This window comes from Flavobacterium saliperosum, from assembly GCF_900100625.1.
GTDB classification, from domain to species: Bacteria; Bacteroidota; Bacteroidia; order Flavobacteriales; family Flavobacteriaceae; genus Flavobacterium; species Flavobacterium saliperosum.
The window spans coordinates 230,288-334,497 of sequence record NZ_FMTY01000002.1 but is presented as its reverse complement, the minus strand read 5'-3'; the positions used below and the strand labels follow the sequence as shown (position 1 = coordinate 334,497).

86 protein-coding genes and 2 tRNA genes (1 of these 88 cut by a window edge) are annotated in these 104,210 nt (G+C 39.2%); 47 read left to right on the top strand and 41 right to left on the bottom strand.

Features of this window, described 5'->3' with window-relative positions:
- Positions 1 to 50: 50 nt before the first annotated feature.
- From BLQ05_RS04940 to BLQ05_RS04900, 9 genes are all read right to left on the bottom strand, one after another.
- Positions 51 to 341, bottom strand: coding sequence for a chaperone modulator CbpM (locus BLQ05_RS04940; protein ID WP_074460091.1), 291 nt, complete (start codon positions 339 to 341; stop codon positions 51 to 53).
- Between the two features lie 5 nt (positions 342 to 346).
- Positions 347 to 1,240: a DnaJ C-terminal domain-containing protein gene (locus tag BLQ05_RS04935; RefSeq protein ID WP_023576597.1), complete on the bottom strand. Its 894-nt coding sequence runs from the start codon at positions 1,238 to 1,240 to the stop codon at positions 347 to 349.
- A gap of 370 nt (positions 1,241 to 1,610) precedes the next feature.
- Positions 1,611 to 2,120, bottom strand: coding sequence for a hypothetical protein (locus BLQ05_RS04930; protein WP_023576596.1), 510 nt, complete (start codon positions 2,118 to 2,120; stop codon positions 1,611 to 1,613).
- A gap of 479 nt (positions 2,121 to 2,599) precedes the next feature.
- Entirely contained in the window at positions 2,600 to 4,390 is a 1,791-nt protein-coding gene (locus BLQ05_RS04925; RefSeq protein WP_023576595.1) for a GmrSD restriction endonuclease domain-containing protein, read from the bottom strand.
- A gap of 33 nt (positions 4,391 to 4,423) precedes the next feature.
- Positions 4,424 to 5,086 (bottom strand): DUF4339 domain-containing protein, encoded by a 663-nt coding sequence (locus BLQ05_RS04920; RefSeq protein ID WP_023576594.1) that lies wholly within the window; start codon positions 5,084 to 5,086, stop codon positions 4,424 to 4,426.
- Position 5,087: 1 nt separating this feature from the next.
- Positions 5,088 to 5,849 carry a hypothetical protein gene (locus tag BLQ05_RS04915; RefSeq protein WP_023576593.1) on the bottom strand — a complete coding sequence of 254 codons (762 nt, stop codon included), beginning with the start codon at positions 5,847 to 5,849 and terminating at the stop codon, positions 5,088 to 5,090.
- A gap of 6 nt (positions 5,850 to 5,855) precedes the next feature.
- Positions 5,856 to 7,052 (bottom strand): AbiH family protein, encoded by a 1,197-nt coding sequence (locus tag BLQ05_RS04910; protein WP_023576592.1) that lies wholly within the window; start codon positions 7,050 to 7,052, stop codon positions 5,856 to 5,858.
- Positions 7,053 to 7,055: 3 nt separating this feature from the next.
- Positions 7,056 to 10,241, bottom strand: coding sequence for a type ISP restriction/modification enzyme (locus BLQ05_RS04905; RefSeq protein WP_316929300.1), 3,186 nt, complete (start codon positions 10,239 to 10,241; stop codon positions 7,056 to 7,058).
- A gap of 1,115 nt (positions 10,242 to 11,356) precedes the next feature.
- Complete coding sequence (locus tag BLQ05_RS04900) at positions 11,357 to 12,106, bottom strand: hypothetical protein (protein ID WP_023576589.1); 750 nt, start codon at positions 12,104 to 12,106, stop codon at positions 11,357 to 11,359.
- A gap of 335 nt (positions 12,107 to 12,441) precedes the next feature.
- Between BLQ05_RS04900 and BLQ05_RS04895 the strand changes: the two genes are divergently transcribed.
- Both BLQ05_RS04895 and BLQ05_RS04890 read left to right on the top strand, forming a co-directional pair.
- A complete protein-coding gene (locus tag BLQ05_RS04895; RefSeq protein ID WP_023576588.1) occupies positions 12,442 to 12,642 on the top strand; it encodes a hypothetical protein in 201 nt (66 codons plus the stop codon).
- A 312-nt stretch (positions 12,643 to 12,954) separates the two neighbouring features.
- A complete protein-coding gene (locus BLQ05_RS04890) occupies positions 12,955 to 13,260 on the top strand; it encodes a GIY-YIG nuclease family protein (protein ID WP_023576587.1) in 306 nt (101 codons plus the stop codon).
- Between the two features lie 249 nt (positions 13,261 to 13,509).
- Here the strand turns inward: BLQ05_RS04890 and BLQ05_RS04885 are convergent, their stop codons facing one another.
- Positions 13,510 to 14,676: a PAS domain-containing sensor histidine kinase gene (locus BLQ05_RS04885; RefSeq protein WP_023576586.1), complete on the bottom strand. Its 1,167-nt coding sequence runs from the start codon at positions 14,674 to 14,676 to the stop codon at positions 13,510 to 13,512.
- Between the two features lie 749 nt (positions 14,677 to 15,425).
- Between BLQ05_RS04885 and BLQ05_RS04880 the strand changes: the two genes are divergently transcribed.
- The 3 genes from BLQ05_RS04880 (at position 15,426) to BLQ05_RS04870 (ending at position 20,660) form a co-directional block, all read left to right on the top strand.
- On the top strand, positions 15,426 to 16,421 hold the full coding sequence (locus BLQ05_RS04880; protein ID WP_023576585.1) for a metal-dependent hydrolase: 996 nt from the start codon (positions 15,426 to 15,428) through the stop codon (positions 16,419 to 16,421).
- A 173-nt stretch (positions 16,422 to 16,594) separates the two neighbouring features.
- On the top strand, positions 16,595 to 19,171 hold the full coding sequence (locus BLQ05_RS04875; protein WP_218120816.1) for a cation-translocating P-type ATPase: 2,577 nt from the start codon (positions 16,595 to 16,597) through the stop codon (positions 19,169 to 19,171).
- Between the two features lie 193 nt (positions 19,172 to 19,364).
- Complete coding sequence (locus BLQ05_RS04870) at positions 19,365 to 20,660, top strand: saccharopine dehydrogenase family protein (RefSeq protein WP_023576583.1); 1,296 nt, start codon at positions 19,365 to 19,367, stop codon at positions 20,658 to 20,660.
- A 280-nt stretch (positions 20,661 to 20,940) separates the two neighbouring features.
- Here the strand turns inward: BLQ05_RS04870 and BLQ05_RS04865 are convergent, their stop codons facing one another.
- Positions 20,941 to 22,545, bottom strand: coding sequence for a class I SAM-dependent methyltransferase (locus BLQ05_RS04865; protein ID WP_023576582.1), 1,605 nt, complete (start codon positions 22,543 to 22,545; stop codon positions 20,941 to 20,943).
- Between the two features lie 133 nt (positions 22,546 to 22,678).
- On the opposite strand from BLQ05_RS04865, the gene BLQ05_RS04860 reads away from it, so the two are divergent.
- Complete coding sequence (locus tag BLQ05_RS04860) at positions 22,679 to 23,236, top strand: 2'-5' RNA ligase family protein (protein WP_023576581.1); 558 nt, start codon at positions 22,679 to 22,681, stop codon at positions 23,234 to 23,236.
- Here BLQ05_RS04860 and BLQ05_RS04855 read toward each other — a convergent pair.
- The 5 genes from BLQ05_RS04855 to BLQ05_RS04840 all read right to left on the bottom strand — a co-directional run bounded on the left by BLQ05_RS04855 (position 23,233) and on the right by BLQ05_RS04840 (position 25,311).
- The gene (locus tag BLQ05_RS04855; protein WP_035654540.1) at positions 23,233 to 23,790 is read right to left on the bottom strand and encodes a hypothetical protein; all 558 of its coding nucleotides are present in this window, start codon (positions 23,788 to 23,790) and stop codon (positions 23,233 to 23,235) included. The genes BLQ05_RS04860 and BLQ05_RS04855 overlap by 4 nt on opposite strands.
- Positions 23,790 to 24,176 carry a YchJ family protein gene (locus BLQ05_RS04850; protein ID WP_023576580.1) on the bottom strand — a complete coding sequence of 129 codons (387 nt, stop codon included), beginning with the start codon at positions 24,174 to 24,176 and terminating at the stop codon, positions 23,790 to 23,792. Before BLQ05_RS04850 ends, BLQ05_RS04855 begins: the two co-directional genes overlap by 1 nt.
- 174 nt (positions 24,177 to 24,350) lie before the next feature.
- Positions 24,351 to 24,563, bottom strand: coding sequence for a hypothetical protein (locus BLQ05_RS04845; RefSeq protein ID WP_023576579.1), 213 nt, complete (start codon positions 24,561 to 24,563; stop codon positions 24,351 to 24,353).
- A 12-nt stretch (positions 24,564 to 24,575) separates the two neighbouring features.
- Entirely contained in the window at positions 24,576 to 24,722 is a 147-nt protein-coding gene (locus tag BLQ05_RS13700; RefSeq protein ID WP_143000912.1) for a hypothetical protein, read from the bottom strand.
- Positions 24,709 to 25,311: a hypothetical protein gene (locus BLQ05_RS04840; protein ID WP_051365755.1), complete on the bottom strand. Its 603-nt coding sequence runs from the start codon at positions 25,309 to 25,311 to the stop codon at positions 24,709 to 24,711. Before BLQ05_RS04840 ends, BLQ05_RS13700 begins: the two co-directional genes overlap by 14 nt.
- A gap of 124 nt (positions 25,312 to 25,435) precedes the next feature.
- On the opposite strand from BLQ05_RS04840, the gene BLQ05_RS04835 reads away from it, so the two are divergent.
- A complete protein-coding gene (locus BLQ05_RS04835) occupies positions 25,436 to 25,810 on the top strand; it encodes a DUF423 domain-containing protein (protein ID WP_023576577.1) in 375 nt (124 codons plus the stop codon).
- Between the two features lie 118 nt (positions 25,811 to 25,928).
- Here BLQ05_RS04835 and BLQ05_RS04830 read toward each other — a convergent pair whose 3' ends face one another.
- Positions 25,929 to 27,203: a Glu/Leu/Phe/Val family dehydrogenase gene (locus tag BLQ05_RS04830; protein ID WP_023576575.1), complete on the bottom strand. Its 1,275-nt coding sequence runs from the start codon at positions 27,201 to 27,203 to the stop codon at positions 25,929 to 25,931.
- Positions 27,204 to 27,434: 231 nt separating this feature from the next.
- Here BLQ05_RS04830 and BLQ05_RS04825 point away from each other — a divergent pair, with 231 nt between their 5' ends.
- From BLQ05_RS04825 to BLQ05_RS04805, 5 genes are all read left to right on the top strand, one after another.
- Positions 27,435 to 28,067, top strand: a complete 633-nt coding sequence (locus tag BLQ05_RS04825) for a Crp/Fnr family transcriptional regulator (RefSeq protein WP_023576574.1) — start codon at positions 27,435 to 27,437, stop codon at positions 28,065 to 28,067.
- Positions 28,067 to 28,858 carry a sulfite exporter TauE/SafE family protein gene (locus tag BLQ05_RS04820; protein ID WP_035654538.1) on the top strand — a complete coding sequence of 264 codons (792 nt, stop codon included), beginning with the start codon at positions 28,067 to 28,069 and terminating at the stop codon, positions 28,856 to 28,858. Before BLQ05_RS04825 ends, BLQ05_RS04820 begins: the two co-directional genes overlap by 1 nt.
- A gap of 153 nt (positions 28,859 to 29,011) precedes the next feature.
- Positions 29,012 to 30,427: an MBL fold metallo-hydrolase gene (locus tag BLQ05_RS04815; protein WP_023576572.1), complete on the top strand. Its 1,416-nt coding sequence runs from the start codon at positions 29,012 to 29,014 to the stop codon at positions 30,425 to 30,427.
- Positions 30,428 to 30,562: 135 nt separating this feature from the next.
- Entirely contained in the window at positions 30,563 to 31,687 is a 1,125-nt protein-coding gene (locus BLQ05_RS04810; RefSeq protein ID WP_035654537.1) for a TlpA disulfide reductase family protein, read from the top strand.
- 173 nt (positions 31,688 to 31,860) lie between these two features.
- A tRNA-Tyr gene (locus BLQ05_RS04805) sits at positions 31,861 to 31,942 on the top strand.
- 186 nt (positions 31,943 to 32,128) lie between these two features.
- On the opposite strand, the gene BLQ05_RS04800 is transcribed toward BLQ05_RS04805, so the two are convergent.
- Complete coding sequence (locus BLQ05_RS04800) at positions 32,129 to 34,138, bottom strand: endonuclease (RefSeq protein ID WP_023576570.1); 2,010 nt, start codon at positions 34,136 to 34,138, stop codon at positions 32,129 to 32,131.
- Positions 34,139 to 34,331: 193 nt separating this feature from the next.
- On the opposite strand from BLQ05_RS04800, the gene BLQ05_RS04795 reads away from it, so the two are divergent.
- Positions 34,332 to 37,160 carry a gluzincin family metallopeptidase gene (locus BLQ05_RS04795; RefSeq protein ID WP_238321143.1) on the top strand — a complete coding sequence of 943 codons (2,829 nt, stop codon included), beginning with the start codon at positions 34,332 to 34,334 and terminating at the stop codon, positions 37,158 to 37,160.
- 202 nt (positions 37,161 to 37,362) lie between these two features.
- Positions 37,363 to 39,765, top strand: coding sequence for an alpha-ketoacid dehydrogenase subunit alpha/beta (locus BLQ05_RS04790; protein WP_023576568.1), 2,403 nt, complete (start codon positions 37,363 to 37,365; stop codon positions 39,763 to 39,765).
- Between the two features lie 43 nt (positions 39,766 to 39,808).
- Here BLQ05_RS04790 and BLQ05_RS04785 read toward each other — a convergent pair whose 3' ends face one another.
- Positions 39,809 to 42,079 carry a cation:proton antiporter domain-containing protein gene (locus BLQ05_RS04785; protein ID WP_035654536.1) on the bottom strand — a complete coding sequence of 757 codons (2,271 nt, stop codon included), beginning with the start codon at positions 42,077 to 42,079 and terminating at the stop codon, positions 39,809 to 39,811.
- 166 nt (positions 42,080 to 42,245) lie between these two features.
- Between BLQ05_RS04785 and hemN the strand changes: the two genes are divergently transcribed.
- Together hemN and BLQ05_RS04775 are read left to right on the top strand one after the other, a co-directional pair.
- A complete protein-coding gene (gene hemN / locus BLQ05_RS04780; protein WP_023576566.1) occupies positions 42,246 to 43,610 on the top strand; it encodes an oxygen-independent coproporphyrinogen III oxidase in 1,365 nt (454 codons plus the stop codon).
- A gap of 153 nt (positions 43,611 to 43,763) precedes the next feature.
- Positions 43,764 to 45,287, top strand: a complete 1,524-nt coding sequence (locus tag BLQ05_RS04775) for a carboxypeptidase-like regulatory domain-containing protein (protein ID WP_035654534.1) — start codon at positions 43,764 to 43,766, stop codon at positions 45,285 to 45,287.
- A gap of 133 nt (positions 45,288 to 45,420) precedes the next feature.
- Here the strand turns inward: BLQ05_RS04775 and BLQ05_RS04770 are convergent, their stop codons facing one another.
- The 9 genes from BLQ05_RS04770 to BLQ05_RS04730 all read right to left on the bottom strand — a co-directional run bounded on the left by BLQ05_RS04770 (position 45,421) and on the right by BLQ05_RS04730 (position 54,490).
- The gene (locus BLQ05_RS04770; RefSeq protein ID WP_023576564.1) at positions 45,421 to 45,651 is read right to left on the bottom strand and encodes an HP1242/YdcH family protein; all 231 of its coding nucleotides are present in this window, start codon (positions 45,649 to 45,651) and stop codon (positions 45,421 to 45,423) included.
- 40 nt (positions 45,652 to 45,691) lie between these two features.
- Positions 45,692 to 46,399, bottom strand: coding sequence for a sulfite exporter TauE/SafE family protein (locus BLQ05_RS04765; RefSeq protein ID WP_023576563.1), 708 nt, complete (start codon positions 46,397 to 46,399; stop codon positions 45,692 to 45,694).
- 3 nt (positions 46,400 to 46,402) lie between these two features.
- Entirely contained in the window at positions 46,403 to 46,849 is a 447-nt protein-coding gene (locus BLQ05_RS04760) for a FixH family protein (protein ID WP_023576562.1), read from the bottom strand.
- 188 nt (positions 46,850 to 47,037) lie between these two features.
- Positions 47,038 to 48,456 carry a cytochrome c oxidase accessory protein CcoG gene (gene ccoG, locus BLQ05_RS04755; protein ID WP_023576561.1) on the bottom strand — a complete coding sequence of 473 codons (1,419 nt, stop codon included), beginning with the start codon at positions 48,454 to 48,456 and terminating at the stop codon, positions 47,038 to 47,040.
- An 81-nt stretch (positions 48,457 to 48,537) separates the two neighbouring features.
- A complete protein-coding gene (locus BLQ05_RS04750) occupies positions 48,538 to 49,416 on the bottom strand; it encodes a cbb3-type cytochrome c oxidase N-terminal domain-containing protein (RefSeq protein WP_023576560.1) in 879 nt (292 codons plus the stop codon).
- 6 nt (positions 49,417 to 49,422) lie between these two features.
- Positions 49,423 to 49,614 carry a CcoQ/FixQ family Cbb3-type cytochrome c oxidase assembly chaperone gene (locus tag BLQ05_RS04745; RefSeq protein WP_023576559.1) on the bottom strand — a complete coding sequence of 64 codons (192 nt, stop codon included), beginning with the start codon at positions 49,612 to 49,614 and terminating at the stop codon, positions 49,423 to 49,425.
- A gap of 5 nt (positions 49,615 to 49,619) precedes the next feature.
- Positions 49,620 to 51,815, bottom strand: coding sequence for a cytochrome-c oxidase, cbb3-type subunit I (ccoN, locus tag BLQ05_RS04740; RefSeq protein WP_023576558.1), 2,196 nt, complete (start codon positions 51,813 to 51,815; stop codon positions 49,620 to 49,622).
- A 2-nt stretch (positions 51,816 to 51,817) separates the two neighbouring features.
- A complete protein-coding gene (ccoS, locus tag BLQ05_RS04735) occupies positions 51,818 to 52,006 on the bottom strand; it encodes a cbb3-type cytochrome oxidase assembly protein CcoS (protein ID WP_023576557.1) in 189 nt (62 codons plus the stop codon).
- A gap of 111 nt (positions 52,007 to 52,117) precedes the next feature.
- On the bottom strand, positions 52,118 to 54,490 hold the full coding sequence (locus BLQ05_RS04730; RefSeq protein ID WP_023576556.1) for a heavy metal translocating P-type ATPase: 2,373 nt from the start codon (positions 54,488 to 54,490) through the stop codon (positions 52,118 to 52,120).
- 100 nt (positions 54,491 to 54,590) lie between these two features.
- Here BLQ05_RS04730 and BLQ05_RS04725 point away from each other — a divergent pair, with 100 nt between their 5' ends.
- Positions 54,591 to 55,271 carry a Crp/Fnr family transcriptional regulator gene (locus tag BLQ05_RS04725; RefSeq protein WP_023576555.1) on the top strand — a complete coding sequence of 227 codons (681 nt, stop codon included), beginning with the start codon at positions 54,591 to 54,593 and terminating at the stop codon, positions 55,269 to 55,271.
- A 29-nt stretch (positions 55,272 to 55,300) separates the two neighbouring features.
- On the opposite strand, the gene BLQ05_RS04720 is transcribed toward BLQ05_RS04725, so the two are convergent.
- From BLQ05_RS04720 to BLQ05_RS04705, 4 genes are all read right to left on the bottom strand, one after another.
- Positions 55,301 to 55,615, bottom strand: a complete 315-nt coding sequence (locus tag BLQ05_RS04720; RefSeq protein ID WP_023576554.1) for a rhodanese-like domain-containing protein — start codon at positions 55,613 to 55,615, stop codon at positions 55,301 to 55,303.
- A 24-nt stretch (positions 55,616 to 55,639) separates the two neighbouring features.
- The gene (locus BLQ05_RS04715) at positions 55,640 to 56,251 is read right to left on the bottom strand and encodes a thioredoxin family protein (RefSeq protein WP_023576553.1); all 612 of its coding nucleotides are present in this window, start codon (positions 56,249 to 56,251) and stop codon (positions 55,640 to 55,642) included.
- A gap of 3 nt (positions 56,252 to 56,254) precedes the next feature.
- Entirely contained in the window at positions 56,255 to 56,791 is a 537-nt protein-coding gene (locus BLQ05_RS04710) for a TlpA disulfide reductase family protein (RefSeq protein ID WP_023576552.1), read from the bottom strand.
- 139 nt (positions 56,792 to 56,930) lie between these two features.
- Complete coding sequence (locus BLQ05_RS04705) at positions 56,931 to 59,873, bottom strand: M4 family metallopeptidase (RefSeq protein WP_023576551.1); 2,943 nt, start codon at positions 59,871 to 59,873, stop codon at positions 56,931 to 56,933.
- A gap of 233 nt (positions 59,874 to 60,106) precedes the next feature.
- Here BLQ05_RS04705 and BLQ05_RS04700 point away from each other — a divergent pair, with 233 nt between their 5' ends.
- The 11 genes from BLQ05_RS04700 (at position 60,107) to BLQ05_RS04650 (ending at position 69,391) form a co-directional block, all read left to right on the top strand.
- On the top strand, positions 60,107 to 60,562 hold the full coding sequence (locus BLQ05_RS04700) for a MarR family winged helix-turn-helix transcriptional regulator (RefSeq protein WP_023576550.1): 456 nt from the start codon (positions 60,107 to 60,109) through the stop codon (positions 60,560 to 60,562).
- A gap of 2 nt (positions 60,563 to 60,564) precedes the next feature.
- Positions 60,565 to 61,197, top strand: a complete 633-nt coding sequence (locus BLQ05_RS04695; RefSeq protein WP_023576549.1) for an NAD(P)H-dependent oxidoreductase — start codon at positions 60,565 to 60,567, stop codon at positions 61,195 to 61,197.
- Positions 61,198 to 61,233: 36 nt separating this feature from the next.
- On the top strand, positions 61,234 to 61,803 hold the full coding sequence (locus tag BLQ05_RS04690) for a YceI family protein (RefSeq protein ID WP_023576548.1): 570 nt from the start codon (positions 61,234 to 61,236) through the stop codon (positions 61,801 to 61,803).
- Between the two features lie 334 nt (positions 61,804 to 62,137).
- Positions 62,138 to 63,538 (top strand): anthranilate synthase component I family protein, encoded by a 1,401-nt coding sequence (locus tag BLQ05_RS04685; RefSeq protein WP_023576547.1) that lies wholly within the window; start codon positions 62,138 to 62,140, stop codon positions 63,536 to 63,538.
- Positions 63,539 to 63,609: 71 nt separating this feature from the next.
- The gene (locus tag BLQ05_RS04680) at positions 63,610 to 64,179 is read left to right on the top strand and encodes an anthranilate synthase component II (RefSeq protein WP_023576546.1); all 570 of its coding nucleotides are present in this window, start codon (positions 63,610 to 63,612) and stop codon (positions 64,177 to 64,179) included.
- Between the two features lie 82 nt (positions 64,180 to 64,261).
- Positions 64,262 to 65,257 (top strand): anthranilate phosphoribosyltransferase, encoded by a 996-nt coding sequence (gene trpD, locus BLQ05_RS04675; RefSeq protein ID WP_023576545.1) that lies wholly within the window; start codon positions 64,262 to 64,264, stop codon positions 65,255 to 65,257.
- A gap of 57 nt (positions 65,258 to 65,314) precedes the next feature.
- Positions 65,315 to 66,106: an indole-3-glycerol phosphate synthase TrpC gene (trpC, locus tag BLQ05_RS04670; RefSeq protein ID WP_023576544.1), complete on the top strand. Its 792-nt coding sequence runs from the start codon at positions 65,315 to 65,317 to the stop codon at positions 66,104 to 66,106.
- A gap of 17 nt (positions 66,107 to 66,123) precedes the next feature.
- Entirely contained in the window at positions 66,124 to 66,708 is a 585-nt protein-coding gene (locus tag BLQ05_RS04665) for a phosphoribosylanthranilate isomerase (protein ID WP_023576543.1), read from the top strand.
- Entirely contained in the window at positions 66,692 to 67,873 is a 1,182-nt protein-coding gene (gene trpB / locus BLQ05_RS04660; RefSeq protein ID WP_035654532.1) for a tryptophan synthase subunit beta, read from the top strand. The genes BLQ05_RS04665 and trpB overlap by 17 nt, the downstream gene beginning before the upstream one ends.
- A 106-nt stretch (positions 67,874 to 67,979) precedes the next feature.
- Positions 67,980 to 68,741, top strand: coding sequence for a tryptophan synthase subunit alpha (gene trpA, locus BLQ05_RS04655; RefSeq protein WP_023576541.1), 762 nt, complete (start codon positions 67,980 to 67,982; stop codon positions 68,739 to 68,741).
- Between the two features lie 299 nt (positions 68,742 to 69,040).
- Positions 69,041 to 69,391, top strand: a complete 351-nt coding sequence (locus BLQ05_RS04650) for a hypothetical protein (protein ID WP_023576540.1) — start codon at positions 69,041 to 69,043, stop codon at positions 69,389 to 69,391.
- On the opposite strand, the gene yaaA is transcribed toward BLQ05_RS04650, so the two are convergent.
- The gene (gene yaaA, locus BLQ05_RS04645) at positions 69,392 to 70,150 is read right to left on the bottom strand and encodes a peroxide stress protein YaaA (RefSeq protein ID WP_035654564.1); all 759 of its coding nucleotides are present in this window, start codon (positions 70,148 to 70,150) and stop codon (positions 69,392 to 69,394) included.
- A 188-nt stretch (positions 70,151 to 70,338) separates the two neighbouring features.
- Between yaaA and BLQ05_RS04640 the strand changes: the two genes are divergently transcribed.
- The gene (locus tag BLQ05_RS04640; protein WP_023576538.1) at positions 70,339 to 70,863 is read left to right on the top strand and encodes a DinB family protein; all 525 of its coding nucleotides are present in this window, start codon (positions 70,339 to 70,341) and stop codon (positions 70,861 to 70,863) included.
- 167 nt (positions 70,864 to 71,030) lie between these two features.
- On the top strand, positions 71,031 to 73,850 hold the full coding sequence (locus BLQ05_RS04635) for a T9SS type A sorting domain-containing protein (protein WP_023576537.1): 2,820 nt from the start codon (positions 71,031 to 71,033) through the stop codon (positions 73,848 to 73,850).
- Positions 73,851 to 73,930: 80 nt separating this feature from the next.
- On the opposite strand, the gene glmM is transcribed toward BLQ05_RS04635, so the two are convergent.
- On the bottom strand, positions 73,931 to 75,319 hold the full coding sequence (gene glmM, locus BLQ05_RS04630; protein WP_023576536.1) for a phosphoglucosamine mutase: 1,389 nt from the start codon (positions 75,317 to 75,319) through the stop codon (positions 73,931 to 73,933).
- Positions 75,320 to 75,502: 183 nt separating this feature from the next.
- Between glmM and BLQ05_RS04625 the strand changes: the two genes are divergently transcribed.
- The 7 genes from BLQ05_RS04625 (at position 75,503) to BLQ05_RS04595 (ending at position 84,587) form a co-directional block, all read left to right on the top strand.
- Complete coding sequence (locus tag BLQ05_RS04625) at positions 75,503 to 76,087, top strand: acyl carrier protein phosphodiesterase (RefSeq protein WP_023576535.1); 585 nt, start codon at positions 75,503 to 75,505, stop codon at positions 76,085 to 76,087.
- Entirely contained in the window at positions 76,087 to 76,752 is a 666-nt protein-coding gene (locus BLQ05_RS04620) for a DNA alkylation repair protein (protein WP_035654530.1), read from the top strand. Before BLQ05_RS04625 ends, BLQ05_RS04620 begins: the two co-directional genes overlap by 1 nt.
- Positions 76,753 to 76,826: 74 nt before the next feature.
- Complete coding sequence (locus BLQ05_RS04615) at positions 76,827 to 78,647, top strand: chloride channel protein (RefSeq protein ID WP_023576533.1); 1,821 nt, start codon at positions 76,827 to 76,829, stop codon at positions 78,645 to 78,647.
- A gap of 83 nt (positions 78,648 to 78,730) precedes the next feature.
- Positions 78,731 to 81,562, top strand: coding sequence for an excinuclease ABC subunit UvrA (uvrA, locus tag BLQ05_RS04610; RefSeq protein WP_023576532.1), 2,832 nt, complete (start codon positions 78,731 to 78,733; stop codon positions 81,560 to 81,562).
- A 34-nt stretch (positions 81,563 to 81,596) separates the two neighbouring features.
- The gene (locus BLQ05_RS04605) at positions 81,597 to 82,319 is read left to right on the top strand and encodes an LOG family protein (RefSeq protein ID WP_023576531.1); all 723 of its coding nucleotides are present in this window, start codon (positions 81,597 to 81,599) and stop codon (positions 82,317 to 82,319) included.
- Positions 82,320 to 82,472: 153 nt separating this feature from the next.
- Positions 82,473 to 83,495: a DUF3667 domain-containing protein gene (locus tag BLQ05_RS04600; protein ID WP_023576530.1), complete on the top strand. Its 1,023-nt coding sequence runs from the start codon at positions 82,473 to 82,475 to the stop codon at positions 83,493 to 83,495.
- A gap of 63 nt (positions 83,496 to 83,558) precedes the next feature.
- Complete coding sequence (locus BLQ05_RS04595; protein ID WP_023576529.1) at positions 83,559 to 84,587, top strand: M28 family metallopeptidase; 1,029 nt, start codon at positions 83,559 to 83,561, stop codon at positions 84,585 to 84,587.
- Positions 84,588 to 84,637: 50 nt separating this feature from the next.
- Here BLQ05_RS04595 and BLQ05_RS04590 read toward each other — a convergent pair whose 3' ends face one another.
- From BLQ05_RS04590 to BLQ05_RS04570, 5 genes are all read right to left on the bottom strand, one after another.
- Positions 84,638 to 84,967, bottom strand: a complete 330-nt coding sequence (locus BLQ05_RS04590; RefSeq protein WP_023576528.1) for a YegP family protein — start codon at positions 84,965 to 84,967, stop codon at positions 84,638 to 84,640.
- A 148-nt stretch (positions 84,968 to 85,115) separates the two neighbouring features.
- Positions 85,116 to 85,191 (bottom strand) — tRNA-His (locus BLQ05_RS04585).
- Positions 85,192 to 85,254: 63 nt separating this feature from the next.
- Complete coding sequence (gene bshB1 / locus BLQ05_RS04580; RefSeq protein WP_023576527.1) at positions 85,255 to 85,971, bottom strand: bacillithiol biosynthesis deacetylase BshB1; 717 nt, start codon at positions 85,969 to 85,971, stop codon at positions 85,255 to 85,257.
- Positions 85,972 to 87,054, bottom strand: coding sequence for an isochorismate synthase (locus BLQ05_RS04575; RefSeq protein ID WP_023576526.1), 1,083 nt, complete (start codon positions 87,052 to 87,054; stop codon positions 85,972 to 85,974).
- Between the two features lie 2 nt (positions 87,055 to 87,056).
- Positions 87,057 to 87,482 carry a PaaI family thioesterase gene (locus tag BLQ05_RS04570; RefSeq protein WP_023576525.1) on the bottom strand — a complete coding sequence of 142 codons (426 nt, stop codon included), beginning with the start codon at positions 87,480 to 87,482 and terminating at the stop codon, positions 87,057 to 87,059.
- A gap of 155 nt (positions 87,483 to 87,637) precedes the next feature.
- Here BLQ05_RS04570 and BLQ05_RS04565 point away from each other — a divergent pair, with 155 nt between their 5' ends.
- The 4 genes from BLQ05_RS04565 (at position 87,638) to BLQ05_RS04550 (ending at position 94,545) form a co-directional block, all read left to right on the top strand.
- Complete coding sequence (locus BLQ05_RS04565) at positions 87,638 to 89,173, top strand: right-handed parallel beta-helix repeat-containing protein (RefSeq protein WP_035654562.1); 1,536 nt, start codon at positions 87,638 to 87,640, stop codon at positions 89,171 to 89,173.
- A gap of 19 nt (positions 89,174 to 89,192) precedes the next feature.
- Positions 89,193 to 89,840, top strand: coding sequence for a DUF1579 domain-containing protein (locus tag BLQ05_RS04560; RefSeq protein WP_023576523.1), 648 nt, complete (start codon positions 89,193 to 89,195; stop codon positions 89,838 to 89,840).
- Between the two features lie 168 nt (positions 89,841 to 90,008).
- Entirely contained in the window at positions 90,009 to 93,677 is a 3,669-nt protein-coding gene (purL, locus tag BLQ05_RS04555; protein ID WP_023576522.1) for a phosphoribosylformylglycinamidine synthase, read from the top strand.
- A gap of 82 nt (positions 93,678 to 93,759) precedes the next feature.
- Positions 93,760 to 94,545 carry a DUF3667 domain-containing protein gene (locus BLQ05_RS04550; protein WP_023576521.1) on the top strand — a complete coding sequence of 262 codons (786 nt, stop codon included), beginning with the start codon at positions 93,760 to 93,762 and terminating at the stop codon, positions 94,543 to 94,545.
- A gap of 25 nt (positions 94,546 to 94,570) precedes the next feature.
- On the opposite strand, the gene BLQ05_RS04545 is transcribed toward BLQ05_RS04550, so the two are convergent.
- Together BLQ05_RS04545 and BLQ05_RS04540 are read right to left on the bottom strand one after the other, a co-directional pair.
- Complete coding sequence (locus tag BLQ05_RS04545; RefSeq protein ID WP_023576520.1) at positions 94,571 to 95,155, bottom strand: dual specificity protein phosphatase family protein; 585 nt, start codon at positions 95,153 to 95,155, stop codon at positions 94,571 to 94,573.
- Positions 95,156 to 95,248: 93 nt separating this feature from the next.
- Entirely contained in the window at positions 95,249 to 97,177 is a 1,929-nt protein-coding gene (locus BLQ05_RS04540; protein ID WP_023576519.1) for an LTA synthase family protein, read from the bottom strand.
- Between the two features lie 428 nt (positions 97,178 to 97,605).
- Here BLQ05_RS04540 and BLQ05_RS04535 point away from each other — a divergent pair, with 428 nt between their 5' ends.
- The 6 genes from BLQ05_RS04535 to BLQ05_RS04510 form a co-directional block, all read left to right on the top strand.
- Positions 97,606 to 99,384: an AMP-dependent synthetase/ligase gene (locus BLQ05_RS04535; RefSeq protein WP_023576517.1), complete on the top strand. Its 1,779-nt coding sequence runs from the start codon at positions 97,606 to 97,608 to the stop codon at positions 99,382 to 99,384.
- Between the two features lie 113 nt (positions 99,385 to 99,497).
- Positions 99,498 to 99,950, top strand: a complete 453-nt coding sequence (locus tag BLQ05_RS04530; RefSeq protein ID WP_023576516.1) for a MarR family winged helix-turn-helix transcriptional regulator — start codon at positions 99,498 to 99,500, stop codon at positions 99,948 to 99,950.
- Between the two features lie 29 nt (positions 99,951 to 99,979).
- Positions 99,980 to 102,370, top strand: a complete 2,391-nt coding sequence (locus BLQ05_RS04525; RefSeq protein ID WP_023576515.1) for a 3-hydroxyacyl-CoA dehydrogenase/enoyl-CoA hydratase family protein — start codon at positions 99,980 to 99,982, stop codon at positions 102,368 to 102,370.
- 90 nt (positions 102,371 to 102,460) lie between these two features.
- Positions 102,461 to 103,642, top strand: coding sequence for an acetyl-CoA C-acyltransferase (locus BLQ05_RS04520; protein ID WP_023576514.1), 1,182 nt, complete (start codon positions 102,461 to 102,463; stop codon positions 103,640 to 103,642).
- Positions 103,643 to 103,719: 77 nt separating this feature from the next.
- Positions 103,720 to 104,085, top strand: coding sequence for a four helix bundle protein (locus tag BLQ05_RS04515; RefSeq protein ID WP_035654527.1), 366 nt, complete (start codon positions 103,720 to 103,722; stop codon positions 104,083 to 104,085).
- A 48-nt stretch (positions 104,086 to 104,133) separates the two neighbouring features.
- A protein-coding gene (locus BLQ05_RS04510) for an acyl-CoA dehydrogenase family protein (protein ID WP_023576512.1) crosses the window boundary here: on the top strand, positions 104,134 to 104,210 show its 5' end (the start). Its footprint extends 1,720 nt past the window's final position; only the first 77 of its 1,797 coding nucleotides appear in the window; its start codon is at positions 104,134 to 104,136; its stop codon lies beyond the right edge, outside the window.

Here is a 104,210-nt window from a genome sequence, read left to right as displayed (position 1 = left end):
TCTTGCTTCTTGCTTCTTGCTTCTTGCTTCTTGCTTCTTGCTTCTTGCTTCTACAACCTGCCTTCCCCCCTCCTAAGCAACCGCAACTCCCGCTCCATCTCCTCCATCCGAGCCAGTAACCTACTGATAACTTCCAGCCCCTCAATGTTAATACCCAGTTCATAATGCATTCGGATGTATTTTTCCAGTGCATCTACTTGTTCGTTGGTAATATAATAATGCTCTTCCTGCTCTTCTAATTGCACCAGACCGCTTTCCTGTAATGCATACACAAAGCCGGGCGCAATCTGATGGTATTGGCAAAAAGTAATGACGGATATTTTTAGGGTGGTCTCACTCATAACGCTTATTTTCTGATGGAACGTAACTGCCCGAGCAGCTCTTTTTCTTTATCGGACAAATCTTTAGGCAGTACAACCGAATAAGTCACATACAAATCGCCATGCTCTCCTTCTTTTTTATACACCGGCAGCCCTTTGCCGCGCAGTTTGATCTTTTTATTGTTCTCGGTTTCGGGTGCAACAGGCACTTTTACCTTACCGGTTAAAGTCTCGATAATGACTTCCCCTCCCAATAATGCATCATAAAGGCTAATGGAAACGATAGTATACAAATCATTGCCTTTCACCTCAAACGCGGTATTGTTTACAATGTCAAACGTAATGTACAAATCGCCGTTAGGACCGTTGTTGTAGCCTTTACCCCCGTGACCGGCTATCTTAATGGTTTGTCCGTTAGCCACTCCGGCCGGAATGGTAATGCGTATTTTTTTACCGTTCACTTCCAATACCTGCTTTTGCGTGGTTAGAATATCGGTGAGTTGTAAGCGTAAAGTCGCCGACACATCTTGACCCTTAAATCCTTTGGTCTTCGCCCTGCCTTCTTTCCCGAACATCGAACCGAAGAAATCGGAAAACGCCTCATAATCGTGAAAGCCTTCCGCACCCTGATGGTACTGATAACCTCCACCACCTGCTTGCTGTTGCTGACGTTGCGCCGCTTCATACTGCTCGGCATGTTCCCAATGCTCTCCATACTGGTCGTATTTCTTACGCTTTTCGGGGTCACTCAACACCTCATTGGCTTCGTTGACTTCCTTAAACTTACGGGTAGCTTCCTCTTTATTGGGGTTCACATCGGGATGGTACTGTCGGGCCAGTTTCCGATAGGCTTTTTTAATCTCCTCGGCAGTAGCGGTTTTCGCAACCCCTAACACAGCATAATAGTCAATATAAGCCATAGCCCTAACTGTTGGTTTGACTTTAAATTTACAACTTTATATCTTTTAAATCAAAGGGTTACGACAAACGGCAGGTTTTTGGTGTTCTTTGGCAGAAGGTATTCCAATACACGTATTGTCATTGCGAGCGAAGCGCGGCAACCACACCCACCGTCATTGCGAGCGAAGCGCGGCAATCTCATAAAAAACAATATTTCCATTTCAAAAACCAAAACGTCCTATCGAAATTCCCCTCCTCCGGAGGGGTGCCCGTAGGGCGGGGTGGCTAAAAAACAGGTTATCGACATTCCCCCCTCGAGGGGGGCTTCGGGGGTGTAGCTCTATAATTACTCACCTATTCATAACAAAAATACATAAACCCAAAAAAATGCTACTCCGTTAAACGCGCCTGTTTCGATAAAATCAGTTCCTGTTCCATCAGCAATACTTTATGCTCGAGCTGCTCAATTCGCAATTCCAACGAATCCGAAGGATAATTTACGTTCACTGGTTTAGGAAGTAAAAGAGTGTTATTTTCATTCAGGGTTTTTATAATCTTAGTCTGCTCCGTTTTTCTGGGATCACGGGTATCCTCATAAACATCTATAAAAACAACCGAAAGCAAATAAACCAAACCAATCAACACACCAAAAAAAACAAAGAGTCTTAGAAAACGGAGCGTCACATACACCAACGTAAAAGTAAGCAACACATACAAAAGTTGTTCCCCGTGATAGGGCCAGTTCAAATCGGGTAACTCGTTAGTGTATTTGGCAACCATACTCAACGATACCCAAATACTGATAATCACAATCAGCTTGTCTACAAATGCCGAATACTTGGTAACAATACCATGCTTAGTGGGTTTAACCTGGGCTTCATTTTCAAAGGTGCTATCCATAATTTACTTTATTTTTTTAATTTCCGTTATTGTATTTCTCCCGGGCTGTCATTGCAAGCGAAGCGCGGCAATCTCATAAAAAACAATATTTCCATTTCAAAAACCAAAACGTCCTATCGAAATTCCCCTCCTCCGGAGGGGTGCCCGTAGGGCGGGGTGGCTAAAAAACAGGTTATCGACATTCCCCCCTCGAGGGGGCTTCGGGGGTGTTCCCCTACAATCACGACTCCACGTCATTGCGAGGCACGAAGCAATCTCATTTTAACTTCTTTATAAACTCAATCATCTCATCAATTACTTTCTTACGAAGATGTATTTCATACATGTCATTGTAAAACACTTTTCTATGAATAACTAAATCATTCATCTCCTCAAGTCGAGAACCTTTAAACTTAAACGGTTTACAGGAAAGAAAAAAAAGTAGAGACAATTATGCAGTAAATGAACGTTTTCAAAATCTTCTATGATAGTTTATAATATTAATATAAAATTGGTTCTGATTCGATTTCAAGACTAACAACAATATCGATATTTAATATATCACTAACTTCCTGTAAAAACCAAACACGTCTAGCTTTAACAGCATCTAGATTCCAGCTTTTGTCAAAAGTAGAATTATTGTAGTCATTAACAATATTTTGAGATATCTGAAATGAAGTAATTTTATCATCTTTATCTTGATACTTACCTTTTCCTGTATAAATACTTATTTTAGTAGAGAATGGATTATTACTACATTCAATATTTTTAGAACCACATAATAGGGTTAAGTTTCCAATACTGTTAATCCATTTGCTCGCAGTATCTTTATTAAAATGTCCCCATTCTTTAAACATTTCAAACTTTATCGGCAAAATATGTTCTAAATGTAAATCTTTGCTTAAGGGGATAAAAGCAGGTTTCTTATTGTCTGTTGAGCAATACTCTAACATGATAAGTAAAGGCTTCATCCAAGCGTTCATAGCTGCTCTCTCAGAATTTAAATTTCTTTCAACTAGATCTAAAATTTCATCATCGTCAATTTTTTTATCTAATTCCGCCAAGATAAAGTCCATACCCTTATTTTCTTTTATCCATTTAATCATGTTAAAAGATGTTTGCTTAATTTGAGATAATGTTTTACCAGCAATCCAATACAAATAATAATATCTTCTTAACTCATCTTTAAGTTTTTCAATGTCTTTGTAATTTGTATGAAAAGCAGTTAACAAAATAGTTTTCCAGTAAACACTCCATCTTATGTACCAAAGAGAATGTGTAATAACATCCTCAGCTTCCCATATTTCTTTATAATAGGATTTTGCAAAATTCATTACATCATGAATGATTTGGTTCGGGTCTTTAGTTTCGAATTCACTTTGCAGTTCGTCGTATAGCGATTTTTTTGGATTCTGCGCCAGTAAAAAATACTCATACATTATAAATAAATCATTAACATTAATGTCACAATTACTTACAGTGTTTTCCATCTCCCGCCATTCCAAAATAAATTGATTTTCCTTAATTTTTGAAGTATCCGGATCGTGAAGATATTTAGTATACAATTTTTCAAGTAAAAAACTTTTTATTAAATCAGAAGCAGTTAAATCCATTCCTCTATCATTGAGTACTTGAAATAATTTAATAGCAAACTCCCTATTTTTACAGTCGATTCTAATAATCTTTACCTGATTAAATAAGTAGTCAATTAGTTTTTCCGATTTATCATTGCCTATTTCTTCAAACTTTTCTTTAAAGATTAAAGCGGTATTAATAAACTTATATTTAGGCTCTTCGTCAATACGCACCTGATATTTGTAAGGGTGATTAAGTTTTAATGTATTCCCTTTTAAAATGTACTTTTCAAAATCGCTATTATGCTGTGCGTGTGTGTATAATTTAAGTCGATCTGATTTTCCATGTAAAGATATAGAAGCCTTAATTTCATCTATACCCACTAAATGTGGATCGTCAAATTCCTCATTGATTTTTGGAAACAAATCTCTTATTACGCAAAACATAATCATCAAGGTGGTTAAACGCTGTTGTCCATCAACCACATCAACATAAGCTGAACGCTCATTGTCTCTAGGTTTAGCTGTAATAATGGAGCCTAGAAAATAATTTTCCTCCTCATTATCAAAAGCTTCTATGATATCATCCCACAACTGTTCAACTTGTTCGCTTTCCCACTTGTAAGGTCTTTGATAAACTGGAATTTTATATAATGAATCGGCATTCCCGAATAATTCCTTTATTGATAAACTCAAAGGTTTAAATGGCTCTTCCATATTGATAATTTTATATAAATTAATTATTAAATTTTATTTAACCACGCTTCCAACTACTCTCCATCCTATCTCAGCAACATTCCGATAATTAGTAACTTTCAACTCAAATTCTTTTTGGGTTGAAGGAGAATAAAACTCATAAAGAGTATATTTCTCAGTATTGATTTCTGATCCCGTTTTACTGTAAAATACAACCTCAACAACAACATCTTTATAAGTCGTAACGGAAGCTGAATTTCGGATGAAACCTTTTATTTTAATCTTATCTCCTAAAAAATTTTCTTTGTACTCTCCGCCAGCGGATAGATAATTTAAAGGATAAGCAGCTTCCATATCTTCAGCTGTCATAAACGCTTCAACTGGTGGTGTATTTTGTTGATTATCTAAATATGCGCTAACACTTGTTAGCCCAATAATTATTACTAACGCAACACCCGCAAGTGTCATTATTCTTCCTATCCAATTTGTTTTCTTCTTAATAATGGGAGCGACAGGTTTTGATTCTGCAATTTTAGAAATAGGTGGTGGAATAACCAACATAATGCTTTTTAATTCATCAATGTTTCCGGCTTCTTTCCAATTTTCCATTCCTTCACACCAAACCTGTGTACTTTTAGTTATTCCTTTTGCTTTTAATTCATCTAAATCAAAAGGACCAATGTTTTCAGTACCATTGTGTAAGTAGTATTTTTTCATTTTAAGATAATTTTGAATTAATTTTATCTACTAAATCAAATAATTCCTCGGGTAATCCATGGTTTTGTCCACAGCTATCAGGACAACCATCAGAATGTTTTGATTTTTTGTTTTCCATTGATTTAAAGTTCCATTTAATTTTAGCACTAAAAAAATATTGAAGACTGGAATAAAAATTTAATTTAATTTGGTTATCTATATTAGAGTCATTATCAAATTTTTCATTTTCAATCATATCAATGGTATTTTGATAAAACTGGAGTAATTTATACAACTCTGTAAATTTTGGCTCTAATTCGAAAGAATCTCTTTTTAATCTACCGTAAAAAGTATTTACATTTTTAGAAAGTAAAATAAAAATAGCTTGTGAACCTTTATATTCGATATCGCGTGAACCATTTTTTTCTTCTTTATCTCTGTACATGTAAATAAAATTGTTCACTTCCTCTTTTAATATATTTATTCTTTCATTGACAAGATTAATTTTATTTCTAAAATAATCGGTTTCTTCTTGATTCTTAATCTGTTTTTGTACAATTTCATTTGCCACGATTTGAGCCTTCAAAGCCAGATAAACCAATACAGAACCAAAAAAACTAAAAAATGTCCCTAAAATTCCCCCAATAGTCGTGGCTATATCTTGAGAACTTTTATTTGGTAATACATATTTTAATGAAAGAATGAGTATTAATGATATAATTGAACAAATTATAAATACATTAATTAAAAACAGTTTTTGTTTCTTGGATAGTTTAATTTTCATAATAAACTACTTCTTTACTTGTGGTATTAAACAATCATTGTTTTTATTAACAATTTTCTTTCTCATTAATTGGTTACTATTAAAATGCCTTGATATTTCCATTGTTTTCCTTGTAAAATCATCATCATTGTAATAATAGATTTTTATTGATTTGCAGTTTTCATGTTCAAAAATTTCATTTAACATTATCCTATCTGAAAGACCACAGGAATGACCATAAATACAAACTTGGTAATCACCTGAATTTAAAAAAGAAAGTAGTTCTCTGTAATTTGGTGTCTTGAAGTATTGAAATGATTTTATATGCTCAAAAAATCGATTGTCGTTTAATTCTTCAATTTCCTTATAAACATCATCCATTTCATCACCAAAACCGAAAATTATTGAATTTTTAGTATCTTTAAAATTACCATGAATATGATTTTGAATATATGCACTGTTTTTAAAATGACCTAATAAATTTGACAACGAATCTGTATAATTAAAATTCAAAAAATAAGAATTACCTATACTTACATCATCATCTTGGTTATGTAAAAATGAAAAATCATTTTTTTCTAAATCACTTTGAAATTGAGTAAAATATACCTTAGCATCATTCTTAATAATTGCAGTGTCTATTTCAGATAAATATTTTTTTAGATAATCAATGATTAATGAAAATTCTTGATTAATGTTATCTATTAAATCTAAAGAGTCTTTTTTTAAATTATTTTTATATGTTTTAATTATTTCCTTTAAAATTTCGAAATATACCCCTTCAATATCAACCCAAAGATTATTAGATGATGAGTGAAGAATCTTTGCAAACAGGAAAGGAGCATTTTTAGTATTAATTTCAATTTCCTTTGAACTTATATATTCAAATAAATCCGAAACTTTATCAATCTTATTCAATTGATCTTTATCGTAATAAAATCTTGTACTTAATAAAACATCAAACAAACTATTAGTGCTAAATCCTTTTACATTTTTACCCTCATACTCACCCAAGAATTCAATATACCTTCCTTTGTATTTATCAAACGGTGCAATAGAAACATTAGATTCAATAGCATCAATTATGTATTTCTTTATTAGCCACAACAAAAAATCGCTATACTTGGTTTTAAGCCCTAATGCTAAATCAAAACCATTCCCGATGAGAAAAATTTTATTTATTTTAATTGTTGTTGGTTTTAATTTTACCCTTATAGCTACCATATTCTATATCTCTAAAACTTTATCAATCTCCCCCATAATCCTACCAGTCTCACTCAAAGCCACAATAATCTTCTGATAATGCAAAATATCCTCATAGCTTAGTTCTCTATCCTTACGGTCTTTTAACCATTTTTGAGCAGGTTGGTAACCACCTATGTAAAAGTTCCAAGCCACTTCGGGAACGTTGGCGAAGTATTGCGTTTCGTTTATGTAAACCTCTAGTGAACCGTCATTGCGAGCCTGCGAAGCAATCCCTGCTTTAGTGGAGATTGCTTCGTCATTCTTCCTCGCAATGACTTTGCGCACCACATTATCACCATCCTCAGGATATTGGGTAATGTATTTTTCAACGGTTGGACTTTCCAGTAAGTGAATTTGTCGCAATTCGCCACCCAAAGCTACCAACTGCCAGAAAGTTGCGGCATCGTTTGGGTAAGGCACTCTTGGGAAATCGATCTTTAAAAATTCTTTGTATTTCTCTCGGTAACTTGGAGAGTGTAGCACCGCATATATATAATCCAATAAATCTATAGGAGCAAAAGTTTGTTTGTACTCAGGGCGAACGTCTTTATCGTTGGCCAAACACACATTGCCTTCTTCTTTTTCGTTGGTAAAGGTTAAGCCTAAACTATCAGCTATTTGTTTTACGATATCCGGGTTGAGGTTTGGAATGCGAATTACTTCATTTAATAAGCTCTGTTGAGAATTATTTTCCGGATAAAGATATAGAGGAAAAACGTTTGCATTATCCAAAGATGAAGTTATGCCTTTATCAGTAATATACTTACTAATGAAAAAATTAAAAGAAGTAATATCTCTACCAATTTTCACAGCGCATAGAGCAAGATTATCTCTATTAATGAAATGTTTCATCACCTCCCCTCTGGGTGTACAATGAAATCCTCTTGAATTTCCAGTAAAATAGGTCCATTTTATATCAAAAGGACGATAAGAAATCTTTACTATTCTTTCAAAATTTGGTCCAGAATTAATTAAATCTTTTTTTGCTGTTTCGACTGTCCAATCTCTAACATCTTTTCCCAATTCAAATCTTCTTCTAGCTTCTTCACTTTCAACGGATAAAAATTCTGTAATGAGGGTTTGAACCTTTTGCTTACTTTCTTGAATTGAAAACTGATCTCTCGCAGTTGCAATTCCCATAGAGTTTGAATTAAAAAGATCAGATAAGGTAAACCCTAATCTATAATGGTCATCTACTGTATAATCTTTAGGTACAAAAAAATAAGATGGAGCTTTGTAATGTAATTCCGAGTAAGGAATAGTTGCAAATGAATTTTCTAGAAGAAAATTATATTTGTGATTTCTATTTCCGTACAAATCATAATGAAAAACCTTTCCTAACTCTTCTTTTTTGTTTTTTCTGGTTTTTACTAAAATATTAATAGAAACGCCTTGCATTATATCAAAAACATTTACGTCGGGATTACCCTCAGGAGTCAATTCTTTCTTTTTACTATTACCATGTAAGTCTATGGTGAAAATTTTATCATATGTCTTTAATAAATTCCATCGCATTCCTCTGTAAGTTGGATTGTCTAAAAAGCCGTGCGGATTAATAAAGGCTAAAATACCCTCACCGTTTTTTTCTATAAAATGCTGTCCAAAACGCATAAACTTTACATAATCATCATTTATAGCTTTGGGGTTTCTTTCATTTAATCTTTCTTTCCCTCCAGGCTCTTTTTTATAATCTTCCATCAAGTTCATAATCCACTCCCCTTTGTTAGCACTTTCCACACTATAAGGAGGATTTCCAATAACAACCATCACCGGAGCATCTCGCTTAATTCTATTTGCTTGGTCGGCTTCATCACTTAGCCAAGAACTAAAAAGCGTTGCTGTGTCAGGATGCGCTTCTTCTAAGGAATTGGTCAAAAATATTTTAAAACGTTGGTCGTCTGTTGGTTTGTAACCTGTTTCGGTTAATAGCATATCCATTTTCAGGTGCGCCATCGCATAACTCGCCATAAGTAACTCAAAACCATTCAATCTCGGGATCAGGTCGTTGGTTACATACTTGCTCCAAATCCCTTGTTGTCCTTCAAATTTCTTGTGAATGTGTTTCACTACCTCTGCTAAAAAGGTTCCGGTTCCCGTTGCCGGGTCTAGTATCTGCACTTTGTGTACTTCTACTTCCGTTTCAACCTCTTTAATTTTAGAACTCGCTCCGGTTCCGGTTTGGGTAACGGCTTTTTTCTTTATTTTGGTTTTACTCGTGTCGGCTAAACCTTGTGGTAAATTAAATTCGGTTTTTAAAATATCATCAACCGCACGAACTATAAAATTAACTACGGGTTGCGGGGTGTACCAAACGCCACGAGCCTTTCGCAATGCAGGATTATATTCTCCCAAAAACGTTTCGTAAAAATGCACTACGGGGTCTTCCTGTTTGGTGCTTTTACCAAAGTTCTTCATAATCATAGCCACATCCGAAGCCAGAAAAATGTTTACCAATTCGTCTACAATCCAAGTTAAACGGGTGTCTAAGTCAAAACCCGCAATATCTTGAAACAATTTTCTAAGGAACGGATTCGATTTCGGGATTAACTCGGCCGCTTCCATACGGGAAAATGTAGGGAGTGTCGGGTCGTGGTATCGCGCCGCAAACATACCATAGGCGATAGTTTGAGCGTATATGTCGGAGAAGGCTTTGTTGTCTATATCGTGTATCAGCATTTGCTGAAACGAAAGCATTTGCGATTTAATTTGAGAGCGTTTCCCTTCTTGGTCGTCATGGTTTAACGATTTCTCGATAACATCCGCCATTAATCGGGCTTTACCCGCCATCATTTGCGCCAGTTTGGTAGGCGATTTAATGGTTTGTGATATGGTTTCGGCAAAGTTTTTTATAAGCTGAGTGAACTGCTCGAAGTTTTCGGGTTTGGCTACAACACTTCCATTTTCAACAGCGGCAATAGCAATTTTGGTGGTGAGTTCTCCATCCTTGTAAAAATGGAAATCCATATAATCCGTAAAAATCAAATTTGTCAAACCGGCTTTGTAGCGGTCAAACTGTTCTTTTAGGGTTTTGCTACCTAAGTCTACTCCAATGTCTTTCGCTTCAATATAACCTATCGGAACATCTTTACGGGTCAAAACATAATCCGGCGCACCACAATCAACCCTAGCAGGTTCATTGGTTACCAGAACATCCGGTAAAATGGCCATGATTAGGTTTTGAAGATCACCGCGGTACGAATGCTCACGGGCGTTTCCGGTTTTATAAAGGGTATTAATCTTGTCGAGATATTGCGAAATGGTCATTATAATTGGAGCTTAATTTTAATTTTCCCAAACTTAACCATAAAAAAACACCTACACAATCACTAAATTTAGTGAGATTGCTTCATCCCTCTAAAACCGTCATTGCGAGCGAAGCGCGGAAACCCCGTCATTGCGAGCAAAGCGAAGCAAACTGCGCGGCAAACTGAGATGGCTTCGTCGTCCCGATAGCTATCGGGACTCCTCGCAATGACAATGCGGTATAAAAACAAAACCCCATACCAAACGGTACAGGGTGTCATTGCGAGCGAAGCGCGGCAAACTCGTCATTGTGAGCAAAGCGCGGCAACCCCGTCATTGCGAGCAAAGCGCGGCAAACTCGTCATTGCGAGCAAAGCGCGGCAAACTCGACAACCTCAAAACACATCATTAAGCTCGGTCAACTCAGGTTTCTTAGTATCGCTGGTAAGGAACTTTTTCGTTTTTCTCTGGTCCTTACGATGCTCCCTAATCAGATAAATCACGAGAACAATCGCAAAAAGTACAACGGTAATGATGGCTAGTATTTGCATGAGGTTATCTTTTATTAAGTTACTGATTTTAGTCCACTACACTGGATAGTGTAAGTAGAATATAAACGGGAATAGTCATCAAAATAGTATATCACTTCTATAAAATAGCAATTTAAATCGTTAAAAAACAACAACATAGCCTTCAAAAAAAAAAAAAAAAAAAAAAAAAACCATACCAAAACGGTACATGGTGTCATTGCGAGAAACTGTCATTGCGAGCGAAGCGCGGCAAACCCTCATTGCGAGCAAAGCACGGCAAACCCGTCATTGCGAGCGAAGCACAGCAAACCCGTCATTGCGAGCGCAGCGTGGCAAACTGTGCGGCAAACTGAGATTGCTTCGTCGTCCCGATAGCTATCGGGACTCCTCGCAATGACAAACACAGTAAAACAAAAACCCCATACCAAAACGGTACAGGGTGTCATTGCGAGAAACTGTCATTGCGAGCGAAACGCGGCAAACCCGTCATTGCGAGCGAAGCGCGGCAACCTAAACCACCTCCAAAATATGCAACACATTATACTCCTCATTCTTCAACGAATACTGCACCCCATTCACCTCCTGATAAAACGAAATCAGCATCAGAAAAAACTGCTGGCCCGTTGTGGTCGGTACACTGGTAGGCGTTAAAGTCACATTGGTCGGAGTTAGGTTCAAAGGCAGGTTCACCAAGTTACTGTACGCCACTTCCGATACTTCCGTACTAAAATCCAACCCCAACACCGCACACTGCAAACTCACATGCGTAGCCCCTTGCGGAAACTGTACCTGCTCTGCCGGAAGAAAACCCGTAATCTCCACCGCACCGGTAGTGGTGTTTAACGTATACGGCGCAAAAAGAACACTGTTTAAATCGGCATTCGCGTTAAAATCAAACCCACGCAACGCCTGTTTGCCTTCCGGAGTGGTAAGTCCAACAGCCACACTGCGCTTCCCCCTTGCCGAAACCGTATCCGTGTTTTTCACTCGCGACATCACACCCAATAAACGACTCGAAAGCTGACTGTCTTTCGCCTTAAAAACCATGCTTCCCAACGCTCGACGAAGTACTTTACCGCTCGAACCGCAGTGCCCGAATTCCGTATTGTTTTCCCGCGTACGCACAAAACTCGGATCATTCGAAATGCGCTCGCCCGAAACACCGCCTTTTTTGCGCACAAAATTTTTACCGTTCTTCTTATAAAAGGTCAACTCTTCTACAGTTCCCTCAATTTTAATAATACCGTTAGCCTTAGCCATAATAAATAGTTTTTTAATGATTTGGCTGCAATACTAAAACAGGAATTCGAAAAGAAAAAACACCCATAGCCGAAAACGACCGTTTTCGCCGAAAAAGGGCAATAGTGTCGCTTTTTGCATAAAAAATTATAATTTTCCTACACAAAATGATTTTTATGTTTGTAATTTGAAAGAAAAGTAGTTAATATTGCGACCGAAAAACAACAGCTTTCAAAAGCTACTACTCCGACTTAAAGCCGACTATACTTCGACTATACTCCGACTACAGTTCGACTAAAGCAGGAAAGGATGCCCAAGAAAGACAAACCGACAACAAAACAAAATAACACACAACAATGAAAAGAATCTGCATTTACCCGAAAGACGTGATGCAAATCACAGGAAAAAGCGAAAGACAAAGCCGCCAGATTATCGCTAACATCAAGAAAAAACACAACAAAGAAAAACACCAAATCGTAACTTTTAGCGAATTCTACGAATTCATGGGCATCGATGAAAATACCCATGCCCTCAAAAAAGAACCCCAACACTCTTAAACCCCGTCATTGCGAGCGAAGCGCGGCAAACCCGTCATTGCAAGCAAAACGAAGCAAACCCGTCATTGCGAGCGAAGCGCGGCAAACCCGTCATTGCAAGCAAAACGAAGCAAACCCGTCATTGCGAGCGAAGCGCGGCAAACCCGTCATTGCGAGGAGGAACGACGAAGCAAACTCTCCACACCGTCATTGCGAGGAGACCACCCACCCCGTCATTGCGAGGAGGGACGACGAAGCAAACTCACAAAAGAGATTACCGCGCTCCACTTCGTTACGCTCGCAATAACATACGAACAAAGTAAACGCACTGCCATGAAACCCGGATTCATATACATAATCACAAATAAAAATAATACTACTCTCTATATAGGCGTTACATCAAATCTTCCTAAACGCATTACCGAACACATCGAAAAACGATTTAATGACTCCTTCTCAGCACGATATAATTTAAACAAATTAGTTTATTACGAAGCTTTCCAAATGATTGGAGATGCCATTGCTCGAGAAAAACAATTAAAAGCCGGGTCCAGAGCAAAAAAAATGGCATTAATTAATGGTATGAATCCGGATTGGAAAGATTTATATGAGGATATTAAAGATGTCATGTGGTTTTAAAACCATGTGCTGTCATTGCAAGGAGGCAACCCACACCGTCATTGCGAGGCACGAAGCAATCTCTCCACAATGTCATTACGAGCGAAGCGCGGCAACCCCGTCATTGCGAGGCACGAAGCAATCTCCACACCGTCATTGCGAGCGAAGCGCGGCAACCCCGTCATTGCGAGGCACGAAGCAATCTCACACTCAAAGAAGAGATTTCTTCACAGGCTCGCAATGACAACCACACCAAATCGCCTACACCCCTCACAAAACAGCTGTTTTCACCGTAGGCTTGTTAATAGGCAAGGTAAAATAAAAAGAAGATCCTTTACCCACTTCACTTTCAACCCATATATGACCACCGTTTTTCTCTAAAAAACCTTTTACCAATAATAGCCCAATACCTGCTCCATTGTTTTCTGTTACTGTTTTGGAAAGCGATTTTACCTGAGGAGAAAAAAGTTGAGCCTGTATTTCTTTCGACATGCCACTACCGGTATCTTTTATTTCCACAATCATCATCCCTTCGCTCTGTTTGGCAGATAAGGTAATCTGACCTCCTTTATGCGAATGTTTTATGGCATTGGAAACGATATTCTGAAGAATGGAAAGCAACATTTTCTCATCGGCAAACACACTGCTGTTTTCTTCTATTTCATTATTAAGATGAATGGTATTGATGGCGGCGGTTTCTTTTAACGATTCGAAAATTTTGTTCACATAATGTACCAGTTCAATTTTAGCAGGAACAAACGCTTCGGCAGCATACTTGATCCTTGCCCATTCCACCAGATAATCCAGCATATCCAATTCATTCACAGCGGCATTATGAAGTTCTTGCAGCAATGCTTTGGCTAAAGCGGGTTCCAGGGTATCGAAATTGGATTTCAGATAGTCTGCCCCCTGAATAATCCCGGCAAGCGGACTTCTCAAATCGTGCGATAAAATGGCAAGCACACTTTCCTTATGGGTGTTAAGTTCTTCAAGCTCGTTGGAGTATTTTTTTATAGCGTCTTCCGATGCTTTTCGGACAGTGATATCCCGCAATATTTTTACATATCCGGTAACTTCATCCTCCTCATTTTTTAAGGGAAACACTAAGCCATCCGCATAAAATGTTGTGCCGTCCTTACACACGTGCCATCTCACATCTATAGACCTTCCGTCTTTTAAAGCAAGATCTATTTCTTTTTGCGGAATACCTTCTTTTTTGTCTTCCTCCGTAAAAATGGTTTCAAAGGGTTTCCCTATAATCTCCTCGGTCTCATATTGGAATATGTTTGTTGCGCCTGAATTCCAGCTGTTGACATTCAGTTCCTTATCGACCGTAAAAATCGAATAGTCCTGTAAACTATCAATCACTTGGCTGTAAAATTCGGCACTGGGTACATATTGCTCTCTTAAAACTTTGGTAATCGTTTCTTTTATCATCGCTCTTTTCGTTAATAGAATCTGTTCTTAGAATCTACATATAAATATCGCTCTTTAAAGGCGCAAATGTGTTATACAATTTTCATTTTTAATTATATAATTTAACCGAACAGTCTTAGAATTTGGCGGATAATTGGTAAGAATTACCAAGAGGAAAATCCCACAAACACCTACAACTTATAAAAACAAAACTCCATTTCAAAAACAAAAACTTCCTATCGGAATTCCCCTCCTTTGGAGGGGTGCCCAAAGGGCGGGGTGGTTATAATCAATCTCATTCCCCATACGTCATTGCGAGGAGTCCCGATAGCTATCGGGACGACGAAGCAATCTCACACTCAAAGAAGAAATTGCTTCGCAGGCTCGCAATGACAAAACGAAAAACACCCCTAAAGTCCCCTCAAGGGGACAATACCCATAACACATACAACTAAAAAAACAAAACTCCATTTCAAAAACAAAACATCCTATAGGAATTCCCCTCCTTTGGAGGGGTGCCCAAAGGGCGGGGTGGTTACATCTAAAAACAATCCCACTTAATAAAAGCATCACCCCAACACCCCTAAAGTCTCCTCAAGGGGACAATACCTATAACGCGAATAACTTATAAAAACATTAATCCATTTTCAAAAACAAAAACATCTTAATAGGATTCCCCCTCGAGGGGGGCTTCGGGGGGTGTTAACACATAATGCATTTACAAAAAACAAATACTAGCAAAACTCCCCAATTCCCCTTACTTTTGCATTATGGATTCAGTAACCCAAATAGTATTAGGCATAGCCGTAGCCGAAGTATGCGCCGGAAAGACCCTCAAAAACCGTGGCTTTCTCTACGGAGCCATACTGGGAACCATCCCCGATTTGGATGTCTTGGCAGGCAAATTCCTGAACCCCATAGACGGCGTGATGATTCACCGCGGCATGAGTCACTCCCTGTTGTTCTTCCTGCTACTCTCCCCGCTTTTGGGTTGGTGCATCAACCACATAGAAAAACAACGGATTACCTTTAAGAGCGCTTCATGGATGGCCTTCTGGTGCCTGTTTACCCACGCCTTACTCGACATGTGCACCACATGGGGTACCCAAATCCTGTGGCCGCTGCCCTATCGCTATTCCCTTAACAGCATCTTTGTAATCGATCCGCTGTATACCATCCCATTGCTTATTACACTGATACTGGTTTGGCGCACCAAAGACACCGTGTTGCGCACCAGGTATATAAAAAGGGGCTTGTACATCAGTACGGCCTATTTGGTACTGGCCTTTAGTATCAAGCAGTATGCCCTGCACCAATTCGAAAAGGCTATAGCTATCCAAAAGATTACCTGTAACGAAATCCTGGTAAAACCAACAGCCTTCAACCTCATCTTGTGGAATGCCAATATAGCCACTCAAGACGGATACCTGTTAGGCGAATATTCGCTTTTCGATACCCAACCCATCACCTTTAAAAGCTATCCAAGAAACCACGACTTAGAGCTAACCTTAAAAGACAATACCGACTTCAAAAAGCTACAAATCGGCAGCGAAGGCTGGTACCTCGTAACCCAATACAACGGAAAGTTATTTTTTAACGACCTCCGCTTCGGACTCCTAAACGACAATCCGAAAAACCCGCAGTTTGTTTTCAGCTATCAGTTCATACCCACACCGCAAGGCCTGAAAGCCATCGAAGTCCCCAAAGACAAAAGAGACGGAAAGGCATTACTTAAAAAAATATTTATCCGTCTACAAGGGAACTAACCGTCATTGCGAGCGAAGCGCGGCAAACTCGTCATTGCGAGCGAAGCGCGGCAAACTCGTCATTGCAACACCCCTCGTCATTGCGAGCGAAGCGCGGCAAACTCGTCATTGCAACACCCCCGTCATTGCGAGCAAAGCGCGGCAACCTCCCCACCTTCCATTCCTCAACGAAAATGCTTACATTTGAGTATATGAAACCGGGATACCAACAAACCATCAACGAAGCACTAAAGCACTGGCACTCTTCCGAAAAAGGGTTGTCCCCCGATGACATTCGCACCTTACAAAAACAGTACGGAAAGAACGAACTGCAAACTCCCGAACAAAAGTCCCGACTCACCATTTTCATCCAGCAATTCAAAGACGTAATGATTCTCATTCTGATGGGAGCCGCAGCCATCTCGTTCATAGCCGGAGAAACCACCGATGGATACGTGATTTTGGTAATCATCCTGGGGAATGCCCTAATCGGCTACTTTCAGGAATACAATGCCGAAAAAGCCCTGCGCAAACTCCAACAAATGTCCGCCCAAACCACAGTGGTGATAAGAGACAACCAACACATCCCCATAGACGCCGCCGAACTGGTACCCGGTGACATTGTGGTACTGGAAGCCGGGAACATCATCCCTGCCGACGGCCGTCTGCTCACCGTAAGCGCCTTAAAAACCGAAGAAGCAACCCTCACCGGTGAAAGTGCTTCGGTAGAAAAAAAAACCACCCCCATCCAAGAAGACAAAATACTCCCGGCAGACCAACGCAACATGGTGTTTAAAAGCACCATAGTAAGTAACGGCTCCGGAACAATGCTGGTTACCGCAACGGGAATGGCCACCGAGATTGGTCGCATTGCCACCCTGCTGGAAGCCGAACCCGAAAAAACACCGCTACAAAAACGCCTGCAAACGTTCAGTCGGCAATTGGTGGTGGTGGTACTGTTGTTGTGCATCGCCTTTTTCGGATACGGATTGTATCGGAACGAACCCTCACTAACCCTGTTTCTCACCGCCTTATCGCTTGCCGTGGCTGCGCTGCCCGAAGCGCTTCCTGCCGTAATCACCATAGCTTTGGCACAGGGCGCTTCCCGAATGGTAAAACACAATGCCCTTATCCGAAAACTGCCCGCAGTGGAAACATTGGGCGCCATCACCTACATTTGTAGTGATAAGACTGGTACGCTTACCCTAAATAAAATGACCGTTGAAAAGGTAGTGCCTGCCGAAGGAAAAGACAATCTACTACTGCACGCCTTATTGCTCAACAATGAAGTGCGCTTTAATGCCGACAATGTCCTGTTAGGTGATTCTACCGAAGTGGCTCTAGCCCGTTACGCCCTGCAACACGGACTAACCCGTGATGAAGCCCTTACCAGACACCCGATAACGGACATCCTTCCTTTTGACTCGAACCGAATGCGAATGGCTACCTTACATCCTTACGATACCAAGTTTATCCTATTGGTAAAAGGAGCGCCCGTTAAAATTGCAGAAACACTTTCCCCACTGTATTCCGATACCAAAGAAGCGCTGTTGCAACAAAACAGAACATGGGCACGGGAAGGCTTACGGGTTTTGTTCTATGCCTATACGATATTGGACACAAAACCGGAATCCCTCACCGAAGCCTTGGAAAGCAATCTGGACTTTCTGGGCATGGCAGGACTGATTGACCCACCGCGGGAAGAAGTGATTGCTGCCATAACCCAATGCAAAACCGCAGGCATCAAACCCGTAATGATAACCGGAGACCAACCCCTAACCGCCTTAGCCATTGCCGAGCGCCTACAGATAATTGCTCCCGGAGACGGAACCGCGTTAACCGGCGCCGACATTATGGAATTAACCGACATACAGTTACGGGAAAAGGTAAAAAGTGTTTCGGTATATGCTCGTGTTTCCCCGGAACAGAAACTAAAGATTGTACGCGCCCTGCAACAGGAAGGCCAACTCGTTGCCATGACCGGAGACGGCGTGAACGATGCCCCTTCGTTACAACAGGCCAATATCGGTGTGGCCATGGGCATTACCGGTTCCGATGTGGCAAAAGAAGCCGCCCACATGATACTATTGGATGACAACTTTGCCACTATTGTAAAAGCCATAAAAGAAGGCCGTCATATTTATGATACCATCAAAAAGTTCATACTGTATGTACTGTCCTGCAATCTGGGAGAGCTATTGGTGATCTTCTTCGCGCCATTATTAGGGTTTGCCGTACCCTTACTTCCCATTCACATCCTGTGGATCAATCTCGTTACCGACGGATTACCCGGTATTGCCCTTACCGCCGAACCTACTGAAAAGAACATCATGCAGAAACCACCACGACCGCCTAAAGAAAACCTCTTTGCCGGTGGCCTGCTACCCCGCATACTCCTGACCGGAATACTAATGGCCATAGCAGCCTTTGTATTGCAGTACATTGCCGTATCCAAAGGCTATCCAATCCTACTGCAGCAAACAATGATTTTCACCTTACTGTGTCTTATTCAGTTAGGCAATGCGCTCTCGGTACGAAGTCTGGATAAATCGGTACTGTCGGTCTCACTGTTCCGAAACCCTTTGTTACTCGGCGTTATTGTCGTTACTATCGGACTTCAGTTTCTTTTGGTGTACGTTCCTTTTTTACAACCTATCTTCAAAACTACAGCACTTCCTCTCGAAGCATTACGGGACACTGTAATAGTCGCAATAACATGCTTTATCGCTATTGAAATGGGTAAATGGGTTACGGTTCGTTTGCGAGCGTAGCGAAGCAAACCCGTCATTGCGAGCGAAGCACAGCAAACCCGTCATTGCGAGGAGATACACACACAGTCATTGCGAGCGAAGCGCGGCAACCCCGTCATTGCGAGGAGATACACACACAGTCATTGCGAGCGAAGCGCGGCAACCCCGTCATTGCGAGGAGTCCCGATAGCTATCGGGACGACGAAGCAATCTCATGTCCAAAAAAGAGATTGCTTCGCAGGCTCGCAATGACAAAAACACTACAACCCTACACTACCCACTAAAAACCAACAAATTACCCATCACTCCAAACGCAATACCACAAAAAAACAGTAACTTTATTCCTTCGAACAACAAACAACAACACATGAAAACGCATCATACCATTATCATTGCCGGTGCCGGTGGCATAGCCGAAGCAGTGGGCTTATTACTTATGGAATGGAGTGAGGTACATCCTACCCTTTTCATTGGCGACCGAATTCCTGAAAAAGCTAAAAAAGTAGCCGAATGGATTGCAGCAGGCACTACAAAACCCTGTTCGGTTCAGGATTTTCATCTTGACGAAAATAACCTTACCGATGAAATGAAAGTCCTCTTTGATGAAGGCGATATCATTCTCGATTGTCTGCCCGGCAGTCAGGCTCCAAGAATAGCGCAGTTTGCCAAAGATTTCCACATGCATTATGCCAACCTCACCGAATATGTAGCCGAAACCGAAGCGATAATAGCATTAGCCAAAGAAGCCAAAACAGGTTTTGTGCTGCAAACCGGTCTGGCACCGGGTTATATCGACTTGTTGGCACATGGACTTTTCCAACAATTCTGCAAAGACTTTGGCGTGGAGAAAGTGGATAAGCTGGAGTTTAAAGTCGGAGCCCTTACCAATCATGCCGTGGCACCGCACTACTATGGCTTCACCTGGAGTCCGGTTGGTGTCGCCACCGAATACCTGAAAGACACTATCGTATTACGGGATTATAAAAAAACAACGCTACCTTCTCTTTCAGAAAGAGCCACCATCCTTATTGACGGTACCGCCTATGAAGAAGACCTGACCTCCGGTGGTGCAGCAGATTTACCGGATGCCTTATCAGGTAAGGTACGTTCGTTGGATTACAAAACCTTACGTCACCCCGGACATTATGCCTGGATTGCGGAACAACTAACCAATTCAGACAAATCCGATGAGGCAATTAAAGTTCTGCAGCAAAAGATGGAAGCAATTATCCCACACATAGAGGACGACCAGATTGTGCTCTACGCCGCCGTGGAAGGCAAAGATGCCTCAGGAACCTTAAGACGACGGGAAATCGCCAAGAAAATCGTCTCCCAAAAAGTAGGTAACCATCAATTAAGAGCCATCCAAACTACCACGGCAGCACCATTGGCACAGGCCGCACAATTGTTACTGGAAGGTTCTCTTAGTGGCGTTATTCTGCAAAGCCAGATAGATTCGGAAATCTTCTTAAATGGGAATTATGTGGTTAAGGTGTATGGAAAAGTGTGAAACGAGTTGAATGATTAAGTAATTTCAACTTCAATGATGAGATTGCCGCGCTCCTTTTCACTACGCTCGTAATGACACAACGACTCACGCTCATGTTGTGAGTCCACCGTCATTGTGGTAGGCATCTACACTGTCATTGCGAGGAGATAACCAAGCTGTCATTGCGAGGAGTCCCGATAGCTATCGGGACGACGAAGCAATCTCATGATTAAAGAAGAGATTGTTTCGCAAGCTCGCAATGACTGTAGGAATATGCTACGTTAGTAATAACAAACCGAAATTACCCCTTCAACAAATTAATACTAACGGTAGCATAATCCGTATTAGGAAACTTTCTGAAATAATCCATATCAGGTTGCAAACCGGCTTCGGCAGCTACTTTGTGCAGCACATCAATTTCCACAATGTACTGATCGGAGAAACCGTGTGTGGCATCATAAGCCGTAGCAGCGGTACTTCCTAAATTGGCAGCGGTTAGTTGTGGAGCAACGGTGTGCAGTTCTATCATCAGTAATCCGAATTTGTGTACGTACGGCGCCCATTTGTTAAAATGCATTAACAGGTTATCCTCCACTTCGTTATTGGTCAAATGCCTACCACGGTGCGCAAAGGCTCCTGTAGAATTGCTTATTCTGCCCGGCGTTCTGGTTTTTGGTTCTTCCCAAATGCGGTTGTGGTCTAAAAAGGTACGCACATTCAATAGGTCTTTCAGGTCAATGTTGTAGTTTTCGGTTAAGTCCAACGCAAGGGCATCGGGATTTCCAATGTCGCCCCAAATCACTTTAGCCCAGATATCGGCTTTGATTAAATTGGCCCGGGTTACTTTCAGAGCCGCTTGGTTGTAATCGACACCCACTAAAAACAACGGGTATTCATCTAGCATTTTTCCTCTAAGTGTCTGACGTTCTATCACATCAAAAATATGTTGTAAGAAAGCACCATTACCACAACCCATATCAAGTATTCCTTTAGGTTGTTCCTGTATGGGTTTGTTGAACAATTCGATAATGATTTCGTCGATGACTTTAAAATAAGTGGCGTGCGCTCCTCCACTGCCCCACACGTTCATTTCGCGGTTTACGTGAATCTCATCTTCGTTGACGGCGATGTCGCGCATCTCATTCGGATCACCAAATAACAGGCTTTCCATATGCTTGAACATCGGCAGATAAGATACCGTTACGCCATATGCGGTAGCTCTTTTAGCAAAGAACAATCCATCTTCAGTAAACTGATAATTGCCTTTTTTCTCGGTAAACCATCCTAAATAGGTAAAGAAATTGAGCATTTTGGCAAAGGCTTCCGGGTTTTTGTGGAATTCTTCCGCTCTGAAGGACGTCTCCATAAAATATTTGTGAAACATACCACTCATTCCCAAACTCACGATTAACGGAGCTACCAGATACCCTTCAATGTGCATTAATATCTGTTCCTGTATGGCTTTCAGCGTTGCATTATCATTGAATGTGAGATTGCAGTTCCTCGTATAGGTATTGAAAAGCGGTTCTAACTTTTCAATGCTTTCGGCTGTGATGGTATTGGAAGTAAAAACATCGGTGGTGTTGAGCAGTTCGACTACATCTTTGTATAAAGGCACTAAAGAAAAAGCAAACTCGGTTGTATTGTTTGTTGTAACAGTTACCGTATTGGTACTGTTATCGGCATGATACGCTAAAAAACCCTGCGATGCCAACAGCCGAAGTGCCACATTCATATAGCCTTCGTTGGCTTTAAACTCGGTTGTAATCTCGGAAAGGGTAGTTTTCTTAACTTTAAGCAGATGCTCCAAGACACCTTTGTCTTTCAGATTAATGGCTACTGGAGCGATGGTTATACCGTCTAGGTGTCGGAAGATCGATTCGCGCAGTTTGGTCTTTGGTATCATGTTGAAATAGTGAGTGTTCTCTCAAATTTAAGTATTTTTCTCTTGTCTTGATACCGAAGAAAGAAAAGATTCTACCTGTATATCACCATAATGAATACAATCTCTTACATTTACGCTATTATTACTAACATTTATGGAAGGACATTATTCGGTTGCGTTTTATCCCTCTGAGACGGTTATTGCTCAGGTTAAAGGGATGAAAGAACGCCTGTCTGATAAAGTGGGTTGGTTTCACAGTAAGAATTCGGTGGGACATATTACCGTTTGTGAATTCAAGGCATCGGATGCGGTAATCGAAAAAGTCAAACAGCAATTAACCAGACTGGCTGACGGTTTTGAACCGGTGAAGGTGCGTTTAACAAACTTTGGTTCCTATCCGAACGGGGCTTTTTTTATCGCTCCGGATGCAATTTCCAAAAGCAATCTGAAACCAATAATGAAACGGATTAACGATACGCTCATCATAAAGAATTTACATAAAAGTGATGACCCGCATTTGTCGATTGCCCGAAGATTGACACCCGAGCATATCGAAACCGCGTATAAGATGTTTACCGAAATTGACACTCATTTTTTATGTGAGAGTATGGTCCTGCGAAAGTTCAATGAAACTATAAAACAATTTGAAGTTACGGATACGTTTCCGTTTCAGGGTAATCCACAAAAAGAAATTCAGGGAACGCTTTTTTAACCGTTGCTCAAAACTTCTCTTTTTATTGTTTCAAGGGTTTTGTTGGTGTGAATCAATTCGGTAACAATGACTTTCCGGAGTATGGCTATGTCCTGATTAAAATGTTTTGCCCATTGGGTAAGCGTGAGCAGGTTGCGGATGTTTTTCAACCTTTTTTGGGTTTCGTTATAAGTGCGCACCACTTCTTTTCCTTGGTAATCCGGACTGTTTTTATGGTAATAGTTCGCGGTAAGGGTTTCAAAATCAGCGGTGATGTAATACCATTTCTCCGAAGCATCATCCGGATAAAAAGCCTTCCATTCTGCAAATCCTAATTTGATTTTGGATGTCGTTTCCGGTTTCATGGGCAATAAACGCCATTTGCTGTTGGCCAGTCTTCCCCAGTGGTTGGAAAGACGGTACATACCCAATTCCGTATAATAATAAACACTTCCTGATTTGCTGACAAACTGTTGTTCCAAATGGGTTATTTCCGTTAGCGGCACTTCTTTAAAAACACAAAACGTATTCTTAAAGGAATTCCCTTTTGGTTGAAATGGAACCGTCTTAAGCATTACCTGATTGCTTCATTGAAAATACCATCCACGTAATACCAGCTTTCACCTTCTTTTTTGAAAGTGGATTTCTCGTGATGAATGTTGTTCTGCAAACGATTGTCCATGAAATACGCTTTGAATTCCACTGTATTTTCGGAAGCCGAAATGATTTCCAATTTAATCCAATGGTTTTCTGATGCCCAGGAAAGAATGTCTTTCTTATTGTGATGACGGCGTGTGGAAGAATGCGTAGTAGCCACTAAATAATCCGCAGCATGAGTACAATACGCCGAATAACGCGAACGCATCAAAACTTCGGTAGTTGGGGCTTTTTGTACACCGGAAATATAAGGTTCACAGCATTCCGAAAAGGACTTACCGGAACCACAATAACAGTTTTGCATTTTTAGTTTATTTTATGAAATGGGAAAAGAGTTAAGGGATAAGGGATATTCCTACTTCCTACTTCCTACTTCCTACTTCCTACTTCCTGCTCTCTGCCTTCTGCTTTCTGCTTTCTGCTCTCTGCTCTCTGCTCTCTGCTCTCTGCTTTCAATCTTTTCCCTTATAACTTATAACTACCCATTAATCTTCTGATGCAACTGATTCAACAACACCTGATAGCGGCTGATTTCAATTAAATCATCGTCTTCTTCGGCATGATCCAGTAATTCATCCAATAACTCGCTGGCATCGGTTAATTTATTATTGGCCCCTTTGGTGTCTTTGGCAGCTAATAAATCGATTACTTGCTGTACGGTTATTTGTAATTCGGTGAAGTTGATTTCCATGTATCTGTTGCTTTAAGCTTTATTATTACTCTCGTTAAACTTTTTGGTAATAGCTTTCAATTTTTCCTTTCGAGTAATCGCAGCTTTTTTTGCCTTGTCTTGAGCTTTGTGCAGTTTGTCGTTGTGCTTTTTTATATTCGCTTCGTTATTTCTGCTCATGATAGTTTCTTTTAATATCGATAAACGAACGGTTTGTATTCACTAATGCTGATACAACTTCTTTTCGTAATATGTTTATATCGTCAAAATTAATATATTTTGCCCAATTATCGGTGGTAAGCACTTCGTTTAGATGACGAACTACTTTAGCGGTTTCTGTCGCATTTCGAAGTTGGGCTTTTCCATTGTACTCCGGATTGCATTTGTGTTGAAAACTGACTTCCATAGTCTCCCAATTCACTTCCACATAAAACAGGTTGTCGTGTTCGTTGTTCGGATAAAAATCGGACCAGTTGGCATAACCTGCTTTTGTTTTGGATAAAGTTCCGTTTTCCAAAGGCAACAGACGCCAACGGCAATTGGCAGCACGTCCCCAATGATTGGAAACTCTGTACAGCCCCTTTTCCGTAAAATAATAACTGCTTCCGGATTTGCTGGTATAACTAAGTTTTAAACCGGCTATTTCCGTAAGCGCCACTTCTCTGTAAATACAGAATGTGTGTTTGTGAAAATTGGTTTTGTTGTAGACTTTTTGCATTGTGGCAAAGATAAGCATTTCGTTTTTATGGACGTGATTTACTGGTGGCATGGAACGCCGATGAAACAGATGCAAAGCAGCTCGGATTTTTAAGCCCCATCTTTTAATCTGCCAAAATCAACGTCATCCGCGTTCCAATACACATAGTATTAATTATCTTTGAAAAAACAATATTATGAAAGAAACCATTTTAGCATTTGGCGCTTTGTATGGCGGATTGGCTGTAATTTTCGGAGCCTTTGGTGCGCATGCTTTAAAGAAAAAAATGAGTGAGGATTTACTGAAAAGCTTTGAAACCGGGGTAAAGTATCAAATGTACCATGCACTTGTTTTATTAATTCTTCCGCAACTTATAACATTTCAATCCGGTTTGGAAAAAACTATTGGCTGGTGTTTTATTATTGGAGTATTCTTATTTTCATTCAGTATTTACGGATTATGCCTGACTTCAATGAGTGGTAACAAATGGCGATTTCTTGGGCCTATTACACCGCTTGGTGGATTATTATTGGTTGCCGGGTGGTTGGTTTTGCTGTTTAGTGTCATTTAAAATCTAACCGCAAAGTGCGCTAAGTTTTTCGCAAGGGACGCAAAGAAAACGCTAATTATAGAAAATAAAAAACCATCCGCGGTGGCGGATGGTTTTTTGTATCTGAAAATAGTACCAATTAAGGGAAGATACCTCTTTGTTTGTAAGCCATTTCAATACGTACTAACGCTTGAATGTAAGCCGCTGTTCTCCAGTCTGTTTTGTACTGACCGCCTGAAATTACCACACGATTGAAAGCGTCTTCCATTTTCTTTCTCAATTTGATGATCACATCGTCCATAGTCCAGATTTCTCCGTTACGGTTTTGCAGCCACTCAAAGTAAGAACCGATTACACCTCCTGAGTTACATAAAATGTCCGGAATAATCTCAATTCCTTTTGCCAATAAAATAGCTTCACCTTCTGTATCTGTTGGTCCGTTTGCTCCTTCAGCAATAACTTTCGCTTTTACTGTATCAGCATTTCCGGCAGTAATCTGATTTCCTAAAGCAGCAGGGATAATTACGTCACAGTCAATTCCGAAGAATTCTGCACCATTGTAATCCTGTGTGTTTTTGAAACCTGAAATCGTTCCGTTATCGGCCTGGAAACGCAATAATGCCTCAGGATCGATTCCTTCCGGATTGTAGATTGTTCCTGTAGCATCCTGAACTCCAACAAGGATTGCTCCGTTTTTGTTCATAAAGTGAGCTGCCCAGTACCCTACATTACCAAATCCCTGAACGATATATCTTTTTCCTTCCAAAGAAGTGTTTCTTAATTTTGCCCAAGATTCCAAAGTAACCACTACTCCGAAACCTGTTGCACGGTCACGACCTTCCAAACCTCCTGAACCTACCGGTTTTCCGGTAACCACGTGTTGGTTTTTAGAACGCTCAGCCGGAGATTTTGTAGACATATACGTATCTGCAATCCAAGCCATCATTTGTGCGTTTGTATTCACATCCGGTGCAGGAATATCATGCTCAGGACCGATATTGTCACCTAATGCATAAGTGAAACGACGTGTGATACGCTCTAATTCTCCTTGTGAATATTTTTTAGGATCCAATTGGATTCCCCCTTTACCACCTCCGTAAGGAAGTCCTGCTAAAGAGGTTTTCCATGTCATCCAGGTTGCCAATGCTCTTGCTGCATCAATATCCACTGTTGGGTGGTAACGCAATCCTCCTTTGTAAGGACCTAAAACATTGTTATGCTGTACACGGTAACCGGTAAATACTTCTACCGTTCCGTTGTCCATTTTTACAGGAAAGTTTACTATAATTTCATTGTTTGTAGAAGAAAGGATTTTCTTTACAGTTTCATCCAATCCCATCACATTAGCCGCCTTTTCGAACTGATTCTTCACGTTCTCATACATGGTTGGCTGGGGCTTTGCTGTTGTTGCCATAGTTTTAATGATTTACAACTTATTTTGTTTGTTTGTTTATTTTTTATGCTCTGAAAAAAGCAAGCAAATATATGTTATTTTAAACAAAACCAAAGTCATTTTTTTGAATAAAATGCAATCCAAACCAACAATTTAACACTCCTTTTTGATTAATTAATAATTCCTCCTTATATTGGTAACAAAAGTTACGTATCGCGATTTTCTAAATCCTAAATTTGTAAAAAAGAAATAATGTATCAGCTGTTAAAAGAATCCTACAACTATCTGTTTGAAGATGAATTATTAAAAGAAATTGCCGCAGTTGGCGTACATAGAAAATTCCATCAGGACGATATTCTTATCGAAATAGGCGAACAGGTAAAATTCATGCCGATACTCTTAAACGGCGCCATTAAAATTTTAAGGGAAGACGAAAACGGCGACGAATTATTGCTGTATTTTCTGGAACGTGGCGATACCTGCGCGATGACACTAACCTGTTGCCTGGGAAAAAGCAAAAGTAAAATACTCGCAGTCTCTGAAACCGACGGCGATTTAATCATGATTCCGATTGAAAAAATGGAAGAATGGATTGTCAAATACAAATCCTGGCGCAATTTTGTTTTCGAAAGCTACAATGTCCGCCTACTGGAAATGCTGGAAGCCATAGACACTTTGGCCTTTATGAAAATGGATGAACGTTTGTACAAATACTTAACCGATAAAGCTAAAGTTTTGGGAACCACGGAAATTGCCAATACCCACCAGGAAATTGCCACCGACATGCATACGTCCCGCGTAGTAATTTCCCGACTTTTAAAGAGTCTGGAGCTGGAAGGAAAAATCAAACTGAACCGCAATAAAATCGAAATCCTTCAATTCTAATGGAAATTTTGGGATATATAGGGGCTTTAATTATTGGTCTGATATTAGGCCTAACCGGTGGCGGCGGATCCATACTTACCGTTCCTATTTTAGTCTATGTTCTTGGTTTTAACCCGATTACCGCAACCGCTTATTCCCTGTTTATTGTTGGAACCACTTCGGCTTTTGGTGCCACACAAAATTTTTTCAAAGGCATGGTCGATTTAAAGAAAGGATTTTTGTTTGCCGTTCCCTCTTTTATTGCCGTATATCTTACAAGACGTTATCTTGTCCCGAAACTACCCGATGTTATCTTTTCTGTCTCGGGTTTCAGCATTACTAAAGAGTTTTTTCTAATGGTATTGTTTGCCATCATCATGTTATTCGCCGCCTTATCGATGCTGAAGAAAAAGAGGTTCAATGCAACGCCTTCGGTTAAAAACGAATCGAAACCTCTTTTTATAGTCCAAACTTTTGGTGTGGGAATCTTAATCGGTTTGGTGGGTGCCGGAGGCGGATTTTTAATCATCCCTTCTCTTGTTTTTTTTGCCAAACTATCCATGCGAAAAGCGGTAGCCACTTCCCTGTTTATCATCGCACTAAACTCTCTGATTGGCTTTACAGGCGACATACAGACATTGGAAATCGATTGGTATTTTCTGCTGACCTTTACCTCTTTATCCGTTATTGGAATTTTTATCGGAATTTATCTTAATAAGTTCCTAAATGAAGCCCAACTTAAAAAAGGATTTGGTTACTTTGTATTGCTTATGGCGCTGTTTATTCTAACCAAAGAATTCTTCGGACTGTAACCAATGTTACCCTTATGTTTAAATATTGAAGTATCTTTACAAAAAATTTGAATACGTTATGAAATCGCCATTTACATCAAGTTTGCGCAAGCAAACATCAATAATTAAAAAAGCGATACCATATATAACCTCTGATAAATAAATTTTACATATATGAAAATAGAACAAATTTATACCGGATGTATAGCACATGCCGCCTATTATATTGAAAATAATGGTGAAGCGGCCATATTCGATCCTTTAAGAGAAGTGCAACCCTACATCGATAAAGCTACCAAAGACAATGCGAAAATCAAATATATTTTTGAGACGCATTTTCATGCCGATTTCGTTTCAGGACATTTGGACTTATCTAAAAAAACCGGAGCACAAATCGTTTACGGACCAACGGCTCAACCAAATTTCGATGCGATTATTGCGGAAGACAATCAGGAATTCAAAATCGGAAATTATACCATAAAAGCATTGCACACTCCGGGACATACTCTGGAAAGCACTACTTATCTTTTGATTGACGAAAACGGAAAACAACACGGTATCATAACCGGAGACACCTTATTTATCGGTGATGTGGGAAGACCCGACTTAGCTCAGAAACTGGTTTCGGATTTAACGCAGGAGAAACTGGCCGGAATGCTGTTCGATTCGCTTCGCAACAAAATCATGCCGTTATCAGACGATTTGATCGTATATCCAAACCACGGTGCCGGAAGTGCCTGCGGTAAAAACATGAGTAAGGAAACTACCGATACCTTAGGCAATCAGAAAAAAGTGAATTATGCCTTGCGTGCCGACATGACCAAAGAAGAATTCACCAAAGAATTGTTAGACGGTTTGGGAGCGCCACCGGCCTATTTCCCTCAAAACGTACTGATGAACATTCAGGGGTATGACAGTCTGGAAACCGTAATGAACAAAGCCAATACCGCATTGGAGCCAAAAGCATTTGAAGCAATTGCTAACGACGCGGAAGCCTTGGTTTTGGACGTACGTCATGAAAATGATTTCGTTAAGGAGCATGTACCCAACTCGATATTCATTGGATTGCACGGCAACTTTGCACCTTGGGTAGGCGCGTTAATCATGGATGTGAAACAGCCTATCTTATTAATCACTCCGGAAGGCAAGGAAGAAGAAACCATTACCCGTTTGGCTCGTGTTGGTTTTGACAACTGTCTGGGCTATTTAAAAGGCGGATTGGAAGCCTGGAAAGCGGCAGGTTTTGAGACTGACAGCATCGCATCAATTTCTCCGGAACAGTTTGCTTCCGAAAAGGACAAAACAAAACTTACCATAGTAGATGCCCGTAAGCCGGGTGAGTTTACAGCCGAGCATGTCGAAAATGCCGTAAATATTCCGTTGGATTTTGTGAACACTCAACTTTCCGAAGTGCCTAAAAACGAAGATTTTTATTTGCATTGTGCCGGCGGTTACCGTTCTGTTATCATGGCATCCATTCTAAAAGCACGTGGTTACCACAACATGATTAACATAGAAAAAGGAATCAGCGGAATTCGCAATGCGGGCGTCGAATTAACGAAATTCGTTTGTCCGTCCACTTTGAAATAAATACCATAAGGAAATAATAAAAATCAGGCTGTTGCCTGATTTTTTGTTTCCAAATTCTAACAAAAATTTAGCACTATAGATCATAAATAGGCAAAAAAATAAATACTTTTGCACCACAAACAAATAAACATAAAAATGAGAAAGATTCTTTTATTAGCCGGATTATCCCTTTTGGCTTCTTGCAGTAAAGTTGGAGATACAGAATATTTAATTTCCGGAACGGCAACAGGCATTGATAACGGAAAAATGGCTATTCTTCAGATTCAAAATGAAATGGGCCCTGTTTCTAAAGATACTGTAAAAGTAGAAAACGGAAAATTCGAATTCAAGGGAGAATTCAAAGAAGGTCCGGAAATTGGTTTCATTATAATTGAAAGTCTTGATTCCGGAATGGTACCTTTTATTCTTGAAAACGGAGAAATCACTATTACGGTAGATAAGGATACGATTCAGAAATCCAAAATCAGCGGAACCAACAATAACGATAAATTTCAGGAATATAATGATGGGTCAAGCGTAATCTATAAAAAAATGCTTGCTTTCCAGAAAAACAACCAACAGAAATTTATGGATGCACAAAAAGTGAACGATACCGCTACCATGAATTCGCTTAGAAAACAAAACATGACTTTCCAGAATGACATGGATAAATTTTCCGAAACATTTGTGGAAAAAAACCCTAATGCCTTCCTTTCTTCCCTTTTATTAGAGAACTTCATCGGAAGACAGACACTTGAGGCTGCAAAAATTGAAAAACTATATAACGCTTTGGCTTCCGATATCAAGAAAACCAAAAGTGGTGTTCGTGTAAATGATTTCATCAAAAGTCAAAAAGCGGTAACCATCGGAACTATGGCTCCGGACTTTTCTGCTCCGAATCCGGAAGGAAAAAACGTTTCTCTAAAAGAATCGTTAGGAAAAGTGACCATTATTGATTTCTGGGCTTCATGGTGCGGACCTTGTCGTGCGGAAAACCCTAACGTGGTAGCTTTATACAATGAATTCCATTCAAAAGGTTTAAACATCATTGGTGTGTCTTTGGATAAAGATGCGGCAAAATGGAAAGAAGCCATTGCAAAAGACCAATTAACATGGACACATGTTTCCAATTTAAAATTTTGGGAAGACGGTATCGCAAAACAATACAATGTAAAATCAATTCCGGCTACTTTTATTCTTGATGCTACAGGAAAAATCGTTGCCAAAGACCTTCGTGGTGCCGAATTGAAAGCGAAAATTGCAGAATTATTAGCAAAATAATCCTCTTTTGAAAAAGAATATTTAAAAATCTCCTTCGGGAGATTTTTTTATTTTATTCAGCCCCAATACGTTAAAAAAAAGTTATGAATTATCTTTAAAATATGTTTGGATACTGAGAAAACAGTGCTATATTTGCAACCGCAATAAGCAAGATACTTGCTTGTATGGCCAGGGGGGAGATACTCAAGCGGCCAACGAGGGCGGACTGTAAATCCGCTGATTACATCTTCGCAGGTTCGAATCCTGCTCTCCCCACAAACTAAATGAAAAAGAAAAAGCACCAAGTTCACTTGAGTGCTTTTTTTGTTTCATTTAATTGGTTAGAGTAAAGTGAACCTTACTCAGAATCTCCCAATGAAGTGGAGAAATCAAACGCTCACTACAAAATAAAAAAACCATTCACCGCAGCGAATGGTTTTCTCTTAAAAAGATGTTTTTCTATTACCGTATAATCAACTTCCGAGTCGTAGTCTTATTCTCTGAAGTCACTTTTACAAAATACATTCCCGAAGGTAAATTCAATTGCAATGTAGTCGTGTCTGAAAAGTTCTGATTGGCCACTATTTGTCCGGTATACGAATACACTTCCGCTTTTGCATTGCCCTGAATTCCTGAAATCGTAATTCTGTCGTTGGCCGGATTCGGATACATCAAAAATTTCAACTCAGCAGCATCATTGGTTCCTAAAGTCGAAAACCAGGGTTCTCCTGCATGACTTCCCCAAATATAGTCCGCAAGATTAGGATAATCAATAAACGGATTACGGTTCATTTGCCAGGTATATACATAATTATTTCTGTTCAATTCAAAATCATCGGAGGGGTCTGTAGTGTTCCAGGTTAACAAAGTGGCTAAATCGCCAATATTACCCGAAGGAGTTACCCCGTCAACCAAATACTCAGACGGATCACCATTCACCACATTCAATCCATTGAAACGAACGGCCATGTAAAACACTGCTCTTGCCACATCGCCGCGCCATGAGCCTTGTGTTCCTATTGGTCCTGCGTAAACCGTTGATGTTGCTACCGGACCGTAATTTTTATTGTTTCGGGAAGAATTCTCCTGACCGTTTTCTGCGCGTATGTGATGAGCATCAGAAACACCGTCAACGGTACTTGTGGCACTTGTTGAATTCCAAACACCAATCCCGTCTGCCGTGTCGCCTTGAGCCACGTCAAAACCGCCTCTGGACTGACAAAAGATATGTTCCCGATTCCATTTACCGACGATACTGCTGCCGGATTGCTGATCGATTTTCGCCATTGGCTGTTCGATATACATGCACCAAACCTGATTGGAATTTTCAGGATTCTGGTCGGCAGTTCGTAAAATTTCCCAGATATCGGCATAACTGTGTAATCGCACCACAGATGGATTGGCTATAATATCCTGAAGCGCCTGTTTTAAAGCGGCTCCCGACAATCCTTCCAAAGAAGCATAGTACCCTGCCGGAGCGGTACTGGAAACAACGCCATAGGTTGGGTTTAAAGGTGTTCCCCACGTATTTACCTGATAATCATTGTCATAAATACGAATTGTAATATTATCGTTGTTCGCAACGTATCCAAAAGGAAGCGGCTGGAATCGGAATAACAATTCCTCATCGCCTTCATCTACAGTGTCATTTGTTAAAATAATTTCGGTTTGCGTCGTGGTTTGTCCTACCGGAATGGAAACGGTTAACCCTCCAGAAAAGTCCGACATACTGAAGTTTCCGTTGTTTAACGTGAAATTCATAATCAGGGTTTCATTCTGAACCGGTTGGCTGGCGGTAAAGGTAATATTGAAACTATCGCCTTCATTATAAGACGTTTGCGTAAAAGCAACTGTTACATAATTTATCGGAATACCGGAACCGTCGTTGTTAACACCCGGGGTTGGAGCTTTTACTTCGTAAGTACCATCGGTTTTGCGTTGGATGGATTGTGTTGTAGCTGCACCGTTTACGTTTTCATTATAACTGACTGTTTCGCCAAAAATGGTCATTAATGCCGTTGCTTGTGCAGTACCATTATTGCTGTATACCAACGCATCTATAAGATTTGCAGCTGTTGCTGGTGTATTTGTTGGGAAATCAGAAGCATTTCCTAAATATATTGCTACAGCATCGGGACCGCTTTGAATTATATTATTAGTAATTATTATTGATGGTGAAGGGCTAAGCTGAGCATTTCCAACTAAAAAATTACCATTAATATCAGTAGAATACCCGTCTAAATCAACAGCTAAATAACTTAAAGTACCTGCGTAAGGTGCTGTACTGGTTGCATTAAAGAAAACAAGCACATAACCGTCTAAAGCAAAACTTGGTGTATCCGACTTTATTTCAACAAATTCAAGTACATCTATGGAAGGTGTGTCGGGATCCAATTCGTTAATTACAAGCTGGCCGAAAGTCGCGTTCGAAACCAATGCGACAAATAACAGTAATAGTAGTTTTTTTATCATTTCCTCTAAAATTTGGGGCTATAAATTTAGGTATTTATTATCGAATAACAGCCTGTTATTGAAAAGTTTACACAAAAACAATTGCCTTGTAAGAAAAGTAATCACTAATTATTTTTTATTATCTGAATAGTATGACAAACCGATGTTTTTCCTAAATTTACAACTTATAGTACTACAAAAACCATAAAAGCCTTTGAGACTCCCATTCCGTTTTTTTCTGTTCAGCTTTTTCCTTCTCGGTATACATCTTGTTTCAGGACAACATACCAACACGCTTTTGGTATTTGCCGAACCGGAAAACAAAACGCTTACCGTGGAGCAGGAAATCACTTATTTCAACACTACGAAAGACACTTTAAAAGATTATATCTTAAACGATTGGAACAACGCCTACTCGGATAAGAATTCAAAACTGGCCAAACGTTTTTCCGACGAATTCTACCGGGGTTTTCATTTGGCTAAAGACAGTGATCGCGGACTCACAACCATTACCTCCATCATCGATCAGAACAATCGCGTTTTGGAATTTTCCAGAGTAAACAACCAGGTCGATTTAATTGATGTTCATCTGGTTAACCCCATTTATCCGAATCATAAATTTAAAATAAAAATAAAGTATACCGTTACCATTCCAAATCATCGTTTTACCCGTTTTGGTGCCGACGAGAATTCCGGAAGCCTCCATTTGAAAAACTGGTTCTTAACACCCGCCCGAATTGAAAACAACTCCTTCATAAAAAACAGTAATGAGAATCTGGATGATATTGCCAATGGTCTGGCCAATTACGATATCACTATGACGATTCCTTCCCGATTTCACGTGTTTACCGATTTGAAAAGCACCAAAATATCCGAAAAGAAGGAACAGACCGTGTATCATTTAAAAGGGGAAAACATTCAGGATTTCAATCTGATTTTAGAATCCAACCCTACGTTTTCCAACTATAAAAACACACAAATGGAAGTCGTAACTAATCTGAAAGACAAAAGGTTAAACGATTTTCAGAAAGCCATTGTTATCGACCGCGTTGTAAACTATGTAACGGAAAATTTAGGCAAATTGCCCCAGGAAAAATTAATCGTTTCTCAAGTGGATTATGACCGAAATCCGTTTTATGGTTTAAACCAATTGCCTTCCTTCATCAGTCCGTTTCCCGATGAATTCCTGTATGAACTGAAATTTCTGAAAACCTTCACCAACAACTATCTGAAAACGGCTTTGCATCTGAATCCGAGAAAGGGCACGTGGATTGCAGACGGGATTCAGACCTATGTGATGATGAAATACATCGACGAACATTATCCCAACATGAAAATGATGGGCAGTTTATCGGATTACAGATTGCTGAAAGGCTTTAACCTATTCAAATCCAATTTCAACGATCAGTATTATTACCTCTACCTGCTGATGGCGCGTAAAAATCTTGATCAGCCTATTGGTGATTCCAAAAGCAGTTTCATTAAATTCAACGAACAGATATCAGGCAAATACAGGGCCGGAATGAGTTTGAATTATCTTGATGATTTTCTGGGGAATGATATTGTGGCTTCTTCCATCACCGATTTCGTAAAATTAAATGCGTCGCAAGAAACCGATGAAAGCGATTTCCGAAATATTTTAAATCAAAAAACCGACAAAAACATTGATTGGTTTTTTACTACGGTGGTGCATTCACGGGAATTGATAGATTATAAATTCGGAAAAGTAAAAAAGAACAACGAAACCATTGAAGTGGTTATTAAAAACAGAACCAAAACCAATGTTCCCATTTCGGTTTACGGAATAAAGAACGACAGTATTGTTTTCAAACAATGGGTGGAAAACGTCACAAAAGACACCGTAATTACGTTTCCGAGAGCCAATGCCGACAAAGTGGTGCTGAATTACAACAATGAAATCCCCGAATACAATTCCAGAAACAACTGGAAATCCCTTAAAAGTTTCTTCGGCAACAACCGTCCGATTAAATTCACCTTCGTGAAGGATTTGGAAGATTCCAATGTGAATCAGATTTTTTATGTTCCGGAATTCTCGTATAATCTTTACGACGGTATTTCACCGGGCTTGAGTTTCCACAACAAATCCCTATTGGATAAACCTTTTATTTTTGATGTAACTCCTGTATATTCTTCCAATACCAATTCGCTTATCGGTGGCGCTTTTTTCACTATAAATCAGAATATCCGCGAAGACCGACTGTACAATATCCGTTACAGTCTTGGCGGTTCCACCTATCATTACGCACCCAATGCGGCTTACACCAAAGTGACCCCGTCGATATCGTTCCGGTTCCGTGATTTGGATTACCGGGCCAATAAAAAAGAAAATGTAACGCTGCGCCATGTGTTTGTCAACCGGGAGCAATCTGTTTTTGTAACCAGCAAGGATGAAAACTATTCGGTTTTCAATTTGCGTTATTCCAAAGGGGAATCGGAAATTACCCGGGTGTATAATCTAATGACGGATGTTCAGATTGCCAATAATTTCGGGAAGTTGTCCGGCGAAATTCAGTACCGCAAACTATTTGAGAACAACCGCCAGGTAAATCTTCGCTTTTTTGCGGGAACGTTCATGTACCGTGACACCAAATCGGAATTTTTCAGTTTCGGATTGGATCGTCCTACCGATTATCTGTATGATTACGGATTATTGGGCCGCTCTGAAAGTACCGGATTGTTCAGTCAACAATACATTATGGCCGAAGGCGGTTTCAAGTCGAAATTTGATGCCCGTTTTGCCAACCAATGGATGACTACCGTAAACGGAAGTTTCAATATTTGGAACTGGGTGGAAGTTTATGGCGATTTGGGGATGATGAAAAACCAGTTCTATTCCACTAAATTCCTGTATGATAGCGGAATACGATTAAATCTTGTACCCGATTATTTTGAATTGTATTTTCCGGTATATTCCAATAACGGATGGGAAATTGCGCAGGACAATTATGATGAAAAAGTGCGTTTCGTAATTACACTGAGTCCGAAAACACTGATATCATTATTCACCAGAAAGTGGCTATAACACTTCAAATCAAAATTTTAGAAATTATTTTCACTACTGTTTATTAAACTATTTTCATTGAAATTGATATTTTATTGAAAATATCGCATCACATTATAAGTAATTCACAATATGATTATCAAAAGTGAAATTATTATTTTATCAGCCCATTGTTTTATATTGCCGAAATAATTAAATTTGTCAAATAACATCATTTAGATATATGAACCAAACTGCCACTAAAGAAGCATTATCTTTTGAAGATTTCAAAACCGAAGTGCTTAATGATTATAAAGTTGCAACCATCAGTCGTGAATGCAGCTTATTGGGAAGACGTGAAGTCTTAACCGGTAAGGCAAAATTCGGGATTTTTGGTGACGGAAAAGAAGTGCCGCAATTGGCCTTAGCCAAAGCTTTCCGAAATGGAGATTTCCGTTCCGGGTATTATCGTGATCAAACCTTTATGATGGCTATTGGTCAAATGACAATCCAACAGTTTTTTGCCGGTTTATACGGACATACCGATTTAGCCCATGATCCGATGAGTGCCGGACGTCAGATGGGCGGGCATTTCGCAACCCATTCGCTTGACGAAAACGGAAACTGGAAAAACCTGACACAACAAAAGAATTCAAGTGCCGACATCTCTCCTACTGCCGGGCAAATGCCCCGTTTGTTAGGATTGGCTCAGGCATCTAAAATATACAGAAATGTAGGCGGTATCAACCAAACGAATTTTTCCGAAAAAGGAAATGAAGTCGCTTGGGGAACGATTGGAAACGCCTCAACATCCGAAGGTTTGTTTTTTGAAACCATCAATGCGGCCGGAGTATTACAGGTTCCGATGGTAATGAGTGTTTGGGATGACGAGTACGGAATTTCAGTTCACGCCAGATACCAGACCACAAAAGAAAACATCTCCGAAATCCTAAAAGGTTTCCAACGTGATGAAGACAACAAAGGGTACGAAATCATGACCGTTAAAGGTTGGGATTATCCTGCTTTGGTGGAAACGTATCAGAAAGCATCACAAATAGCCCGCGAAGAGCATGTTCCGGTATTGATTCACGTTTACGAATTAACACAACCGCAGGGACACTCGACTTCCGGTTCCCACGAACGTTACAAAAACGCGGATCGTTTGGCTTGGGAAGCAGAATATGACTGTTTGGCACAAATGCGTATTTGGTTAATTGAAAACAATTTGGCTACTGCCGAAGAATTGGAGGCTATCGATACACAGGCTAAAAAAGACGTTTTAGAAGGTAAAAAAGCGGCTTGGACTGCTTTTGTAGAACCTATTAAAGCAGAACAACAGGAATTGGTGGCTTTATTAAACTCAATTGCTGCCAACAGTGCCAATAAGGTTTTCATTGAAAAATACACCAACGATTTGGCTTCCATTAAAGAGCCAATCCGTAAAGATATTATTACCACTGCCCGTAAAGTTTTGCGTTTGATTGTAAAAGAAAACGGAAGGGCCCAACTTTCCGCCTGGATTACGGCTTATACCGAAAAAATCCAACCGAAATTCAGTTCACACTTGTTTTCACAATCGGATAAAAATGTTTTATCGGCGAAAGAAGTTTTACCGAAATATGACGAAACTTCGGAAGAAGTAGATGCGCGTTTGGTATTGCGAAACAATTTCGATGTGATTTTCGAAAAACATCCGGAAACGTTAATTTTTGGAGAAGATTCCGGAAACATTGGTGATGTGAATCAAGGCTTGGAAGGCATGCAGGAGAAATACGGAGAATTCCGTGTGGCTGATGCCGGAATCCGTGAAGCAACCATTTTAGGTCAGGGTATCGGAATGGCTATGAGAGGTTTACGTCCTATTGCTGAAATTCAGTATTTGGATTATCTTTTATATGCAATTCAGATTATGAGTGATGATTTGGCTACACTGCAATACAGAACCGCAGGTCGCCAAAAAGCACCGTTAATTATAAGAACACGTGGTCACCGTTTGGAGGGAATCTGGCATTCTGGATCGCCAATGGGAATGATTATCAACGCGATTCGCGGAATTCACGTTTTGGTTCCGAGAAACATGACTAAAGCGGCTGGTTTCTACAATACCTTATTAGAAACGGATGAACCGGCTTTAATCGTAGAATGTTTGAACGGTTACCGTTTGAAAGAAAAAATGCCAACCAACTTAGGCGAATTCAAAACGCCGATTGGTGTGGTGGAAACCATCAAACAAGGTGCTGACATTACTTTGGTTTCTTACGGTTCGACATTGCGTTTGGTGGAACAGGCGGCAAAAGAATTGTTAGAAGTAGGTATTGATGCTGAAATTATCGATATTCAATCGTTATTACCGTTTGACGTTAATCATGATATTGTGAAATCGGTAGCTAAAACCAACCGTTTGTTAGTTATTGACGAAGACGTTCCCGGTGGTGCATCGGCGTTTATTTTACAGCAAATCATCGACGAACAGAAAGGATACAAACACTTAGACAGTAATCCGGAAACCTTGGCTTCCAAACCACACCGTCCGGCTTATGGTACCGATGGTGATTACTTCTCAAAACCTTCCGTAGAAGATATTTTCGAGAAAGTCTATGCCATGATGCATGAAGTGAATCCGGTGAAATATCCGAGTTTGTACTAAACAATATATTATTAAAAAAGCCCTGAGAATTCAGGGCTTTTTTTTATGGTTTTATTATCAGTAACGAAGGCGTTTTATTTAACCATGAACTTCGTTTGTCTAAAAGCTCTTTCCAGCTTCCTACACTGATTATCATTAAATCCTGTTCGTCCAGTAACGCTTTTTCAATTTTCCGTTCTACGGCAAGTTTAATGTGTTTTGGATATTTCTTACTGATTTTATCAATCTTCTCATTGAAAACCGAACTGCCTTTCAAATGTCCGGCCTTATCCAGAATGGTTACCATCGAATTTGAATTTTCGATTAACTGTTTGGCATAATCCAATAAGAATAAGTCACTTTCGTCCAAAAGCAAGACAAAAACATGATTTGCGTTTTGGTAATTCTTATCCACTAAAATTCCCACCGGCACTTCTGTTTTTGATAAGATTAGCGATGTTCTTTCATCGAAGTGAGCACTTTCAAAAAGTTTTTCTTTACCGGTAAACGTATTAATCAAACTCTCCGGACTGATGATTCGCGTAGTAAAACCAAGCACTTTCCCTAATATCGAACCATCAAAAATCGATTGGCTTAAACTCATCAGCACCAAATCAAAATCGCCTTTATTGGATACTTCCACCACATCATTCTCCACCTCAATGGAGCTTTTGAAAATAGTGGTAATCTTCTGATTCAGTTCTTCCGAAGCATGTAAAACCGGCTTAAAACTGGCTTCCTCATACTCGTCAATATTATACGGATTCAGTTCGTTACTGGGTAAAATATGCATTGCGGTTACAATAGCATTATTGTGCATTTTCTTCACAAAATTGTTTGCCAAACGCAATAAAGACTGACTTTCCTCGGCATTATGAAACGAAAAGAGTATCTTAAATTTATTGTTCTGAATAATTTCTTTCGGAATGATTTCCGCTTTCGATTTAAAGACGTAATTGATTAAATCCAAAGCCGGTCCGGTCATAAAAGTCGTTGCCAGAGCCATAATTACCATCATGGCAAAAATTTCAGGCTTCAGAACCCCTAAATCATAACCAATATTCAAAACCACCAGCTCCATCAATCCACGGGTGTTCATCAGCGCTCCAATGGTTAAACTGTCTTTCCAGCTTTGTCCCACGTATCTTGCTGTCAGTGCACTACCCACAAATTTCCCTACTACAGCCACCAAAATAATGTAACCGCAAACTTCCCATAAATAAGCATCGTCGAGCAAACCGATTTGTGTACGAAGTCCGGTAAACACGAAGAATAACGGAAGCAGCATAACCTGTGAAACATCTTCCACTTTTTCGATGAATACATTACGGAAACGCATGCTTTCCGGCATGATTACCCCAGCCATAAAAGCACCGAATAAAGCGTGAATACCAATGATTTCAGTAGCGTATGAAGAAATCAATAAGGTTAAAAAGAATATGGCTACGACCGGTTTTGTAATACTGTCCGGATTATCATAAAGTTCACCGATGCGTTTTAAGAAGGGTTTTACAAACTTCAGCATCAGGAAGACATAGATTATGGCTAATGCCATTATATAAAGAGAACTCAAAAAAGAACCCGCTTTTACAATCGCTATAACGGCAGCCAGAATACACCAAGCCGTAATATCGTCGGCAGCGGCACAGGTAATTACCATAGCCCCTAACTTGGTTTTATGCAGACCCCGTTCCTGAATAATCCGTGCCAATACCGGAAACGCGGTAATACTCATGGCAATTCCCGTAAAGAGAGCGAAAGAGAGAAATTCCACACCTTCCGGAGCGAATTCCGTATAAATGAAATAGGCCAATACCAATCCTAACGTAAACGGAATCACAATACTGGCGTGACTGATTACAACCGCTTCTTTGGCTTTGTTATGAAGGACTTTCAGATCCAGCTCCATACCTACCACAAACATGAAAAGGATAAGACCAATCTGACTCAGAAACTGAAGGTTCCCAAGAGAAGCCTCTGGAAAAAGTGCTTCTGAAAAACCGGGAAAATAACTTCCTATAACCGATGGCCCAAGTACGATTCCGGCAAGAATCTCACCGATAACAGTTGGTTGACCGATTCTTTTGAAAATAGCCCCAAACAACCTTGCAACAAATACAATGGTAACAATCTGTGCCAACAAAATGGCCAGCGGATGGGTTAAATTATGCGTTAAGGAATTAATGAACTCCTGCCACTGACTGTTTCCCGAGTTGGAAACCACAACATTTCTTCCAGCCTCCAGGATTTTTCCGTTTTGAACCGTCCAATACATAATGGCAGAGGTTACCCCGACAATCCCGAAATAAAAAAAGCTGTTTCTGAATTTTTTCATGCTAAAACCAAGCGATTGCTGCTGTTCGCTTACAGACACCAATATTACTAATAAAAATGGAAATACGTTATTATCAAACCAACATTTCTCATCACATAAAAATATGACAATTATCATTTTAGTTCTCACCACATACGACTAATTTTGATTCTGTAAAACATTAGGTATGACAACTTCATTAGTACAGAAATACAATGTCCCGGGACCAAGATACACCAGCTATCCAACGGTTCCCTATTGGGAGGAAGAGAGTTTTTCGACTGAAATGTGGAAAAAAACTTTTATAAAATCGTTCTCGGAAAGCAATGCTGCTGAAGGGATAAGTCTTTATATTCACTTGCCTTTTTGCGAAAGCCTTTGTACGTTTTGCGGATGCCACAAACGAATCACGAAGCGTCACGAAGTCGAGAATCCCTACATCGAAGCCGTTCTGAAAGAATGGAACATGTATTGCGATTTGTTTCCGGAAAAACCCTTAATCAAAGAAATCCATTTGGGTGGCGGAACGCCAACGTTCTTTTCACCGGAAAATCTGGAAACCTTAATTAACGGAATTTTCAAAAGAGCCGATAAAGCACCCGGACACGAATTCAGTTTTGAAGGACATCCGAACAATACTTCCAGGGAGCATCTGCAGACATTATACGATTTGGGTTTTCGCAGAGTGAGCTACGGTGTGCAGGATTACAGTGATAAAGTTCAGAAAGCCATTCACAGAATACAACCTTTTCACAACGTGGCAAAAGTGACTTTGTGGGCCAAAGAAATCGGATATACTTCGGTATCGCATGATTTGATTTTCGGATTGCCGTTTCAGGAATTGGATAACATCATTGATACCATAGAAAAAACAAAATCGCTTTCCCCCGACCGTTTGGCTTTTTACAGCTATGCGCATGTGCCGTGGATAAAAGGAAACGGGCAACGCGGTTTTAAAGATGAAGATGTACCAAAAGACGACGAGAAACGAAAACTCTATGAAGTAGGCAAACAATTATTGGCAAAAAAAGGGTATCATGAAATTGGTATGGATCACTTCGCACTGAAAAAAGACAGTATGTTCGAATCGTTTCAGGAAGGTAAATTGCACCGTAACTTCATGGGGTACACATCTTCCAAAACACAATTGATGATTGGTCTGGGAGCTTCTTCCATAAGCGACAGTTGGTATAGCTTTGCACAAAACGAAAAGTCCATTGAAGATTATTATGCTCGATTGAAAAAAAATGAATTGCCTGTTTTTAAAGGTCATTTGCTTAATGAAGAGGACTTAATCATACGCCGTCATATTTTAAACCTCATGTGTCAGTTTACAACTTCTTGGGATGAAAAACACCTTTATTTCAAAGAACTTCCTGAGGTTTTATCCCATTTGACAGAGATGGAAAATGACGGATTATTGGTTATTCAGAATAATGCCATAACGGTTACGGAAAAAGGAAAACCTTTTGTTAGAAACATATGCATGGCCTTCGATTTACGCTTACAACGTAATGCACCGCAAACACAGTTGTTCTCCATGACTGTGTAATTATTTTTTCATAATTTTATTTTACAGTAAATTCCTTCTAAATTATTATATTTGGAAGGAATTTTACTATTTATTCAATTATCAGAGCAACTCGGTTTTAATAAGTGGCATTATTTCAGGAACAATCATCATAATCAAAAACATTGAAAACCCATGACGCGAACCTTATTTCACCTGTTCTTTTTCTTACTAGGACTCCAAACGACCTTAGCCCAAAACATTACTGCTAAAGTTGTTGATGCCAAAAGTGGTGAGAGCCTTCCCTACGCCAACATTAAGCTCAACGAGACAACAAACCTAATTTCCAACGCAGAAGGTTACTTTACTTTATCAGAAAGTAATAGTGATGATGCCTCCGTTCTGACAGTTACTTATCTTGGTTATGTTAAACATCAAATAACTGTGGGCGAATTGAGAAACCTGCAATACATCATTAAACTGGAACCAGGTGTATTCGAACTCGAAACCATGACCATTTCCAATGTAAAACCAGATCCAAATGCTATAATGGCAGAGGTTAAAAAAAATCTCCCGATTCATTACAAAAATAACGGACAAGCTTCAAAGAGCATGATTTTTTATCGGGATGCCAGTACTTTTAAACCTATAAAATTTGATATCGAATTTACGAAATCAACAGGGTTTACCAAAAAAGGGCTTGAAGCTGTAAATAGGGAAGTGAATGCATTTACCTCCAAACTCATCTCGCATCCGCCAAAAGAATTTAAAGATCTGCTTTGCAATTACTACACCAACACCAAAATGAAAGACAATAAACCACTGTTTCATACAAAACTTGATGTAGTTAAAGCGACATTACTCAAAGATGAAGATCGTTCGGTCGATCTTGACGACATGCAACAGGTTGCAGAAAACATCTTCCTCAAACATCTGGATTCCACTAAATATTACCGGGTTAAAAGTGGTCTTTTCGGTTCCCGTGACACCATTTCGCTGAAAAAAAGTTTCAACGAGAAGAAAAATAAAAACAAAAACATAACACCAAAACTGACTTCTTCAAAAACAGGTCTTACAGTATTCATGTTCGAGAATAATTTTTCACAAAGCGGCAAACTGGATTTTGTGAACAAGCCTGAGTTATATAAATATACTTATGAAGGTAAAACGTATAACGATAAAGATGAATTTATGTACGTGCTAAGTTTCGAACCCAGAAAAAGTAAGGCAAAATACAACGGAAAATTATATGTTTCGGAAACGGATTATGCGGTTGTAAGATGTGATTATGCTTTAGCCGAAGGTGAAACCGTGAGCGGATTCAACATGAAATTGCTTCTGGGAGTAAAAGCATCCGAAAATATAAGTAAAGGAACACTTATCTATAAGAAAAACACCGATAATAAAGGATATTATTTGCAATATGCTTCAGTGGAAACCGGGCAGTATATTTACTTAAACAGACCACTTAAATTCATTGAATTGACGGATAGCGAAAAAGATGTGGTAGCCTTCGACCTGAAAGTGGAAGGAAACACTGCTGATAAAAAAGAGTTTCTGACTATTTCCAAATCGGAAATCAACGAAACGGCTTTTGACAACGTTAAGGAAGAGGATTTTAACTACATCCTACTCAAACGCTACGATTCCAAAATCTGGAAGGATTTCGTTTCCATCGAACCTTTGGAAGAAATGAAGCAATTTAAGGTTGCCGAGTAGCTAAAACCGCTTTTCTGACTGCATTTGAGATTCTGCAGAACTACAGCAATAACCAAAAAAGAACCGCAGATTCAAAATTAGAATCTGCGGTTCTTTTTTTAAAGTCATTCCAACCTTAAAACCTAATGCTGGTTTAGTTTTTCAGCATCAAAAAAATTTCATCCTTGATAAAAAGCAATCGTGCCTTTTTCTCGTGCATTGCTTCGTCAATAACAACTTCCTCCCCCATATTAATCCGGTGGATTTCATGTTCCAACTCGTGATACTCATCAAATAATTCTCTAAAATGAGGATCAGACACTTTTAATTCGTGAATTTTGTCATGATGCTCGGGAAACTCGTGTAATAAATCGTGTCTTTCCATACTGTCAAATTATTAAATTAATTTTGAACTATAAAGTTAACTAATCTGTTTTACATATTGTTTCACTCTGTACAAAAAGGCTTGTGTTGCTTGGTGAAACAAAAGGAATATCCAGCCCTAATCCGCGAATAATGAACAACATTCCGATACAAACCGTTACAATCGGGATGACTTTCTGAATGCTGTTACGAACCGGAACCGTCAATACATTGGAAACGTATGCTACCATACTCATCATCGGAATGGTTCCCAGTCCGTACAAAAACATATAGACAACACCCAGTGTTTCATTTTGCATGGCAATGGCCCCGAAAAGCGCCACATACACCAATCCGCAAGGTAAAAAACCGTTTAACAGTCCGATAGTGAATAGCGCCTTAAACGTTCTCTTTTTGAACTGGCTTCCCAACTTTGTTTTCACATAGGAAATGGTTTTATACACCGGTCTTGAAAAATTATATTGGGCGAAGACTTTTTCCGGAATTAAAACGAATGTAATCATCAAAATGCCAATGACAATAGACAACTGCTGTTGCATTCCTGCCAGAAAAAGTCCTTTACCCAACAAACCAAAAACCAAACCTAACGTCATGTAAGCAGTTATCCTGCCCAAGTGATACGTAAGAAGTTGTATCACTTTTTTTGTCGGATTCTTATGGTCAACCGGCAACATCATCGCGATGGGACCACACATCCCTATGCAATGCAAACTGCTGATTAAACCTAATAGAAGTGCCGAAAAAAGCATGATTTATAAATTTATTTCTTTTTTATTCAGGTATTCTTTACCTTCATATTCCCATTCAATGGAAATGTCCCAACGACCGTCAACCAAATTTGTTTTAGGTATGAGCAAATTTGAAGAAGACAACGAAATCGGAATTTCGAAATCTAATTTCTGGTTGGACGGTCGGTATAAGGACACTTTTCCTTTTATTTTTTTGAAATCAAAATCTTTCGGAAAGACAATCTGCAATCCGTTTTCGTTGGATTCGATTGTAATTCTTTCGATCAAATCGTTGGCATTTTGTTGCTTGTCCAACTGACCCTGAAAGTTCTGTTCTTTTTTATAATATTCTTCAGTAACCATTTCGTGGTCGTACTGTGAATCGGATTGTACTTTGAAAACGAAGTATAAAATAAACGTCATAAACAAAGCAAATGCGATCACAATCGAAGTTCCCCAATTCAATTTCATAATTCTTATTTTTTTGAAGCGTCCCGATAGCTATCGGGAGGCCGGTGTTTTATCGGTTATCGCAATTCCTGTCGTATGTTCCTCCCGATGAAAAATCGGGATCCACGTCCATCAGGGCTATTTAGCCAACTATCCGCTTGTTTGTTATTTTCAAACTCCTCGCAGAACCCTTTTCACTTATCCTTACATTAATTAAAACTTCTGGGGCCTAAGAAATTGGTTGTAGTCGTTTCCAAAAGTAAATCGCCGTCGTAAACATCAATCTTCACTTTGGTTTTATCCCCTTTTAATAATGCGGGATGAATTTCAATAAACAACGTTCCTTGAGCCAATCCTTCTTTTTTAACTTTAAAGATGGGTTTACCCACAACTTTTATTTCTCCTTTAATATTGGCCAGTTTAAAATGTACGGCATCAAAATCCTTAACCGTTTTGTTTACGATTTTATACGTAAATACGTTACTGATTTTATCGCCTTTGTGTTCAAACAATTGTCCCGGTAAACGTAAAACCGTAGCCTGAACATCGTTTCTAAGGAACAACATTCCGATGAAAATCCCGGTAAGTATGGTTAAAACCGCAACATACCCTTTCATTCTGGTTGTGAAAACGAATTTTTCCTTTTTCACAATCTCATCTTCGGAAGCGAAACGAATTAACCCTTTTGGTAAATTCACACTTTCCATGATAAAATCACACTCGTCGATACAAGCCGTACAGTTTACACATTCCAGCTGCGTTCCGTTACGAATATCAATTCCGGTCGGACAAACATTAACACATTGGTGGCAATCAATACAATCGCCTTTTCCTAATGCGGTTCTGTCTTCGTTTTTCTTGAATTTGGCACGACCGTTTTCAGCCTCACCTCTTTTATGATCGTAGGCAACAACAATGGTTTTGTTATCAAGCAATACACCTTGCAAACGTCCGTAGGGACAAGCAATGATACAAACCTGTTCCCGAAACCAGGCAAAAATAAAGTAGAAAACCGCCGTAAAAATCAATAGGGCAATGAGTGTACTTGTATTGTGCGTCGGACCTTCGGTTACCATTTTTAGCAATTCATCACTTCCGATAACATAGGCTAAAAAGATATTGGCAATCAGAAAGGAAATAATGAAAAAGATACTCCATTTTGTTACTCGCTTTCTTATCTTTTCCGCATTCCAGGCTTGTTTGTTCAGTTTGATCTGAGCCCCTCTGTCGCCGTCAATCCAAAATTCGATTCTTCTGAAAACCATTTCCATAAAAATGGTCTGCGGGCAAATCCAACCACAGAAAATCCGACCGAAAGCTACAGTAAATAACGTTAATCCCACTACCCCAATAATCATCGTGATAACGAACAGGTAAAAATCCTGTGGCCAGAAAGGGAATCCGAAAATATTGAACTTTCTGTCAATCACATTGAACAACAGAAACTGATTCCCGTTAATTTTAATGAATGGTGCCGAGAATAAAAAGAGTAATAAAAAATAACTCACCCATTTTCTTCTTTCGTACCATTTCCCTTTCGGAATTTTAGGAAATACCCATGCGCGCTTACCTTCTCTGTCAATGGTTCCTATTGTATCTCTAAAACTATCGTCTGGTAAATTTGCCATTTGTTTTTGCTTGCTGTTATTGATAACGGATTTTATTCTCCTAAGTTAAGCAATAACCTGTTAACCTGTTATATATCAAACTTATTCTTCAGTCCAAACATCACCTTCCGCAGCTTTCGCTTCTTTTGGATTGGTTCCCTGCAGACTTAAAACATAACTCGCCACTTTTTGAATATCGGAAGGTTTGATACTTGATTTCCAGGCTACCATTCCTTTTCCGTCACGGCCACCTTCCATAATCGTGTTGAACACATTTTTAATTCCGCCACCCAAAATCCATTGGTTGTCAGTAAGGTTCGGTCCGATTGCACCTCCGGCATCAGCACGGTGACAGGCAACACAATTGGTTTCATAAAGTGCTTTCCCGGCGTCCAAATCAGCCTTTTCGGTTAATAATGTAACTTTTTCTTTGTCCATTACATCCGGAGCGGTTTTTTTGTATTCTTCAACGGCAATTTTAGCTTCGGCCATTGCTTTATTGAATTCGGTAGTTTGGTCGTCGTGTCCTAAAACATGGAAACGTACCAAATAGATTACTGAGAAAGCGATACAAGCGTAGAACAAATACACCCACCATGGCGGCAGCACGTTGTCCAACTCTTTGATACCGTCGTAATCATGGTGTAATAATAATTCCCCTTCCTCTTCCACTTTGTTGGAACGCGTTAATTTGTGCATCCATTTTTTGTAGAAAGCCGATTCCGAAAACGGAAGGTTTTCTTCTATTTCTTTTGCTTTACGCTGCTCTTCGGTAAGTAAACTGTCAACAACATTGTAAGCCGCTTTCAGTACAATTTCCATAGCAATTAATACAAACAGAAAAAGCAAAAGCAGTATGGAAACAATCGGGTATTTTATAAATGCCGGTTTGTCTCCGGAATCGATGAAGAATTCCATCGCTCCAAAGAAAATGGCAAATAAAACCGGGATTCGAACATATATTGGAAAAAACTTTTTCATGACCTGTTAATTTTGAAATTCATTTGTGTCTTCATTCCCAAACGGAATATTACTCATCTCTGTGATTTTCTCTTTTTTATAGGTAAAGACCCAAACATAAAGTCCTACAAAGAAAAGAAAGAAAATTAGCAATGAAATTATCGGATAAATCTCAATTCCTGAGATGGTTTCCATATTGTGTTTGATAAACTTAAGCATACCTTTTATTTTTGAAGTTGTGCTACATCCTTGATTTTAATATCGGTTCCAAGACGTTGTAAGTAGGCAATCAATGCTACGATTTCACGGTCTTTCATCGGAACAAAACGTTCTCCTTTTACAGCAGCATTTTTCTTGCTTTCCTCATAACTTTTTACAAAGTCAGGATCATTCGTCAGGTTTTTCTCGATTTGTGCCGACTGTTTAGCGATATTTTGTTTAGCATTGGCAATTTCCGCATCCGTATAAGGAACACCTAATTTTACCATTACACGCATTTTATCTTCGGTTTTGGAATAATCCATTGGTTCGTTATCAAACAACCATTTGTAACCCGGCATGATAGAACCTGAAGATGTACTTTGCGGATCCCACATGTGGTTGAAATGCCAGTTGTCTGAATATTTACCACCTACACGCATTAAGTCCGGTCCGGTACGTTTTGACCCCCAAAGGAATGGGTGATCGTAAACATATTCTCCTGATTTGGAATACTCACCGTAACGCTCTACTTCAGAACGGAAAGGTCGTACCATTTGTGAGTGACAACCCACACAACCTTCACGGATATACAAGTCACGTCCTTCCAATTCTAATGGTGTGTATGGTTTCACACTTGAAATTGTCGGAATATTTGATTTCACGATTAAAGTCGGAACAATCTGGATGATACCGCCAATCAGGATTGCAACGGTAGCTAAAATGGTAAGCTGGATTGGTTTTCTTTCCAACCAAGTGTGGAATTTTTCACCTTTCAAACGGCTTGCTGCAATTCGTTGCAATTCCGGAGCTTCAGCCAATTCGTCTTCGATGGTTTGCCCTTGTCTTACGGTCATTATAATGTTGTACACTAAAACGAACAATCCGATAATGAATAACGTTCCTCCTACTGCACGCATCGCATACATTGGCATAATCGCCGTAACGGTTTCAAGGAAGTTACCGTATACTAATGAACCATCCGGGTTAAACTGTTTCCACATTTGAGCCTGAGCAAAACCGGCTACGTATAATGGAAGTGCATATAAAATGATACCTAAAGTTCCAATCCAGAAATGGAAATTGGCTAACTTAAAGGAGTATAACGTTGTTTTTGCCATTCTTGGGATCAACCAGTAAATCATACCAAAGGTCATGAATCCGTTCCAGGCTAGAGCTCCTACGTGAACGTGTGCTACAATCCAGTCGGTAAAGTGTGCAATGGCATTTACGTTTTTAAGGGAAAGCATCGGACCTTCGAAAGTTGCCATACCATAACCGGTAATCGCCACTACGAAGAATTTCAATACTGGCTCAGTACGTACTTTGTCCCAAACCCCTCTTAATGTCAATAATCCGTTAATCATACCACCCCAAGACGGAGCGATTAGCATTACTGAGAAAACAACACCTAAATTTTGTGCCCAATCCGGTAATGAAGTGTATAACAAGTGGTGAGGACCCGCCCAGATATATAAGAAAATCAACGACCAGAAGTGAACGATTGATAATCTATAAGAATAAACAGGTCGGTTCGCCGCTTTAGGAATGAAATAATACATTAAGCCTAAGAACGGAGTCGTAAGGAAGAACGCAACCGCATTGTGTCCGTACCACCATTGCACCAAAGCATCCTGAACACCGGCATAAACCGAGTAACTTTTCATTCCGTCAACCGGTAAGGCCAAACTGTTGAAAATATGTAAAACCGCCACGGTTACGAAAGTGGCAATGTAAAACCAAATGGCAACATATAAATGACGCTCTCTACGACGTAAAATGGTCATAATCATATTAATACCGAAAACAACCCAAATAATTGCGATGGCTATATCAATAGGCCATTCCAATTCGGCATATTCTTTTGAAGAGGTGTATCCTAACGGTAACGAAATTGCAGCTGCCACAATAATCAACTGCCATCCCCAGAAATTAATGTTACTCAAAAGATCACTATACATTCTGGCTTTTAATAATCGTTGCAAAGAATAGTAAATCCCAGCAAAAATGGCATTTCCTACGAAGGCAAAAATTACCGCATTAGTGTGTAAAGGTCTTAAACGGCCGTAGCTTAACCATGAAATCCCATCGGTTAAATTCGGAAAAAGATACATGATGGCCACTAAAAGCCCAACGAGCATTCCCACTACCCCAAAAACTATTGAAGCATAGAGGAACTTCTTTACAATTTTGTTATCGTAATAAAATTGTTGCATTTCCATAATTAGTTCTGTTTTTCTATTTGTGTTCTGATTTGTTTGGATTCTTTTTTCAATTCATCGTCAAAAAGCATTCTGACCGATGGGGTGTAATCGTCGTCGAACTGACCGCTTTTTACTGCTCTGATAAAAATGTACAGAAACACCGCTGCGACAACGATACTGATGGAGATTAATAGATAAATTACACTCATACCTTAAGTTTATTTGACAAAGTTACTTTAGGAACTTCTGTTAAAACATGACATTTGTCATACTTAAAAATTTTGTTAAAAATTACGATTTTTTTTACAATAAAACCAAATTTATTTTCTTGCAAAAGCATTACTCATTATGGTTACAAAACTCACAATGGTTACAGTACTCAAGGGCATAATGATAGCCGCAACAATGGGCGACAGATTTCCCGAAACCGCATAACTTAAACCAACCACATTATAGAGTAACGATAGACCGAAACTCATCATGATGATATTCATCGCATCTTTAGAATACCTCATGAAAAATCCGATTTTTGAAAACTGCGAAGCGTCCAGAATACCATCGCAGGCCGGTGAAAACACATTCACGTTTTCCGAAATGGAAATTCCTATATTACTTTGCGCCAAAGCACCCGCATCATTTAATCCGTCGCCAATCATCATTACGTTTTTACCTTCTTTTTGAAGGTTTTCGATGAATGCGAGCTTTTGTTCCGGTTTCTGATTAAATACCAACGTGGTGTTTTTTGGTAACATTTTTTCCAGAATTTTACGTTCGCCGTCATTATCTCCTGACAGTACAACTAAATTGTATTTCTTGGATAAATTCTCAAATAATTGTTCTAACCCTTGTCGGTACTGATTATTGAAAACATAACTTCCTTTATAAACACCGTTAATTTCAATGTGGACTTTAGTTTTCTTATGCGTGTTCTCGCTCATATGCTGCAAGAACTGAGAAGAACCTATTTTCACCGTGCATCCGTCGATTTCAGCAAAAATTCCTTTTCCGATAATTTCTTCAAAACGGGTAGTTTCCCCTTTCTCCTGATTCGGAATGTAATCGTATAATCGTCGGCTTAAAGGATGATTGGAACCTCGCAATGTATTTTTCAATAATTTCAGTTCCGCATCGGTTAGCTCAGTACCTTCATAAGTAATGGAAGTCTTTTTATTTGTCGTAATCGTACCGGTTTTATCGAAAACAATGGTATTCACTTTTGCCAATTGCTCAATTACAGTGGCATTTTTCAGGTACAATTTTCGGCTTCCCACAATACGCAATACGTTACCTAAAGTAAAAGGTGCCGTTAAAGCCAACGCACACGGACAGGCCACGATCAGGATTGCGGTAAAAACATTGAATGCTGTGGTAACATCAATGAAAATCCAGTATCCGAAGGAAATAAAAGCCAACGCTAATAAGGCAGGGGTAAAATAACGGCTGATGGTATCGGTGATGGTTTTGTATTTTTGGTCAACCCGTTTCTGAAAAACATCGTTGCTCCACAATTGCGTCAGGTAACTTTGGGAAACCGAATGCAAAACTTCCATTTCCACCACTTTTCCCAACTGTTTTCCACCGGCGAATATCTTATCTCCCGATTTCTTTTCAATTGGCACTTCTTCACCGGTTACGAAACTGTAATCGATCATGGTTTTTTCAGACATTAGTATACCGTCAACCGGAATCAATTCCTGATTTCGGATTAGCAATCGGTTGCCTTTTTCCACATCATAAACCTGAATGGCTTCTTCGGTTCCATCCGAATTGATTTTGGTAACCGCTATGGGAAAATACGATTTGTAATCGCGTTCAAACGAAAGGAAGTTATAGGTTTTCTGCTGGAACAGTTTTCCGAGAAGCATGAAGAAAATCAGTCCGCACATACTGTCGAAAAAGCCCTGACCGTAATCGAAAGCGATATCAACGGTACTTCTTACGAACATCACCACAATACCTAAGGCGATTGGGATGTCGATATTCAGCATTCGGGATTTGATGCTTTTCCAGGCCGAAACATAATAGCCCCAAGCCGAGTAGAAAAATGCCGGTAAGGAAAGTGCGAATATCAGCCAGCGGAAGAAACCTTTGTATTGTTCAATCCAGAATTCGCCTACCTCGAAATATTCGGGAAACGATAAAAGCATGATATTTCCGAAACAGAAAAACGCAACTCCGATTTTATAATACAAACTCCGATCGACCGATTGTTTCTTGGTTTCATAATTTTCCAGACTGATGTAGGGCTCGTATCCGATAGAACTCATCATTAAAACGATGTCTTTCAGATTGGTTTCATTCGGATTAAAAGTAATCCTCACTTTCTTCTCATGGAAATTTACCTGCGAAGAGGCGATTCCTTTTTGAAGTTTGTGTAGATTTTCCAAAATCCAAATACACGAACTACAGTGTATATGAGGAATGTAAAGTGAAACAATGTGTGTTGTATCCTCCTGGAATTCGAGAAGTTTGGAAACAATGTCTTCATTATCTAAAAAATCATATTTACCTTTAATATCCTGTGGTGTTGCTCCTGGAGCATTCTCAAAATCGTAATAACAGGTTAAATCATTCAGACTGAAAATTTCGTATACGGTTTTACATCCGCTACAACAGAATAATTTCTCGTCAAAAATAATTTCATCCGCTTTTACAATATCGTTACCACAATGGAAACAATTTTGTGCATTCATAAAATTTGCTCATTTACCTGGTACAAAGTTTACAATTTAAGTATTTTTAAAATATGATATTTGTCATCCTTTAGTATCTTTGCAAAAACAATCAGAAATAATGAGTAAATGTGAACAATGTATTGTTAGAGAATTCAGTGCATTAAAAGCGCTGAATAAAGATGAATTAGTGAAGCTTGCTGATTGTAAAACTTCCTATACCGTTAAAAAAGGAGATGTTATTTTTGATGAAGGTGACAATTTAGATGGTATTTTTTGTATCAAAGACGGTGTTTGTAAACTCACAAAATTAAGTTCCAACGGTAAAGATCAGATTGTAAAACTCGTTACCAAAGGCGAATTGTTAGGGCAACGTTCACTAATCAGTGAGGAACCGACGAATTTAGGTGCGGTTGCATTGGAAGATATGCATGTTTGTTTTATTCCGAAAAGTCAGGTTATGGAGTTTTTTAATGTCAACAATAAGTTTTCATTAAATATGATGAAAAATGTTTGTCATGATTTAAAAGAAGCCGATAACGTATTGGTAAATCTGGCCCAAAAAAGTGTAAAAGAACGCCTTGCTGCCACGTTACTTTATCTTCACGATGCTTTTGGAGTAAATGAAGATGATTCCCTGAAAATCCAATTATCCAGAGACGAAATCTCCAGTATTATCGGAACGGCTACGGAAAGCTGCATTCGTTTGCTTTCGGATTTTAACAAAAGCGGTTGGATTGAACTCAGCGGAAAAAAAATAATATTGAAAGATAAGGCAGCGCTGCGAAAACTGGCAGAATAAAAAAAGGAGCGAAATGCTCCTTTTTTTATTTATTCCGGTGAAACAACCGGTCCGTCCCACTCCATTATACCGCCAATCAGGTTATAGGTATTGGTAAAACCCATTTGCTGCATGATGTTACAGGCCTGACCGCTTCGTCCTCCCGAACGGCAATAGATATAATAGTTTTTCGATTTATCCAATTCGTCCACCTTATAGATGAATCCCTGACCTTTGTAGATGTCGATATGAATGGCTCCGGGAATAATGCCTTCGTTCCATTCACCCTCCGTTCTCACATCAAGGATAACTCCGTTTTTATCGTTTTGGGCTTCTTGCCACCATTGTTCCTGAGAAATGTCCATTTTTAATTATTTTTATCAAAAATACTATGCTTTAATGGAACATCCAATAGCCTTGGTTGTTTTTACGGGAACCTCTTCATTTTTCAATAAGGCATTCACGGCATTTTCCACATATTTTGTTTTAACCGCGGTTTCATCCGAATAATTATCATCAATCGCTCCGATGTATTTTACAACATTACCCGCTTTGGTTTTCTCTAAAACATATACGTGTGGCGTTTTGGTTGCTCCGAATTTCGGATAAATTTTCTGTCCTTCATCGAATAAATACGGGAAGGTAAAGCCTTTTTCTTTGGCTCTTTTCTGCATTAAATCGAAACTGTCATCCGGTTGTACGGCAGGATTATTCGGATTGATGGCAATCACCGGATACCCTAAGCTTTCATATCGCTTGTCCAAAGCAATGATACGATCTTCATAGGCTTTGGCATACGGACAATGGTTACAGGTAAAAATGACAATAAAGCCCTTCGCGTCTTTATAATCACTAAGGGAAACCTTTTTGTTGTTTACATTTTTTAAGCTGAAATCGGCGGCGATATCATCAATCTGATACCCGGAATCCGAAGAAAGTGCCGTAAATGCACTAAATACTGTTATTAAAACGAGTAAAGCTGAAATTTTAAATGTTCTCATAGTTTATTTATTGATGATTTGTAATAATTCATTTTCCAAATCGGAATACGTAAAAGAACGTTCGTAAAACATGCTTTTGTTTGCGTTATAAATTACCGTTGCCGGAATGGCGCCGCTCCAGATTGCATCCACTTTTTCAATCCAGGCATTAGCATCAGGATCGTCGAGATGGAGTATTTCCGACTGCAATTTTTTCTTAAGAATAAAAGGAATCAAAACCGATTCCACTTTATTGGGCATGTCCATACTCACCAGAATCACTTTAACGTTCTGATTTTTGTATTTTTCGTTCAACTGTTCAAAATACGGCAACTCTTTCACACAGGGTAAACACCACGTAGCCCAAAAATTAATGACATAGGTTGTATTGTCCTTTTTATGCAGTATGGGTTCAAAGGAATTGAAATCATAAGAAGCTATTTTCACTCCGCCACTTTCATAAATCTTTATTGGTTTCAACGCCGATGCCACCGTATTGCCATTGTCTTGAGCAAACGATAAAAACCCTGTAAACAATAACAAAATACCCCAACTTTTCATGGAATCGTTTTTTAATTGTTTAAAGTTAAATATTCTTACTTTTTTCAACCTGTTAATTAACATAAAATTGTGTAGTCCTGAAAAATAAAAAAGCGGATAAAATGTGACTTTTATCCGCTTGCTTTCTATTGTAAAACGATTAGTTTATGATTAACTTCTTCGTTGCTTTTTTACCTTCAGATTCAACATTCAACAAATAAATTCCTTTTTCTAACGAATTGAAATTCACTTCCTGACTAAACATTGCTCCCGAAGAAGTAAATACATTATTATATACTTTTCTTCCTCTGATGTCAAATAAAGTAACATTGACTTTATCGGAAGTATTTAACTGAATGTTCACATTACCGTTAGATGGATTTGGCCAAACATTAAATGTCTCAAAATTATTTTCAGAGGTTGATAACGTTCCTTCGATTACGAAATTATCTATGATTACCCCTTCTTCCTGTACCGCTTCATCGGAATGGAAAACAAATCTGAAAATAATGTTGGATTGTGGTGTAGCTCCTCCATTTCCAAAACTTGCTAAGCTAAAACTGTATGGACGTTTCTGACCATTGGTTCCTCCTGCCGGATGTGCTGAAGCCGCTTCGCCGGTCCACTGCCCTCCAATACAATTAAAACAATCGCTTCCGTTTGGTGTTCTGCTGCTGGTATACCAGTTTGCACTTACTCCGGTTCCTAAAGCTGTCCAGTTTGCTCCGCCATCAGTAGAATATTGCATGTAAGCTAAATCCCAATCCGTTTCCAGATCATAAGCCATATCGAATTTCAACATTGGATTTTGAACTGAAGTTAAGTCATAACACTGGGAAACCAAATACGATTTTGTTCCGTCAGTATACAAACCTCCTAAATTTGTTGCGTAAACTTTTGAATTACCGGCAACAGCATTCGATAATTGTGTTTTTGTTGATGTTCCTCTTTGCCATAAATTATTGGTTCCGTTATCGTCTACAGAAACCAAAACGTCTGTTGCGGATTCGAAACTATTAATCTGATTTACAACACCAGCATCATTCACAATGATTATTGCCGATTTGGTATTGTTAGCCGAATTTCCGTCTCCTGAAATGGTGGTCGTAACACTTAAAACATGGGTTCCTCTGGATAAAGTTCCTATTGGAAAAGTGAAATCATCACTTTGACAGATACCTAAATTTCCGTTCCAAACCAAATTTGTCGCCGGACCTCCGTCAATTGTATAAGAAACATTTGCCGTAGTTATCGGTGTTGTTCCGGTACCTGCGTTTTCAATTCGTATTGTTGGCGTAATTGCCGTACCACAAGCAACATTCAAACTACCTGAAACGCTTTTCACTGCTACATCTGTTGGGTATCCGACATACTGCTCACCAACATTTACCGCATACCAGGCATTCGTAACAGCGATAACTTCAGGACTGTTTGGACAATACAAATCACCCGCTACCTGTAGAGTGGCATTTCTTACATCCAAATACGTAGAGTTGGGTGTCAGGTAATCTCTTTCCGCCAAATAAGCGATTTCAGAAGATTTTGCCATTCCAATACCGGTTACGTTATAGGTATCCGGAACCGGAGCATTATTGGTTCCCGATTTACCAACCGTTAAAATGTAAAACCAGTGATTCATTACGCCACTATTGTTGTGTACTCCACATTGGTCATTACCACTGGCGGGCACACAACCTGCTTCGTCCCCTGTTGGCGTCCAGTATTGTCCCAGGTAAGTATCCGGATTGCCGTAAGTTCTTGGACTGCTCATCGAACGGAACGGTGTTCCTGTTGAAGATAAATCTTCTGCTATTTTCCAAACATTGGCCACCGGTGTACCGGATAAAGATCCCGTTCTTCCGTAATGCTCAATACAGGCTCCCCAAATATCCGAATAGCCTTCATTGATTCCTCCGGATTGGTTTTGATAAGCCAAATCAGCTGTATAACTACAAATGGCATGTCCGATTTCGTGACCGCAAACATCGATAGACGTTAAAATATTAACTGTCGAATTACCGTCTCCGTATGTCATTACACTACCATTCCAAAACGCATTGACTAAATTTTGATTAGCAACCTGACGATAATGAACATAACTTCTGATTTGAGCACCGTTATCGTCAAAACTGTTTCTTCCGAAAATATTTTGCCAGAAATCATAGGTCATTTCCGCTCCCCAATGGGCATCTAAAGCTCCGTTGTCTTTATTGATATTGGCAAACTCAGCCGAGGTCCAGTTATTGTCATTATCCTGAAAATGTGTACTTTGATACGTTGTGGTTTTCTGGCAATTGTAAGTCACGATTCCGTTACCTCTTGTATTGTCCAATAAAACATATTTGCTTAAACCGGTATCAAAAGTAGTTTCGATGGTTTTACTGCCGCTGTATCTTGTAGCTGCAGTTCCGGCCACCAGCATTTCCATTTTATCAACCTGTGCTTTGGTTTCAGCACTTGATACCAATTTATCGGCATGCTTGATAACCGGGTTTTTATAAAGGATTACTCCGGTATGGGCATCCACGTAAATTTCATCTCTTGAAATCGGGTCTATTGTGTAAACATCGTACTTATAGGCTAAATTTACCCCTCCGGTTTTCACATTCGGTAAAATCAACAATTCGCCTTCCGGTTTCTTATAATCCATCATCTGGGCTTGCGAGGCATCTTCCCAAAGATATTTTTTGGCATTTTTAAAGGCAATAGCTTTTTGAAATCCCTGTTCTTTAGTTAAAGTTGGAACAATGTTCAAATTGGATGCGTTATACAGTTCTCCGTTAATGGTATATACTTTTCCTTCAGAACTGTGGGTTATGATTGTTCCGAACTCTACTTTTAATCCATTAAAATACTGCTGATGTCTTTGGTGAACATTTCCGTTTTTGTCTGTGTTTTCTTTTTTGGGTTGAAAAACATAGCCTCTTCCTAATTTGTTCTCTTTGACAAAAACACCAATGGCAGCGTCTTTTGGCAACGGATTTTCAAATGTTTTAATTTTCTGATACGCTCTATCATCTGATACTTTTTGATTATCCTGCGCCTGAAGTGACGCAATGAGGGATAGTGAAAGAGATAAAGCTAAAAAATACTTTTTCTTCATTTTAATAGTTAAGTTATTTAGTTAAGTTAGTTTTTAAGGACACAATATTAATGAAAATTTAACATTCTTTATGTTCTATTAAACTATTTTTATTGTTTCTAATTATAAATCAACACTTTAAACAAGAAAAGCACACTTATGCACTCCAAAAAACATTAACAAATTTTTAATACTATATTTGTATATACAATTAAAAACATTACTACATTTGTATCGACAAATTAAACAACGATATGAAAATCGAAGAAATCATAAAATCGACTAAAACATTATCATCATCGAAAAAAACGGTGCTGAATATTTTTTATACGCAGAATATCATTTCCGAGAAATTCGCTGAAGTATTGAAGCCTTATGATTTGTCAAGTGAACAATATAATGTACTGCGGATTTTAAGAGGTCAAAACGGAAAACCCACCAATATGTGTGTGATTCAGGAACGCATGTTAGCCAAGACAAGTAACACTACCCGATTGGTCGATAAATTGCTGTTGAAGGATTTGGTAACCCGTGAAGTTTGCTCGGAAAACCGACGTAAAATGGAGGTTACCATCACTGAAAAAGGGATTTATTTATTAACTGAGCTTGATCCGAAAGTGGAAAGTCATGAAAATCTTTTTTCACAAAACCTTACGCAGGATGAATTGGAACAATTAAATAATTTATTAGAAAAATTCCGAACAATTTAAACATGAGTAATTTCATAAAACATCAAAACTGGCGTTACGCAACAAAACGATTTGACGCCACAAAGAAAATTTCAAATGAAGATCTTGAAATCTTAAAAGAAGCGATTCGTTTGAGTTCCTCTTCTTACGGCCTTCAACCCTATAAAGTAATTATCGTTGAAAATCCGGAATTAAGAGCAAAAATACGACCGGTAGCCTGGGGACAATCCCAAATTACAGAAGCTTCCCATCTGTTTGTTTTTGCAAACATCGTAAATTTAGGTGAAAGAGAAATTAATAATTATATTGCCAACATCGCTGAAACAAGAGGAATACCATCAGAAAACCTGGCGGGTTACGGTGATTTTATGAAGTCGAAAATCGCTTCCTTACCCGAAGATGTAAAAAACAACTGGACCGCCAAACAAACCTATCTGGCTCTAGGAAACCTACTTAACGCTGCGGCTGAATTACAAATTGATGCCACACCAATGGAAGGTTTCGAACCGGAAAAAGTGAACGAAATCCTTGGGCTTGACAAACTGGGCTTAAATGCTGCCCTGATAGCAACAGTGGGCTACCGTCATGAAGAAGATGCCTCGCAACATCATATTAAAGTGCGTAAATCAAAACAGGAATTATTTATCAATTTATAATTATAAACACTTAAAACAATTAAATCAATTAAAATTATGAAACAATTAAAATCAATTGCTTTAGCATTAGTAGTAGCTTTAGGGACAGTATCCGCTACAGCGCAAACAACAAAAAAAGTAGACGCAGCAAAAAGTAAAATTGCGTGGGTTGGTAAAAAAGTAACCGGACAACACGAAGGGGTAATCAATCTTAAAGAAGGAGCCTTGGTATTTAAAGGAAAAAAATTAGTTGGCGGAAACTTTACTGTTGACATGACTTCTATTACTGTAACCGATATGGAAGCAGGAAAAGGTAAAGAAAAATTAGAAGGTCACTTAAAAGCAGACGATTTCTTTGGTTCTGATAAATTTGCAACATCAAAATTGGTTTTCAAAACTATCGCTGCGAAATCAACAAACACTTATACTGTAACTGCCGATTTAACAATTAAAGACATTACAAATCCTATTACTTTTGATATCGTTGTAAACAAAAATGTGGCTACAACTAAATTAATTGTTGACAGAACAAAATACGACATCAAATACGGTTCAAAATCATTTTTTGATGTAGGAGACAAAGCAATTTATGATGATTTTGAGTTAAACGTACACTTGAAATTCTAATTGTCTTAGTTACAAAAAAACTTAAAAAGTCCTGATAATCAATCATCAGGACTTTTTTTTTATAAAAATTTGTTTTTTAGAAAAACATTTCTATAACTTTGTAGCATACAAAAAATCGAAATGAACAACATTTTAAACAATACTTGGTGGTGGAATACCTTACGTCGAAAATCGTGAGCGAATCCTCCTATCTGTATTTTTAAAACCAAAATAGATATAAAGGCTTGTCAATCACGACAAGCCTTTTTTTATTGTCAAAACTCAAAACAACCCATGGACCAACCTCTTAGGGCGAACAACATCGAACCCATAAAAAAAATAGAAACATAGTGAGATGAAAACTTATAAATTACATACCCATTACAAGCAAATCCTTGCTGACACCATCACGCCGGTAAGCGTATATCTGAAAATTCGCGACAAATTCCCGAACAGTTTATTGTTGGAAAGTAGTGATTACCATGGTAATGACAACAGTTTCTCTTATATCTGCTGCAATCCGATGGCGAGTATTAAAGTCGAAAACGAGCAAATCACGACTGCCTTTCCGGATGGAACTTCGACTGAAAAAAAGCTTGAAAACCAAAATGACGTTGTTAAAAGCATTCAGGAATTTGCCGGAAAATTTGAATCGGAAAATCATGACTTTAAGTTCATTAACAACGGTTTGTTCGGATTTATAAGCTATGATGCCGTTCGTTATTTTGAAAAAGTAAGCATCGAGAAAAGACCGTCCGATTTAACCATTCCGGATATTTTTTACGCAGTCTATCAGAACATTATCGCCATCAATCATTTCAAAAATGAAGCGTATATTTTCTGTCACCGCACTGATAATCAAAACAACATTTCCGAAATTGAACAATTAATCCAATCGAAAAATTTCGCCTCCTATTCGTTTTCGAAAGAAGGAAATTCGGTTTCCAATTTATCCGATGCCGATTTCAAAACCAATGTCGCTTTGGTCAAAAAACACTGTTTCCGTGGCGATGTCTTCCAATTGGTGTTATCCCGACGATTTACGCAGGGTTTCAAAGGCGACGAATTCAATGTGTATCGTGCCTTACGAAGTATCAACCCTTCCCCGTATCTGTTCTTTTTCGATTATGGGAATTTCAAAATCATGGGGTCCTCACCCGAAGCACAATTAGTCATCAAAAACCGAAAAGCGGAAATTCACCCAATTGCCGGAACCTTCAAGCGCACCGGAAACGACGAACAGGACGCGATTCTAGCCAAACAATTATCCCAAGATCCGAAAGAAAACAGCGAACACGTGATGTTGGTGGATTTGGCGAGAAACGATTTAAGTCGGAACGGAAACAATGTGGACGTTGAAAAATACCGGGAAGTACAGTTTTTCTCCCATGTGATTCATCTTGTTTCCAAAGTGAGCGGACAAATGCATGAAAAAGCTTCCACCATGCAGGTTGTTGCCGATACTTTCCCAGCCGGAACTTTATCAGGAGCGCCCAAACACAAAGCGATGCAACTGATTGAAACCCTCGAAAACACCAACCGAAATTTCTATGGCGGCGCCATTGGATTTATGGATTTTGATGGTAATTTTAACCACGCCATTATGATTCGGACTTTTTTGAGTAAAAATCATCAGTTGCATTATCAGGCCGGAGCCGGAATTGTCGCCAGTTCCAACGAAGAAAGCGAAATGCAGGAAGTTTACAATAAGCTGGGTGCGTTAAACAAAGCGTTAGATTTAGCAGAAACAATATAGTATTCAGTAATCAGTGTTCAGTTGGTAGTTAAAAAACACTAAGCAACTAAGCAACTTAGTAACTCGAAAAAATGAAAAAAATAGTAGTCATAGACAATTACGATAGTTTCACTTATAATTTAGTGCATTATCTGGAAGATTTGAATTGCGACGTAACCGTTTTTCGCAACGACGAATTTTATATTGAGGAGCTTAAAAACTTCGATAAAATCCTGCTTTCCCCCGGACCGGGAATCCCTGATGAAGCCGGATTACTGAAAGAAGTCATCAAAACCTATGCGCCCACTAAAAGTATTCTCGGCGTTTGCCTTGGCCTACAAGCGATTGGAGAAGTTTTCGGTGGGAGCCTGACCAATCTTGAAAAAGTCTATCATGGTGTGGCTACTAAAGTCCGAATCACCGTTCCCGACGAAACGCTTTTTAAAGATTTAGATGATGAAATTGAAGTCGGTCGCTACCATTCCTGGGTAGTGAATACCAATGATTTTCCTGACATTCTGGAAATCACTTCCGTAGATGAAAATGGCGAAATCATGTCACTCCGACATAAAACCTATGATGTTCGCGGTGTCCAATACCATCCGGAAAGCATTCTAACTCCGCACGGAAAAAAAATTCTTGAAAATTGGCTTAACAGCTAATTAACAAATAATTATATCGAAAACAATATTCGGTTTTAAGTCTCAAAAACTTGAAGCCCAGCCTAACTTATATCTAAAAATTATGAAGAACGTACTAAACCGACTCATTCAACACGAAACCCTATCGAAAGGGGAAGCCAAAAACATACTCGTAAACATTTCCAACGGAAGCTATAATCCGAGCCAGATTGCGAGTTTCCTGACCGTATTCATGATGCGAAGCATTACCATTGAGGAATTGGCAGGATTCCGTGAGGCTTTACTGGAACTTTGCATTCCGATTGACCTGAAAGACTACGAAACCATCGATTTGTGTGGAACCGGCGGTGATGGAAAAGATACGTTTAACATCTCCACACTGGCTTCTTTTGTCACAGCCGGAGCAGGAATCAAGGTTGCCAAACACGGAAATTACGGTGTTTCTTCCATTTCGGGTTCGAGTAATGTCATGGAAACTTTGGGAATAAAATTCAGTAACGACAAGGACTTTCTGAAAAAATGTGTGGATGAAGCGGGAATCTGCATTTTACACGCGCCGCTCTTCCATCCTGCCATGAAAAATGTGGCGCCCATCCGAAAAGAACTGGCGGTAAAAACCTTTTTCAATATGTTGGGACCAATGGTGAATCCGAGTTTCCCGAAACATCAGTTGGTGGGGGTTTTCAGTCTGGAATTAGCGCGGATGTATGCCTATCTGTACCAGAATACCGAAACGAATTTTACCATTTTGCACAGCTTAGACGGTTATGACGAAATCTCACTGACAGGAAACACTAAACTCATTTCCAAAAACTTCGAACAGATTTTAAAGCCTGAAGATTTCAATGTCTCAAGATTAAACCAAATCGAAATCCAGGGCGGAACAACCATCGAAAAATCGGCTGAAATCTTCCTGAATATTTTATCCGGAAAAGGAACCGAAGCACAAAACAATGTAGTTTGTGCCAATGCAGGAATGGCAATTGCAACCGTAAAAAACTGCTCCGTAATTGAAGGATTTCAACTTGCGAAAGAAAGCTTGCTGAGAGGAAAAGCAATTGAAAAATTAAAGAAGTTACAAGAGATAAGTAATAAGTAATGCATATTATAAACTCACCTTTTCCCTTTTCCCTAATAACTAAAAAACTAAAAAAATATGACCATACTAGATAAAATCATCACAGATAAAAAGCGAGAAGTCGCGCTCAAAAAGCAATTGATTCCAATAACGCAACTTGAGAATTCTGTCTTATTCGGAACAAGAACCTATTCGTTGAGCAAAATTTTACGTAACAGCATCTCAGGAATTATCGCCGAACACAAGCGTCGTTCTCCTTCAAAATCAGTCATTAATAATGGTTATTCTGTGGAAGAAGTCGTTATCGGTTATCAAAATGCAGGAGTTTCCGGAATTTCGGTTTTAACCGATGGGAAGTATTTTGGAGGTTCTTTAGACGATTTGCTTTTGGCTAAAGCTTCTGTGAATGTTCCGTTATTACGAAAAGATTTCATCATCGACGAATACCAGATTTTGGAAGCCAAAGCCCACGGCGCCGATATTATCTTATTGATTGCTGCCGTTTTAAAAAGAGAAGAAATCAAACAACTTTCGGAATTTGCCCATTCGCTCGGACTGGAAGTGTTACTGGAAGTCCACAACCGGGAAGAGTTGGAAAAAGCGATTATGCCGAGTTTGGATATGATTGGCGTAAACAACCGCAACCTGAAAACTTTTGAAGTCAGCTTGGATTTCAGTAAAGAATTGGCCATTCACATTCCGAACGAATTCGTAAAAGTGTCCGAAAGCGGCATCAGTTCCGTCGAAGCCATAAAAGAATTACAACCGTTTGGCTATCAGGGATTTTTAATAGGAGAACATTTCATGAAAACCGAAAACCCAGGAATTGCTGCAAAATCATTTATGAACTCTTTATTGGTGAAATCATGAAACTAAAAATCTGCGGGATGAAATATTCCGAAAATATAGAGGAAACAGCCGAATTACTTCCTGATTATATGGGTTTTATTTTCTATGAAAAATCGCCACGTTTTTTTGATGGCGATGTACCCGAACTACCAAAATCAATACAGAAAGTCGGCGTTTTTGTAAATGCTTCTTTGGATGAAATTCAGAGTAAAATAAAACAATACGATGTGCAACTGATTCAGCTACACGGCAACGAAACCGCTGAATTTTGTGCTTTAGTCAAACTTAACAATGTGGAAGTTATCAAAGTTTTTTCCTTAGATGACACTTTTGATTTTAAAGCAATTCAGTCGTACGAAACCGTTTGTGACTACTTTCTTTTTGATACCAAAGGCCAAAATCCGGGCGGAAACGGAACAACTTTCAACTGGCAGATTTTAGAAAAATATCCTTCAAAAAAACCTTTCTTTCTTAGTGGAGGTATTGGCTTAGAAGAAATTAGAAGAATAAAAGAACTGAACTTACCCATTTACGCTATCGACGTAAACAGCAAATTCGAAACAAAACCCGGTTTAAAAAACATACAACTTTTAAAACAACTACAACATGCACTATCAAGTTAACGAACAGGGATTTTACGGCGAATTCGGCGGCGCTTTCATCCCCGAAATGCTCTATCCAAATGTGGAAGAATTACGCCAAAACTATCTCAATTATAGCAATGAACCGCAATTTCAGGCAGAATTCCAACAGCTGTTGAAAGACTACGTCGGAAGACCGACACCATTATATTTCGCAGAACGGTTATCGGCGAAATACAACACGAAAATTTACTTAAAAAGAGAAGACTTGTGTCATACCGGCGCACATAAAATCAACAATACCATCGGACAGATTTTATTAGCAAAACGATTAGGGAAAACCCGCATCATTGCTGAGACCGGAGCAGGACAACACGGTGTGGCAACAGCAACGGTTTGTGCGCTCATGGGATTGCAATGCATCGTGTACATGGGCGAAATCGACATCCAACGCCAAGCACCCAATGTTGCCCGGATGAAAATGCTCGGTGCCGAAGTCCGTCCCGCCACTTCCGGTTCCAAAACCCTCAAAGACGCCACCAATGAAGCCATCAGGGATTGGATTAACAACCCACCCGACACCTATTACATCATCGGTTCGGTAGTGGGACCCCATCCCTATCCCGACATGGTAGCGCGATTTCAGAGTGTGATTTCCGCCGAAATGAAACAGCAGTTATCGGAAAAAGAAGGTCGAGAAAACCCTGATTACGTGATTGCCTGCGTGGGTGGCGGAAGCAATGCGGCTGGTGCTTTTTATCATTTTTTGGATGATGAAACCGTAAAACTTATCGCTGTGGAAGCTGCGGGAAAAGGGGTTGATTCCGGAGAAAGTGCCGCGACTTCCGTTTTGGGGAAAATCGGTGTTATTCATGGCAGTAAGACGTTGTTGATGCAATCGGAAGACGGACAAATCACCGAACCCTATTCCATTTCGGCAGGCTTGGATTACCCGGGTGTCGGACCGCTTCACGCGCATCTTTTTGAATCGAAAAGAGCGGAGTTCATTGCCATAACAGACGACGAAGCAATGTCAGCGGGACTGAATCTGTGTAAAACCGAAGGTATCATTCCAGCTATTGAAAGTTCGCATGCTTTAGCCGTTTTAGATCAGCGAAAATTCGATAAAAGCGATGTTGTTGTGATTAACCTTTCCGGTCGCGGCGACAAAGATCTGAATACCTATATCGATTATTTCAAACTTTAATTGGGCGTTTCCACAAGGGTCGGGCTGTACACTGTATCTTTTTTGAGTCTGAAAAAGCCACAAAAAAGGATGCTGTTACCATCCCTAACGCAAAAAACTAAAAAACATGAACAGAATAAACAACAAAGTACAGGAAAACAAAAAACTGCTGTCCATCTATTTTACGGCGGGATTTCCCAACCTCAACGATACAGTTTCCATCATTCAGGAACTTGAAAAAAACGGTGTGGATATGATAGAAATCGGATTACCTTTCAGCGATCCATTGGCCGACGGCCCCACCATTCAGGAAAGTTCCACCATCGCATTACAAAACGGGATGGCTACAAAATTGCTGTTTGAACAGCTGAAAGACATTCGGAAATCGGTTGACATTCCGTTACTTATCATGGGGTATTTCAATCCGATATTGCAGTTCGGAATCCACGAATTTTGCCAAAAATGTGCCGAAGTGGGCATCGACGGTTTAATCATTCCCGATTTACCAATGACTGTTTTCGAGCAAGATTACAAAGCTGTTTTTGAACACTACAATCTGAAAAACATCTTCCTAATAACACCACAAACCTCTACGGAACGCATCCGCAAAATTGACAGTCTCTCCGATAGTTTCATCTATATGGTAAGCAGTTCAAGTACCACCGGAAATCAGGAAGCATTTGGGGCTATTCAAAAAGGCTACTTTGAAAAAATCGCTAAAATGAAACTGAAGAACCCGCAAATTGTAGGTTTCGGAATCTCAAATGCCACCACTTTTTCAGAAGCGATAACCCATCAAAAAGGAGCCATAATCGGAAGTAAGTTTGTGAGTTATTTAAAAGAAAACCGGGTGGAAAACATTCTTGAATTTATTAAACAGATAATTTAATTAAAACAATCTATTTTATTGATAATTAGCATTAAAATTAAAAACAAAACTCTTTCTATTCATCGGGAACGAAAGCAATGATTAACAACTTACAGACTGATAAAAGAGTAAGATTACCTTTTTAAGGTTTATGTATTGAATCCACTGCGGAAATGAAATACTGCCTTTCAATTCGCTTGGTCGTATATTTTTTTCATTTAATCGATTTTTAATATCATAATGAAAAATTAACCCAAATTTAAAATATATTTGATTGATTCATAATAAGTTACATAGTATTAACCAAACACTTCTTCACCATGGGCATATTTACAAACGGCGACAAAAGGATTCTAAAGGAATTTTTACAGAAAAGTGAACTCAACTGTCACGACATCGAAAAAGAGATTGATGAGTTTTTAGTGGACTTACAATCGGAATACGAAGAAAACAGTTATGTCTTGAACGAATTCTCTGAATTTGTAAACGAACTTCGCGACAAACTCCAGCCATCCGATGCCAATCGATTAATGGAATTTTCTTCCCGTATAGGAAGAGTAAAACGTTGTGCCCGAAAAGGTGTCGAAGCACTTCGCGAGATTTCACGAGACCAGCGTAAAATGACCCGAGATACGTTCCGTGATTATGAAGAATATTTACATTTAGGTTAATTACCGGGTGAAAACCAGCGTGTTCCCTTTGCTTAAACTTTCATCAAATTTATAGCCCTCGTAATTGAAGCCTTTCAATTCTTCGAGGGTTTCCGCATTGGTATCAATAATGTAACGCACCATCATGCCTCTCGCCTTTTTCGCAAAAAAACTGATCATCTTGAGTTTACCGTCTTTATAGTCTCTGAATTCCGGAGTGATTACAGGTACTTTCAGCGTTTTCACATCAACAGCCGAAAAATATTCGTTACTGGCAAGATTCAGAAACAAATCGCCTTTTTTAAGCTCTTTGTTTAATTCTTTGGTAATCTTGGTCTTCCAGAGCTCATACAGGTTTTTGTTTTTACCTATTGGCAGTTGTGTACCCATTTCCAAACGATACGGCTGCATTAAATCCAATGGTTTCAATAGTCCGTACAAACCGGAAAGTATGCGGAGTTTGTCCTGCAAAACGGCTACTTTTTCGATTGGCAGATTGTAAACATCCAAACCGAGGTACACATCACCATTAAAAGCATAAACGGCTGGTCTCGCATTGTCAGGAGTAAATGGTGTTGCCCATTCCTGATTGCGTTGCCAGTTCAGATCGGCTAACTTATCTGAAATATCCATTAATTCCATCAGCTGTTTGGGTTTCTTTTTCTTCAACACTTTATGCACCGAATTGGCTTCTTTTAAAAAGCAGGCTTCCGTGTATTGTGCTGTTGGCAATTCTTTTTCAAAATCCAATGACTTAGCTGGAGAAATAACGATTTTCATTGTTTGTTTTTTAATGGTTTTCAAAAGTACAAATTCCAATTCTAAAACCATATACGACAAGATTGATTCTACAGATTTCAGTATTGATAAAAATGATTGTATTCAAATGTCATCGACAAGGAAAGTATTGCTTTTCATAAATTCATGAAATGATAAAAATCGTATCTTAGTCAGCAAATTCTGAAACCATGAAATTTAATCTCGATGATGCTATAGCCATTCTGGAACGCACGCCTTTTATTTTGCAATCCCAATTGAAAAACCTCTCCGAAGTATGGACACATTGCAACGAAGGTCCCGACACCTGGAGCACTTTTGATGTTTTAGGACATTTGATTCATGGTGAAAAAACGGATTGGATAGGCCGACTGGAAATCATCCTTTCTGAAGGCGATAACAAAACCTTCACGCCTTTCGACCGTTTTGCGATGTTTGAAGAAAGCAAAGGGAAAAACCTCAACCAACTGTTGGAAGAATTCAAATCACTCAGAAAACAAAATTTGGAAGTCCTGAAATCTAAAAAAATTACCGAAGCCGATTACTCCCGCAAAGGCATTCATCCTGTTTTCGGTGAAGTGACGCTTTCGGAGCTACTAAGCTGTTGGGTAGCGCACGATTTAGACCATTTAGCTCAGATTAACCGAATTATGGCCAAACAGTATAAGGAAGAAGTGGGTCCGTGGATTGAGTTTTTAAGAATATTGAAAACATAAAACCCTAAGTTACCATTTCGGAGTTAAATTGAATTTTTGATATTTCTCAAAAATTATCTATCTGTCAAATATCTGTGAGAATATTACAGTACATTTGCACATATACAATCAAATATCTGATTATTCAATTTCCATTATCAACAAGGCAGATAAACAAAAACATGTTTATGAAAAAAATCTACTTTTTATTGCTCTTTTTTGCTTTTTTAAGTCAAAACGGAAGCGCACAATCACCAACTATCGACAATTCCTTTAATCCAAACGACAATGGCACTTACCAGCAAAACATCGGAACAAAAAGTGCCCTGCTTCCTGACGGAAAATTATTATCTGTTTATGAAAATCCTTCAATTGGATTATTCCGTGATATTATACGATTAAATGCTGATGGTAGTATTGATGAAACTTTTAATTATACCGATCAACTATATACAAATGAAATTTTTGTAAAATCGGACGGAAAATTTTTAACAACTGTTGACAGCTACAATGAAGTTAGCGGAAATATGACTATTAAATGTTATAATGCTGACGGTTCAGTAAACAATAGTTTTGCTATACCTGTTTTTGAAAACATTAGCTCAGGAACACCCGATAATATTAGAATTAATGATGTCATTTATCAAAACGACGGAAAAATCATTGCGGTAGGCGATTTTACTAAAGTAAATAATGTGACCTGTAATAATATTGTCCGATTAAACAGCGACGGTAGCATAGATACCACTTTTACACATGGAATTATTTTTAACGCCACATATAGTTATTGGATACAATCCATAGCGATACAAAGCGATGGGAAATATGTGGTAGGGGGTGAATTTACACCAATCGGGACGAATTCAAATGCCAGGATAGCACGTATTAACAGTAATGGAACTTTGGATTCATCTTTTAATGTTTATTTTACCGGGACTATGGACCATACAATTAATGGCTTCGGTAGCTTTATAGACAAAGTTGCCATCCAAACTGACGGAAAAATCCTTGTAGCTTGTGGTGCCTTTTATTCCGGTGGATATGTAGTATCTTATGGCTTTACGCGATTAAATTCGAACGGAACTCGAGATACTGGTTTTATCCGAGCAAATGATAATAGCGGAATTATAATCAGTGATTTTTGCATTCAGTCGGACGGCAAAATCGTATACCCTGCCGAAACTAAAATAAAAAGACTTAATACCAATGGTTCTGTTGATGCAACTTTTACTTATACGAATTCAAGTTACACAAATTACCCTTGCAGTTTATATATGCAAAGTGGTAAAATTATTGTAAATATCGATTATAATGAACCAAGTGGAAGAAGCAGAAAAGGCATTCACAGACTAAATACAAATGGTACTCTTGACATAACATTTAACCCCAGCCAGGGTACAAATATTATATCATCACAACTTAACGGTAATTCCTCTGGTAATCACAACTTAAAAGTATTAACCGATGGCAGCTTTTTAATTATGGGGACTTTCTCTTCCTATAATGACAATGGTTTTAACCACATGTGTAAAGTGGCTCCAAACGGAGCTTTTGATTCGAGTTTTACAATAGACCCGCTAATTAGTTTTTCGTCATCAACAAGTTATGATCAAAAATCAAGCATCATCAGAGAACAAACTGACGGTAAAATACTACTTACAAGTACGCCGACAATAAGCGCATTGGTAAACGGTGTGGAAAAAGAATTAATCAGAATAAATGCAAACGGTTCGCTTGACACTTCTTTTACCCCTATTTCCGGTAACGACATTCTAGATTTTGAAATTCAGAATGACGGTAAAATAATTGCTATTGGCACTGGCCCTCTTTTTATGCAAAGTGCCAAATATAAAGTCATCCGATTAAACGCAGATGGTTCATTGGATACTTCATTTACTTCTGTGCTTTTCGATCAGAATCTGACTCATATTGAGCTTCAGGCAGACATGAAAATTTTAGTAACGCATCCTGTCTATTATCCTGCTCCAACTTATGTAATGGTTCCGGGATTACAAAGATTAAATACGGACGGTTCATTAGATAGCGCTTTCAATCCGACACAAGGCAGAATCAACTACACCAAAATTCAGCCGGATGGTAAAATATTGATTTCATACTATAACAATGTAGCATCCAGAACCTATCTAGGCCGACTGAATGCTGACGGAACAAATGATGCCTCTTTTAACCTTAATTTTGGGGGATACACATCGGATTCATCTCCAGCTTTCGATAAAATATTCGTTACCTCTCAGGGAAAAATAATTACTAGTCCGGTGTTAAATCAATTTAACAATGTTACCACCGATAAAATGTATTATATTTTTAATGCTAACGGTGTCTTGGAAAGTTCGTTTATAAATAATGATTTTAATATTGGATTAAGAGCTTCGCAGCAAAATTGCGATGCTATACTATTAAGCGGCTCCTTTGATAAAATTGACGGTAACAGAAAAAACGGCATTGTCAGATATAGTTTATCAAATGTTCCATCTTCACTTACACCAACAGGTTCAACATATCAAAACTTCACGACTGGGCAAACACTCTCTAACCTTGTTGTAAACGGACAAAACATTCAATGGTATAGCACTCAAAATTCCTGTACAACGACCAGTACATACAGAAATGGCAATGAGGTGAGCAGTTTATTGCCTGGTTCCACATTACTTGTTGATGGGGTTACCTATTATGCTTCACAAACTGTTGGCGGGATTGAAAGCGTTTACAGACTTCCTGTAACTGTACGCCAAACATTAAGCACAAATGATGTGATATTCGAAAAATTAAAATTTTACCCTAATCCAGCGCAAAATGTATTAAATATTAGTAACGATGAATTAATTGACCGCGTGGAAATATATAATTTAATGGGACAGAAATTTATGGATGCTACTTATAATTCAAATGATGTTCAAATTAATGTTTCCGGATTTAATACTGGTATTTATTTAGTAAAAGTACATAATGGCGCTAAATTCCAATCCATACAGTTTATAAAGAAATAACATTGTACTTTAAATTTTAATAAAAACCCTGAGCTTTCACTCAGGGTTTTGTTTTGTATCAAAATCCGTAATAGAATAAATTATATTCCGGCAACCTGTTTCAGTTCACTAACAAAACGTTCCGCTAAAACATCCGCTGCGTTTTGTGTCGGTGCTTCGGTATAAATACGGATAATCGGTTCGGTATTTGATTTTCGCAAGTGGACCCATTCCGTAGGGAAATCGATTTTCACTCCGTCGATGGTTGAAATATTTTCAGAAGCATATTTTTCGGTCATCGTTTTCAAAACGGCATCCACATCAATTTGCGGCGTCAGTTCGATTTTGTTTTTACTCATGAAATACTGCGGGTAAGAAGCTCTCAATTCGGCTACCGTCATTTCCATATTCGCCAAATGCGTAAGAAATAAAGCAACGCCCACTAAACTGTCGCGTCCGTAATGACTTTCCGGATAAATGATTCCGCCGTTCCCTTCTCCGCCGATAATCGCGTGGGTCGATTTCATCAATTCTACTACGTTCACCTCACCTACTGCACTTGCCTGATAACTTCCGTTGTGTTTTTCGGTAATATCGCGTAACGCTCTTGAAGACGACATGTTCGAAACCGTATTTCCGGGAGTTTTGCTTAATACGTAATCGGCAACAGCCACCAAAGTATATTCTTCACCGAACATTTCTCCGTCGTTGGAAATAAATGCCAAACGATCCACATCCGGATCGACAACAATTCCGAAATCAGCTTCTTCTTTTACCACCAATTGACAAATGTCTCCCAAATGTTCTTTCAACGGCTCTGGGTTATGAGGGAAATGGCCGTTAGGTTCGCAGTACAATTTTACCACTTCCACGCCCATCTGTTCCAACAATTTCGGAATAATGACACCTCCTGAAGAATTCACTCCGTCTACTACAACCTTAAATTTTCTTTTGGCAACTGCATCAGCATCCACTAAAGGCAAATTCAAAACCTCGTCAATGTGAATGTCCATGTAGGCATCGTTTTCGGTAACCGTCCCTAAACTGTCCACATCCGAAAAATCAAACGCTTCCGCTTCGGCGATTTCTAAAATTTTAGCACCATCGGCACCGTTTAAAAATTCTCCTTTGTCATTCAACAATTTCAATGCGTTCCATTGTTTCGGATTATGAGAAGCTGTCAGAATAATTCCGCCATCCGCTTTTTCCATAGGAACCGCCACTTCGACTGTTGGCGTGGTTGACAAACCCAAATCGATTACGTCAATTCCTAATCCAACAAGCGTATTGACAACCAAATTGTGAATCATCGGTCCCGAAATACGGGCATCGCGACCAATTACAACGGTTAGCTTTTCTTTCCAACTGTTTTGTTTTAAAAACGTTCCGTAAGCCGATGCGAATTTTACCGCATCCACAGGTGTTAGGTTATCCCCCACTTTACCGCCAATGGTGCCGCGGATTCCCGAAATGGATTTTATTAAAGTCATATGAATTTCGTTTTTTGTAAGTACAAATATAAGAAAGTTGCTTAGTGGCTAAGTTACTTAGTTGCTAAGTTTTTTCATATATTTACAATTAATGTTTTTTTTCAGAAACTCAGAAACTCAGAAACTCAGAAACTCAGAAACTCAGAAACTCAGAAACTCAGAAACTCAGAAACTCAGAAAAAAATGAACTTCTTAGCACACATCTATCTTTCCGGAAACAACGATTTGATTAAAATCGGGAATTTCATTGCGGACGGCATCCGTGGTCACGACTACGAACAGTTTCCGATTGATGTGCAAAAAGGCATACTGTTGCACCGTGCCATTGATACCTTTACGGATGCGCATCCGGTTTTCCGACAGAGCAAACACCGCTTGCATGAAGCTTACGGACATTACTCAGGGGTAATTATGGATATTTTCTACGACCATTTTCTGGCAAAAAACTGGGCGGTCTATTCCGATGAAAAACTGGAAGACTATGCCGAACGATTTTATCAGTCACTACGGGATAATTACGATTGGCTGAACCCGAAAACACAGGCCATGATGCCCTCGATGATTGGTCGAAACTGGCTTGCTAGTTATGCAACAATAGAAGGCATCGGAATGATTTTATTTCAGATGGATCATCGGACCAAAAATCGCGTTTCGATGCAGAATGCCGTAAAAGAACTCGAACAATACTACACCAAATTCGAATCGGAATTCACCGCTTTTTTTGAAGAATTACGAGCGCATGTTCAACAAAAACTGGCCATTTTATAATGAGCTTTGTCTCTGAACTGGAAAATGCTTTCCGCGAAAATACTTCAGCAGAAATTGCCGGGCCAATGGAAGCTTACATGAAAAACAATTTTTCTTTTTTCGGAATCAAAACCACACCGCGAAGAGAAATCCTGAAAGAACTCTGGAAAACCCACAAGGAAGAAATCAAACAAAACGCAAAAGCCATTGCTTGGGAATTGTTTTCGAAAAAGGAACGCGAGTTTCATTATTGTGCCATCGAGATTCTGATAAAGGAACTCAAAAAAAGTTACGTTAAAGAAGACATCCTACTCATAGAAAAAATGATTGTAACCCATTCCTGGTGGGACAGCGTGGATACAATTGCAAAATTTCTGTTGGGAAATTATTTAGTTCAATTTCCGGATGAAACAGAAAATGTTGTGACTAAGTTTTCAAATTCAGATAATATGTGGCTGAACCGTTCTGCAATTTTGTTTCAATTGGATTATAAAGTGCAGACCGATGCAAAATTGTTGTTTTCCATCTGCGAAAAGTTCAAAGGTTCCAAAGAATTTTTCATTCAGAAAGCCATTGGTTGGGCATTACGCGATTACAGTCGGTTCAACCCGAAAGGCGTAACGGAATTTGTAGCTAAAACCGATTTAAAGCCACTAAGCAAACGGGAAGCACTCCGAAATTTATAATTTTTTTAAAACAAGGTTCTCATAAAATTGGCTTATTTTAGCGTTTCATTTGTTTGTAATCTAAAAAAACACCAATGCCCGATAAAAAAGTTTCACCTCTCCTTTTGTTGCTGCGTAAACAATTAAAGCGTTTTGAAGCTTTTCTTTTTTTATTGAAATCGATTCTGAGCAACCGGCAATTCTTATACGTTTCCTGTGTATTGGTCGGAATCTCATCAGCGTTGGCGGTAATTGTTTTAAAAACCTTTGCGCATTGGGTTTTCCGTTTTGCCAATTATATAGACGGTATTTTACATTTGCCCTATTCCAACAGTATTCTTCCCGTAATTGGTATTTTACTGACCGCTTTCGTCATCAAAAAATTCCTTGACGGCAGTATCGAAAAAGGCACGTCTCAGATTATGATTGCAGTAGCCAACAAATCGGGAATCATGCCGAGAAAACAAATGTATGCGCAAATCATAACCAGCTCACTAACCGTTGGCATGGGTGGTTCTGCCGGACTGGAATCGCCAATTACCATTACCGGTGCCGCTTTCGGGTCCAATTATGCTCAAAAATACCGACTGAATTACAAAGACCGAACCTTACTATTGGCATGCGGTGTGGCAGCCGGAATTGCAGCCGCCTTTAACGCTCCAATAGCCGGCGTTTTGTTTGCCATCGAAGTGATTTTAGCCGATATGAGTGTAACGGCTTTTATCCCGATTATGATTTCGGCGGCCACAGGCGCTTTGGTTTCCACGGTGGTTTTGAAAGAAGATATATTACTGACCTTCAGAGGACAACTTACCTTCGACTATCACAATATTCCCTATTACATTATCTTAGGGATTCTGGCCGGATTGGTTTCCGTCTATCATGCGCGAAATTTTCGGAAAGTGGAACATTTTTTCAGTAAGTTCAAATCGTCCACGTATAAAAAAGCTTTGTTTGGAGCTTCTCTTTTAGCTATACTGATTTTCTTTTTTCCAACGCTTTTCGGGGAAGGTTATGAAAGTATCAAAACGCTGTCCTCCGCAAATCCGGGAGTTTTATTGGAAAACACCATTTTAGACGAACACAAATCCAACGAATGGATACTACTGGGTTTCATCGGAGTGACTTTAATGATAAAATCCATCGCAACCGGACTCACATTAGGCAGTGGCGGGAACGGTGGCAACTTCGCCCCTTCCCTTTTTGTGGGTTCCTACCTTGGTTTTTTTGTTGCCAAATTTTTTCAGCTTACCGGAATCAACAAAGAATTGCCAATCAGTAATTTTTCAATTGTTGGCATGGCAGGTGTTTTAAGCGGATTGTTTCATGCGCCGTTAACCGCCATCTTCCTGATTGCTGAAATTACCGGCGGCTACGGTTTAATGGTGCCACTGTTAATTGTTTCGTCCATCAGTTTTGCGATTTCAAAAAGCATGGAAGGGCATTCGATGGACATTAAAAACCTGGCGGATTCGGGAACGGTTTTCACCACGGATAAAGATAAAAACATCCTGTCTTCCATCGATTTATCAAAACATCTTAAAACCAATTTCGTTACTATTGCGTCCACTGCGAAACTGGACGATGTGGCCAATTTACTTTCAGAGACAAAACAAACTGTTTTTCCGGTAGTTAATGAAAAAGACGAATTTCAAGGCATTATCCATTTCGATACTATCCGGCCGATTATTTTCAATGATTTTCAGAAAAAACACACTCCGTTAAGCGATGTAATCGAAACTCCAAAAGAAACCGTTTGCTATGATGAAGTCATGGAAACCGTCATGGAGAAATTCGAAACTTCAAATTCAGAAATGCTCTTCGTTCTGAAAGACAAAACCTGCTTGGGTTACATTGCAAAAGTCGACATTCTGGATGCGTATCGGGAAAAACTGAAATCCTTGCGGATAGAATAAATTTCTGTTTTCTTTTCACGGCTACTTACTAAAATTGGCTACAAAACAGTACCTTTGCGTTTTGCACAACTACACAGCTAATTATGTTAAATACAGAAGATACGATTGAAGTTTTAGGCGCCCGCGTCCATAACCTTAAAAATATAGATGTTGTTATTCCGCGTGAAAAACTTGTGGTGATAACCGGGCTTTCGGGTTCCGGAAAATCGTCATTGGCTTTCGATACTATTTATGCCGAAGGACAACGCCGTTACATCGAAACGTTCTCTGCCTATGCCCGTCAGTTTTTGGGTGGTCTGGAACGCCCGGATGTGGATAAGATTGACGGACTTTCCCCGGTGATAGCCATCGAGCAGAAAACCACCAGTAAGAGTCCGCGCTCCACCGTTGGAACGATTACCGAAATTTACGATTTCCTTCGATTATTATTTGCCAGAGCCGGTGAAGCCTACAGTTACAATACCGGTGAAAAAATGGTTTCCTATTCCGATGACCAGATCAAGGAACTTATTTTTGAGAACTTCAACGGAAAGAGAATCAACATTTTAGCCCCGATAATCCGTTCACGTAAAGGACATTACCGTGAATTATTCGAACAGATTTCCAAACAGGGATTTGTAAAAGTACGTGTGGACGGTGTTATCCGTGATTTGGAATATGGCATGAAAATTGACCGTTACAAAACCCACGATATCGAAACGGTTATTGACCGAATGGCGATAGATACAACGGAAGATTTAGACAAACGTCTGACCGAAAGCATTAAAACCGCGATGTATCACGGTGATGGTATCATGATGATTATCGAGCAGGAAAGTCAGGAAGTACGGTATTTCAGTCGGAATTTAATGTGTCCGACCACCGGAATTTCCTATCCGAATCCGGAGCCGAATAACTTCTCGTTCAACTCCCCGAAAGGTGCCTGTCCGCATTGCAACGGATTGGGAACCGTGAACGAAATCAATCTGAATAAAATCATCCCGAATCCGAAATTATCCATCAAACAAGGTGGTTTTGCTCCGTTGGGGGAACAAAAAAGTTCGTGGATTTTCAAACAATTGGAAATTATCGGAGAAAAATACGGGTTCAAATTAACAGATGCCATAGAAACTATTCCTGAAGTTGCGATGGAAATGATTTTGAATGGCGGAAACGAGAAATTTTCAGTGGTTTCCAAAGTAATGGGCATCACGAAAGACTATAAAATCGATTTTGAAGGGATTTCGAATTTCATCAAAAACCAATACGAAGAAAGCGGTTCGGCCTCCATCAAACGTTGGGCGAAGGAATTCATGGACGAAACCGATTGTCCGGAATGTCGCGGAACCCGATTGCGAAAAGAATCCCTGTATTTTAAAATCAACGAAAAAAACATTGGCGAATTATCAGCCATGGATATCGACGAATTGAGTACCTGGTTTGAAAACTTAGACACTCATTTATCGGAAAAACAAAAAGCCATTGCCGTAGAAGTCGTTAAGGAAATTAAAGCCCGTTTGCAGTTTTTGGTGGATGTCGGCTTAAATTATCTGGCATTGGAACGAAGTTCAAAATCACTTTCGGGTGGTGAAGCGCAACGTATCCGTCTGGCCACGCAAATCGGTTCACAATTGGTTGGAGTCCTTTATATTTTGGACGAACCGAGTATCGGATTACACCAACGCGATAACGAAAAACTGATTCACTCTTTGGAACAATTGCGCGATATCGGAAACTCGGTTATTGTGGTGGAACACGACAAAGACATGATTGAACGTGCCGACTATGTGATTGACATCGGTCCGAAAGCGGGTCGTTTTGGCGGAGAAATCATCAGTTGCGGTACTCCGGCCGAACTGCTGAAAGAAAAAACCATTACGGCGCAGTACCTTAACGGACAAATGGAAATTGCTGTTCCTAAAATACGACGTGAAGGCAACGGAAAATCAATAAAACTAAGTGGTGCGACAGGAAATAACCTGAAAAATGTTTCCGTGGAATTTCCGTTAGGACAACTGATTTGTGTTACGGGAGTTTCGGGCAGCGGTAAATCGACATTGATTAACGAAACGCTCTACCCTATTCTGAACGCCCATTTCTTCAACGCGGTAAAAAAACCACAGCCGTACAAAAAAATTGAAGGGCTGGAGCACATAGACAAAGTAATTGACATTGACCAAAGTCCGATTGGGCGTACACCACGCTCCAATCCGGCAACGTATACCGATGTGTTTTCGGAAATCCGAAGCCTGTATACCCAAACGCCCGAAGCCATGATTCGTGGTTACAAACCGGGGCGTTTCAGTTTTAATGTTTCAGGTGGACGATGTGAAACCTGTGAAGGTTCGGGTGTGAGAACCATTGAAATGAGTTTCTTACCGGATGTGTATGTGGAATGTGAAACCTGTCAGGGCAAACGTTTCAACAGGGAAACACTGGAAATCCGTTACAAAGGGAAATCAATTTCGGATGTATTGGCGATGACGGTGGATGAAGCGGTGCCGTTTTTTGAAAACATTCCGAAAATCTACCGAAAAATCAAAACCATTCAGGACGTTGGTTTGGGATACATTACATTGGGACAACAAAGCACGACCCTTTCCGGAGGTGAAGCGCAACGTATCAAACTGGCTACCGAATTATCCAAAAAAGATACCGGAAATACCTTTTACATTCTTGACGAACCTACAACCGGATTGCATTTTGAAGACATTCGCGTGTTGATGGATGTGATTACTAAACTGGTTGAAAAAGGCAATACCGTTTTGATTATCGAACACAATATGGACGTAATCAAACTCGCCGATTACATCATTGACATTGGTTATGAAGGTGGAAAAGGCGGCGGTGAGCTGATTGCCAAAGGAACTCCGGAAGAGATCATTAAAAATAAGAAAAGCTATACTGCGCAATTTTTGAAAAAAGAATTACATTAGCAGGCTATTTTAATTTTAACGAAAAAGAAAAATGATGAAAGATGATTTTTTAAGTGATGACGACAAAATCCAGGAAAAGTTCAAACAAAAAACCTGGAACGAAATACGTTCTAACGATTCATGGGCAATTTTTAAAATTATGTCGGAGTTCGTTAACGGATATGAATCCATGGGACGAATTGGTCCGTGTGTATCCATTTTCGGATCAGCGAGAACGAAGCCGGATAACAAATATTATTTATTGGCAGAAAAAATTGCTTATAAAATCAGTCAGGCCGGATATGGTGTGATTACCGGTGGCGGTCCCGGAATTATGGAAGCCGGAAATAAAGGGGCGCATCTTGGAAACGGAACTTCCGTAGGTTTAAACATTGATTTGCCTTTTGAACAACATTACAATCCGTATATCGACAAAGACAAAAACCTGAGTTTCGATTATTTCTTTGTGCGCAAAGTAATGTTCGTAAAATATTCTCAGGGATTCGTTGTAATGCCGGGCGGTTTTGGTACGTTAGACGAATTGTTTGAAGCCGTTACCCTAATCCAAACCAAAAAAATAGGAAAGTTCCCTATTATCTTAGTGGGAAGGGAATTCTGGAGCGGATTATTGGATTGGATTAAAGCCGTTATTATTGAAAAAGAAAACAATGCCAATCCGGAAGACATGAATCTTATTAAAGTGGTGGATACCGAAGATGAAGTTTTGGAAGTACTGGATACCTTCTATAAAAAATACAATCTTAGCCCTAACTTCTAAGAAATCAAAAAGAGCTCCCAAAATCGGGAGCTTTTTATTTATACGCAATTACCCTTACAATCCATTTCATCTTAAAAATCAGTAGTTTATACAGAAAACACTTATTGTATTCTTTTTTATTTTTAAATTTAAGTGATTTAAAGGTAATTCGAAATGAGTAAAGGGGTACTTCGTGAAGACAAGACTTGTTTAAATTGCGGCACTTTCGTGGAAGAACGTTTTTGCCCCCAATGTGGTCAGGAAAATACCGAAACCCGAAAATCGTTTCATTATCTTTTTACCCATTTTGTGGAAGACCTCGTTCATTATGACAGCAGTTTCTGGAAAACCATGAAATACCTTCTCTTCCATCCGGCGAGACTCACACGCGAGTACCTGTCCGGGAGAAGACAACGTTTTGTGGCTCCGATTAAACTTTACATTTTCATCAGCTTCATTACCTTTTTCCTTTCCGGACTTGTACTAAACGAAAAAAATATTGCCTTTGGAGATAAAGATGCCGCCATTAAGGTTACGAAATCAACTGATGAAGCCAAGGTAAATCTCTGGAACAGTAACGACAGCATTCCGAAAGAACAACAAGGATACAACAACAGCTGGATGGACGAATACGGCTGGTTTGGAAAATATAAGACCGTAAAAGCATTGGATTCTGTTCAGAGCTTACTTCCCGAAAAAGACAAATTAGACAAAATCGAATACTGGTATACCAAAAAAATGGTTACCGTTGCTGAACATAATACTTTCAGACAGGCTTTCGACAAATCACTCATACATTTCAAGCAAAACCTACCGAAAGTACTTTTCCTTTATTTGCCTGTTTTTGCATTCTGGTTGTGGTTTTTTCACGGAAAAAAACGCTGGTATTATTTCGATCACGGAATTTTCACGTTACACTATTTCTCCTTCATGCTTCTGCTTACCAGTTTGCTTATAATTTCAGAATGGATTCAAAGTTACAGTGACCTAATACTGTTCGAGGTCTTAAAAGGTATAATTCGCATTGCTTACTTTTTCTGGCTCATCATTTATTTTTACAAAGCACACAAACGGTTTTACGGCGAAAATAAATTCATCTCTTTTTTAAAAAGTTCCACGTTGTTTTTCATAAATTTCATTTTTCTTTGGATTGTGTTGGTTGCCTACATTATTTACACCGCAATGACAATTGAATAAAAAAATAAATTTAAAGTGAAACAAAAATCTATTTTTGCTACTAATTAGAAAACATCAATCAATATGAAAAAAATAATCATGCTAAGCCTGGTGCTTTCGTTGAGTTTTGCAAGTTGTACTTCACAACAAAAAATTGCCGAGACAAAAACAAGCACGCCGGAAAACTACCTGAAAGCAATCAGTCAGGAAAATTTAAAGAAAAACCTGTATGTTATTGCTTCTGATGAAATGCAAGGAAGAAATACGGGGGAACCCGGACAAAAAAAAGCGGGGGAATACATCATCAATCAATACAAGAAACTTGGGATTTCTTTTCCAAAAGGAGCCGATAGTTTTTATCAAAAAGTCCCTTCCGAATACATGAAAAAAGGATTCAGTCCGAAACTGAATGATTCCGAGAACATCTGGGCTTACATTGAAGGTTCTGAAAAACCGGAAGAAGTTTTGGTTATTTCCGCACACTACGATCACGTCGGAATGAAAAACGGGGAAATCTATAACGGTGCCGATGACGACGGTTCCGGAACGGTTGCCGTAATGGAAATTGCCAAAGCCTTTATGGAGGCTAAAAAGGCCGGAAAAGGTCCGAAACGATCCATTTTATTCCTTCATGTAACCGGAGAAGAACACGGCTTACACGGTTCGCGTTATTATTCTGAAAATCCGTTATTCCCATTGAAAAATACCATTGCCAATATTAATATAGACATGGTGGGTCGTCGCGATAATTTGAATCCGAATGACAGCAATTATATTTATGTGATTGGTTCCGACCGATTAAGCTCGGAATTGCATACCATTAACGAAGAGATGAACAGTAAATACGTTAACCTGCGTTTGGATTACAAATACAACGACAGAAACGATCCGGAGCAAATTTATTACCGTTCCGACCATTATAACTTTGCGAAAAAAGGGATTCCTGCAATTTTCTTCTTTAATGGCATTCATGATGATTATCACAAGCCGACCGATGAAGTGGAAAAAATCGAGTTTGATGCCCTGACCAAAAGAGCAAAACTGGCATTTGCATTAGCCTGGGAGTTAACAAACCGCGAAAACCGCATTGTTGTTGACCGTGACGGAAAATAAACCCATAAAAAAAGCTCCTCAATGAGGAGCTTTTTTATTTTAAATGCTAATTATAATTCTTCTTTTACAGCGGCATCCGGTGCATTTTTCTTAACGGATTCGATCCCGTTTTCACGAGCGGCTTCTGACTCATACATTTCACTGTTCCCAATGATTTGTCCGTTAGTAGCTTTTAAATTAAAATACGGCTTTCCGTTTTTGGATTCCAAACGGTCAAAACGCGCATCGTCCTGAGAATTTTTTCGTACTGACTCAATTCCGTTTTCACAAGCTGCTCTGGTTGTATAACCTTCACTCGCTAAAATAACCTGACCGTTACCTGCTTTCAATACAAACTGAAATTCACCGTTTGTTCTTTTTGTAATTAAAAATGATCCCATAATACTTTTTTTATGTTCTACTTATTAATTTGCTTTTAATTTAGCTTCACTAATATAGTAAGATTTTTATTAGGAATCCGCTTTTTATTCAAAAAAAAAATGAAAAATAAAAAAAGCCTCCAGTTTCCTGGAGGCTTACCAATGTTAAGGGTGAAAGACGGGTCTCGAACCCGCGACCTTCGGAACCACAATCCGACGCTCTAACCAACTGAGCTACAATCACCATTTGTTTTGCGAGTGCAAATATAGGGGTTTTATCGGCTTTCGCAAATAAAAAAATAAAAAAATTATCGCAAATCTCCTAAACTATTGACTGCCAAATACCTCTCTACAGTAAATCCTTCTCCAAAATCGGTGCCGATGAGTCTTCCCAGGTCCTGAGAGCGATAAACTAGGCTGTCCAGAAAGTTTTTCGTTGCAATTGGGGTTATCGGTTCATTCGAATTGGGTTCGTAAAATTGGGAACTGTAGGCCATGACAGCTTCCACTTTCTTGTCTGTAAATCCGGTTACGTCCACTACAAAATCGGGTTCGCTGTTTTTCCACTGAATGTAATGGTACACTAATTTTGGTCGCCAGGCTTCCTGTTGTTCGCCGTTGTCCACCGTTTCAATTCGGCGTAAACCCGATAAAAAACAAGCGTCGGAAACCAGTTTACTGCCCTTTCCGTGATCGATATGACGGTCTTCAACCGCATTACACAACACGATTTCCGGTTGGTATTTGCGAATCATCCTGATAATTTCCAATTGGTGTTTTTCATCGTTAACAAAAAAGCCGTCACGGAATCTCAGGTTTTCACGAATCTGAACTCCGAGAATTTTTGCAGCCGCAGCCGCTTCTTCATCCCTGATATCCGCAGAACCTCTTGTTCCTAACTCACCTCGCGTCAAATCGACTATTCCTACTTTTTTACCCAATGAAATTTCTTTGGCAATAGTAGCGCCACAACCTAATTCCACATCATCGGGATGCGCCCCGAAAGCTAGTATATCTAATTTCATTTAATTTAAAATTTTCTTCATGGTCATTGACTTGTTAACCGTTTCAAGGAATTCTTTTTCCGGATCGCTGTCCTTCGTAATTCCGCAACCGATATACAAACTCGCTTTTGTCATTGCGGCATTCGAAGCAATCTCTATTTTCATGCACCGCAAATTAACATACAAATCCGAACACTCACTTTTGCCAATTGCGAAATTCATATTCAGTTCCCCTAAAAACCCGGCATAATATTCTCTGTCATACCCCTCGCTTTCCAAAATGAAATCTTTGGCAATCAACTTCGGATAACCGCAAACTGCCGGAGTCGGATGCAATACTTTCAGCACTTCACCCAAATCGGATTTCTCATTAAGCTTTGCGGAAATATCGGTTTTGATGTGCAGTAAATTTCCGGCTTCAACGGTATACGGACTGGAAACCACTTCTTCCGAAACAAAACTTTTAATGTTCTCAAGAATAAATTGGGTCACGTATTGTTGCTCTTCCTGCTCTTTCGATTTCCAAACGGTATGCTCTTTTCCTTTATTAACTTTAGTTCCCGCCAAGGCAACGGTTTCAATGTCAAAATCTTTTACTTTCAGCAATTGCTCCGGAGTGGCTCCCATCCACATCCCCACTTTAGGATGATAAAAGACGTATTTAAACGCCGATGGATAACTAAGAAGCATTTTTTTAAATGTCGTTTCAACATCAAATGTCTCCAGTGCGATTTCTTCTTTTCTTGAAAGCACTACTTTTTGGAAATGTCCGGCATTGATAGCACTGATTCCTTTTTCAACTAAATGTTCAAAATCGGATTTGGCTTTTTCGTCCATTTCATAAAAAACATTTTCCGACAACCGCAGTGCCTCACTTTGAAAATGTTCCGTAATTATTTTCAAATGTTCTTCCGGAAAAAGCACGATGTGTTCTCCCTCAAAAGGAGCAAAAACAAACCCTCTCTCTTTAAAATTCCCAACAGTATACAAATGATCGTTGTCTTGAAAAAGCCCCACAATGAAAGGCTTATTCGGCTTGGAATACAAAACAAACGGCAGGTTCTGTTCCTGATGTGTCTTTACTTTTAGGAATAAATCGGTCATAGTTATCTTTTTCTTGGTAAGACCATATTGGTCAGTTTGCAAAGTGAAATCAGTCTTCCTTCTTCATCGGTAATTCGGATTTCCCAGAGATGGATACTCGCTCCTTTATGAATGATTCTTGCGGTTCCGGTAACAATTCCTTCCCGCTTACTTTTCAAATGATTCGCAGAAATCTCGATACCACGAACTTCCTGCTTTTCAGGATTCACAAACATTAAAGAAGCCGCACTTCCCACGCTTTCGGCCAATGCAACCGAAGCCCCACCATGCAACAATCCCATAGGCTGGTGAACGCGAGGGTTTACCGGCATTGTCGCTACTAGAAAATCTTCGCCGGCATCGACAAACTCCATTTCCAGCGTTTCCATTAAAGTGTTTTGTGAGAAGTTTTTACAAAGTTGCAGTACCTTATCTTTATCAAATGACATAGTTAATTCTTTAGAAATGTAAATTTATGAAATGTAAAGCCATTATTCTCATCCGAAAGTAAACTAATTTGGTTAAAAATACGTTAAGCAGTTAAGTGAATTCTTATATGAAATTTAAAAAAAATCAATACTTTTACCAAAAACAAGCACTTTTTATGCGTCATTACCTGTATATTCTTTTCATTGGATTTGTGTTGTCACTAACTTCCTGCCGTCAGGATTTTGAATTTGAACCAAGCTCTGGCGGACTTGAATTTTCCAAACAAACCGTTTATCTGGATACGGTTTTTACCAATATCGGTTCGAGCACGTATACCCTTAAAGTCTATAACAACAGTGATAAGGACATTAAAATACCAACGCTTCAGTTAGCGGAAGGTCAAAATTCCAAATACCGTTTAATGGTAGATGGCATACCCGGAAAAGTGTTCAACAATGTGGAATTACTGGCCAAAGACAGTATGTTTATTTTCATAGAAACCACGATTGATTATAGTGAATATGCCAATCCGGATTCGGAATACCTTTACACCGATAAAATCGAATTTCACAACATAAGCGGCGCTCCGCAAACCGTTGATTTGGTTACATTGGTTAGAGATGCCTATTTTTTATACCCAAAACGATTTGGAGACGGAACCACCGAAACCTTACCAATTGGCGGTGAAGAGATTTACGGTTTTTACTTAGATCACAATGACCCGGCAAATGGGGACGAATATGAATGGATTAACGACAAACCTTACGTTATTTATGGTTATGCGGCGGTTCCCGACAATGAAATCCTAAACATTCATCCGGGGGCTAAAATTCATTTTCATGCCGATTCCGGATTGATTATCGGAAGTAATGCTACCATCAATTCAAACGGTACTCCTTCTACTTATGATGTTGACGGAAATGTAATTGAGGATAATGAAGTGGTTTTTGAAAGCGATCGTCTGGAACCCGATTTTGCCGATGTTCCCGGACAATGGGGCACCATCTGGATGACCTTGAATAGTAACGGTAAGTTCAATAACACAACCATCAAAAACGCAACTGTCGGATTACTGATTGATAAAAATACCGGAACACTCAACATGACTAATGTTCAGATTTACAACTGTTCCAATTACGGCATTTTAGCAAAAACCGCTACCATTGACGGAAAAAATGTGGTGATTAACAACTGTGGACAGGCTGGTTTGGCTTGTTCCCTTGGAGGCGATTACAATTTTACACATTGTACGTTTGCCAATTACTGGCCAAGACCAAATCAGGTTCCGGTTTCCATTGACAACGGAGATGGTACAGCTCCATTCGCTCTTGTAAATGCTAATTTCACCAACTGTATTATTTATGGCTCAAGCAGCTATGGAATTTCATTAAAAAAAGAAGGAAACCTTTTCGATTATAATTTCAGAAATTGCCTGATTAAGTTCTTCGATTTCGGACAATTTGAAAGTGATCCGTTGTATCCGATTGCCAACACAACTGATTATACGAATTGTATCATTGCCCGAAATTCAACTACCAATAAACCTGATTTTCTAAATCCTACTAACAACAGGCTCATCATTGGCGAAGATTCGGCTGCAAAAGGAACTGCTGATTTCTCGTTTTCAACCGGAACATCTGATATTTTAAATAAAGAGAGGTTTGGACCGTTGTCTGATATGGGCGCTTATAATTTTATTATATTTGAGTAAACCAAAAAACCAAATATTTATGAACAAAACAATTTTAACTTTGGCAATTGCATCCTTAAGTTTGATTGCCTGCAAAAAAGACGGAGAAAAAACAGATTCTCAGTCTACGGTTGATTCAACAGCTACGAAAACAGAAGAAGTTGCCACAATGATTCCGGATTCTGCCACTATCAGCAAAGCATGGACAGAGTACGCCACTCCGGGTGATGCCCACAAAAGAATGGCAGCAGACAACGGTGTTTGGGATGAAGATATGACTTCATGGCAACATGAAGGTGGAGAACCCATGAAAATGAAAATGACTGCAGAAATCAAAACCATCTTCGACGGTAAATACCAGGAAGCGGTTCACAAAGGGGATTTTATGGGAATGCCTTTTGAAGGAAAAAGCACCTTAGCTTACGATAATGCTTCCAAAGAATACATCTCTACCTGGATTGACAACATGAGTACAGGAATTATGGTAATGAGAGGTAATTATGATGACGCTTCCAAAACCTTCAAAATGGAAGGTGAAGTTATCGATCCGGTAACGAAGAAAATGAAAAAAATGCGGGAAGTTATTACCATTATGGATGATAACACTCAAAAAATGGAAATGTACGACACCGGATATGACGGAAAAGAGTTCAAAAACATGGAAATTATCATGAAAAGAAAAAAATAATTTCTTAAAATAATTCTACAGAAAAGCACAGGTTAAATCTTGTGCTTTTTTTATGAACACAAACTTTGTTAACTGACTTTTTTGGAATAAATTTGCACTTTCAAAACAACAACACACCCGAAGCGCACCGAACAGTTTGGAGCGTAGCGGAATAAAACAACTACAACAATGATTCATTTCTTCGGAAACCAAACCAACACGGTTTTTGCAGTTCAGTCGCAAAACGAACTATCGACAGAAGACATCACTAAATTAAACTGGCTTTTTGGCAACGCACATAAAATAGAAAAATCCGTACTTGCGGATTTTTTTGTTGGACCCCGTGCCGCTATGGTAACACCCTGGAGTACGAATGCCGTTGAAATCACTCAGAATATGGGTATTTCCGGTATCATCCGAATTGAGGAATTTGAAAAGGTTGCGACCGATTTCTCCGATTTCGACCCCATGCTTTCACAAAAATATACAGAGTTAAATCAGGAGATTTACACCATCAATATCCAACCGGAACCCATTTTAGACATTGACGATATCGATGCCTATAACAAATCGGAAGGCTTGGCTTTGAGTCCGGAAGAAGTGGACTATCTGAATAATTTATCCGCCAAATTAGGCCGAAAACTAACGGATTCTGAGATTTTTGCGTTCTCACAAGCCAATTCGGAACACTGTCGTCATAAAATCTTCAACGGAACTTTCGTGATTGACGGCGTGGAAAAACCAACTTCCCTATTCAAATTAATCAAGAAAACATCGGAAACAAATCCAAACGATATTGTGTCCGCTTATAAAGATAACGTAGCATTTGTAAAAGGGCCGAAAGTAATGCAGTTCGCACCAAAAAGTGCTGACAAACCTGATTTTTATTCTGAAAAAGAATTTGATTCGGTACTTTCCCTAAAAGCAGAAACACACAACTTCCCTACTACTGTGGAACCGTTCAACGGAGCTGCAACCGGTTCAGGAGGAGAAATTCGTGACCGTTTAGCAGGTGGACAAGGTTCATTGCCTCTAGCCGGAACTGCGGTTTACATGACTTCCTACTCAAGACTGGAAGAAAACCGTCCTTGGGAGGAGGCCATGAACGCCAGACCTTGGTTGTACCAAACTCCGATGGACATCCTAATCAAAGCCTCTAACGGAGCTTCTGATTTCGGAAATAAATTCGGGCAACCGCTAATTACGGGTTCCATTTTAACGTTCGAACACGAGGAAAACAACCGTAAAATCGGTTACGATAAAGTAATCATGCAGGCGGGCGGAATCGGTTACGGAAAATTAGACCAAGCCATTAAAAAGAAACCACAGGAAGGCGATAAAATCGTAATTCTTGGTGGGGAAAATTATAGAATCGGAATGGGTGGTGCTGCGGTTTCTTCTGCAGATACCGGTGCTTTCGGTTCGGGAATCGAAATGAATGCCATTCAGCGTTCGAATCCGGAAATGCAAAAACGTGCTGCCAATGCCATTCGTGGTTTGGTGGAAAGCGACAACAATCCAATCGTATCGATTCACGATCACGGTGCTGGTGGACATTTGAACTGTCTTTCGGAATTAGTGGAAGAAACGGGTGGATTAATCGATTTGGATAAATTACCGGTGGGAGACCCTACCCTTTCGGCTAAAGAAATTATCGGTAACGAATCTCAGGAAAGAATGGGATTGGTTATTGGTGAAAAAGATATTGACATCCTTCAGAAAATTGCCGACCGTGAGCGCTCACCTATGTATCAGGTGGGTGATGTAACTGCCGATCATCGTTTTACATTCGAGTCAAAATCGACAGGTGCCAAACCAATGGATTATGCTTTGGAAGACTTCTTCGGAAGTTCGCCAAAAACCATCATGACCGATAAAACGGTTGCTACGAATTATTCCGATTTAACCTATACAACTTCAGACATTCCAACCTACTTAAGCCAAGTACTGCAATTGGAAGCCGTAGCCTGTAAAGACTGGTTAACCAATAAAGTAGACCGTTGTGTGGGGGGACGTGTTGCCAAACAACAATGTGCCGGTCCCTTACAATTACCGTTGAACAATGTTGGTGTTATGGCCTTGGATTTCAAAGGAAAAGAAGGAATTGCCACCACGATTGGCCACTCGCCTATTGCTGCATTGGTTGATCCTGTAGCGGGTTCAAGAACAGCAATTGGGGAAGCGTTATCGAATTTGGTTTGGGCACCATTAAAAGACAATTTGCAATCGGTTTCACTTTCGGCTAACTGGATGTGGGCCTGTAAAAATGAAGGTGAAGATGCAAGATTATACGAAGCGGTAAAAGGCTGTTCGGATTTCGCTATCGAATTGGGTATCAATATTCCAACCGGAAAAGATTCCTTATCGATGAAACAAAAATATCCGAATGACGAAGTGATTGCACCGGGAACGGTTATTATTTCGGCAGCCGGAAACTGTTCCAATATCACTAAAGTTGTGGAGCCTGTTCTTCAGAGAAACGGCGGAAACATCTACTATATCAATTTATCTCAGGATAACTTCAAATTAGGAGGTTCTTCTTTTGCGCAGGTTTTAAACAAAATCGGTAATGAAGTACCAACTATTAAAAATGCGGCTTATTTTAAATCGGCATTCAATGTGTTGCAGGATTTAATTAAAGAGCGTAAAATCAAAGCCGGACACGATATCGGAAGCGGTGGTTTAATCACTACGCTTTTGGAAATGTGTTTCGCTGATGTGAAACTGGGCGCGTTAATTGACCTGACTTCCTTAGGAGAAAAAGATACGGTAAAAGCCTTATTCAACGAAAATATCGGATTGGTTTTCCAGGCAGATGCTGAAGTTGAAGCTGTTTTTACTCAAAACAATATCACGATTTTCAACATCGGTACGGTAGTGGAAAATGATGTCTTTACGGTGATGAACCATGACGACGCTTTTACGTTCAGTGTTTCCACATTGAGAGATATCTGGTTCAAAACATCATTCCTTTTAGATTCGAAGCAATCGAAAAACGGAACGGCTTTAGAGCGTTACAATAATTACAAAAACCAACCGCTTACCTATACTTTCCCATCCCATTTTGACGGAAAAGCACCGGTAATCGATAATTCAAAACCAAGACCGAAGGCAGCCATCATCCGTGAAAAAGGAAGTAATTCCGAGCGTGAAATGGCGAACTCCATGTTCCTGGCAGGTTTTGACGTAAAAGACGTTCACATGACGGATTTAATTTCCGGTCGTGAAACATTGGAAGACATTCAGTTCATCGGAGCTGTGGGAGGCTTCTCGAATTCGGACGTGTTAGGTTCTGCGAAAGGTTGGGCCGGAGCATTTTTATACAATGAAAAAGCGAATACCGCGCTGAAAAACTTCTTCAAACGTGAGGACACTTTATCAGTGGGAATCTGTAACGGTTGCCAGTTGTTCATGGAATTGGAGTTAATCAATCCGGAGCATGAAGTACACGGAAAAATGCTGCACAATAACTCGCACAAACACGAAAGTATCTTTACTTCAGTAACGGTTCAAAAAAATAATTCGGTGATGCTTTCTTCTTTGGAAGGGGCTACTTTAGGGGTTTGGGTTTCACATGGCGAAGGGAAATTCAACTTACCTTATACTGAAGAAAAATACAATATCGTTGGAAAATACGGCTATGAAGGATATCCGGCAAATCCGAACGGTTCCGATTACAACACAGCCATGTTATGTGACACAACCGGACGCCACTTGGTAACCATGCCGCACATTGAGCGTTCGACTTTCCCTTGGAACTGGGCACATTATCCGGATAACGGACAAAAAGACGAAGTGACGCCTTGGCATGAAGCGTTTGTGAATGCCCGTAAATGGATTGAAGCAAAAAACAAATAATATTTTCTCTAAATTCCAAAAGAAGCACTCTGTTTTTAGGGTGCTTTTTTGTATTATTGTACGAAATTATTTCGTAAAAAAAATGGAACGCCACAACTGTTTAAACTGCGACACTCCGCTTTTAGGAAAATTTTGTTCAAACTGCGGACAAAAAGCGGATACTCACCGGATTACTTTCAAACATTTCATCATGCACGATGTTTTACACGGTATCTGGCATTTTGAAAAAGGGATGTTATTTACTGCTAAACAAGCGTTATTCAGACCCGGAAAGGCAGCAATGGATTATATAGCAGGTAAAAGAATTGCTTATTACAATGTTTTTTATTTTATATTACTGTTAATCGGTTTAGCTGTTTTCATTGAAAATTATCATGAACAATTGTTTGAGAGTTATAATGGTAAAATTGTGGCTTCAAATAATGTTACAGATAAAAAATTAGCTTCTTTCATGGCAAAATATGCAAAACTGCTGATATTTTCTTTTGTACCGCTTTTTGCGATTAACACCTTCCTATTATTCCGAAAAAAGAAATTAAACTTAAGTGAACATTTTATAATTGCCGGAATTATTTATTTGGGCATTATGATTATTACAGTTATTGGGAACTTATTTTATTTTTTCGACTTCACAAAACATTTTGAAATTCTGTCAGACACAGCGACTATTTTAGTTCCTTTAATCGTCTTACTGTATGTACTTTTCAGCTATTACACAGCATTTAAAGACAGTTATAGTAAAATTGGTTTTTCATTTAGAATGTTGTTTTTTCTTTTCTTCTTAACAATTGAACTCTTAGGTATACTTGTTTTCATATTTGGTTCTGTAACCGACTGGAAATTTGGAAGCATGCAGTATCACACATAAAAAAAGCCCCAGTGTGGGGCTCTTTTTATTGCTTCGCTTCGGCAGCTTTTTCTTTTCTTGTTTCGTAAGTGTGAAGATAATCGCCTTTAGGTTTTCCCAAATCAAACGAACTCCATTTGGTTAAAAAACGGGTTCTTGTTCGGGCTTCATCCCTATCCATGTTTTCATATTCAATTCGGTATAACGCCGAATACATTTCTGCGCGCCCCACACCATGATAGCAATGTACCAATACAGGATAATTATCCGGATTGTCCATAATCTTAAAATAGGCATCCAGATTGTGCTGTTGCGGCACCTGATCGGAACCGTTATTGAAATACTTCACCCCTGGGATTTTTTCAACCGCTTCTTTTTCCGCAATTAATTCGGCAGGAATTTCCGGGTTGTTTTCTAAATCACCGGTTCCCGGAAAACGCAAATCGACTATGCTTTTAATATTGTATTTTTTAACGTACTCCTCAATCTCATCCGGAGGAATCACACCACTTTTGTATACTTTCCCTTCGGTAATGGTTTCGAAATTATGATTAATATGCATGTCATACACATACTTACCCGCTCCGGCAATAACAATCAAAAGGACAAGTAAACCTATTTTCTTTTTCATATCTATGAAATTTATTTTTTTGAGGTCATATAGTATCGCTTTCATTTATTGGTATTTGCTTGCGCAAACCTTTATTAATGGCGACTTCATTTTCTATTTATTATAGTATAATTTCTGATCGATAATTTTTTCGAAATAATCCTGAATAATCGCTTTACAGGCTTCACCGGTTTCCAGCATTTCCTTATTCGGTTTGGATATTAAATTGCGTTCTAAGGCTTTATCATTACTATCATAGTACCCCACAACTTGCTTTCCGTCAAAAGTACAAATATAGTTACCACGTTGAAATTGGTACAGATTTCCGTTGAAATTAATTGCATACGGTTTAACTTTCGTATCGCCTACCAAACTTCTGCCCCAGCTTCGGAACGGCTTATCATAACCTACCATATCCAAAATGGTCGGGTAAATGTCTATCTGTTGTGCCAACTCTTTGTTGACACCTTTTAAACTACCGTCGGGTTTGTAAATAAGAATAGGCGTGGCAGTTCGGTTAACTACTTTCGCATACTCATCATAATACGTCTGGTTACCATGATCGGCGGTGATTATAAAAATAGTATTCTTAAACCACGGTTGTTTCTTCGCTTCATCAAAGAATCTTTTAAACGCATAATCGGTATACCCCACACATTGGTGCATCGGCACATTTCCTTTCGGGAACTTACCGTTGTATTTTTCAGGAACGATATAAGGTTCGTGAGAGGAAACGGTAAATACCGTACTGAAAAACGGTTTTCTCTTTTTATCTAACGTCTGCTTCATAAATTGCAGAAAAGGTTCGTCCCAAATCCCCCAAACACCGTCAAATTCGGCATCGTTATTGAATTCAGTCTTACCATAATAATGATCAAAACCTAATATGTTTCCGAAACCAAGAAAGCCCATGGAACCGTTTGGCGCCCCGTGAAAAAAAGAAGTATCATATCCCATTTCCTCAAGGCAGGAAACCAACGACTGTATTTTCTGATTTGGAAAAGGCGACGAAGTGAAAGCATCTCTAAATGAAGGAACTCCTGCCAATATGGAGGACATTCCGTGAATCGATTTACTTCCGTTCGCAAAGCCATTGGTATAAATCATACTGTGTTGTGCCAACGAGTCTAAAAACGGCGTGTAACCTTCATAATTTGGAATATTCATGTCCTTATTAAAGGAACCCCAATATTCTCTTCCGAAACTTTCCGTGATAATCAACACCACATTGGGAGTCGATTTCGGATTGTTCGTATAGTGCTTAATCGGTTGAAAATTGGCTTCCACAACACTTTTATCGACCAGATCAATTTTCTTGAAACTTGTTTTCCCGATCGTTCTGATAATGGCAAACGGAGTGTTTAAAACAATGTCGGCGTGTTGCGGTTTTTCAACATATCGGTTGGCATCAATCAGATTTAAGGGACGGGTGCTCTTTTTAAAATCGCCACGAATCCCGCCAATCGTTAAAGTCGCAATGGCCAATAACCCTACAATCGAAAAAGGAAAATATTTTAATTTACTGTGCGTAACTGGTTCGTGGATAACCCTAACCTTTTTATACAGGTATATCCAAAGTACAGCCATAAGAAAGAACAACAAATACACATGCCAATAGCTGATTAAAAAGCGAAACATCATACCCGACTTATCTTTCTCATGCTCTAAGGAATCCCAAACCGTAATGGTGGTTCGGGCATAAATGAATTTATAATAAATCAAATCGATGAAATTCGTGGCATACGCAATTAAATTGGTCACAAAATACAGGTAAAACAAAAATTTCTGATACCCTTTTTTGGTGTTAATCCACAATGGCAAAACCGAAAACAGTATAAACAACCCATTAACATAAAGAATAGCCGTGGTATCAAAGGTCAATCCGTGGTAAGCCAACTTGAAAAAATCGCCTACAGCATCTACTTTCAGTAAACTATAATTGTAAATGAAAAATAATAAACGGGCAATGAAATAAAATAAATACACCAGCAACAATCTGTAAAATAGTGCTTTATATTCTTTTATACGAAAGAAGTTCTTCATGTTAAGTTAATGAAAATCAGTTTAATTAGCGCTCAAAAATACAAAATATGACTATCAATACACACTCGTTATGAAAACATTAATAAACATTTAAGTTTGACTTACCGTTTAAATCCTCCATTTCGCTTTTTATTATAAAATCAGATATTTAAAAATAGTATGCTTTCATAGTATTTTTTCATCAATTTTAGGACAACACCACTTTTTTCACTTGCAAAACGACTAAAAAAAGCAATGAAATTAAGTACAATTCCAAAGATTTTTAAAGCCCCTCCCTTTTCAAACATATCTCAAGTTAATAATTATCAGTACTTTATAGTTTATAATTTATAAAAAACTATTAAAAATTGACAAATCACAATCTATTCTTCTTTTTTTTTGCAATAAAATTAAATTTTTCATAATTTGCAGGAATAAAATCTGAGAAAATGAACCAAATTACACGTCTTTTTGATTTTCCTTATTATCAGCTGGAAAAATACAATTTATCCGACGCCCTTGTTACCAAACAAAACGGGGAATGGATTAAAACATCCACAAAGGAATATCTGGACAAAGCGAATGCCATTTCACGCGGATTACTCCGAATGGGAGTTCAGAAACATGATAAAATCGCTATCATTTCTTCCAATAACAGAACCGAATGGCACATTACCGATATTGGTGCTTTACAAACCGGAGCACAAACCGTACCAATATACCCTACCATTTCTGCAGAAGATTATGAATATATCTTAAACCATTCCGAGTCAAAATACTGCTTCATTTCCGACAGCGAAGTATTTGACAAAATAAATGCCATCAAACATAACGTGCCTTCATTACAGGAAATTTATTCTTACAATGACGTTCCGGGATGTAAAAGCTGGAAAGAAATACTGCATTTAGGAGAAGACGCTTCCAATCAGGATGTGGTGGAAGATCGAAAAAATACAATCGTTACAACCGATTTGGCTACCATTATCTACACTTCGGGAACAACCGGAAGACCAAAAGGAGTAATGTTGAGTCACCAAAATATCGTATCCGACGTATTGATGAGTGCGCCAAGAGTACCATTAAGAGCCGGTGACACAAGGGCTTTAAGTTTCTTGCCTATTTGTCATATTTTTGAAAGAATGCTAGTGTATTTGTACCAATATTACGGTATCTCAATATACTTTGCGGAAAGTATCGAAAAAATCAGTGATAACTTAAAAGAAGTGAAACCACACGTGATGTCGGTTGTACCACGATTACTTGAAAAAGTATACGATAAAATCTATGCCAAAGGAGCCGATTTAACCGGAATCAAGAAAAAATTATTTTTCTGGGCACTGGATTTGGGCATGGATTACAAACCTTACGGCGAAAATGGTGCCTTCTATGAATTCAAACTGAAAATTGCCCGAAAACTGATATTCTCAAAATGGCAGGAAGGCCTTGGTGGTCAATTGGAATTATTGGTTTCCGGAAGTGCCGCATTACAAACAAGATTAACAAAGGTATTCTGCGCTGCCAACATTCCGGTAATGGAAGGTTATGGTTTAACGGAAACATCTCCCGTAATCTCTGTTAATGACATGAGAAACAGAGGCTTTAAAATCGGGACCGTTGGAAAAATGCTTGATGGCGTTGAAGTGAAAATTGCCGAAGACGGTGAAATTCTTTGCAAAGGTCCTAATGTGATGATAGGGTATTATAAAGACGAAATCCAAACCAACGAAGCGCTGAAAGATGGTTACTTCCACACGGGCGATATCGGTGAGATTGATTCTGAAGGTTTCTTAAAAATTACCGATCGTAAAAAAGAAATGTTCAAAACTTCCGGCGGAAAATATGTAGCGCCACAGGTTTTGGAAAACACGTTCAAACAATCCCGTTTCGTGGAACAAATCATGGTAATCGGTGATGGCGAAAAAATGCCGGCCGCTTTTATCCAGCCTAATTTCGATTTCGTAAAGGAATGGGCAAAAATAAAAGGAATCAGCATCGGTAATACCAATGAGGAAATCATTTCCAACCCTGCTGTCATTGAACGCGTGGAAGAAGAAATCAATGAACTAAATAAAAAATTCGGAAACTGGGAACAGGTAAAACGCATCGAGCTGACTCCGGATATCTGGTCTATCGAAGCCGGACATCTGACTCCAACAATGAAATTAAAAAGAAAAATCATAAAAGAGAAATATCAATATCTTTATGATAAAATCTACAATAATGCCTAAAAATCAACGAACTCCTCTCTTATGAGGAGTTTTTTTTTAATTAACATAAAAATAATATAATTTTATTATGCGTGCATAGTAATTTTTTTGTATATTTGAACTTCTGAAAAATTATGAAAGACAAAACTATTGATTACGTTTTAAGAGCCACTTGGCAAGCCGTTTCCCGTATGTATAATGAGGAAGCGACAAAATATGGAGCAACCATGGCAACCGGTTTTGCTTTGTTGAGCATCGACAGGGAAAACGGAACCCCATCCACAGCATTAGGCCCAAGAATGGGTATGGAAGCGACGAGCCTTACAAGAACCTTAAAATCAATGGAAGAAAAAGGATTAATCATTCGAAAGAAAAATCCTGTAGACGGCAGAGGGGTATTAATCCACTTAACCAAATTAGGAAAAGAAAAACGGGAATTGTCAAAATCCACCGTATTGAAATTTAACGAAACGGTCCGAAAACACGTGACCGACGAACAATTGAATAATTTCATGGAAGTGGCTGAAATCATCAACGAACTGATTGCCGATAAAAGTATCTACAGCGATACCGAAAATAAAGATTAACATACCAAACAAACAATAAATACAAACAGATGAAACGACTTATTAAAAAAGTAGCGGTAGTGGGATCCGGAATTATGGGATCCGGAATTGCCTGTCACTTTGCCAATATCGGTGTGGAAGTATTGCTTCTCGATATTGTTCCGAGAGAATTAACTGAAGCCGAGCAAAAGAAAGGGCTGACTTTGGAAAATAAAGCGGTTCGTAACAGATTGGTAAACGATCATTTAGCGAATGCTTTAAAATCGAAACCCTCTCCTATTTATGATCAGAAATTCGCAGGCCGAATCACAACCGGAAACACCACCGACGATTTGGCAAAAATCAAAGACTGCGATTGGATTATCGAGGTGGTTGTTGAACGACTAGACATCAAAAAAGCTGTTTTCGAACAGATTGAACAATACAGAAAACCCGGAACGTTAATTACTTCCAACACTTCCGGAATTCCTATCAAATTCATGAGCGAAGGACGAAGCGAAGATTTCCAGAAACATTTCTGCGGAACGCACTTCTTCAACCCGGCGCGTTACTTAAAATTATTTGAAATTATTCCGGGTCCGCAAACTTCAACGGAAGTATTGGATTTCTTAAACGAATACGGCGAAAAATTCTTAGGAAAAACTTCGGTGGTTGCCAAAGATACGCCGGCGTTTATCGGAAACCGAATCGGAATCTTCGGAATTCAGAGTTTATTCCACCTGGTAAAAGAGATGGGATTAACTATTGAGGAAGTAGATAAATTAACCGGACCGGTTATCGGAAGACCAAAATCGGCAACTTTCAGAACAGTTGATGTTGTTGGTTTAGATACTTTGGTTCACGTAGCCAACGGAATCTACGAAAACTGTCCGAATGACGAAGCGCACGACTTGTTCAAACTACCGGATTTCATCAACAAAATGATGGAAAACAAATGGTTGGGAAGCAAAACCGGACAAGGTTTCTATAAAAAAGTCGACAAAGACATTCTATCCTTAGATTTGGACACTTTAGAATACAGAGCCGCTAAAAAAGCGTCATTCGCTACTTTGGAAATGACCAAAACGATTGACAAACCGATCGACCGTTTCAAAGTGTTGGTAAAAGGAACTGACAAAGCCGGAGAATTCTACAGAAAAAGTTTCTCTGCCATGTTCGCTTATGTATCCAACCGAGTTCCTGAAATCACCGACGATTTTTACAAAATTGACGATGCCATGAAAGCCGGTTTCGGTTGGGAAAATGGTCCGTTCGAAATTTGGGATGCCATCGGAGTGGAAAAAGGAATCGAATTGATGAAAGCGGAAGGCCTTGCTCCTGCTGCTTGGGTTACTGAAATGATCACTTCAGGTAACAAATCATTCTATACTGTAAAAGAAGGCACTACACATTATTACAATATTGCTTCTAAAGCTCAGGTTAAAATCCCGGGACAAGATGCATTCATCATTCTGAACAACATACGCGAAAGCAAAAAAGTGTGGAGCAACAGCGAAGCCATCGTTCAGGATTTGGGAGACGGAATTTTAAACCTGGAATTCCAATCGAAAATGAACTCCATTGGTGGTGGTGTCATTCAGGGCATCAACAAAGCCATCGAATTAGCCGAAAAAGACTACCGCGGATTAGTTATCGGAAATCAGGCAGCGAATTTCTCCGTGGGAGCGAATTTGGCCATGATTTTCATGATGGCCGTAGAACAGGAATACGACGAATTGAACCTGGCCATCAAAATGTTCCAGGACACGATGATGCGCGTTCGCTATTCGGGAATTCCGGTGATTGCTGCCCCTCACGGAATGACTTTAGGTGGCGGTTGTGAATTGACAATGCACTCCGACAGAGCGGTTGTTGCTGCGGAAACGTATATCGGATTAGTGGAATTTGGTGTCGGCGTTATCCCAGGTGGCGGTGGTTCGAAAGAAATGGCGCTTCGTGCATCGGATACGTTCCGTAAAAATGACGTCGAATTAAATGTGTTACAGGAGTATTTCTTAGCTGTAGGTATGGCTAAAGTGGCGACTTCTGCTTACGAGGGTTTCGATATCGGTGTACTTCAGAAAGGAAAAGATATCGTAGTGGTAAACAAAGACCGTCAGATTGCCGAAGCGAAGAAACATGCAATCTTAATGGCCGAAGCAGGTTACACTCAACCGGTAAAACGTAACGACATTAAAGTATTAGGAAAACAGGCATTGGGAATGTTCTTAGTAGGAACCGATCAAATGCAGGCAGGACAATACATTTCGGAACACGATAAGAAGATTGCCAACAAACTGGCTTATGTAATGGCTGGAGGAGATTTATCCGAACCAACATTGGTAAACGAACAATACTTGTTGGATTTGGAAAGAGAAGCCTTCTTATCTCTATGTACCGAAAGAAAAACTTTGGAAAGAATTCAGTTTATGTTAACCAAAGGAAAACCATTACGTAATTAGAAAATAGAAACAAGATGCATAAAACAAGAAGAAACTGTAAATCAATCTTGACTCTTGCTTCTTGACTCTTTTCTCTTAAAAAACTAAGAAATGAAAACAGCATATATAGTAAAAGCATACAGAACTGCCGTTGGTAAAGCACCAAAAGGAGTGTTCCGTTTTAAAAGACCTGATGAACTGGCAGCCGAAACCATCGAATTCATGATGAACGAATTGCCAAATTTCGACAAAACCCGAATCGACGACGTAATGGTTGGAAACGCCATGCCGGAAGCCGAACAAGGTTTGAACGTTGGGCGATTGATCTCTTTAATGGGATTGAAAATTGATGACGTACCGGGTGTAACCGTAAACCGTTATTGTGCTTCCGGAATTGAAACTATTGGAATGGCAACGGCTAAAATCCAATCGGGAATGGCACATTGTATCATTGCCGGTGGTGCCGAAAGTATGAGTTTTATTCCGATGGGAGGCTACAAGCCTACTCCGGATTATAAAGCAGCGGCAGCAGGTCACGAAGATTATTACTGGGGAATGGGGTTAACTGCGGAAGCGGTTGCCAAACAATTCAACGTTTCCCGTGAAGATCAGGATGAGTTTGCCTACAACTCGCACATGAAAGCCTTGAAAGCACAAGCGGAAGGTAAATTCGACAAACAAATTGTTCCTATTACAGTTGAACAGGTGTATATTGATGAGAACGGTAAAAAAGCAACAAAATCCTATGTCGTAACCAAAGACGAAGGACCAAGAGCCGATACTAACGTAGCTGCTTTAAACAAATTGCGTCCGGTTTTCGCTGCTGACGGTTCCGTTACTGCCGGAAACTCTTCTCAAATGAGTGATGGTGCCGCATTCGTACTGGTGATGTCGGAAGAAATGGTAAAAGAACTAAACCTTGAACCAATCGCGCGTTTGGTAAACTTCGCTTCAGCTGGAGTGGAACCTAGAATTATGGGTATCGGACCTGTAAAAGCAATTCCTAAAGCCGTAAAACAAGCCGGCTTACAACTGAAAGATATCGAACTGATTGAATTGAATGAGGCTTTTGCATCGCAATCCTTAGCCGTAATCCGTGAATTGGGATTAAATCCGGATATCGTAAACGTAAACGGAGGTGCTATTGCCTTAGGTCACCCACTGGGTTGTACCGGAGCAAAACTTTCGGTTCAGTTGTTTGACGAAATGAAACGCCGCGGAAACAAATACGGAATGGTAACCATGTGTGTAGGAACCGGTCAAGGAACTGCGGGAATTTACGAATTGTTGTAGAGTCAAGAAGCAAGAGTCAAGAAGCAAGAGTCAAGAAGCAAGAGTCAAGAAATTTAATATACACCAAAAATGATAATATGCGCCACAACTTTAAAAACCTCAAAATTTGGATTCTAGGAATGGATATTGTATCTGATATTTTTAAACTGACTAAAACATTTCCAAAATCAGAAACTTATGGTTTGGTTAGTCAGATGAACAGAAGTTCGGTTTCAATACCATCAAATATTGCTGAAGGATCAAATAGAGAAAATAAACATTTTAAATATTATCTGAATATTAGTTTAGGATCTTCATTTGAATTGCAAACACAATTGCTGATAGCTTTTCAAAATGAGTATTTATCTAAAAAAACAACAGAAGAAATAGAGCATAAAATAATAGAATTTCAAAAGATGACAACTGGTTTCATAAGCAAGTTAGACACAAATCTTTCTTCTTGATTCTTGGTTCTTTAATCTTAAATCAAAATTCAAAAAAATTAAAAAACTATGGAAGATATCACTAGAGGAGGTCAATTCCTTGTAAAAGAAACGAAATGCGAAAACGTTTTCACACCGGAAGATTT

Excerpts from the sequence above, each read along its gene's own strand:
- BLQ05_RS04705 (WP_023576551.1), bottom strand. The coding sequence starts at position 59,873 with ATGAAGAAAAAGTATTTTTTAGCTTTATCTCTTTCACTATCCCTCATT.
- BLQ05_RS04925 (WP_023576595.1), bottom strand. The coding sequence starts at position 4,390 with ATGGAAGAGCCATTTAAACCTTTGAGTTTATCAATAAAGGAATTATTC.
- BLQ05_RS04910 (WP_023576592.1), bottom strand. The coding sequence starts at position 7,052 with ATGGTAGCTATAAGGGTAAAATTAAAACCAACAACAATTAAAATAAAT.
- BLQ05_RS04615 (WP_023576533.1), top strand. The coding sequence starts at position 76,827 with ATGCCCGATAAAAAAGTTTCACCTCTCCTTTTGTTGCTGCGTAAACAA.
- BLQ05_RS04515 (WP_035654527.1), top strand. The coding sequence starts at position 103,720 with ATGCGCCACAACTTTAAAAACCTCAAAATTTGGATTCTAGGAATGGAT.
- BLQ05_RS04940 (WP_074460091.1), bottom strand. The coding sequence starts at position 341 with ATGAGTGAGACCACCCTAAAAATATCCGTCATTACTTTTTGCCAATAC.
- BLQ05_RS04745 (WP_023576559.1), bottom strand. The coding sequence starts at position 49,614 with ATGCTTAAGTTTATCAAACACAATATGGAAACCATCTCAGGAATTGAG.
- BLQ05_RS04520 (WP_023576514.1), top strand. The coding sequence starts at position 102,461 with ATGAAAACAGCATATATAGTAAAAGCATACAGAACTGCCGTTGGTAAA.
- glmM (WP_023576536.1), bottom strand. The coding sequence starts at position 75,319 with ATGACTTTAATAAAATCCATTTCGGGAATCCGCGGCACCATTGGCGGT.
- BLQ05_RS04600 (WP_023576530.1), top strand. The coding sequence starts at position 82,473 with ATGAGTAAAGGGGTACTTCGTGAAGACAAGACTTGTTTAAATTGCGGC.
- BLQ05_RS04840 (WP_051365755.1), bottom strand. The coding sequence starts at position 25,311 with ATGCCACCAGTAAATCACGTCCATAAAAACGAAATGCTTATCTTTGCC.
- BLQ05_RS04790 (WP_023576568.1), top strand. The coding sequence starts at position 37,363 with ATGAACCAAACTGCCACTAAAGAAGCATTATCTTTTGAAGATTTCAAA.
- BLQ05_RS04570 (WP_023576525.1), bottom strand. The coding sequence starts at position 87,482 with ATGTCATTTGATAAAGATAAGGTACTGCAACTTTGTAAAAACTTCTCA.
- BLQ05_RS04595 (WP_023576529.1), top strand. The coding sequence starts at position 83,559 with ATGAAAAAAATAATCATGCTAAGCCTGGTGCTTTCGTTGAGTTTTGCA.
- BLQ05_RS04665 (WP_023576543.1), top strand. The coding sequence starts at position 66,124 with ATGAAATATTCCGAAAATATAGAGGAAACAGCCGAATTACTTCCTGAT.
- BLQ05_RS04845 (WP_023576579.1), bottom strand. The coding sequence starts at position 24,563 with ATGGAAATCAACTTCACCGAATTACAAATAACCGTACAGCAAGTAATC.
- BLQ05_RS04715 (WP_023576553.1), bottom strand. The coding sequence starts at position 56,251 with ATGAGAACATTTAAAATTTCAGCTTTACTCGTTTTAATAACAGTATTT.
- BLQ05_RS04800 (WP_023576570.1), bottom strand. The coding sequence starts at position 34,138 with ATGATAAAAAAACTACTATTACTGTTATTTGTCGCATTGGTTTCGAAC.
- trpA (WP_023576541.1), top strand. The coding sequence starts at position 67,980 with ATGAACAGAATAAACAACAAAGTACAGGAAAACAAAAAACTGCTGTCC.
- BLQ05_RS04530 (WP_023576516.1), top strand. The coding sequence starts at position 99,498 with ATGAAAGACAAAACTATTGATTACGTTTTAAGAGCCACTTGGCAAGCC.
- BLQ05_RS04920 (WP_023576594.1), bottom strand. The coding sequence starts at position 5,086 with ATGAAAAAATACTACTTACACAATGGTACTGAAAACATTGGTCCTTTT.
- BLQ05_RS04545 (WP_023576520.1), bottom strand. The coding sequence starts at position 95,155 with ATGAAAAAGAAAATAGGTTTACTTGTCCTTTTGATTGTTATTGCCGGA.
- BLQ05_RS04700 (WP_023576550.1), top strand. The coding sequence starts at position 60,107 with ATGAAAATCGAAGAAATCATAAAATCGACTAAAACATTATCATCATCG.
- BLQ05_RS04535 (WP_023576517.1), top strand. The coding sequence starts at position 97,606 with ATGAACCAAATTACACGTCTTTTTGATTTTCCTTATTATCAGCTGGAA.
- BLQ05_RS04690 (WP_023576548.1), top strand. The coding sequence starts at position 61,234 with ATGAAACAATTAAAATCAATTGCTTTAGCATTAGTAGTAGCTTTAGGG.
- BLQ05_RS04825 (WP_023576574.1), top strand. The coding sequence starts at position 27,435 with ATGTATCAGCTGTTAAAAGAATCCTACAACTATCTGTTTGAAGATGAA.
- BLQ05_RS04900 (WP_023576589.1), bottom strand. The coding sequence starts at position 12,106 with ATGGCTAAGGCTAACGGTATTATTAAAATTGAGGGAACTGTAGAAGAG.
- BLQ05_RS04695 (WP_023576549.1), top strand. The coding sequence starts at position 60,565 with ATGAGTAATTTCATAAAACATCAAAACTGGCGTTACGCAACAAAACGA.
- BLQ05_RS04770 (WP_023576564.1), bottom strand. The coding sequence starts at position 45,651 with ATGGAAAGACACGATTTATTACACGAGTTTCCCGAGCATCATGACAAA.
- BLQ05_RS04765 (WP_023576563.1), bottom strand. The coding sequence starts at position 46,399 with ATGCTTTTTTCGGCACTTCTATTAGGTTTAATCAGCAGTTTGCATTGC.
- hemN (WP_023576566.1), top strand. The coding sequence starts at position 42,246 with ATGACAACTTCATTAGTACAGAAATACAATGTCCCGGGACCAAGATAC.
- ccoS (WP_023576557.1), bottom strand. The coding sequence starts at position 52,006 with ATGAGTGTAATTTATCTATTAATCTCCATCAGTATCGTTGTCGCAGCG.
- ccoN (WP_023576558.1), bottom strand. The coding sequence starts at position 51,815 with ATGGAAATGCAACAATTTTATTACGATAACAAAATTGTAAAGAAGTTC.
- BLQ05_RS04930 (WP_023576596.1), bottom strand. The coding sequence starts at position 2,120 with ATGGATAGCACCTTTGAAAATGAAGCCCAGGTTAAACCCACTAAGCAT.
- BLQ05_RS04680 (WP_023576546.1), top strand. The coding sequence starts at position 63,610 with ATGAAAAAAATAGTAGTCATAGACAATTACGATAGTTTCACTTATAAT.
- BLQ05_RS04605 (WP_023576531.1), top strand. The coding sequence starts at position 81,597 with ATGAAAGATGATTTTTTAAGTGATGACGACAAAATCCAGGAAAAGTTC.
- BLQ05_RS04810 (WP_035654537.1), top strand. The coding sequence starts at position 30,563 with ATGAGAAAGATTCTTTTATTAGCCGGATTATCCCTTTTGGCTTCTTGC.
- yaaA (WP_035654564.1), bottom strand. The coding sequence starts at position 70,150 with ATGAAAATCGTTATTTCTCCAGCTAAGTCATTGGATTTTGAAAAAGAA.
- BLQ05_RS04550 (WP_023576521.1), top strand. The coding sequence starts at position 93,760 with ATGGAACGCCACAACTGTTTAAACTGCGACACTCCGCTTTTAGGAAAA.
- BLQ05_RS04635 (WP_023576537.1), top strand. The coding sequence starts at position 71,031 with ATGAAAAAAATCTACTTTTTATTGCTCTTTTTTGCTTTTTTAAGTCAA.
- BLQ05_RS04775 (WP_035654534.1), top strand. The coding sequence starts at position 43,764 with ATGACGCGAACCTTATTTCACCTGTTCTTTTTCTTACTAGGACTCCAA.
- trpB (WP_035654532.1), top strand. The coding sequence starts at position 66,692 with ATGCACTATCAAGTTAACGAACAGGGATTTTACGGCGAATTCGGCGGC.
- BLQ05_RS04640 (WP_023576538.1), top strand. The coding sequence starts at position 70,339 with ATGAAATTTAATCTCGATGATGCTATAGCCATTCTGGAACGCACGCCT.
- BLQ05_RS04760 (WP_023576562.1), bottom strand. The coding sequence starts at position 46,849 with ATGAAATTGAATTGGGGAACTTCGATTGTGATCGCATTTGCTTTGTTT.
- BLQ05_RS04880 (WP_023576585.1), top strand. The coding sequence starts at position 15,426 with ATGGATTCAGTAACCCAAATAGTATTAGGCATAGCCGTAGCCGAAGTA.
- BLQ05_RS04575 (WP_023576526.1), bottom strand. The coding sequence starts at position 87,054 with ATGACCGATTTATTCCTAAAAGTAAAGACACATCAGGAACAGAACCTG.
- bshB1 (WP_023576527.1), bottom strand. The coding sequence starts at position 85,971 with ATGAAATTAGATATACTAGCTTTCGGGGCGCATCCCGATGATGTGGAA.
- BLQ05_RS04890 (WP_023576587.1), top strand. The coding sequence starts at position 12,955 with ATGAAACCCGGATTCATATACATAATCACAAATAAAAATAATACTACT.
- BLQ05_RS13700 (WP_143000912.1), bottom strand. The coding sequence starts at position 24,722 with ATGAGCAGAAATAACGAAGCGAATATAAAAAAGCACAACGACAAACTG.
- BLQ05_RS04725 (WP_023576555.1), top strand. The coding sequence starts at position 54,591 with ATGAGTAAATGTGAACAATGTATTGTTAGAGAATTCAGTGCATTAAAA.
- BLQ05_RS04720 (WP_023576554.1), bottom strand. The coding sequence starts at position 55,615 with ATGGACATTTCTCAGGAACAATGGTGGCAAGAAGCCCAAAACGATAAA.
- BLQ05_RS04730 (WP_023576556.1), bottom strand. The coding sequence starts at position 54,490 with ATGAATGCACAAAATTGTTTCCATTGTGGTAACGATATTGTAAAAGCG.
- BLQ05_RS04905 (WP_316929300.1), bottom strand. The coding sequence starts at position 10,241 with ATGGCCATTTTACCGGATGTTCTGGTAACCAATGAACCTGCTAGGGTT.
- BLQ05_RS04815 (WP_023576572.1), top strand. The coding sequence starts at position 29,012 with ATGAAAATAGAACAAATTTATACCGGATGTATAGCACATGCCGCCTAT.
- purL (WP_023576522.1), top strand. The coding sequence starts at position 90,009 with ATGATTCATTTCTTCGGAAACCAAACCAACACGGTTTTTGCAGTTCAG.
- BLQ05_RS04540 (WP_023576519.1), bottom strand. The coding sequence starts at position 97,177 with ATGAAGAACTTCTTTCGTATAAAAGAATATAAAGCACTATTTTACAGA.
- BLQ05_RS04785 (WP_035654536.1), bottom strand. The coding sequence starts at position 42,079 with ATGAAAAAATTCAGAAACAGCTTTTTTTATTTCGGGATTGTCGGGGTA.
- BLQ05_RS04525 (WP_023576515.1), top strand. The coding sequence starts at position 99,980 with ATGAAACGACTTATTAAAAAAGTAGCGGTAGTGGGATCCGGAATTATG.
- BLQ05_RS04875 (WP_218120816.1), top strand. The coding sequence starts at position 16,595 with ATGCTTACATTTGAGTATATGAAACCGGGATACCAACAAACCATCAAC.
- ccoG (WP_023576561.1), bottom strand. The coding sequence starts at position 48,456 with ATGGCAAATTTACCAGACGATAGTTTTAGAGATACAATAGGAACCATT.
- BLQ05_RS04870 (WP_023576583.1), top strand. The coding sequence starts at position 19,365 with ATGTCCAAAAAAGAGATTGCTTCGCAGGCTCGCAATGACAAAAACACT.
- BLQ05_RS04590 (WP_023576528.1), bottom strand. The coding sequence starts at position 84,967 with ATGGGATCATTTTTAATTACAAAAAGAACAAACGGTGAATTTCAGTTT.
- BLQ05_RS04865 (WP_023576582.1), bottom strand. The coding sequence starts at position 22,545 with ATGATACCAAAGACCAAACTGCGCGAATCGATCTTCCGACACCTAGAC.
- BLQ05_RS04895 (WP_023576588.1), top strand. The coding sequence starts at position 12,442 with ATGAAAAGAATCTGCATTTACCCGAAAGACGTGATGCAAATCACAGGA.
- BLQ05_RS04685 (WP_023576547.1), top strand. The coding sequence starts at position 62,138 with ATGAAAACTTATAAATTACATACCCATTACAAGCAAATCCTTGCTGAC.
- BLQ05_RS04560 (WP_023576523.1), top strand. The coding sequence starts at position 89,193 with ATGAACAAAACAATTTTAACTTTGGCAATTGCATCCTTAAGTTTGATT.
- BLQ05_RS04830 (WP_023576575.1), bottom strand. The coding sequence starts at position 27,203 with ATGGCAACAACAGCAAAGCCCCAGCCAACCATGTATGAGAACGTGAAG.
- BLQ05_RS04835 (WP_023576577.1), top strand. The coding sequence starts at position 25,436 with ATGAAAGAAACCATTTTAGCATTTGGCGCTTTGTATGGCGGATTGGCT.
- BLQ05_RS04620 (WP_035654530.1), top strand. The coding sequence starts at position 76,087 with ATGAGCTTTGTCTCTGAACTGGAAAATGCTTTCCGCGAAAATACTTCA.
- BLQ05_RS04565 (WP_035654562.1), top strand. The coding sequence starts at position 87,638 with ATGCGTCATTACCTGTATATTCTTTTCATTGGATTTGTGTTGTCACTA.
- BLQ05_RS04710 (WP_023576552.1), bottom strand. The coding sequence starts at position 56,791 with ATGAAAAGTTGGGGTATTTTGTTATTGTTTACAGGGTTTTTATCGTTT.
- BLQ05_RS04625 (WP_023576535.1), top strand. The coding sequence starts at position 75,503 with ATGAACTTCTTAGCACACATCTATCTTTCCGGAAACAACGATTTGATT.
- BLQ05_RS04750 (WP_023576560.1), bottom strand. The coding sequence starts at position 49,416 with ATGAAAAAGTTTTTTCCAATATATGTTCGAATCCCGGTTTTATTTGCC.
- BLQ05_RS04915 (WP_023576593.1), bottom strand. The coding sequence starts at position 5,849 with ATGAAAATTAAACTATCCAAGAAACAAAAACTGTTTTTAATTAATGTA.
- uvrA (WP_023576532.1), top strand. The coding sequence starts at position 78,731 with ATGTTAAATACAGAAGATACGATTGAAGTTTTAGGCGCCCGCGTCCAT.
- BLQ05_RS04885 (WP_023576586.1), bottom strand. The coding sequence starts at position 14,676 with ATGATAAAAGAAACGATTACCAAAGTTTTAAGAGAGCAATATGTACCC.
- BLQ05_RS04855 (WP_035654540.1), bottom strand. The coding sequence starts at position 23,790 with ATGCTTAAGACGGTTCCATTTCAACCAAAAGGGAATTCCTTTAAGAAT.
- BLQ05_RS04650 (WP_023576540.1), top strand. The coding sequence starts at position 69,041 with ATGGGCATATTTACAAACGGCGACAAAAGGATTCTAAAGGAATTTTTA.
- BLQ05_RS04850 (WP_023576580.1), bottom strand. The coding sequence starts at position 24,176 with ATGCAAAACTGTTATTGTGGTTCCGGTAAGTCCTTTTCGGAATGCTGT.
- BLQ05_RS04860 (WP_023576581.1), top strand. The coding sequence starts at position 22,679 with ATGGAAGGACATTATTCGGTTGCGTTTTATCCCTCTGAGACGGTTATT.
- trpD (WP_023576545.1), top strand. The coding sequence starts at position 64,262 with ATGAAGAACGTACTAAACCGACTCATTCAACACGAAACCCTATCGAAA.
- trpC (WP_023576544.1), top strand. The coding sequence starts at position 65,315 with ATGACCATACTAGATAAAATCATCACAGATAAAAAGCGAGAAGTCGCG.
- BLQ05_RS04820 (WP_035654538.1), top strand. The coding sequence starts at position 28,067 with ATGGAAATTTTGGGATATATAGGGGCTTTAATTATTGGTCTGATATTA.
- BLQ05_RS04935 (WP_023576597.1), bottom strand. The coding sequence starts at position 1,240 with ATGGCTTATATTGACTATTATGCTGTGTTAGGGGTTGCGAAAACCGCT.